Here is a 100,462-nt window from a genome sequence, read left to right on the forward strand (position 1 = left end):
CCGGGAGGCGTCACGCCGGAGGAGCGGGCTCCGCCGAAGCGGCGCCCAAGTCCTGTGCCTTATAAGGGGGTAGAACTCGTGACACCCTGCCTTGGGACGCCCCGGCTCCGTATGATTGCATCATGCATCCTCTTGTCGCCGCCGCGCCCCTGCCTCCGACCGCCTCCCGATTCGCGGGAGTCGCCGCGTCGCCCGTACGGGAGATCCTGGCGCTCACCGCCCGCCCCGACGTCATCTCCTTCGCCGGCGGCCTTCCCGCCCCCGAGCTCTTCGACGTCCCCGGCCTGCGCGCCGCCTACGACCGGGTCCTGACCGACAGCCCGGGGCAGGCCCTGCAGTACTCCACCACCGAGGGGGACGCGGGGCTGCGTTCCGCCGTCGCGGAGCGGCTGACCGTCCGGGGACTGCCCACGGAGGCCGACGACCTGCTGATCACCACCGGCTCCCAGCAGGCGCTCACGCTCCTGGCCACCGCCCTGCTGGAGCCGGGCGCCGTCGTGCTGGTGGAGGATCCCTGCTATCTCGCCGCCCTGCAGACCTTCGGGTTCGCCGGGGCGCGTGTCGTCCCCGTGCCGACCGACGACGACGGGATCATCCCCGCCGCTCTGGAGGAGATCGCCGGACGGGAGCGGGTCACGATGCTGTACCTCGTCCCCACCTTCCAGAATCCGACCGGCCGTACGCTGCCCGAGTCCCGCCGCGCCGCCGTCGCCGAGGCCGCGGCGCGTCACGGCTTCTGGATCGTCGAGGACGATCCGTACGGCGAACTGCGGTACGACGGTGACCCGGTGCCGTGGATCGCCTCCCTCCCCGCGGCGGCCGACCGCACCGTCCTGCTCGGCTCGTTCTCCAAGGTCATGGCGCCGGGGCTGCGCCTGGGCCATCTGCGCGCGCCCGCCGCCCTGCGCCGCTCGTGCGTGATCGCCAAGCAGGCGGCCGACCTGCACACGTCCACCATCGACCAGGCGGCCGCCGCGCGTTACCTGCGCGACAGCGACCTGGACGCGCACGTCGGGACGATGCGCGCCGTCTACCGTGAGCGCCGGGACGCGGTGCTGGCCGGCCTTCCGGCGGCGCTGCCGGTGGGCAGCCGCTGGAACCGTCCCGAAGGCGGCATGTTCGTCTGGGTGAATCTCCCGGAGGGGTACGACGCCACCGAGCTGCTGACGACCGCCGTCGGCCACCGCGTCGCGTACGTGCCGGGGGCGCCGTTCTATGCGGGCGCCCCCGACCGGGGGGCGATGCGCCTGTCGTTCACGACGCACTCGCCCGACGAGATCGGCGAGGGACTGCTCCGGCTGGCGAAGGCCTTCGCCTGAGGGTGGCGCCCCTGCGGGCGGCGGCCCTCACCCGCGGGCGCACCCGCTGCGCTGGCGCGATGACGGTGGGTGACGCTCTGGGATGCGCGGGCGGGCGGCCGCTGCTTCTCTGAGGACATCCGCTCACCCCCCAGATCCCAGGAGTGATCATGAGCGTTGCAGGAGAGTCCGGCGGTCGCGTGCAGCAGCTGCGCCAGAAGGCGCAGGAGATGGAGCAGGCCGCCGACCGTGCCACCGACCCGGACGAGCGTCAGCGGCTCAAGGACCGGGCGCGCCGGCTCCAGGAGCAGAGCAAGCGCGAGTCCGAGATGGGTGGCATGACGGACCCCATGTGACGGCTCCGCGCCGGCCGGCCGGTGGCAGCCCCGCAGGGGGCCGCCACCGGCCGGCCGTCTGCCGGGGGAGCCCTCGGGGAGAACGGCGAGGGGATCGCGGTTCGACATTGCTGATATGGGCATGTCAGCCGCGACCCTGTCGTTCTCCTCAGGAGGCCCCGCTTGAAGACGAGTTCGCGGATCCGCAGACTGGCGTTCACCCTCGGCGCGTCCGTCACCCTGGTTCTCGCGGTACCCGGCAGCGCGCTCGCCGCGCCCCCACCGTCCCTGCCCGGCAACGCGGACGGGCTCGAGCAGACCTTCCAGCCCGCCTACGACTACGACACGGACGGCTGCTACCCCACCCCCGCCATCGGACCCGACGGGACCGTCAACGGCGGCCTCAAGCCGTCCGGCGCCGTCAACGGGCAGTGCCGCGACGCCGGGGACCTGCGCAACACCAACGGATACGCGCGCTCCGCGTGCAACAACGGCTGGTGCGCGATCATCTACGGCCTCTACTTCGAGAAGGACCAGGCGGTCGCCGGCAGCGGGCTCGGAGGCCACCGTCACGACTGGGAGCACGTCGTGGTCTGGGTGCAGGACGGCGTGGCCCGGTACGTCTCGACCTCCGCCCACGGCTCCTTCACCGTCCACGCGCGTGACCGGATCCGGTGGGACGGCACCCACCCCAAGATCGTCTATCACAAGGACGGCATCGGTACCCACTGCTTCCGCGCCGCCAACAGCAACGACGAGCCGCCCGAGAACCACGACCACGTCTGGCAGTTCCCCACCCTGGTCGGCTGGAACGGCTACCCCCCGACCGTGCGGGACAAGCTCGTCCAGGCCGACTTCGGCAGCGCCGTCTTCGGCCTGAAGGACGGCAACTTCACCTCCCACCTCGCCAAGGCGAAGCCGCCCGCCGTCCCCTTCGACCCGTACGCCTGACGCACGACGCGCCTGACGGGCCCCGTGCGGGGCGCGGGCCTCGCGGTCCCGCCCCGCATTCGGGCGTCCCTGGCGAGACGGCGGTGAAGGGACCGCGCAATCCCCCCGGCCCCTTCCGGACGTTCCGCACCTCGCGCGTCACCTCAGGCAACCCCCGCACGCCGGTCGCCCTCCTTCGAGGCGAAGGAGGCGCCCCGGGCGACCGCGGCGCCTCGACGTGACCGACGATGAGGACGACCGCTTTGATACGTGTCACACGCGCGGTGACCACGGCCCTGGCGTTACTGGCGCTGACCGCCGCGGCGCCGGGGCCGGCGCACGCCCAGCCGTCCCCCGCACCCCGGACGACAGCGCCCTGGACCCCGTACGACGCCGAAAACCCGCCGGAGGGCTGGCGGTTCACCGGATCGGGCGCCGACAGGCAGCTCGTCTGGACCGCGCCCGAGCCGGTGCCCATGGGCGACGCCCGCATCGAGTTCCACGCCGGCGACCGTCCGCTCGGCCGGCCGACCGCCTCGCGTGACCGGCGGACGTACCGGCTCACCCTCGGGGACACCCCGATCCGGACGGCCGCCGAGCTGCGCGTGACGGCCGGCGGCCGCCGCCTGGACACGGCCGGCGCCGACGATGCCGCCCGCCGTCCGTCCGCGCGTGCCCTGCCGCCCGCCACGCCCCAGGGAATACCCCCGGCCCACCCCGTCGACCCCGGAGTCCCCGGCCCCTACCGCACCGTCAGCGGTGAGTACGCGCTCGACCCCGTGCGCCTGCCGGGCTTCCCCGCCCCCGTCGAGATGCGCGCCACCGTGGTCGGGCCGGCCGGCGCGCCCGGCCGGCGCCCGCTGGCGCTGTTCCTCCACGGCCGTCACGCGACCTGCTACACCACCGCCGGCGAGGTCACCGGCGACTGGCCGTGCGCGCCCGGCGCCCGGCCGATCCCCAGCCATCAGGGCTATCTGCGGGCCCAACGGCTCCTGGCCTCGCAGGGATACGTGACGGTCTCCCTCGCTGCCAACGGAATCAACGGCCAGGACCACCTCGCCGAGGACGGGGGAGCGCAGGCCCGTTCGTCGCTGGTCCGGCTCCATCTGTCCCGCTGGGCGCAGTGGGCCGCCGGCCGCCCCGGCGCCCCGGCCGCCGTGCGCGCGGCCTCGCCCGCCGACCTGTCACGGGTGCTGCTCGTCGGCCACTCGCGCGGGGGCGAGGGCGTCAACCGGGCCGCGCTCGACAGCCTCTACCCGCCGCCCGCGGACCAGGACGGCCACCGGGGACCCGTGCGCTGGACCATCCGCGGCAACGTCCTCATCGGCCCCACCGTCTTCGGTCAGAACCCCGTCCCCGACGTGCCCTCCACCACGATCCTGCCCGGCTGCGACGGTGACGTCTCCGACCTCCAGGGCGAGATCTACGTCGACGGCACCCGCGGGGTCGGCCGCGGCGCCGCGCTGCACAGCGCGGTCTCCATGGTCGGCGCCAACCACAACTTCTTCAACAGCGAGTGGACCCCGGGACAGGCCCAGGCGCCGGCCGACGACGACTTCTGGTCCGACGACACCCCGGACCCGGTGTGCACACCGGGGACGAGGACCCGGCTCACCGCCGAACGGCAGCAGGCCGCCGGCGCCACGTACATCGCCGCGTCGGCCCGGCTGTTCGTCGCGGGCGACGACCGGGTGCGTCCGCTGCTCGACGGCACCGGCCGGCGCGCCCCCTCCGCCGACCCCGCCCAGGTGCTCACCCACGCCGTCGGCGCCCACCGCACCCCGGCCCTCCTGCCCGGCCCCCAGCTCGCCGTGACCCGTGGCCGGACCTGCGCCCAGGTCGACCCCGACCCGGCCCGCGCCTGCCTTCCGCCGGACGCGGGCGGCCGGTCGCCGCACTTCGCCTCCTGGGAGACCTCGCCCGAGCCGGGCCGCGACGCGATCGCGATGCGGTGGACGAACGCGGGCGCCCCGACGGCTATACGCGCCCCGCGCCCCTTCTCCCTCGCCGGCAGCGACGCCCTGGCCCTGCGCGTGATCGTCCCGCCCGGCTCCACCGGCACCCTGCTCGACGTCGCCCTCGTCGACACCTCGGGCCGCCGCGCCCGGCTGGGCCGGGCAGGCATCGACGGCCTCCCGGGCAGCGAGCGGACCGCCTCCCACTGGGCGCGCGAGATCCGCGTCCCGCTGTCCGCCGCCGCCCGGACCGGCCTCGACCTCACCCGGGTCACGACCCTCGAACTGACCCCGCGCAGCCGCGCCGGCCAGGCCTGGCTCATGGACGCCTGGGGGTGGCGCCCGGGCACCCCGGCGGCCCGCCCGGCCCCCGCGCCGCGCGTCGACATCGGCCGCCTCACGGTCGACGAGGGGGACTCCGGAGTCCGGACCTACCGTGTGCCGGTGCGCGTCACCGGAAGCGGCAGCGGCCAGGTCCGCTTCTTCGTACCCCGGCCGGGCACGGACGAGGTCACCCACCGGACCGTCACCGTCCGGCCTGGCAGCGGCTCCATCGACGTTCCCTTCGCGGTCCGCGGCAACCACCGCTATGGCCACGACCGTTCCCAGGAGGTGTTCGTGAAGGCGGTGCGCGGTGCGGTCGTCGGCTCGCACCACGGCGGGGTGACCGCACGCGACGACGACCCCATGCCCACCGTCACCCTCACCCCGGTCGCGGACGACGTCACCGAAGGCAGGGCGCTGACCTGGAGGGTCACGCTCTCCGCCGCCGCCGACGCGGACATCGCCGGCGAGCTCGCCCTGCTGCCCGTCGCCGGCGGCGCGGAGCTGTCCACCGCCGACGTCGACCGAGGCTGGCTGGAGGAGCTGTTCGGCGAGGCCCCCCATCCGCCCCGGCCGCTCTCCTCGGTCGTGGAACAGCCGTCCCTGCCGGTGACCGTGCCCGCCGGCCGGACGAGCGCCGACGTGACCGTCCCCACTGTCACGGACCGGTCGAGGGAGCCGAGGGAGTCGCTGCGCGGACGTCTGATCACCTACGACGAGTCCTGGGAGCCGCGCCCAGGACCGGAGTTCACCGGATCGGTGCGCGACGCTTCGTAACACCCACCGCACCGCCCGCCGTCGGCGCACGGACCCCACCGGGGAACCGTGCGCCGACGCGTGTCCGAACGCACTTCCGGGGTACGCGCATCTTCCTGGAGCAGTACGGAGTTTGGGGGGATTCATGACGCCGCGTATCGGATGGCGCCGCACCACGGCCGAGCAGCCGGAGGAAGCGATTCCACAGGCGCCCCCGGAGAAGGCGGAGGCCCCGCGAACCGGGCCGGGCCCCTTCATCCGCGTCCTCGTCACGGTCCTGGCCCTCGCGGCGATGGTGGCGTTCGGCGTCGTCCTCGCCCGGCTGACCCTCCAGCCGTCACCGGCCTCGGAGGTGCTCACCCATACGAACCTCCGGCCGGGCGACTCGATCCGGGCCTACCTCTCGCAGCCGGCCTTCCGCGACACCGTCAAGCAGCTCGGCGGAAACGTGCTCCTGGGCGTGCCCTTCGGCCTGCTGCTGCCGGTCGTGTCCCCGCGCACCCGCGGGTTCGTCCGCATCGCGCTGCTGACGGTGGTGACGATGCTCCTGGTCGAACTGGTCCAGGGGGCCCTGATCACGGGACGCGCCTTCGACATCGACGACGTGCTGCTCAACACGGGTGGCGCCCTCCTCGGCTACGCCCTGGTGGGCCGCCGTCTGGGCAGGGCGGTGCACCCCCGGCGCAGGCGCCGGTGGTGGGCGCCGCGCCGCACCTGACCCGGGACGAGTACGACCCGACCCCCTACCGCGCTCCGGACGAGGGGCGCGGTGAACCGATCTTCGCAGGAGGAGATGTCCATGGACACGGGAAGGAACGGCGCGACGCCGACGGACGAGCGGCGCCAGGAGCCGTACGGCGAGAGAGCCGGCGGCACGGCCGCAGTGCCCGGCCAGCGCTCCGACGACAGGCCGGACGGCCGGGCCGAGACGGAGGTCGAGCGCGCGGACCGGCGCTGGCAGGAACTCATCCAGGAGATACGGGTCGCCCAGACCGGCGTCCAGATCCTCCTCGGCTTCCTCCTCACGGTTGTCTTCACCCCGCTGTACAAGGGACTGGAGCAGACGGACAAGACGATCTACATCGTGACCGTCGTCCTCGGGTCCCTCGCCACGGGCGCCCTGATCGGACCGGTCCCCTTCCACCGGATCGTGTCCGGTCGGCGCATCAAGCCGCAGGCCGTGGTCTGGGCGTCCCGGCTGACCTTCACGGGACTGATCCTGCTCCTCGCGACCCTGACGTCGGCGCTGTTCCTCATCCTCAGGGTGGCCACCCACGACCCCTACGTGCCGTGGCTCGTCTCCGGCGTCCTGCTCTGGTACCTGCTCTGCTGGTTCGTACTGCCGCTGTGGGTGCGGATCCGCTACACCAGCGGGGGCTGAGCCCTCCACCGGCGGGGACCGAACGAGCCCTATACCGGCGGGCACCGGGTCCGCCCCCGGTGCCGCGCCGACGGGCCGAGGACGGCCACCGGTTCGGGTGAACCCCCGTGTGACCGGCGCGGGGCGTGGAATGCGTCCCACACCAGTCCGCACCACAGAGGAGGAACCCATGCGTCGCTTCGCCGTCACCGCCGTTCTCGCCCTCGCCGCGCTCTCCCTCGCGTCGGCCGTCCCCGCCGCCGCCGACGAGCGGGAGTCGGAGTACACCAGCAGCTTCGAGGTCCACGTCGGGGGCGTGCACATCGTCGAGAACGTCGACTTCGAGGAGGAGTTCTCGACCGGCGAGTGAAGACGGAGGCCGGCAACGGCCGAACGGGCCGACGGCGCCCACCCCGCACGGGGCGGGCGCCGTCGGCCCGTTCGGCCGTTCCGCTCAGTCCGTGAGGGGACGGTAGACGGTCAGCGCGTCGGGCAGCTTGTCCAGCCGGAAGGCGCCCGGAGCCGGGACCACTTCGCCGTCGTAGGCCATGTGCGTGCCGTCGGGCAGGCCCGAGACACGCAGGGACGTGACCCGGGCGGCCGCGTACAGCCGCGTCCTGGCCAGCCCTCCGGCCACCGCCGTGGCGAGCAGCCGGGTGCGGGCGAACCGGCCGCCGTGGGCGATCCGGACGTCGAGCACACCGTCCGCGAGGTCGTGGCGCCGCAGTGGGGCGAGCCCGGCGCTGCGGTAGGCGCCGTTGCCGGCGAACAGGAGCCACAACGACTCGGGCCGGCCGTTGACCTCGGCCCGCAGGGGGCGGGACGTCCGCAGGACGCGCCCCACGCCGAGCAGGGACGCCAGGGGGCCGCCGAGGCGGGGCGACCAGCGTTCCCGGAGCCGTACGAGCTCCGGATAGACGCCCAGGCTGAAGGTGTTGAGGAAGTACGAGCGGGACCCGTCCTCCTCGGCGGTGATCCGGCCGACGTCGGCGCGCACCGCCTGCCCCTCGGCCAGCGCCGCGCAGGCGTCGGCCACCGTGTCCACACCGAGGTCCACCGCGAAGTGGTTGAAGGTGCCGCCGGGCACCACCAGCAGGGGCACACGGTGTTTCAGGGCGGGCTCCACCGCGGCGTTCACCGTGCCGTCGCCACCGCAGACCCCCAGGACGCCACCGCGCTCGGCCACCTCGGCCGCGGCCGCGTCCAGGACGTCCGGCAGCGGACCCGCCTCCTCCTCGTACAGGATGACCTCGGCGCGGGGCAGGAGCGTCCTGATCTGGCGTACGGGATCCAGGAGCTGCGGCTGGGCGCCGGAAGCGGCGTTGACCACGACGACGAGCCCGTCGCCGTCGGGCAGCGCCCGCGCGTCGACGCGGGGCCGGGCGGGCGTCGCGACCAGGTCGCGGGTGGGGGCGAGGCCCCGGACGGCGTAGGCCGCGCCCACGCCCAGGCCGGCGCCCACCAGGACGTCGCTCGGGTAGTGGACCCCGGTGTAGACACGGGAGAAGGCGACCGAGGCGGCCACCGGGAGCACGGCGGCCGCCAGGCCGCGCGACTCCAGGGCCACGCCGGCCGTGAAGGCGGCGGCGGAGGCGGTGTGCCCGGAGGGGAAGGAGCTGGTGAACGGCTGGTGCGGCAGCCGGCGTACCAGCGGCACCGTGTCGATCAGCGGACGGTCGCGGCGGACGGCCCCCTTGGCGAGCGTGTTGACGGTGGCCGAGGCCAGCGCAAGGGACGCCACCCCGCGCACCGCGGCGCGCCGCCCGCGCGGCCCGCCCAGGGCCCACATCCCGGCCGCGATCCCGAACCACAGCAGCCCGTGGTTCGCGCTCCGGCTGAGCCGGGGCAGGACCGGCTCGGCGCCGGGCCAGGAGCGGTTCGCGACGTGCCCGAAGACCTTGCGGTCCAGCCGTCCGAACGCGCCTGTCATGCGTCCTCTGGCGACCTGGCTCATCACATCTCCTCGTCGTCGGTCCGGACGCTCGAACACGCGCCCGGCCAGCGCCAACGTACCCGGCTGAGCCGGAATGACACGTGACTCGCGCCGAGTCGAGGCGTGGCGGCGTCGGTACGACGGTACGCCGCACCGGGGCGACGCGCTCCGATGTCAGGAGGTGGCGAGATGGGCGTTCGCCGCGGTGTCGCTGTCGGGGTGGATCGCGAAGATCCGGTCGAGGCCGACGATGCCGAGAACCCGCGCCACCGAGGGTGGCACGGAGGCCAGGGCGATCGACGCCGCGGCCGTGGTGGCGGTGTTGCGGGCCGTCAGGAAGGCGTTGATCCCACTGGAGTCGCAGAAGTCCAGACCGGCGAGATCCAGGACGAGCAGGGCCCCCGGCGCGAGGTCGACGGCCCGCACCCGCTCCCGCAGGTCCGGCGCTGTCTCGTAGTCGAGGGTGCCCGTGATCGTGAGGACGGTGCCCGCGGACGAGGTTCGTGTGGTGATGTCCAGTATGGTCATGATCAGTCTCGGTCGGTGGAAGGCTGGGCGGTGGTCGCTCGGCCGTCCGGCGTGGGGTCCCGGGCGTACCGGTCGCCGTTGCCGCCGGGGCCGCCGACGGGCACTCCCAGGGCGAGGAGGGCGGTGTCGTCGCCCAGCCCGTCCCCGAAACCCTCGAGGAGCCCCGTCAGCGCGGTGACGATACCTCCCGGTGTGGCGGGGGCGCGCTCTGCGACGAAATCCCGGAGGGCCTCGTCCCCGAACAGGTCACGGGCGGCTCCCGTGCGGGCCTCGGTGAGGCCGTCGGTGTACAGCAGCACGCTGTCCCCGGGACGGAGCGTCGTGCGCGCGGAGACGAACCTCGCGTCCGGCAGGATTCCGAGCAGGAGCCCACCGGGCGTCGACAGGAACTCCGTCCGGCCGTCGTTCCGTACGACGAGCGCCGGCGGATGGCCGCCCGAGGCCAGTTCGAGCGCGAACGACCCGTCGGTCCCCCGGGGTTCCAGCACGCCGAACACGGCGGTGCAGTAGCAGGTCTCGCCCGCCGGATAGTGCTCCGTGAGCGCGGTGTTGAGGGTACGAAGCGCGGCGACGGGATCGGGGTCGTGGAGCGCGGCGGCCCGCAGCGTGTACCGCGTCAGAGAGGTCAGCGCGGCGGCCTCGGGCCCCTTGCCGCAGACGTCTCCGAGGAAGAACGCCCAGCGTTTCCCGTCGAGCGGGAAGAGGTCGTAGAAGTCGCCGCCGAGGCGGTCGGGAGACGCCGTGTGGTAGTAGGAGGCGGCGTCCAGGCCGGGGACGGACGGCAGCCGGGCGGGCAGCAGACTGCGCTGGAGCACCGCCAGCGCGTCCTGGAGCCGGGCCCTGTCGGCCTCCGCGGCGCGGCGGGCCTCCTCGGCCTCCCTCCGGCTGCGCAGCAGCTCGGACTCGTAGGCGCGCCGGTCCCGCGCGTCCGTCAGCGTGATCCTGGCCAGCAGCGGCCGTCCGTCGGAGCTCGTCCGCACTATGGCGCTGGCCAGGACCGGCAGCGGTTCGCCGACGCAGGCCAGCTCCAGCGGAACACCGCCCACCTCTCCGTTCAGGCGGAGCGCGGGGGCGAGTTGCGCCTCGTACGAGAGCCGTCCCGCGGGGGTCAGGAGGTCGCCGAACTCCACCCGGCCCACCACGTCGCTCCGCCCGAGCCCGAGCCACTGGAGGAGGGTGGTGTTGATCCGGGCGACCGTGCCGTCCAGCAGGATCGAGACGTAACCGCACGGAGCGGTGTCGTACAGCTCCTCGGCGCTGTCCTCCAGGACGGCCATGTAGGACTCGAGGGCGACGGCGGGCGAGCGGAGGCCGGGCTGGTCGTGGCCCGTTGTGCCGTGGTTCATGAGGCTCCTGAAGCGGTCGGCCACGTGTCGGGCCGGCACGGCGGAGGGGGCGGCTCCGCGGTCGCGGAGCCGCCCCTCTCTGCCCGGGCGGGGTCAGTGCTTGAAGGCGTCCTTCGTCTTCTCCTTGGCGGCGCGGGCGTCGCCCTTCGCCTGCTCGGCCTGGCCCTCCGCCTCGAGACGCTCGTTGCCGGTCATCCGCCCAGCCGCTTCCTTGACCTTGCCCTTGGCCTGCTCGCCCTTGGCCTTCGCCTTCTGCTCACCGGACACAGCCGATCACTCCCTGTGCGTTGGGTCATGTCTGACGTCAAGGCGCCTGACCGCGAATCGCGACGCTAAACCAGCCGGGAGAAAGGAAGCGGCTCACAAGGCCCTATGCAATTCCGCGAAGCCCCTTGCAATTCCCCGGATCGACCGCGAAAAACTCGCCAATTCGAAGGGATGTTCACCAAAGCCGGGGGTAAGCGGTCGCCGGGAGGTTGATAGGAATGGTTCCTCTTCTGCTGGTTCTTCTGCTCGCGCTGATTCTCTTCGGCGCAGGTTTCGCGGTGAAGGCGCTCTGGTGGATCGCCGTCATCGTTCTCGTCCTCTGGCTGCTGGGCTTCGTGGCCCGGCCGAAGGGCGGCACAGGCCGCTGGTACCGCTGGTAGCGGTCGTCACGGCGGACGCCGATCGCAAAGGCTCGTGGGCGCCACCCCTCAGGGGTGGCGCCCACGCCCGTGTCACCCGCGCGCACCGCCTCGGCGTCCGCGCGCGTCCCCCTCCGCGTCACCGCTGCGGCCCGTGTCACTGCTCCAGCGGGACGACCGCGCGGATCGTCTTCCCGCCCTCGTGGACCGAGACGGTCACCTCGCGGCACAGACGCTGGACGATGGGCCAGCCGTAGCCGCCCGGGGTCAGCGCCGCCCCGCGCCGGTTCTCCGGCAGGGTGCCGCTGGCGTCCGTGACGGACACCGTCGCGCTGTCCCGCGCGAGGTCGAGACGGAAACCCGTGGGGCCGCCCGCGTGCCGCTCGGCGTTGGCCACCAACTCGGAGACCACGAGCAGGAGGTCGTCCACCTGCGACCGGTTCACCGGCCGGATGCGCGCGAGCCTGCGCCGCGTGGTCTCCCGCGCGTCGGCCGAGGTCCGCACGCCTTCGTCACCGCCGCCGGCGGAGACGTTCTCGGCACGCGTTCGCGTCGTCGTATGGGACCAGGCCTCGTCGTGAGGCTGCATCGTGGTTCCCCTTCCTCCCGTTTTCCAGGCATTCGCTCCCCGCTCGTTTTCCCGCCGTCGCCGAGGTGACACACGAGCGTAGGGCCGTATGCGGCGACCGGGCCGCTACCGGGGGTGACGCGGCCCCGGCGCGCCGACCGGCGGAGTCACGAGCTCACCGCCCCTCCGCGCCCCTCGCGGCACGGGCCAGGACGCCCGACAGCTCGACCCGCGAACGCACACCCAACCGGGCGAAGACGTTGCGCAGGTGGTGATCGACGGTCCGCGGACTGATGGACAGGCGGTCGGCGATCTCCCGGTTGGTCGCCCCCTCGGAGGCCAGCGCGGCGATGCGCTGCTGCTGGGGCGTCAGGTCGCCCGGCGCCGCCGTCCCGCTCGGGCCCCCCGCCGCTCCGCCCGTGGCACGCAGCTCGGCACGGGCCTGCGCGGCCCAGATCTCGGCCGCCGCCCGCTCGAAGGTGACGAGCGCGTCGCTCAGCCGCACCCGGGCCTCCAGCGAACGCCTGCGCCGCCGGAGCCACTTGCCGTACGCGAGCAGGGTCCTCGCCCGTTCGAAGTCGTTGCCGGACGTGTCGTGCCGGCGCATCGCCTCGGCGTACCAGTGCGCCGAGTCCTCCGGCGCGGTCAACAGCGCCCGGCAGCGCGCCAGCTGCGCAGGTGCCTGCGGATCGACCCCCTGGGCCGCCCACACCGTGAACTCCTCGGCCGCCGCGCGCGCTTCGTCGCCCCGGCCGGTGGCGTCGGCCGCCTCCACGAAGCACGGCACGGCGAGCATACGGAGGGCGAAGTGGCCGGAGCGGGGCCCTGGCAGCACCAGCTGGGCGAGCCGCGCGGTGGCCTGGGCGGCCAGGCCCTGCCCCAGTTCCGCACGGGCCAGCGCCCACTCGGCGAGCGTGGCCGCCTGCGCCAGGCCGTGGCCGCGCGCCACGGCCAGCGCCTGCCGGGCGTGCTCCTCGACGGACGCCGCGTCCCCGGCCACCGACGCGACCAGGGCCAGGACCGCGTGCTGATGGGCCGCCACGTTGTGCTGGCCGGTCAGCTCCGCGGCCCGCAGCCCCTCCCGGGCGTGCGTCCCGGCCCGGCCGTGGCGTCCGGCCCGCAGCTCCGCGTAGGCGAGGTGCTCCAGGACACGGGGGATCATGGCGTTGCGGCCCTCCGCCCGGACCCGGGCCAGCGCCCGGCCGTAGACCCGGGCCGCCGACGCCGTGTCCCCGAGCACGAGGGCGGCCGATCCCGCGCGGAGCAGCAGCCGCGGGTCGTCGGACGTGCCGTCACGCGCCACCACACGGGACAGCGGGGCCCGGGCCTCGTGGAGGCGTATCGCGAGCGCCGCGCGCATGCCGTCGAGGAAGTCCTGCTCCGCGCCGTCCCCGCCGGTGTGACAGCCGTCCCCCGGCGCCGTACCGCGGCGGACGGACGCCGCCCCGTCGCCGCCGTCCAGCGCGGTCAGGCAGGCGACGGGGTCGCCGGCCGCCCACGCTGCCTCCATCGCGAGGAAGCGGGCGTCGGCCGCCTCCCGCGGGGCCTCGTCGCGCAGCAGCCCGGAGGCCAGCAGCAACGCCTGATGGGCGTCCCCGACGGGCCCGTCGGCCAGGTCCGTGAGGCCCCGAAGGAGCTCCGCCCGGCCCCGGACGACGTCCGCGAGCGACCGCACCTCGTCCGGGGCGCGCAACCGGTCCGCGCGGTGACTCACCGCCCGGAGGAGGGGGAATGGCTGCGGTCCTGCCGTGCGCCGCGCGCCGCTCCGGGAGGCGGGGGAGGAGGCGGCCGCGGACGGGCCCGGGCCGGCGCCGAGCGGCCCGTCGTGACGCCCGCCGGCGACCGTGGCCCGCCTCCGGGCGTTCGGGGCGCCGGCACGCGCGCTCCGCCCGTCGGCGTGACCCCTGGTGCGGGGCGCGTCCGCCGGGGCACCACTGTCGTACGCCGCGCCCTCGTGCCCCACGTGGTCGAGGTCGGTGCCGGCGTGTCGCCCCTCGTCCACACCGGGCGCCGGCTCGTCCGACGGCGGGGTGAACAGGGCGTCGGCGGAGCGGCGCCACGACGCCGGCGTCCCGGCGAGGACCGCCCGCCGGAGGAAGGGGTCCTCGAAGCGCAGCGCGGGACGGGCGCCGCCGAGCAGCCCGTCCGCGAGCAGCCCGTCCAGCGCCTCCGGCGACGTCCGCGTCGCCCGCGCGGCGGCCAGCACCGCGTCGCCGTCGACCGTGGGCCGCGCCGCCCCGTCCGGGCCGCCGGCCGCCTCGCCCGCGACGGCGACCAGGGCCAGCAGCCGCCGGCTCTCGGCGGGCAGCGAATCGAGGAGCCCGCCGTACACCTCCGTGAGGACCTGTCCGTCGGTCAGCGGGTGGGGGAGGGGAGCCCGCCCCGCGAGCTGCGCGGCGGACAGCCGCCGGGCCGTGGCGGTCAGGACACCGGGATGGCCCACGGCCTCCCGGAGCAGTCCGGCCCGTACGGAGGGGGCCACGGGGCCGGGGCTGACGTCGTCGAGGAGCCGGCCCGCGCTCTCCGCGCTCAGTGGCCCCAGGCGCACCACCTGCGCGCCCGGCACGTCCGGGGAGCGGTGATGGCGGGCGTGGGACACCAGCCAGCCCACCCCCGCGGGCCCCCCGGCCCGCAACGCCGAGGCCAGCGCGGCGCGCGAGTGGGCGTCCCACAGATGGTGATCGTCCACGCACAGCAGCAGCGGCCGTTCGGGCACGAGGCCCGCCACCGCGGCGCCGAGCCCCTCCGGGCCCCGGGCGACGCGCAGCGCCCGCCGGGCCGCCGAAGGGCCCGGGCCGAACGCCGACAGCAGAGCCCGCACCCCGCTCCACGGCACCCTGTTCCCGGGCGGCGGCAGGACCAGACGGGCCGTGCCGGAGAATCCCCGCGCCGCGTGGCGCAGCAGTGCCGTGCGTCCGGTGCCCGGGCTGCCGGTGACCAGCAGGACACCGCTCGACCCGGCGCCGACGCGGGCCGAAAGGGCGTCCACGGCGGCGAGTTCGGTCGTGCGGCCGTGCAGCCCCGTGGCAGCCGCCGCGCTCGTCCCTCCACTCACGGCCGTTACGTTACTGCCCCGTAAGTAACGTGGACAGCCCCCGGGCAGGGACCGATGGATCCTGGCCCATGCCCGGGGGCGCGGCTCTGTGAGCCCGCACAGACGACCTGACGTCAGGAGTGCGGGCACACCTGACGTCAGGAGTGCGGGCACGTCCCCCGGTACTCGGCGATCGTCAGGCTGGGCCGGGGAGCCGGGCAGAGGAACTGCTCGTACCGGGTGTCGTTGTCGATGAACCGCTTGAGCCACGAGATGCTGTACTTCGCGATCGTCGTGTTCGACGTGTTCGGTGTGAAGTGCGTCGCACCGTTGAGCTCCAGGTACGCCTTGTCGAGCGAGCTCGGAAGGTTCTCGTAGAACGGCTCGGAGTGCGTGGCCACGGGGGCGACCGTGTCGCCGTCCGCGCCCACGACGAGGGTCGGCGTCGAGATCTCCGGCCAGGTCTTGTCGGTGTTCCAGCCGGTGAGGGGGATCGCGGCCTGGAGCGACGGCCGGCTCTTGGCGGCCTCGAGCGCACCGCCGCCGCCCATCGAGTGGCCCATGACGCCGAGCCGGGTGCTGTCGATCCGGCCCCGGACGGAGCTGCGCTGCGTCAGGTAGTCGAGCGCGGCGAGGAGCTGCCGGCCGCGGCTGTCCGGCTGGTCCACGGTCGTGTTCGTGTCGATGGTGAAGACGACGAAGCCCTGCGAGGCGAGGCGCGGGCCCAGCCAGGCGATGGACGACTGGTACGCGGTGAACCCGGGCGAGATCACCACGGCGCCGAAGGTGCCGTCGGAGGTCGAGGTGGGGTAGTAGATGGTGCCGCCGCCGAAGCCGGTGACGGCCAGGGAGGAGACGCTGAGGTCGGAGACGGCGTACGAGCCGCGCAGCGCCTCGATGCTGGAGACGGTCGGAGCGGGGCCACGCTCGTACGGGTTGTCCGCCGCCTGTGCGCCGGGGGCGGTGAGTACGGTGATGCTGGCGAGGCTGCAGAATGCGGCGGCGGCGGCGAGGTGTCGTTTCACGACGGAGTCGTCCTCTCGTGTCGTGTACGGCCGCTGCCGGAGCGGAAGCGGCCGTGGAATGACTGGCCCGGTCAATGTCCGGGCCGCGAGGGACGAAGGCATCGGCAGAATCACCGGCCTCGGCGCGCAGGCGCCGCGCACGGGGGCAGGCGTCGCCGGCCGGGCGCCGTGCACGGGACACGACGAAGCCGGCACACCCTCCCGGAAGGGGTGTGCCGGCTTCGGTCCGCCGCTTTCAGGCCATCAGCACCGAGTCGCCCTCGGGACGCGCGCCCGGCAGCCGGTGCCGGGCGGCTATCAGCGCCGCGTCCACGTCCCGCGTACCGGTGGAGACGCACAGCGTGTACGCGAGGTCGTCCATCCGCTGCCGCACCTCCTCGCTCCCGTTCTCCGCGTGGAGCACCCTCAGAGTCGTGTACTGCTCGATCAGGTTGCTCAGTACCGCGGGATGGGCCATCAACACTGTGAGTCTCCCCTCACGTCAGGGCGCCGACCGCCCGGCTCGAAGCGCCGCGTACCCCCGCTTCCCCGGTGTATGCGGGGTGGGAGGACGGGTCCGGATCACGTCGGTCCGCTCTCGTGATTCACTACCGTCTCCCTCGTGACGATCACGGGGCGGTAGTCTCGTCTTTATTGCCGTACGACAACGGTCCAGCGCCGGGAGTCGTACGGGAGGGGCGGAGCCCCGGCGCGAGGAACCGTGCCGGGCCGGACCCTCGGAATGTCGGTGAAGCCAACGAGGATGGATCATGTCCAAGACGACGATCGACAGTTCCTCCGCGGCACGGCGGCCCGGACCGGCCGCCGTGGGGGAGCCGGAACTGCGCCAGCTGCTGGCGGGCCTGACCGCCGTACGCGACGGTGACTTCGGCACCCGGCTGCCGGACGACGCCAACGGGCTGATGGGCGAGATCTCCGCCGTGTTCAACGGCATGGTCGACCAGCTGTCCCTCTTCACCTCCGAGGTCACCCGGGTCTCCCGGGAGGTCGGCACGGAGGGCACCCTCGGCGGCCAGGCCGTGGTTCCCGGCGTCTCGGGCACCTGGGCCGACCTCACCGACTCGGTGAACGCGATGGCCGGCAACCTCACCCGGCAGGTCCGTGACATCGCCCAGGTCGCCACCGCCGTGGCCAAGGGAGACCTCTCCCAGAAGATCGACGTGGACGCCCGCGGTGAGATCCTGGAGCTGAAGAACACCATCAACACGATGGTCGACCAGCTCTCCTCCTTCGCCGACGAGGTCACCAGGATGGCCCGTGACGTGGGCACCGAGGGGATCCTGGGCGGTCAGGCGGACGTCAAGGGCGTCTCCGGTACCTGGCGCGACCTGACCGACTCCGTCAACTCCATGGCCGGCAACCTCACCGCCCAGGTCCGCTCCATCGCCCAGGTCGCCACCGCCGTCGCCAAGGGAGACCTCTCCCAGAAGGTCAGCGTCGACGCCCGCGGCGAGATCCGGGAGCTGAAGGAGACCATCAACACGATGGTCGACCAGCTGTCGGCCTTCGCCGACGAGGTGACCCGCGTCGCCCGCGAGGTCGGCACCGAGGGGAACCTCGGCGGCCAGGCCACCGTCCGGGGAGCGTCCGGCACCTGGAAGGACCTCACGGACAACGTCAACGTGATGGCGTCCAACCTCACCGGGCAGGTGCGTTCGATCGCCCAGGTCGCCACCGCCGTCGCCCGCGGTGATCTGTCCCGCCGGATCACGGTGGAGGCGAAGGGCGAGGTCGCCGCGCTCGCCGACACCATCAACACCATGGTGGACACCCTCTCCGCCTTCGCCGACGAGGTGACCCGCGTCGCCCGGGAGGTCGGCACCGAGGGCCGGCTCGGCGGCCAGGCGCGGGTGCCGAACGTGGCGGGCACCTGGAAGGACCTCACCGACAACGTCAACTCGATGGCGAACAACCTCACCGGCCAGGTCCGCAACATCGCCCAGGTGACCACCGCCGTCGCCAACGGTGACCTGTCCAAGAAGATCGACGTGGACGCCCGCGGCGAGATCCTGGAACTGAAGACGACCATCAACACGATGGTCGACCAGCTGTCCTCGTTCGCCGCCGAGGTCACCCGCGTGGCGCGCGAGGTCGGCAGCGAGGGACGGCTCGGCGGCCAGGCCGAGGTCGAAGGCGTCTCCGGCACCTGGAAGCGGCTCACCGAGAACGTCAACGAACTCGCCGGGAACCTCACCCGCCAGGTCCGCGCCATCGCCGAGGTCGCCAGCGCGGTCGCCGAGGGCGACCTCACCCGCTCGATCACCGTCGACGCCTCCGGCGAGGTCGCCGAGCTCAAGGACAACATCAACTCCATGGTCGGCTCGCTGCGCGAGACCACCCGGGCCAACCAGGAACAGGACTGGCTCAAGTCCAGCCTCGCCCGGATCTCCGCGCTGATGCAGGGCCACCGCGACCTGTCGGTCGTCGCCGAACTCGTCATGGACGAACTGACCCCCCTCGTCCGCGCCCAGTACGGCGCCTTCTACCTGGCCGAGGAGGGCTTCGACGGCATCGAGCTCGGCCTCGTCGGCTCCTACGGCCGCCCCGCGGGCAGCCCCGAGGGCCGCCGCTTCCGGCTGGGCGAGTCCCTCGTCGGACAGGCCGCCCGCAGCCGCCGCGTCATCGCCGCCGACGACGTCCCCGGCGACTACGTCTCCATCTCCTCCGGACTCGGGCAGACCGCGCGCGGCAGCCTGATCGTGCTCCCGATCGTGGTCGAGGACCAGGTCCTCGGCGCGATCGAGCTGCTCTCCTTCACCCCGTTCACCTCCGTGCACCGGGACTTCCTGGAACAGCTCATGGAGACCGTGGGCGTCAACGTCAGCACGATCGTCGCCAACGCCCGTACCGACGAGCTGCTCGGCGAGTCGCAGCGACTGGCCGACGAGCTGCGGGCCCGCTCCGAGGAGCTCCAGGTGCAGCAGGAGGAGCTCCAGCGCTCCAACGCCGAACTGGAGGACAAGGCCGCCCTGCTGGCCTCCCAGAACCGCGACATCGAGGCCAAGAACCTGGAGATCGAGCAGGCGCGGCAGGAGCTGGAGGACCGCGCCCAGCAGCTGTCGCTCGCGTCGAAGTACAAGTCCGAGTTCCTTGCCAACATGAGCCACGAGCTGCGTACCCCGCTCAACAGCCTGCTCATCCTGGCCCAGCTGCTCGCCCAGAACCCGACGCGGAACCTCACCGCCAAGCAGGTCGAGTACGCGGGCATCATCCACTCGGCCGGTTCCGACCTGCTCCAGCTGATCAACGACATCCTCGACCTGTCGAAGGTCGAGGCCGGGAAGATGGACCTCAACCCGGAGCGGGTCGCGCTGCGCCAGCTCCTCGACTACGTCGAGGCGACGTTCCGGCCGCTCACCACCCAGAAGAACCTCGCCTTCACCATCTCCACCGCCCCCGGGGTTCCGGTCGACCTGGTCACCGACGACTCCCGGCTGCGGCAGGTGCTGCGCAACCTGCTCTCCAACGCCGTGAAGTTCACCGAACGCGGCAGCGTGCACCTCAGCATCGAGCCGGCCTCGGACGACGAGCTGCCCGGCACGGTGCACCGCGGCGGCGCCGTGGTCGCCTTCCGGGTGAGGGACACCGGCATCGGTATCGCCCACCAGCACCTGGAGGCCATCTTCGGCGCCTTCCAGCAGGCCGACGGCACGACCAACCGCAAGTACGGCGGCACCGGTCTCGGCCTCTCCATCAGCCGTGAGATCGCCTATCTGCTCGGCGGCGCCCTGACGGCCGACAGCGAGCCGGGCGCGGGCAGCACCTTCACCCTCTACCTCCCCGTCGCCCGGGCCGACTTCCAGGCGCAGACCGCGCCCGAGGCCGGGGCGCCGGCCACGCCGAGGGAGCCGGGGGAGATCGCCGAGAGGCCCAGCCGCACCCCCCGGGCCGCCCTGCCGGCCGTCCCGCAGCCCCGCCAGCCCCGACGCCTGCTGGTGATCGAGGAGCGCTCCCGCGGGCTGCTGTCGCTGGTCGCCGAGAACGCCGTGGCCGAACTGGCCGACAGCCGGGACCTCACCGACCAGGCGGACATCGAGGTGATCGCCGCCGTGGGGCCGCAGGAGGCCGCGACCGCCCTCGCCACCCAGCCCTTCCACTGCGTCGTGCTCGAACTCGACATGGCGGACAACGAGGCCCTGAACTTCCTCGACGCCATGGACGGCGACGCTGCCCTGCGGACCGTCCCCGTGCTCGCCCACAACAACCGCAGACTCGCCGCCGAAAACGAGCGCACCCTCCAGGCCAGGGCCCGGCAGCGGCCCCTGGAGCTGCTCTCCAGCCTCGACGAACTCCGCGAGCGGATCGCCCTGCACCTGCTCGCCGACCAGCCAGGCGACGTCGTGCCCCTGCTCCGCGGCGAGCAGCGCCAGCAGGCGCCCCACACCGTCGACGCCGCCCTGCACGGCCGTACGGTGCTCGTCGTCGACGACGACGCCCGCAACCTCTACGCCCTGAGCGGCATCCTGGAGCTGCACGGCATCGAGGTCCTCCACGCCGAGAACGGCCGCAAGGGGATCGAGGCACTCGCCGCGCACCCCGACATCGACCTGATCCTGATGGACGTGATGATGCCCGAGATGGACGGTTACGCCGCCACGGCGACCATCCGGCAGATGCCGGCCTACGCCGGGCTGCCGATCGTCGCGGTCACCGCCAAGGCGATGCCGGGGGACCGGGAGAAGAGCCTGGCGTCCGGCGCGAGCGACTACGTCACCAAGCCGGTGGACGCCGACGACCTCATCGCCTGCATCCGGCGGTGGCTCCGCGACGACTAGCCCGCCGCCGGAGCAGGCGGACCCCCGCCCGCGTCCGCCGCGCCTCCCTCCCGCACCCGCCCCGCATCCCTCCCACGGCCCAGGCCGTCACATCCGAGGAGTCCACGCCATGAGTGCTCCCCCCGATCACGGCCCAGACGCCGCCGGAGGACATCTCGGGGACGGCAGGGCGTCGGCCGAGTCCGCCCCCGCGACCCGCCCCTCGACAGGGGCGGGCACGGTCCCGATGCCCCGGGAGACGACGGACGGCGACCCCTACGGCGCCCTCACCGGAGCCGCCGCTTCCTTCGCCGCCACGCCCGAGGACGACGGGGAGGGCCCCCTCCCGGCACACCACTCCACCGTCGGCCGGCTGGCCGCGACGGTGGAAAGGCTGCGCGGAGAGGTACGGGCCGCGCACGCCGCGGCCGACGGACGCGCCCTCATCGAACTCGCCAAGGGCATCATCGTCGAGCGGCTGCGGTGCGGCCCGGCGCAGGCGGCCCGGCAGCTCGCCGAACTCGCCGCCCAGGCCGGACTCTCGCCCCTGGAACTGGCCGCCGACATCATCAACCAGGCCGCCCACGACCAGGTCGCCGAAGTCGCCGAGGACTTCGTCAGACGGGCGGTGAGCGAGCCGGACACCGGTGAACCCGAGACCGGGCAGGAACCGTCCGTCGCCGTGCGACTGCGGACGGCCGAGAGCGCCGCCCTGAACGCGGGCGACACCCAGACGGTGGCCGAGTCCCTCCTGGCCCACGCCCTCGCACCCCTCGGAGCCACGGCCGTCGCCGTCTGGACCGCCGGGGCCGACGGTTCGTTCACCCTCAGCGGCCACGCCGGCTTCGGCGGCGACGAACCCGCACGCTGGCGTTACGTCCCGCCCGGCGTCGTCACCGTCGCCCGCCAGGCCCTCACCGAGCGCCGCACCGTCTGGTTCCCCTCGCTCGCCACCGCCGGCGTCCCCACCATCGGACACGCCCGTACCCCCGACGGCGGACGGGTGGCGGTGCCCGCCGGCACCGGCGGACGCATCCACGGCGTCCTCGAGATCTGCTGGGCCCACCCCCTGGGACCGCAGCCCCAGGCCGTGGAGCGGCAGCTCGAAGCGCTCGCCGAGCTGTGCGCCCACACCATCGACAACCTCCCCGGCGACCCCGTGCCGACGCCGCCGCGGGATTCGACCGGCGTCGCCGAACTCGTGGACCTCTCCGACGGCCTCTACGACCCCGCGCTCGTCCTCATCCCGCACCTCGACGCGGACGGCCGGCTCAGCGACTTCCGCATCCTGCACGCCAACGACCACTTCCAGGACCCGGCCGGACGGCCCCGCGGCGCCGTCGTCGGCGCCTTCCTCCTGGAGGCGTACCCCACGGCGGCCGGCGAGGGCGAACTCTTCGACCGGATCGAGCGCGTCTACGCCACCGGGGAGCCCTTCCGCGCCCGCCGCGCCCCGCTGACCGCGCTCGTGGACCAGGTGGCACTCGCGTCCACCGCCGACCTCAGCATCAGCCGGCACCAGGGCGGAGTCCTGCTCATCTGGCGCATCGAGGACGAGACCGCCCGCCTGGCCAACCTGCTCCAGCACGCGCAGCGCCTCGGCCGCATCGGCGGCTTCGAGGAGAACGTCCTGACGGGCGAGATCACCTGGAACGGCCAGCTCTTCGACCTGTACGGCCGCGAGCCCGCCGAGGCTCCGGTGTCCCTGCGGGACCTGGCGGCCCACGCCCACCCGGACGACGCCGTCGCCATCGGCCGCTTCCTGCAGGCCGTGCTGCGCCACCGGCGGGCGACCTCGACCGCGTTCCGCCTCGTGCGCCCGGACGGCGTGACCCGGCACATGCGCGTCATCGCCGAACCCGTCCTCGGTCCCGACCGCCGCCTCCTGGCGGTTCGGGGCGCCTACCAGGACATCTCCTCGCAGCACTGGACCGAGGTCGCCCTGGCGGCGACCCGCGACCAGCTCGCGGTCACCGAGCAGGAGTCGGCGGAGCGCAACCGCCTCGCCCTCCAGCTCCAGCACGCCATCATGCCCCCCACCCGGGGCCCGCTCGACGCGCCCGGCCTCCAGATCGCCGTGCGCTACCGGCCCGCCGAGACGGAGGCACTGGTCGGCGGCGACTGGTACGACGCCGTCGTCCTGCCGTCCAAGAAGATACTGCTGTGCGTCGGGGACATCGCGGGCCACGGGATCGAGGCCGCCACCGGCATGGTCGTGCTGCGCAACGCGATGCGCGGCCTCGCCGTCACCGGAGCCGGTCCCGCGCAGCTGCTCTCCTGGCTGAACATCGTGGCGCACCACCTCACCGAGAGGGTCACGGCCACCGCCGTCTGCGGCGTCTTCGACCCCGAGAGCCGCACGCTGCGCTGGGCCAGGGCCGGGCACCTTCCCCCCGTCCTCGTACGCGGTACGGAGGCCACCACGCTGCCCCTGCTCAAGGGGCTGCTGCTCGGGGCGCTCGCCGAGGCCGAGTACGAGGAGGCCGAGGTGCAGCTCGAGGCGCAGGACACGGTCCTGATGTACACCGACGGCCTGGTCGAGCGGCGGGACACCGCCGTTCAGGACTCCCTGGCCCAGCTCCTCGCCACGGCCCAGGCACCGGCCGACACCCTGGAACGCCGGCTCGACACCCTGCTGACGCACAGCAAGTCCGACACCGACGACGACACCTGTCTGATCGGCGTGCGGGTCGCCTGAACGGGCCCCGCACGCCCGGCACCCCCCACGCATCCCTTCCCCCGACCGAAATGAGGACCATGCCCCAGCCGGAAGACAACCTGGACGTCGAGGTGGAGATCCTCGACGACACCACGGCGGTACTGTCCGTGGGCGGCGAGCTCGACATCGAGACCGCCACACTGCTCCACCACCACCTGGCCAACCAGTTCCTGCACGGCCGCCGCCACCTGGTCATGGACCTGTCCCGGCTGGAGTTCATGGACTCGTCCGGCCTGAACGTCCTGATCAAGGCGGCCCGGGACGCCCGCCAGGCGAACGGGGACCTCCACCTCGTGGCGCCGACCGAGGCCGTACGGCGCATCCTGGAGATCACGGGGTTGTCGATGACGACGCCCCTGCACGCCGATGTGGACGAGGCGCTGACAGCCGCCGGCCGGGCCGGATAGACGTACCGGACCGAGCGGACAGAAGAGAAACAGGAACCCGTGGACGAGATCGCCGTTGTCGAGCAGGCGCTGCGCCGGGCCGCGCCGCACATGCTGATGAGCGTCGTGGAGGAGGCGCTGCGGACGTACTACGGCGCCCAGGAGGTGGAGCTCCGGCTGGCCGACTACGGCCTGCGGTCGCTCCAGCTGGTGGGAAGCAGCCCGCACACCGTCCAGCCGCTGCCGATCAGCAGCAGCCCGCAGGGGCGCGCCTTCGGCTCCCAGGAGCCGTACGTCACGGAGACGGCCACGGCGGTCGCGGCGCATCTGCCGGTCACCATCCGGGGCGACCGGATGGGCGTCCTGACCGTGACGGTGCCCAAGGACCACGACATCGTCCCGCAGCTGCCCGAGCTGCAGCACATCTGCGAGGCCCTCGGCCACGAGATCCTCGTCGCCGAGCGCGACACCGACCTGTACGTCCTCGCGCGCCGGGCCGCGCGGCTGACGCTGGCGGCCGAGATGCAGTGGCAGCTGCTCCCGGGGCGGTCCTGCGCCCGGCCCGAGTTCTCGCTCGGCGCGCACCTGGAACCCGCCTACGCGATCTTCGGGGACAACTACGACTGGTCCGCCTCGGCGGACCACCTGACCCTGACGGTCACCAACGGCATGGGGGCGGGCATCGAGGCCGCCCTGCTCACCAACCTCGCCATCAACGCGCTGCGCAACGCCCGCCGCGCCGGTCTCGGCCTCGTGGACCAGGCGGCCCTCGCGGACCAGGCCGTCTACGCGCAGTACCGCGGCAGCGCCTACGTCTCCGCGCTGCTGCTCCGTTTCGACCTGACCACCGGCGAGGTGGAGGCCGTGGACGCCGGTTCACCCCGGCTGTGGCGGCTGCGCGAACGGACCGTCGAGCCCGTCTCCTTCGAGGCGCAGCTGCCCCTGGGGATGTTCGAGGAGACGGCCTACGTGGCGGAGCGGTTCACGGTGCGCCCGGGGGACCGGCTGCTGTTCGGCAGCGACGGGGTGTACGACGCGCCGTCCCCCGACGGGGAGAGCTACGGCGAGAAGGCGCTCGCGCGGGCGCTGACCTCGACCAGGCTGCTGCCCCCCGCCCAGGTTCCCGGCGCGGTCCTGCGGCAGCTCGCGGAGTACCACGGGGGCACGCCCCTGGAGGACGACGCGCTGGTCGTCTGTCTCGACTGGCGTGGACGGAAGGACGCCGGGGACCGCGTTTCCCGGGAAGCCGCCGAGGTCTGACGGGGCGTCCGCGCGTCCACGTCCACGACCCGACCATGCGTCAACAGTTGCCGAACGGCAAATGTATTCTTGGGGCAACACTCCTGGCTCGTGCCCGGAAGTGCACACGTCCGAGGCGACCAGAGGGTGACAAGTGGGACAAGGGGCGCGTGACCGGACGGCGGTCCCGCTGCGGGGCGGTCAGGCGGACCGGGCGCTCCCGAGCGGGGCGTTCCGGCGCGACGAGGAGTGTTCCTTGTCCAACGCCTCCTGGAAACCCGTCAGTCCGCGCAGCAGCGCCTTCCGGGTCGTCGGCGTCATGGTGGTGATGACGGCCAGCAGGGCCTCCTCGCGCTGGCCCCTGAGGTCCCGCAGGTACGCCTTGCCCTGGACGGTCAGGTGCAGTTCCAGCTGGCGGCGGCTCACCGGACTGGGCAGGCGCTGGACGAACCCCAGGGCCTCCAGCCGGTCGCACATGCGGCTCACCGAGGGCGGCGCGGAACCGAGCAGCTCGCCCAGGGCGCGGAGGTTGATGCCCTCCTCGCGGTCGAGGCTGTAGAGCACACGGAGCTGCGAGGCCGACACGGGCGTCGACGACACCATGTCCCTGCCGCGCTCCCACATCACCTCCAGGAGCTCGATGAGCTCCCGCGCTGCCTCCGTCGTCTCCTGCGGCTCCCGCTGAGACGGGGCGGGGTTCGTGTCCATGGTTGGTGACACTCCTCAGGCGTCCGGGGCCGAGGCCGTCGGTCTCGCGACGCGCCGGTCATCTACATCTCTCCAGAAGGCGGTACGGATTCGGTGGATCGACGCTCGACAGTGGAACGCGCTCTGCGCGAAGCGCCGGCACACCGCCTCCTGGACTCCCTCCGTATCGATCTGGCACAGCAGTTCGCCGCGTTCTCCGCCGACCTTCTGCTCGTCGACTACGGACTCACGGAACTCCGTCCCGTCGAGCCCGTGCAGGCTCCGGCGGGGTCACAGCCCATGGCCGTGGAGGCCGGGCCCGCGGGGCGCGCCTACTCCACACAGCAACCATATCTTTTCGGGGGAGACGGACCCACGGCGACCGCGTTCCTTCCTGTGACGGTTCGCGGCGATCGCTGTGGCGTTCTTGTGGTCGTCCTTCCTTCGGACCGCCTCACGCCGGAGACGACCGAGGAGCTCGCCGCCGTCGCGGAGATGCTCGGACACGCCCTGCGGGTCGCCGACCGCCATACGGACCTGTACCGGCGGACACGCCGGGCGCGGGCCCTCAACATCCCCGGCGAGATGCAGTGGGACCTGCTGCCCGGGCGTGCCTGCGTCGGCGAGGAGTTCGACCTGCACGCCTACTGGGAGCCGGCCTACACCTCCGGCGGGCACGTGCTCGACTGGTCCGTGACGGAGGAGGAGCTGACGCTGGTCGTCGCCAACGGCACCGGCCCCGGCACCCAGGCCGTCCTCGTGAGCAGCCTCGCCCTCACTGCCATCCGCAACGCCCGTCGGGCGGGCCTCGACGTCGTCGGCCAGGCGACCCTGACGGACCAGGCCCTCTACGGTCAGCACCGAGGCGCGAGGACCCTCTCCGCCCTGCTGATGAGCTTCGCGCGCGCCACCGGCGAGGTACGCGTCGTCGACGCGGGTTCGCCCACCGTCTGGCGGGCCCGGGCCGGCGCCGCCCCCGAGCGGCTCCACCTCGAGCGCCAGCTTCCGCTGGGCATGTTCGAGGACACCGTCTACCTCACCCAGCGACTGCGGATCCTCCCCGGTGACCGTCTGGTCTTCGTCGCCTGCGACCGCGCCGAGCCCGCCGAGGGGGCGGACGAAGGACCGGACCGGGCGGTGAGCCGGGCGATCGAGGCCACGCGTGGGCTGACCTGCGCGGACACGCCCCGGGAGGTCGTGCGGGCCCTGCGGTCCCGGGAGGGTCCGACCCCGGACGACCTCCTCGTCCTGTGCCTGGACTGGCACGGCCGCCGAGCGGCCGGGACACCGCCGTCGACACACCCCGGACGGTGACGCGTGTCCCTCCCGCAACCGCCACTCGCGTGTCCGCGTCCATATTTCCGGGGTGAGTGCGGTGTGGAACGAGCGCGCATGGGAAAATGCGCCGGACGAGGCGAGGAGTGCGACAGTCACGCGAGGAAGGAAGGGCGATGGGTGAGGTGATCGCCAGGAGAGGCCCGGTGTGCCGGCCGTCGCTGTCCGCGAGCGTGGTCTACGAGAGCGCCGACGCGGGGGACGGCATGATCGCGTCGGCGCGCGACTTCACCGCCGACTTCCTCACCGCCGCGCCGGCCGGAGGGGGCGAGCCGGTCTCCCGGGAGCGCGTGGACATCGCGCGCCTGGTGGTCAGCGAGCTGGTGACCAACGCCGTGCGGCACGCCCCGGGCCCCTGTCGCGTGCTCCTCGAACTGTTCGAGGACGCGTTGGAGATCTCCGTCTTCGACGGTCTGGACGTCTCTCCCGTGCCGCGGGCCCACGATCCCCGGCGGATCGGCCAGCACGGCGTCGAGATCGTCCTGGCGGTGTGCGAGAGCGTGAGCGTGGAGCCGCAGCCGCCGGGCAAGCGCGTCCGGGCCCGTCTCTCCCTCGCGTGAACCTCCCCGGCGTGGTGGAGTGGTCCGGCCGGAAAAGTTTTTTCCGCCGGTCGAGAATTTTCTGGCATGCCTCGCGTATGACGGGGTAGGCGGGGCTCTCACGGGGGATTGAAGAGCTGACGATGGACGAGGGAGGTCATCAGAGTGCCGACTGCGGTGACGACGGAGACGAGGACCGGTGTCGAGACGGGAATGGGAGACCTTCCTGTACTCGAATCCCCCCGCAAGGTCGCTCCGAAGGACGCACGTGAGCTGTCGAAGGTCTTCTTCGACAAGCTGGCGGTACTGGAGGAGGGGACCCACGAGTACCAGTACGCGCGGAACACCCTGATTGAAATGAACATGTCGCTCGTGCGCTATGCGGCCGGACGGTTCCGGGCCCGCGGCGACGAGATGGAGGACATCGTCCAGGTCGGCACCATCGGTCTGATCAAGGCCATCGACCGGTTCGACCTCTCCCGTGAGGTGGAGTTCACCAGCTTCGCCGTCCCCTACATCGTCGGGGAGATCAAGCGCTTCTTCCGCGACACCTCCTGGGCCGTGCACGTGCCGCGCCGACTGCAGGAAGCCCGCGTGGAGCTGGCCAAGGCCACCGAGGAACTGAGCTCCCGCCTCGGACGCGCGCCGAGCGTGGCCGAGCTGGCGACGCTGATGAACCTCTCCGAGGACGAGGTGATCGAAGCCCGCATCGCCTCCAACGGCTACAACTCCACGTCGCTCGACGCCGCCGTCGGCCCGGACGGCGAGGACGGTGACGCGGCCCTCGCCGACTTCATCGGTGTGGAGGACCCGGCGCTCGAGCTCTTCGAGAACTTCCACACGCTCGCGCCGCTGCTGGTCGAGCTCGACGACCGCAGCCGCCGCATCCTGCACCTGCGCTTCGTGGAGGAGCTGACGCAGTCGGAGATCGGCAAGGAGCTGGGTATCTCCCAGATGCACGTCTCGCGCCTGCTCTCCCGCAACCTGGAGCGTCTGCGCAAGGGCATGCTCGACCAGTCCTGATCAGGGACCGTCGAGGAACGTCCCGGCGGAACGGCCTCACCAACCCCCTTCTGGTGAGGCCGTTCCGTGCTGCGACGAAGCCGACGGAATGCGGATACCAGAGGAGAGCCGGCACGGTGAGGAAGGCGAACGGGGAACGGCGTGACGCAGGCGAGCGTGACCGGCCGGCACGTGGGTGAGGCTTTGCGGGCCGGCGTGGAACTGGGCGGAGCGCGGGGCGCCATCGCGGAGGCCCGGGACTTCACCACGTCGTTCCTCGGCCGGTGCGCGCCGCCCTCGGGGCCCTGGCCGGAGCGCGGTGTCGACGCCGCCCGGCTGGTCGTCAGCGAACTCGTCACGAACGTCGTCAAGTACGCCCCCGGCCCCTGCCGGCTCGAACTCGCTCTGCGGGAGGGGGTGCTGGAGATATCCGTCCACGACACCCACCCCGTCGTCCCGGTCGCCCGCCCGCGCGACCCCGACCGGCTCGGGCAGCACGGCATGGAGATCGTGCTCGCGCTCTGCGCCACGGTCGAGACCGAGGCGGTGGCGCCCCACGGCAAGTGGGTCAGGGCGCGCCTTCCGCTCGGCTGACCTGCCGTGGCGGCGCGCCACCGCGCGTCGATCCGGAACTCAGTGCTTGTTCGCCTGTCGACGGGACCGCCGCTTCAGCGACCGCCGCTCGTCCTCGGTCATGCCGCCCCACACGCCGGTCACCTGGCGGGAGTCGTCCATGGCCCACTCCAGGCACTCGCGACGCACCGGGCAACGGCGGCAGACCTCCTTGGCCTCCGAGGCCTGGATCAGCGCCGGGGCGCCGGTCCCCACCGGGAAGAAGAGGTCGGGGTCGACATTGCTGCAGGCGGCGGATGCGCGCCAGCTCTCCATCAGGTCCTCCTGTAGTCCGTCATGAGCGTTCGTCCGTCCGTCGGCGCGGGAGCCCGGCTCTACCGTCGCGCGAACAGATGACCGGTCTCGGCCGCCCAGTCGATCCTGGCGGCCTCGCTCCCGGCCGGCACGGCGTCGTACGTCTCGTTCAGCCAGCTCCGCAGGCCCGCGCGGTCGATGTCGACCACGGCGAACGCCCCGGCCGATCCCAGCCGCATGCGGACGCGTCCTTCCCTGCCCCCGCAGCGCAGCGGCCAGAGGCGCACATCGCCCTCGCCGCTGAGGACGCGGGTTCCCGAGCGCAGCAGCTCGCGGGAGAAGGTCCAGTCCACGACCCGGCCCAGCGAAAGCCGGAAGGCGACGCGTATCGCCCAGGGGTCGTCGGGGTCGTAGTGGAACGTGGCCTCGACAGCCAGGCCGATCTCTCCCTGGATCTGACGGGCCGTCGTGCTCCACGACCGCACCGGGGGCGCCGGGGGCCGCTGCGTGGTCTCGTGTCGGTTCGATTTGGACATCGTCACCACTTCCCTCGGGGAGATCGCGCTGCCTGCGCGGCGCCGTGCCTTTTCCTCGTAACCCCGCAGAGGGAATGCACACCCGGTCTCGGTGAAAGGGGCGTGAAAAGCTCATCGGCGGCCGAAGACCGCTCCTCCGTGCCATGGCTCCGGGCCGGCGCGGGGAACACGAAAGGGCCGCCCCGATGCGAGGCGGCCCTGGTGTGCGCGCGCTCGGCGGCGCCCCTCGGTCATACGTAATGGACCGTCACCTGCTCGAAGCCGAGGGCGCGGAGCATCCCCTCCAGCATGGCGGTGGTGTTCTTCTCGGCCCGTGGGCCCAGATCGCTCTCCCGCGCGGCCTCGCCGATGCGCTGCGCGGCCAGCGCGTGCACCGCCCGCTCGTCGGCGGGGTTGTCGGAGAAGAGATCGCCCAGGCGGTCGAGGAGCCCTCGCTGCTTGGAGACGGCGTACGACTTCTCCGGGTCGAGGGCCGGGGCGGCGAGCCGCGCGTGCGGCAGACGCAGGGTCGCCGACGTCCGCTTCTCGTCGACCGTGATGCTGCCCTCGCCGATCTTGCCGAGATCGACGTACGCCCCGACCGTGCCGCTGGCGACGTAGAGCGTACGGGTGCCGCGGATCGCGTCCGGCAGGAGGCGGGCGTCCTTCTCGAGGTCGACCACGATCTGGAAGTTCCCGGCGGCGCCTTCGTACCGATGCATGTCCTGCACGGACTTCAGCAGTGCGGGGCCGGAACGGTCCCGGGTCTCCTCGCCGAAGAGCCCGTCGAGCCCCGGCGTGAAGCTGAACCGCCCGAGGAGGACCAGCACCAGGGCCGTCGCCAGGAGCGCGGCGGCCAGGACCGGCCGGCGGCGGGTCGTCCGCCCCCGGGCCGGTGGCTCGCCCGATGGGGTCGCAGCACCTTCTCTCATGCTCACCGCATGCCCGCCGTCCGGGCGTTCATGCCGCAACGGCCAGCCAGGTCAAGGGAGTTGGACGCCTCTCCGTCGCGGCGCGCGGGTCGTCGGGTCAGGGCTTCCGGTACACGCGGAGGTCCGAGACCTCGTACGACATCTCCGACGTCCCGGGGTCGGGAGGCGGGTGGTAGCGTCCGGCGCAGACGGAGAGGTTCACGATGAGGTACGCCTTCCAGCGCCGGCCCACTCCTCGCCCGTCGGCGAAGACCCGCTCGCCGTTGACGTGCCACACCACCGAGCGGGTACCCAGCTCGACCCTCAGCTCCACCCACTCGCCGGGGCGGATCGAGGGATCGCGGTAGTAGAGCCCTCCGCCCCTCACGCGGTTCGACAGCTCCAGCAGATCCGGATTGTCGGGGTGGTACTCGAAGAAGTCGATCTCCTGGCCTCCGTCGAGCCAGGTCCAGATCGCCGGCCAGGCCCCGATCTCCTCGGGCAGCCGGACCCGCGCCTCCAGGACGTCGCCGGCGCGGACCATGAAGCCCTCGGTGCTGCCCTCCGTCGTGAGAAGGCCCGCGCTCCAGTTCCCGTCGGGCCGCCGGGTCGCCTTGAAGCGCCCGGAGCGGCTGTACTCGGGGTCCTCGACCAGGTGATCCAGCTTGTTGTCCCCCGGGTTGGTCGGCCCGCCGTTCGGATAGGCCCAGGACCGCCCCGCGACCCACTGCTCCGTGGAGGCGAAGTCGGCGGTGAAGACCGGCTCCGCCGCCCGCGCCTCGCGGCGCCGTCTCAGCCGGTCGATGATCTGCGGCAGCATCGGTGACTCCTCCCCGTCCGGGACGAACTGTCCGATTCGGTTCTGCCCGGACCGCGGGGCCGTCATACGGCGACACTCACCGCATGGCGTCAACTCGTCACGGAAGGGAAGGCGCCGCTTCGGACAGGTGAAGTCGTTCCCACCGTGGGACGGTGGGGTCAGTGTCGGAAGAGGGCGAACGATGAGCGGCGACGTGCGCAGCGTGGGCGTGGAAGAGGAACTCCTGATCGTGGACGCCGAGAGCGGCGCTCCACGCGCTCTGGCGGGCGCGGTGCTGGCCGCGGCCGAGCGGGCCGCCGCGCGTGAGGGCGGGGACGAGGAGCACGAGTTCGAGAAGGAACTCCAGAAGGAGCAGGTGGAGTTCGCCACCCGCCCGGTAACGAGGATGGACGACCTCCAGGAGGAGATCGTCCGGTGGCGCGGCGAGTCGGCCCGCCACGCGGCCACCGTCGGCGCGGTGGTCGCCGCCATGGGGACCTCCCCGCTGCCGGTGAACCCCTCGCTGAGCGTGGGCGAGCGGTACCAGTGGATGGGCGAGGAGTTCGGCCTGACCGCGCAGGAACAGCTGACCTGCGGCTGCCACGTGCACGTGTCGGTCGAGTCCGACGAGGAGGGCGTCGCGGTCCTGGACCGGATACGCCCCTGGCTGCCCGTCCTCATGGCCCTGAGCGCCAACTCGCCCTTCTGGCAGGGGGAGGACAGCGGCTACGCCAGCTACCGCAGCCGGGTGTGGAACCGATGGCCCTCGGCCGGCCCGGTGGACGTCTTCGGCTCCCCGGAGCGCTACCACGAGCTGGTCCGGGCCATGGTCGGCACCGGGGTGCTGCGCGACCGGGGGATGATCTACTTCGACGCCAGACTCTCCGCGTCCTACCCCACGGTCGAGGTACGGGTGGCCGACGTCTGCCTGGAGGCGACCACTCCCGTCCTGCTGGCCGCCCTGGTGCGCGGTCTGGTCGAGACGGCCTCACGGGCCTGGCGCAAGGGCGAGCCGCCACAGCGGATCGACACCAGCCTGCTCCGGCTCGCCACGTGGCGGGCGGCCCGATCCGGCCTGGACGGTCCCCTGGTCCACCCCCTGACGATGGAGGAGGTCCCGGCCGAGAGCGCCGCCCGGGCGCTCTACCGGCACGTGGAGCCGGCCCTGGACGACCTCGGCGACGCCGACCGGGTGCGGCAGGGGATGGCGGAGCTGCTCGCGCGGGGCAACGGCGCCCGCGTCCAGCGCGAACTGCTGCGCGCCGAGGGCGACCTGGCGACGGTCGTCGCCCGCTGCGCGCGCATCACGACCGCCGCCGACGGCCGCGCGTCGGGCTGAGCCCGCACCCGCCGACGGCTGTCCGTGCCGTCCGGAGCGTTTGAATCCGGCCGTGGCGCGTATCCGATGGAGGAGAGACGACCACGGGACGTCAAGCCGAGAGGGAGGACCACCATGGGCATCATCGCCTGGATCGTCATCGGACTGCTGGCCGGCCTCATCGCCAAGGCGCTCATGCCGGGGCGGGACCCGGGCGGGCTCATCATCACCATGCTGATCGGTATCGCGGGCGGCCTGCTCGGCGGCTGGCTGGGCAAGGTGATCTTCGGGGTCGATTCCATCGACGGCTTCTTCGAGCTGTCCACCTGGATCGCGGCCATCGTCGGATCGATGATCCTGCTCGCGCTGTACCGGCTGTTCACCGGCGGTCGTACGCGTCACGCGTGACCGCCTCGCCTCGGCCGTACGGGGCACACCTGAGGTCCTCATGGACCGGCCTGCGGAGGGCCGGTCCATGACTCATTTCGTCAGCAGCCGGTGGAAGAAGGAGCGGTACTGACGCAGGGCCATGCGCAGGCTCTCCGTGTCGACCTCCTCACCCTGGTTCCACTGGCCCTCCAGGCCGCGCTTGTGCTCGGCGAAGGTCTCGGCCAGGGTCCGCATGACGTCCGCCACCAGGCCGTCGGCCGCGTGGACGGCCTCCCGTGGGTCGTCCACGAAGTCGTTCTGGATCTGCTGCCAGCGGGAGCGGTAGGCGTCCACGTCCCGCGCCGACAGCAGCTCCGGCGCCTCTTCGCCGGCGGGCGCGGCCGACGTCCCGCCCGCGGTCGCCTCGGTGCCCGCGTCGACGGGCGCCTCGTCCGGCGCCGGGGCGGGGGAGCGGCCGCGGGCCGCGCCCGGGATCTCCTCCGGTTCCTCCGTCTCCTCCCGCGTGGTGCTCCTGTCGTCGACGGAGCGGGTCGCCTCGCCGGGGTACACGGGGGCCTCACCGGCGTCCGGGGGCGCCGCGCCCGCCGGGTCCGCCTCGACGCCGGGCTCCCGGTCCCGGAAGCCCGCGAGGTCTTCGGTCGTCAGGCCGCTGCCGTCGGCGCGGTCCGGTGTCTCGTTGTGCCGCATGACGTCTCCTCGTGCGTCCGCCGTCCGCGGACGGTCGTCCGTCCCCGCCGTCGGGTCAGGACCCGCGTGCCGGTCAGTTCCCCGCCTGGCCGGGCCGGTGCCCGTCGGCGAGCAGTTCGTCGAACAGCGCCCGGTAGTGCACCATCGCCCCCCGCAGCTGCTCGGTGGTGGCCTGTCGGCCCTCGCCCAGCGTGTTGATCTCGTGCGCGGCCCGGTAGTGCTCCAGCGTGCGGCCGTGCTCGACCGAGAGGTCGCGAAGCCGCTGGTCGAAGTCGTCGGTGGGATAGCCCCGCGCCTTCAACAGGGCCGTCACGAGCCGGTCGGCGTCGTGCACGGCCTCCTTCGGGCGGTCCACGAACTCCTCCTGCACGCCGTTCCACTCCCGCGCGTACCTGTCGCGTTCGCTGTTCTCCAGGGGTCGGAGATCGAGCGAGTCGTGGCGCTTCTCGCGCTCGGCGAGGTCGCGCTCGGCGGCCCTGCGGCTGCCGGTGTCCTCGACCGTCCGTTCGTACTCCGGACCGAAGCGGTCCTTAAGACGGTTCCGTCGCCGCCCGGCGATCACCGCCAAGGCGATCAAGGCGAGCACCACCACCGCCGGAATGATGATGGCCAAAAGCGTCCCGGTTGACATGGGGGCAGCCCCCTCGGTCGGGTGCGGGTACGTCTGTCGCCGCGCTGCTGCCCGATCGGGGCCCGCCGAAACGGACGAATCCGGCGGCGGCGCCGTGACCAAAACAGGCCGCCCCCTCACGGTCTGTGCTCTTGTAGGAGGGGAGAACGGCGAAACCCCAGGGAGCGGCGATGCGAGCAGCGGTGGTGGGGCAGGGCTACGTGGGCGTGACGGGCGCCGTCGCGCTGGCCCAGCAAGGACACCGGATCGTCGGCGTGGAACAGGACTGGGAGAAGCTCGCCTCCCTGCGCGCCGGGGAGCCACCCGTCTTCGAACCCGGCCTCGTGGAGCAGATGACGGCCGTGCTGCGCACCGGACGGCTCGACTTCGTCGAGGAGCTGCCCGACGCCGTCGTCTCCGACCCGCTCGACGCCGTGCTGATCTGTGTGGGAACCCCGCCGGCGGCCGACGGATCGGCGAACCTCGCCCAGGTCCTCGCCGCGATCGACGAGGCCGCCGAACTCGCCGGGGACCCGCTGGTGGTGCTCAAGTCGTCGGTGCCGCCCGGCACCAGCGACATGCTGCTGGCCGAGTACCCGGAGCTGCGTCCGCGCTTCGTCTGCAACCCCGAGTTCCTCAACCAGGGCAGTGCCCTCGACGACTGGCACGCACCGGCCCGGATCGTGGCCGGCGCCCTCCACCCCGAGGCCGTCGACCGGCTCCGCGACCTCTACCGGTCCGTGTCGTGCCCCTGGGTGACCTCCACACCGGCCGGCGCCGAGATGATCAAGTACGCGAGCAACGCCTTCCTCGCCACCAAGATCAGCTTCGCCAACGAGCTGGCACGCCTCTGCACCGGCCCCGACCTCAACATCGACCACGTCATCCAGGGCGTCGGTCTCGATCCGCGCATCGGGCACGCCCTGCTCCAGCCTGGCACCGGATACGGCGACTCCTGCCTGCCCACGGACACCACCGCCCTCGCCCGCTGGGCCGCGGACCGGGGCATCGCGACGCCGATCCTCGACGCCACCGTCCGGACCAACGAGCAGCAGCCGGGCGCCATCCTCCGTCTGCTCAAGGAGAGCGTCGGCGCGGATCTGCGCGGGCGGGAGGTCGCGGTCCTCGGTGTGCGCTACGAACCCTGGAACGACGACCTGAGGGCCGCCCCCAGCCGCACGCTGCTGCCCCTCCTCCACGGGCTCGGCGCCGGCGTGAGGGTGTGGGACCCGGGCCTGACGCCCGAGGAGCTGCTGCACCTCTCGCCCCGCGCCGTACCCCACACCGCCCTCCCCGCGGCCCTCTCCGGCGCGGACGCCGCGCTCGTCCTCACCGAATGGCCCCAGGTCGTCGAGGCCGACTGGGCGGACCTCGCCACCCGGATGCGCGGGCCACGCGTGGTGATCGACGCCAAGAACTGTCTGCCGCCCGCGGTGATGTACCGGGCTCCGGTGGTCTACCGGGGGATCGGAAACCGCCGTCCGGTCAGCCTTCCCGTGAGCCCGCCCGCAGCGGAGCCGACGCTCACGGATCCCGCTGTCACGGAGCCGGCTTTCACGGAGCCGACCGCGAGGGACGCGCCCCTCAGGCACTCGGCCGTTGAGGACTCGGCGGCCCGGGGCTCCGCCCCCTCGGAGCCGGCCGCCATGGACGCGGCCCCGACCGCGCCGGGCCCCACCGAGGTTCTCTGAGCGGCACGGTGCGCCCGTCCCACGTCACGCGCGCCCCACGTCACCCGCGCCGGGTCACTCGGCGATCTCGGTGCGCTCCCACCATTCGTAGACCGGGAGCTGCCCTTCGGGACCGTCCTGCCGCCGTGACGTGGCCCTGAAATGCTCGTAGCCGCCGCGGTGCGGGATCTTGAGGTCTTGTTCCTGGGCGGTGACGGGCACGATCCGCTGGGTCAGATCGTCCGGGCCACCCTCGAGTGCTGCCTTGTTCGCCATGCCTTCAGTCTTGCCACCGCGCGCACCCCTCGCACGTCGGGAGCGTGCGGCCGGGCCGGCTCGGGCCGTGAGGCCGCGATGCCTCAGACCGGCGCCGGTACGGCCGAGGTCGCGAGCCCGAAGAGGGCGCCGTCCGGGTCGCGGAGGGTGACGCCGCGCGTGCCGGGGTCCGGCGGGGTGTCGCCGACGGTCTCGCCGCCGAGGGCGGTGGCCGCCTTGACGGCGCCCTCCAGGTCCGGAACACGGAAGTGGACCTGCCAGCGGGGGCGGACACGCGGGTCGGATGCCTCCGCGCGGGCCCCGCTGTGCAGCCGGGCCACCGTCTGCCGCCCGTGGCGCAGCAGGATGTGGTTGGCCTCCTCGACGTAGGAGACCTCGCAGCAGCCGGGCTGGTCGCACGCCCACTGGAGGACCTCGCCGTAGAAGATGGCGGCGTCGAAGGCGTTCCTCGTCCGCAGTTCGAGCCAGGCCGGGGCCGTTTCGCCGCCCACACCCCAGTCGGGGATCGCCGCGCCCTGCCAGATGCCGAAGGTGGCCCCGTCCAGGTCGGAGGCGAGCGCGGCCCGTCCCGTACCGAAGGAGAGCGGGCCGACGGCGACGGTTCCGCTGCGCTCCAGGATGCGGGCGGCGGTGGCGTCGGCGTCCTCGACCGCGAAGTAGGGCGTCCAGGCCACGGGTACCGACAGCGTCGGGGACAGCGCCCCGATGCCGGCGACCGGAACGCCGTCGCTGAATCCGATGGAGAACCCGTCACTGACGTGCGCGGGGCGGAACCTCCAGCCCAGAACGGCCCGGTAGAAGTCCTGGGCCGCGCGCAGGTCGGGGGCCATCAGGCTGACCCAACAGGGTGCACCGAACGTTTCGTGACTCGATGTCGACACGACCGTCACCCCATCCGCCTCACACGACCCGGGAACCCCTCCCACGGTACTCGCGGCCCCCGCTCGCACGCCGCCCAGGACGCGTGCGGGGCGGGGCCGGGTGGGCGGCTCGCCGGACCCGTCAGGTGCGGACGAGGCTGTTGGGACCTTCGAGGGCGTCGGCTCCCTCGTCGTTGAACCAGTAGTCACCGGCGGCCAGGTACCGGAAGGCGTGGACGCTCTCACCGGGCAGGGCGACGGTGACCGCCCTGGTGCCGTCCTCGCGCGGCCGCAGCAGGTGCGCGCCCGGCCGCCAGTCGTTGAAGTCGCCGACGACGCTGACCGGCCCCGGCGGCGCGTCCGCGGGCAGGACGAAGGTGATCTCGGTGTGCTGCTTGCCGCCCTTGCGGCGCTTGCGTTCGAGCATGGGATGGGCTCCTGCCAGTCGGAAGGCGTGGGGCACATCCTGGTACCAGGACAGGCCGCCCGCGCGCCGACGCGGCCGACAGGGCACTCGGGCGGGGGAGCGCACGGCATGGGGCGGCCGCCCGGCCGCGTCAGGGGCGGCCGGACGGCCGGTCTTCGGGCCGGGACGGCCTCAGGTCACGTCGTCGGTCCCGGGCGGGTTCGCTTCGGGCGTCTCCGCCCCGCTCTCGTCCGCCTCGGTGGCGAAGCCGATGCACTCGACGTCGACCTGGTCGGCCAGCTCGGTCAGCACGGCGGCGAGCTCGCGGATGGTCCGCTCGTCGCCGCGCATCTCTCCGGAGCCGCCCGACTCCACCCAGTCGACTGCGAGGCCGCGCAGCAGGGCGGTGACATGCCCGGCGGGGATCAGCAGACCACCGTCGGCGGTGGGAACCAGCGGTATGGACATCTGGATCATGTGACCGCCCTCCCTTCGTGCGCTCGTCGTCTCACTGCATCGTTGCCGACCTGGCGCGGATCAAACCCCGTGGGACGGAAGGGCCTGATGAGGCGTGGTGGACGCGCGGACGCGACGGTGGTCGCGGACGCGGGACGCCGGGCCCAACGTCCGCGCGGAGGGCGCGCCGGCCTCCGGCGTAGGTGGCCTCCCCGCGCGCGGCGAGGACCACGTGTGATGATCGCGGGATGATCCCGATATCCGTGCGGCACGCGTTCGTCGTGACGGCCCTCGCCGCCCTCTGCGCGGGCTGCGGTCTCGCGGCCGAGATCGACCGTGAGGTCGACCCCGCCCGCACGGGAGCCCAGGCGCCCCCGCGGCCTTCCTCCCCCGACGCACCGGACGACGCCGGCCCCCCGCCCGGACCCCGTGCCACCATGCCGGAAGCCGCCACCACCGCCGGGGCGTGCCCGGCGACCGGCTGGCGTGTCACGACCGGGGCCGTGAACGCCGCCATGGGCCTGCGCGCCATGCCGGTGACCGTCACCCACTGCGGTACGGGCCTGCTGCGGCTGAACGGGTATCCCGACGTGCGGGTCCGCGACGTCGCCCGCGAGCCGATGGACGTGACCGTCCTGAAGGGTCCGGAACCGATCACGCGGCTCGACGACCCCGGGCCGCACCCCGTCGCCCTCGCGCCGGGGGAGTCGGCGCGCAGCGTCTTCGTGTGGCGCTACTCCGCCGTGGACGCCGCCACGCGGCGGGGCAGCGGTGTCTACGTCGAGATCGCCCCGGCAGCCGGGGCGCCCCGCCAGACCGTGGAGCCGGAAGGCGGCCTCGACGTCGGCGAGACGGGCCTGCTGGGCACCACCGCCTGGAGCAAGGTCCTCGACGACTGAGGGCTGTCCCGTCATCCCCGGGTGGATCAGCGCACGGCGTTGGATGCCGCGCCTCGCAAGGCGCAGGGTCGTCCTCATGCTGGGCGTGTGCGGGCGATCCGAACAACGCGGCGAGGCGCCGTAGCCGGCGTCGTGCGCCCGCCGGGGATGACGGTGGCGGCCCTTGGGCGAGCCGGGCCGTGACCGAATGCGGCTGTGTCCGGCACGCGTTCCGCTCAGTGCTGTCCGGAGCGGGAAACCGAGCGGCCGCCGCCGAGCCGCGGGTCCCGGCCTCCCGGCTCCGCCCGGCGCCGGAGAGCCCCGGCCGCCCGGGCGATCCGGGGGAAAACGTTCCGGGCCACCACCCGTGCGACTCCCGGCGGCCGGATTTTAATGATCGTTGCTCTCTGGCAACAGACGGTTCCGCGGTGTAGCGTCGTCCTCAGATGTCGTGGTTCGCAACCCGGCGCCCGCGCCTCGGTGCGGGCGCTTTGCTCTGTGCAGTGCCTGAGGACCAGGGCGATCACCTCCGGGTCCGCGCGGTGCGGTCCCGACATCGATGGGAAAGGCAGTACACATGGCCAGCGGAACCGTGAAGTGGTTCAACTCGGAAAAGGGCTTCGGCTTCATCGCCCAGGACGGCGGCGGTCCGGACGTGTTCGCGCACTACTCGAACATCAACTCCACCGGCTTCCGTGAGCTCCAGGAAGGCCAGGCCGTGACCTTCGACGTCACCCAGGGCCAGAAGGGCCCCCAGGCCGAGAACATCACCCTCGCCTGACAACCCGGCGTGGACACGCACAGGTCCCCGGAGCACGAGCTCCGGGGACCTGTCGCGTGAGCGGCGCGAACCTCAGATCGACGCGGGGAAACGCTCCCAGACTCGGTGACCCGCCATGAGGCCCGTCAGCTGCTCCCAGACCTCGTCCCCGCTGTCCCCGAGGACGACGCCCGGGGTGTCGGCGGGCAGCCGGGCGGCCTCCAGGGCGGCTCCGGCCCCGGCCACCCCGCCGATGGCCTTCCCGTGCCGGTACGCCTCGGTGATCAGCAGCAGGACCCGGGGATCGACCGGTGCGACGTCCGTCGGAAGAAGGCCGGCCTTGGCGTCCCGCGCGCCCGTCGCGTCGAGGCCCGGCGCCGGAGAGCCGACCACGACCAAGGCGTCGAACTCCGTGGAGCGCGCGGTGGCGTACGTACGCTGGACGCCGATCGACGCGCCGTCCGCGTCGAGCGTGCCGCCGGTCGGCGCGATGACCATGGGGACCATCCCGGCCTCCTTCGCGGCGTCACGGACCGCGCGCACGTCCGCCGCGCTGCCGTTCTCGTCGGCGACGATGCCGACGACCCGCCCCGCCGTCGGCCAGGTCCGGCCCAGCTGGGAGAGCGCGGGGCTCGGTTCCACCTCGGGCAGCGGCACCGTCGCCGGCGGGACGGGCAGGCCGAGGCCGGTGGCCACCCCTTCGCACAGCACCGGGTCGATGTTCGCCAGCACCGTCAGGGCCCGTTCCTTGATGGCCTGTTCGTAGCACTTGTTCAGCTCGAAGGTGTACGCGGCGATGATGTGCTCGCGCTCCGTCGGGGTCATGCTCAGCCAGAACAGCCGGGGCTGGCTGAAGTGGTCCGCGAACGACTCCGGGGCCTCGCGCTGCTTGACCGATTCCCGTACCGGGACCGGCGCCTCGATGTACGCGCCGGTGTCGGCACCGGCCAGGAACGGGCAACCCCCGTCGAGGGAGTTGGGCCGGTAGGGCGCCGTGCCCGTGTGCACCGCCGTCTGGTGCATCCCGTCGCGCAGCATGTCGTTGACCGGCGCGTGCGGGCGGTTGATGGGGATCTGGGCGAAGTTCGGGCCGCCCAGACGGCTGATCTGGGTGTCCAGATACGAGAAGAGCCGGCCGGCGAGCAGCGGATCGTCGGTGACGTCGATGCCGGGTACCAGATGACCGGGATGGAAGGCGACCTGCTCGGTCTCCGCGAAGAAGTTCTTGGTGTTGGCGTTGAGCGTCAGCAGGCCCACCGCCTGCACCGGAGCGAGCTCCTCCGGCACGATCTTCGTCGGGTCGAGGAGATCGATCCCCTCGAAGGTCTGCTCCGGGGTGTCGGGGAACACCTGGATGCCGAGCTCCCACTGCGGATACGCCCCGGCCTCGATCGCGTCGAAGAGGTCCCGCCGGTGGAAGTCGGGGTCGAGCCCGCCCACGAGCTGCGCCTCCTCCCACACCAGGGAATGGACACCGAGCTTGGGCTTCCAGTGGAACTTCACCAGCGTCGTGCCGCCCTCGGCGTCGACCAGGCGGAAGGTGTGGACGCCGAACCCCTCCATCATGCGGAACGACCGGGGGATGCCGCGGTCGGACATGTTCCACAGCGTGTGGTGGGTCGCCTCGGTGTGCAGCGTGACGAAGTCCCAGAAGGTGTCGTGCGCGCTCTGCGCCTGGGGGATCTCCCGGTCGGGATGCGGCTTGCCCGCGTGGATGACGTCCGGGAACTTGACCGCGTCCTGGATGAAGAACACCGGGATGTTGTTGCCGACGAGGTCGAACGTCCCCTCCTCGGTGTAGAACTTCGTCGCGAAGCCCCGGGTGTCCCGCACCGTGTCCGCCGAGCCGCGCGAGCCGAGCACCGTGGAGAACCGTACGAACACCGGCGTCTCGACGTCCTTCGCGAGGAAGGCCGCCCTGCACATCCGGCTCGCCGTCCCGTAGCTCTGGAAGACGCCGTGGGCGCCCGCGCCCCGCGCGTGCACCACTCGTTCGGGGATGCGTTCATGGTCGAAATGGGTGATCTTCTCCCGCAGGTGATGGTCCTGGAGGAGCACCGGGCCACGCGGGCCGGCCTTGAGGGAGTGGTCCGACTCGTACAGCCGAGCTCCCTGGGCCGTCGTCAGGTAGGCGCCGCTCTGCGCCGAACGGGCGGGGTCCTCGCCAGTGGCCTGGCCGGTCGGGCCGACCGTCTCCGGGCCGCGCTGGTCCGGCTTGGGCGGCAGCGGCCCGTGGGGCTCGGTGGGCTCCTGGACCGAGGGCGGCTTCACGGCGGGGCGGCCCGGGACGACCGCCTCGGACGAACGGTCCTCGGGTGCGGGGTTCTGGGGCATGGGGTCTCCTGCGCGGTCTGAGGTTCTTGTCGATGCGGGCGGGCGGCCGGGGGCGGACGGCCGCCCGGGGACGGTGCCGAACGGAGGGAGGAGGGCGTGCGGACGGGGACGGCGCGGACGGGCCGAGACGGCGACCGGACCCGCACGCCTCGCACGCCTCCGTCATACCGTCCTCGTTCGTAAGGGGTCGATCAGGTTCTGCTGTCGCGCGTTCCCGGTCGTTCGCGACCTGAACGTGACCGATGCGCCCAATTTTCAGACGATTCCCCGACGGCCGCATGTCGTCGGACGCCCCGGCAGGCGCAGGTGGCGCGCCGGGCCCGGCGCGCCACCCGTCCGGCGCCGGGCCGGACCACGAGGGCCGGAACGGCGCGCACCGGCGCCCGAAGGTGTTGGACTACAGGGCCGTTCGAGGCGAGGGTGGGGGCGACACACGACGACCCGTACAGATGATGACCGTCTACGGGAGAGAGCCACGTCTCTCCTCCCCGACGTGTCCCGGAGGTTCGGACATGCACCACCGCCGAGTCCGCCGCGCCCTCGTCGGCGCGCTCGCCTTACTCGCGCTCGCCCCGCTCGCCGCCTGCGGCCCCAGCGGCACGCCCGCCTCGTCGTCCGGGCCGCCGGCCTCCTCCACGTCCCCGAAAGCCACCGGGCCGGGGACGCCGACGCCCTTCGCCGGCCGGCTGAGCGCGCTGGAGCGCCGGTTCGACGCGCGGCTCGGCGTCTACGCCGTCGACACCGGCACCGGACGCGAGGTGACCCACAACGCCGACCAGCGGTTCGCGTACGCCTCCACCTTCAAGGCGCTGGCCGCCGGCGCCGTCCTGCGGAAGTACACCCTCGCCGGGACGGGCCGCGTCATCACCTACTCCCGGGACGATCTCGTCGCGCACTCACCCGTCACCGAGAAGCACGTCGCCACCGGCATGAGCCTGAGCGCGCTGTGCGACGCCGCCGTCCGCCACAGCGACAACACCGCGGCCAACCTCCTCTTCGACGCGCTCGGCGGACCGCACGGCCTGGACGCCGTACTCGGCGAACTCGGCGACGACGTCACCCGGATGGAGCGCCGCGAGCCCGAGCTGAGCCGGTGGGCCCCGGGGGAGACCCGCGACACGACCACACCGCGGGCGCTCGCCCGCGACCTGCGGGCCTTCGTCCTGGGTGACGCGCTGCGGCCCCCGGAGCGGGAGCGGCTCACGACGTGGCTGCGGATCAACACCACCGGCGACGCACTGATCAGGGCGGGCGTGCCCGACGGGTGGGTCGTCGGGGACAAGACCGGGACCGGCAGCGGATACGGCGCTCGCAACGACATCGCCGTGGTGTGGCGCCCGGACGCGGCCCCCCTCGTGATGGCGATCATGTCGAACCGCCGCACGGCGGACGCCGCGCACGACGACCGTCTGATCGCGGAAGCGGCCTCCGTCGTCGCCGACTCGCTGTCCTGAGCCGTGTCCGTGAGCCCTCGCCCGGATCGCCGCTTCAGGCGGGCGCCGATCTGTCCGGACACGACCTGGGTCGTCCCCGTCCGGGGGGTCGCCGCCCGCGTGAGATCTTCCGGACACGACCGGGGGAGCGTCCGCCGCGTCGCCCGGAGTAGCGGTCTTCGCCGAGGCGCCCGATGCTTTCCGGACGATCACGGACATGTCCCATGCGGGCATCACCCTGGAGGGCAAGGCGCGGCTGAGAGCGGACCGCTGCACGATCGAGCGGCCGGGCCTCGGTCTCGACTGCCCTGACGACACCCATCTGTCCGCGCGGGACTGCGACGTGACCGCACCCGACGAGGCGGGCGTGTTCTCCGTGGCGAGCGCCGACGTGACGATCGACCGGCTCACGGTCACGGACTCCCGCGGCTGCGGGATCATCCTCGGCGACAGCAGCCGGGCCGCCGTGACGCACGCCGTGCTGCGCGGCGGCGAGGCGGACGGCATCCGCCTGGCCGCCTCGGTGGTCGGCCGGGTCGAGGACTGCGAGGTGACCGGCTTGCGGGGCGAGGCCGTCGCCGGGGGCAACGACCGCGTGCGCTTCCTTCGCCTCCGTACGGCCGTGGCGGGCTCCACCGGCGACGGGTCCGGCAGGACCGAGAAGGCCGTGCTCGCCGCCCTGCACCGGCTGATCGTGCCTCGACACCGCCAAGCGGCAGGTCGGCGTCCAGGTCGACCTGATCCGGCTCGGCAAGTGGCGTGAGGAGGCGGGTCTTTCCGTCCCGCCCGTCGCCCACCACCTCGTCTTCTCAGGGCCGCCGGGAACCGGCAAGACGACCGTGGCCCGGCTGTACGGAGAGATCCCCGGCGGCCTCGGCACGCTGCGGACGGGGCACCTGGTCGAGGCCGCCCGGGGGATCTCGTCGGCGAGTACCTCGGCCACACCGCCCAGAAGACCCCACGCGTCTTCGAACGGGCCCGCGGCGGCGTCCTGTTCATCGACGAGGCGTACAGCCTGTCGCGGACGTTCGGAACCGGCGCCGACTCCGGCCAGGAGGCCATCGACGTGCTCACCAAGCTGATGGAAGACCACCGCGACGACGTCGTGGTGATCGCGGCGGCAAGGCACCCCCTGCGACGTGTCCGGAAAGTGCCGACGTCCGCCCCGAGGGTGTCGCGGGCCGGGCGAGACTCTCCCGACACGACCTGCCCCCGGAAGGGCTCGACCTCCGGTGCCGCGGCACGGCCCGGGCAGGCCGAGCGGGGGAACCCCTACGGCGTGAGGAACGGTGTGAACGGCGAGAGGCACGGGCCCGGGGCGGCCGAGGAGACGGCCAGGGCGGCCGAGGCCATGTCCAGGAAGGCCGAGGAGAAGGCGGGCGTCATCCTGGACCGCGTCATGCGGGCGGAGGAGGACCCCGAAGCGCTGCGGTGGTTCCTGACCGACGAGGCCGAGGCCGCCGCCGACGACGTGCGGCGCGCCGCCACGCTGCCGGACGGGAACGTCCTGCTGGTCGGCCTCTACGCCCTCGGGTTCCACGACTGGGGCCGCTTCCTCGCGGGGGAGGCGACGGACGCCGCGGCGCTCGGCTCGGCCCTGCTCGGCTTCCTCGACGTCCACCGCGCCTACCCCGACCGCATCCCGGCCCTCCTGCGCCCGCACCTGGCGGTCCTGACCGGTGAGCCCGCCGGGGCGGACGCCGATCCCGGGGAGGCCTACCAGGCGGGCGCCGGAATCGTGTTGCTGTACCAGCGGCACCGCAACCCGGTGATGCTGCCCGCCGCCGCCGCGTTGCTGCGCCACTCCGTCCAGGGGTTCCCGGCCGGCAGCGCCGAACAGGGCACCTGCCTGTCCGACCTCGGCCTGACGATGGTGTACGCCTTCCGGGACGGCGCCGGCCCCGAACTGCTCGCCGACGCCGTGGAGATCAGCCGCGCCGCGGTCGCCGCCGCGCCCGGCGAGCGGATGGAACAGGCGCGCAGGCACGGCAACCTCGGGTTCGCCCTGCGTTACCGGGCCGAGGCGACGTCGGACCAGGCCATGGTGCGGGAGAGCCTGAGCGAGATGCGGCACGCGATCCGGCTCAGTGAACGGCAGGACGCGTTCTACGGCCTGTTCTTCGCCCAGTTGGGCTCCGCGCTGGTCTCGGCGGCGGTGCAACTCGACGACACCTCGCTGCTGCCCGAGGCGGTCGACACCCTCCGCGAGGCCGTGGCCGTCGCGACGACCGACCAGCCGCCACCGGCCGCCTACCTCTCGGACCTGGGGATCGCGCTGATCACCCTCTCCATCGCGCCCGAGACGACCGCCGGCACGGCGAGCGCGGGCACCCGGACGGTGACGGGACGGGCGTCGGTACCGCCCCGGGGCGACAGGGCCGCCAGGGCCGCCCTCTACGACGAAGGGGTCGACGCCTGCCGACGCGCGGCCGACACGGCGCCCAACATCGTCGAACGGGCCATCTACCTCACCCACCTCGCCTTCGTCCTCGACGGCCGCGTCGTCCGCGGCGGAAACCCCGACGCCCTCGACGCCGCGTACGACGCGGCGCGGGACGCCGTGGCGACCGCACCGGCCGGCCACCCCACGCGCGCCCAGGCGCGGAACGTCCTCAGCGGCGTCCTGCGCTCCCGCTACCTCGCACGAGGCGACCTCGCCGACCTGGAGGCCGCGATCGACAGCGCCCGCGACGCGCTGGACGAGACCCCGGCCGACGACCCGCGCGGTACCGCCCGGGGTGTGGACCTCGCCGACCTGCTCAGGCTGCACGCCCGCGCCGTCGAGGCGCCCGAGGCGCTCGCCGAACCGGTCGCCCTCCTGCGCCGGCTCGCCGCCGCCGCCGCACCGCACTCGGCGGAGCGGGGCCGCGCCCTGTTCCACCTGGCCATGGCCCTCGGCGCCGTCGGCGACGGCACGGGGGAGGAGGCCACGGCGGCCGCGGACGAAGCCGTACGGACGCTCCGGGAGTGCCTGGACCTGCCGGGTGCCGGCGGAGACAGGGAAGCCGCCGTCCGGTTCCACCTCGGCACGGCGCTCGTCCGGCGGTCGGCTCCGGTGGGGGAGGCGGGCGAGCGGCGGCTCCGGCACGACGCGCCGGACCACCGGGAGGCGCGGGACCGCGCGGAGCGTGACCGGGCGGAGGGCGTCGCCCTCATCCGGCAGGGCATCGCACTCCTGGACCCCGACGACCCGCGGCGCTCGGAGTACCTCGCAGGGCTCGGCTCGGTCCACGTCGAGCGGGCCGCCCGGACGAGCGATCCGGCGCAGTACGCCGAAGCCGTGCGCGTGCTGCGGGAAGCCGTGGCGTGCACGCCGTCCGGCAGCCCCGCCGAGGAGGCGGCGCGCCGCTCGAACCTGGGCGCCGCCCTGGTCGGGCTGGCCACCCTGACCGCCGACCAGAGCCTGCTCGCCGAGGGGGTGCGGATGCACCGGGACGCCGTCGACGCCTCCCCGCCGGACGACCACTACCGCCGTCACCGCCTGGGCAACCTGGGAGACGCCCTGCAGCAGCTCGCGCAGTTCCGCTCGGACGCCCGCCTGATCGATGAGGCCGTCGAGGTGCTGCGCGAGGCGGTGGTCGCCGCCGGCCCCACCGTGCCCGGCCGGGGCGGCAGTTTCAGCCGTCTGGGGAACGCCCTGCGCTCGCTCTCCCGCTTCACCGGAGACGGCGCGCCCCTGGAGGAGGCCGTCACGTGGCACCGGCGGGCGGTGGCCGCCGAGCGGGAGACCACGCCCATCGGAACCCGAGAGCTGGGCGCGGCCGTCCCCCGTGCCCTCGTCGGCCTCGCCAACGTCCTCGTGGACCGCTACCACCGCACCCACGACGAGTCCCTGCGCGACGAGGCGTTCCGGCACTACCGGGCGGCGCTCGCCGCCGCCCACGCCCCCGGAGACCGCGCCGTCGTCCTCACCAGCTACGGCTGGGCGCTGTGGGGCCGGGCGACCGACACCGCCGACGACGCCCTCATGGACACCGCGATCAGCACCCTGCGGGAGTCGGTCGCCACCGTCCCCGCCCGGCACGCCGGAATCGGCGGCGTGCTCACCAACCTGGGCTCCGCGCTGATGGACCGCGCCCGGATCACCGGTGACCGGGCGTGGCTCGCGGAGGCCGTCACCGTGCTGCGCCGCGCCGTCGAGGAGAGCCCGCCCACCACCTTCGAACGCGCCGGGCTGCTCTCCAACCTCGCCGAGGCCCTGCGCGCCTGGCACGAGATCACCCAGGAGCGGGACGCCGCCGACGAGGCCGTCAGGCTGCTGCGCGAGGCCGTCGCGCTCGAACACGGCGAGCGGCACGGCAGGGACATCGCCCGCGTCAATCTCGGCCTCCTCCTGAACAGCCTCGCCCTGCCCGGCCAGGCCCTCGGCGAGGAGGCGGACACCGGCCTTCTCGCCGAGTCCCGGCTCGTCCTGGAGGAGGCCGTCGCCGGCCTCGACGACGACCACCCGCAGCGGGCCCTCGCCCTCATGAACCTGGCCGCCGTCTGCGTCCTCACCGCGGAACTCGCCGACGACCCGGCCGGACCCACCGCGCGCACCTCGTTCGAGCAGGCGGTGAACGCGGCGAGGGAGGCGCTCGCCCGCGTCCCCGACGGCTATCCCGAGCAGGCACGCATCCAGTGGCTGATCGCCCGGGCCCAGGTGGGGCGCGCCCTGATCGGTGAGCAGGCCGATCTGGGCGAGGCGGCCCTGCTGGCCCGGCGGTCCGCGCACAACGCGGTGGCACCGGTCACGGTCCGGCTGCCCGCCGCGCGCGTCTGGGGCGACGCGGCCGCCGCCTCCGGACGGCACGCCGAGGCACTGGCCGCGTACTCCTACGCCGTCGGCCTGCTGCCCCGGCTCGCCCCCCGCAACCTCGGACGCGCCGACCAGGAGTCCCGGCTCGGCGCCGGTGTGGGCCTCGCCTCCGACGCCGCCGCACTCGCCCTGCGGGCGGGCGATCCCGAGGCGGCCCTCACGCTCCTCGAACAGGGACGCGGAGTGCTCCTCGCCCAGGGACTGGAGAGCCGCGGCGACCTCTCCCGGCTGCGGGCGGCCGACCCCGCCCTGGCCGCCGAGTTCGAGGAGGTCCGCGAGGAGCTCAGCGCCGGATCGCCCTGGTCCGCGGTCCTGCGCGCCGACCTCGGGGCGCCCGGCCCCCACGCCTCCGAGCGCCGGTTCACGGAAGCCGAGGCGGGCCGCCTGGCCGAGGCGCGGCACGCCCTGTCGCGGCGGTGGGACGCGCTCCTCGACCGGATCCGCCGGCTGCCGGGCCTGGAGACCTTCCTGAGCCCCCCGCGCGTGGCGGACCTGCTCCCGGCGGCCGCCGCCGGCCCCGTCGTGGTGGTCAACGTCAGTCGGTACCGCTCCGACGCGCTCGTCGTCACCCCCGAAGGACGCGTCGAGGTGGTCCCGTTGCCCGGCCTCGACCCGACCGACACCGTGAACCGCGCGGCGGAGTTCGTCCTCGCGGTCGAGGACGCGTACGGCGTCCAGGGCGCCGCCCGGGCGCGCGCGGCCATGCGGACGCTCACCGGGACGCTGGCGTGGTTGTGGGACGCCGTCGCCGAGCCGGTGCTCGACCGGCTCGGCCTGCGCGCCGTCCCGACCGACGACGAACCCTGGACACGGCTGTGGTGGTGCCCCACCGGCTGGCTCTCCTTCCTGCCGCTGCACGCCGCGGGCCACACGGGCTCCGGCCGCACCGTCATGGACCGGGCCGTCTCCTCGTACACGCCCACGCTGCGCGCCCTGGTCAGGGCCCGCCGCACCCCCGCCGGGACGTCGTCGCGGCGCCCCGCCCCGTTGGTCGTCACCCTCGCGGAGACACCGGGAGCACACCCGCTGCCCGGCGCGTCACAGGAGGCGCGCGTGCTGCGCGGCCTCTTCCCCGCCGGGGACCACCTCGCGGGCCCCGAGGCCACGGTCGACGCCGTACGGCGCCGGCTGCCGTCGCACCCGTGGGTCCATTTCAGCTGTCATGGGGTCAGCGACCCGCTGGAGCCGTCCGAGAGCGGTCTGATCCTCCACGACGGGCGGCTCACCGTGCTCGACGCCGCCGCTCAGCGACCGCGCGAGGCGGTCCTGGCGGTCCTCTCGGCGTGCTCCACGTCCCAGGGAGGGCTGATGCTGCCCGACGAGTCGGTCCACCTGGTGTCGGCGTTCCAACTCGCCGGATATCCCCACGTCATCGGGACGCTGTGGCCGGTCTCCGACAAGGTGGCCACCCGGCTGACCGAGGACTTCTACGCGGCCCTGGCGGACGACCTCGCCCACGGCCGCCCCATCGACCCCGCGGCGGCCCTGCACGCGCCGGTGCGGGCGCTGCGCGAGCGCCTCGTCCACGCGCCGCACCTGTGGGCCGCGCACCTCCACAACGGCCCCTGACGCCTCGACCTCAGCCGGCGGCGGCCGCGGGGTTCCCGGGATCGCCCATCGCGGTACCGGAGGGGGCCCGCGGCACGTCGTCCGGCTCGGGGACGTCGTCGGTGGGCCGGTAGGTGCGGCGCTCGGAGAACTCCTCGATCAGCGCGTCCAACTCCTCGTCAGAGGGCTGTCCTTCGTGCTGCGTCACCTTCTGCTCCTTCCTCTCGGGTGCTCACCGCTTCCGCGGACGGCGCCGGGACGGGCGCCGGGGCCGGGTCCGGCGGGTGCAGCAGTTCCAGTACGTCGATGTCGGCGGCCCGCACGTACACCCCGGCCGTGCCGGGCACCCGCCCGAGGAACGTGCCGTCGGGACCCATGCGGTACTGCGCCTGCAGATAGACGTCCCCCTGCTGCGGATATGCCGACACCGCCGACCGCGTCCCCAGCCAACCGCCCACCCACAGACCGTTCTTCAGCCGGACCCGGACGAAGCAGGACCCCCGTTCGCGGAACAGCGCGTCCCACGCCGTCGGCGTCGGCTCGTACCGCGCACGCCTGCGCCTTCTGCCCCACGCCACCTCCGCCCAGGCGACCCCGGCCGGCACCAGGACCACCAGCACGAGCGCGGCGAGACCCGCCTCGCGGGGCTGCCGCAGCACCCCGGCGACCGGCCCGGACCCCTCGCCCGCGAGCACCCGCACCAGCCACGGACCCGCGACGACCACGTACACGGCGTCGAGGAGCGCGCCCGCCGCGATCGCCCGTACGAGGCGGTTCTGCGGCTCCTGCTCGGAGGCGACGGCGCCCCGCAGGTGCTCACGGACAGCCTGGTAGAAGACCCCGGGCAGCACGAGGATCAGCAGGATGGTCAACTGCTGCACTGTCCCCGGAACCATCGGCTCTCTTTCCCCCACGCACCACGCCTCACCGACCCTGGTGGATCACACGGTACGTCGCCTGGCCCCGGCGTGCCGCGGGAAGGGCCGGGTCGACGCGGATCAGGGACCGAGGCGGTCGAGCGCGGCACGCACCCGCTCCGTGCCGTCCTCCCGCCGCAGCCGCGCGGCGACGGCGGTGGCGTGCCGGCGATAGGCCGGATCGGTCGTGGCGGCGGTCAGGGCGGCGGCGAGGTCGTCCGGCGTGGTGAACCGCCGCAGGGGTACGGGGCCTGGCGACACGCCGAGCGTCGCCAGGCGGGCGGCCCAGAACGCCCCGTCGAACCACACCGGCATGGGCACCGCCGGGACACCCGCCCGCAGTCCCGCGGCCGTCGTCCCCGCGCCCGCGTGGTGCACGACGGCCGCCATCCGCGGGAAGAGCAGGGAGTGGGGCACCTCGCCGACCGTCAGCACGTCGTCCCCCTCGACCCGCAGACTGCTCCACCCCGACTGCACCACGCCCCGCAGCCCGGCCGTCCGCAACGCCCGCACGATCAGCCCGCTCACCCGCTCGGGGTCCGGCACGGTCGGGCTCCCCAGCCCGACGAAGACGGGGGCGGGCCCCGCGTCCAGGAAGTCCCGCACCTCGCGGGGGAGTTCGGCGGCCGGCGGATCGTACGGCCACCAGTACCCGTCGACCGTCAGCCCCGGGCGCCAGTCGGCGGGGCGCGGCTGCACCGAGGGACTGAAACCGTGGTGCACCGGCCAGTCCTGCCGCTCCCGGTTCCTGCGCCGGGCCCGGGAGCGGCGGTGCCCCACGCCGAGCTCCCTCTCCAGGGCGCGGACGGCCTCGGCGAACACCAGGTCCAGGGCCGCGTTGACCGCCCGCCCGGCCCACCGGTTGCCGGCGCGGCCGCAGGACCGCGTGCCGACGACCGGCGGCGGGAAGTCCCGGGTCGGCGCGAGTGGTTGCAGGCACATGCCCCGGCTCGGCAGCCCCAGGCCCTCGGCGATGACGTGGCCCATCGGTGCGACCGACCCGGAGAGCAGCAGCACGTCGCTCGCGCGGGCCGCCTCCAGCATCCCCTGCGCCATGTCGCCCACAAGACGCCGCGCCATGGCGAGGACCCAGGCCAGCTTCCCGGGACCGCTTCTGCTGGAGAGCAGTCTCCGGCCGTGCTCGGAACGCAGCTCGGCCCGGGGGTCGACGGGCAGGCCGTGGAAGCCGAGGCCGGCCCTGGCCACCAGCCCGGCGAACGATTCATGGGTCACCACGGTGACGTCGTGCCCCGCTTCCACCAGGCCGTGGCCGAGCCCGGTGAACGGCGCCACGTCACCGTGCGATCCCGCTGTGATCAGTGCGACACGCATCGTCACCATGATGGCAGCCGGAGGCGGCCGATCGGATCACCGACCGCGGCGTGCCGCCTGGCGGCCACCCCTGACGAGGCGTGATGATGGAGGTGCCCGCGTGCCCCTGCGGACGCGGGGAAGGAGTACACAGCATGTGCCGATGGCTCGCCTACTCAGGGACCCCGGTTCTCCTGGACTCCCTGTTGTACCGCCCGGCGCATTCGCTGATCGATCAGAGCCTGCACTCCCGCATGGGCGTCGAGACGACGAACGGCGACGGTTTCGGGATCGGCTGGTACAGCAGGGGCCTGCCCACGCCGGCGGTGGTGCGCGACACCGGCCCCGCCTGGAACAACCGGAACCTCCGCGAGATCTCGTCCCACATCCGCTCCCACCTCTTCTTCGCCCACATCCGGGCCTCGACGGGATCGGCGATCCAGCAGACCAACTGCCACCCCTTCCGGCACGGGCGCTGGCTGTGGATGCACAACGGAGCGATCAGCGAGTTCCAGCGGCTGCGCCGGGACCTGTGCCTGCGCATCGACCCGTCCCTGTTCGCCGACATCGAGGGTTCGACGGACTCCGAGGTCATGTTCTACCTCGCCCTCACCTACGGCCTGGACCAGGACCCGCCCGCCGCGGTCGCCCGGATGGCGGGTCATGTGGAGACACTGGGCCGGGATCACGGCGTGGAGAACCCGCTCCAGATGACGGTCGCGGTGACCGACGGCGACGGGCTGTGGGTCTTCCGCTATTCGAGTGAGCGACGGTCGCGCTCCCTGTACTACAGCGCCGAGGTGGAGACGCTGCGCGGACTCCACCCCGACCTGACGTTTCTGGACGGCCTGAGCGACGACAGCCGCCTCGTGGTGTCCGAACCGCTCAGCGGGCTGCCCGGCGCCTGGTTCGAGGTTCCCGAGGCCACCTACGGCCTCGTGCGGGGGAGCGGGGACTTCCTCCAGCCGTTCGTCCCGCTGACCGAGGACTCCGTGGCGGTGCCGTAGGAGTCCCGCCCGGGCCGGCCCGGGCGGGACTCCTTGGGCGCTGCCCGGTGTCTCACCCCGCCGTACGGTGTCCCGGGCCGCCCGCCGGGCCCGTGCCCGCGTCCGCGCCCGGCCGGGCCACCGACAGCGGCTCGGCGATGTCCTCCAGCGAGCGCCGTTCGGCCTTCACGGCCAGGAAGACCGCCACCAGGCCGGCCGCGCACATCAGTCCGGCACCGATCTGGAAGGCCAGCACCGTGTCCCCGACGACGCCGGACTCGGTGAGTTCCGCGAAGATCAGCGGGCCGCTGATGCCGCCGGCCGCGGTGCCGATGGCGTAGAAGAAGGCGATGGCCATGGCGCGCGTCTCCATGGGGAAGACCTCGGAGACGGTCAGGTACGCGCTCGACGCGCCCGCCGAGGCGAAGAACAGCACCACGCACCAGCAGGCCGTCATCGTCGTGGCCGTCAGCGAACCCCGGTCGAAGAGCCAGGCCGTACCGAAGAGCAGGACGCCCGAGAGCAGGTACGTCGAGGAGATCATGATCCGGCGGCCGAGGGTGTCGAAGAGCTTGCCGAGCAGCAGCGGACCGAGGAAGTTGCCCGCGGCGATCACGGCGAAGTAATAGCCGGTGTGGCCGGTGGGAACGTCGAAGAACGTGGTGAGGATCGCGCCGAAGCCGAAGGTGATGGCGTTGTAGAGGAACGCCTGGCCGATGAAGAGCGAGAGGCCGAGGACCGCGCGGCGCGGATAGCGGCCGAAGACCGTCCTGGCGATGAGGCCGAAGCCGATGCTCTTGCGCTGCTGGATGGTGATCTCGCGGTCCGGCGGCGGCAGCGGCGAGCCCTTCTCCTCCTCGATCTCCCGTTCCACGGCCGTGACCAGCTCGTCGGCGTCCTCGCCCCGGCCGTGGATGAACTGCCAGCGGGGGCTCTCCGGCACGTGCCGCCGCACCAGCAGGATGACCAGACCGAGGACGACACCGAGGGCGAAGCTGAGCCGCCAGCCGACATCGGCGGGGAAGATGTCGGTGTCCAGCATGACGATGGAGAGCAGGGCTCCGCCGATCGCGCCCAGCCAGTAGCTGCCGTTGATGATGAGGTCGACCCGGCCGCGGTACCGGGACGGGATCAGCTCGTCGATCGCGGAGTTGATGGCCGCGTACTCGCCGCCGATCCCGAAGCCGGTGAAGAACCGGAAGAGGAAGAACCACCAGGTCTCGAACGACAGGGCGGTCAGGGCGGTCGCGGCGAGGTAGACGGCCAGCGTCACCATGAACAGCTTCTTGCGGCCGTAACGGTCGGTCAGCCACCCGAAGAACAGGGCGCCCGAGCACGCGCCTGCCACGTACAGCGCGGCGGCGACGCCGGTGACCTGCGCGGAGGTGATGTCGAGGCCGCTGCCCTCCTCGGCGAGACGGCCGGCAACGTTGCCGACGATCGTGACTTCCAGTCCGTCCAGGATCCAGACGGTGCCGAGGCCGATCACGATCATCCAGTGCCAGCGTGACCACGGCAGGCGGTCCAGGCGGGCCGGGACGGCCGTGGTGACGGTGTTCTCCGCGGGGGCGGGCACAGAGGCCGCTGACTGCGTTGTCATGGTTCCCTCTCCGTCGAGCGACCCCCTCCCGATGCCCGGAACCGGGCGGAGCATGCCCACCCGACGCCGGGTCAAGCATGAGGGGAGCGGCGGGGTCTCACCACACGGCACCGCCCCGGCCCGGGCCGGGGCGTACGGCGTCTTCCGTGCGCGACGCGCTAGCGGACGCCTTCGCCGGGCGCCACCGGGGCCAGGGTGAAGGAGTGGCCCGCGGGGTCGGCGAAGGTGCGCTCCTCGTGCCGGCGGCCCTCCCGCGCGCCGGGCACGAACGGCTGGGCCACCGCCGCCACCGGCCTCGCGCCGAGGGCGACGGCTTCGCGCTCCGCCTCGTCCAGGTCCTCCGGGGCGACGAGCACGCGCACGTGCGCCTGCTGGGCGTCGTCCGGACGGGGCCAGCTGGGTGGCGCGTAGCCGTGGTCGCGGCGGATCGCGAGGACGGTCCCGCTGCCGCCGGTGAGGACCACGAAGTCGGGATCCCCGCCGGACTCCACGTCGGCGCCGAGCAGGGAGGCGTAGAACTCCGCGAGCCGCTCGGGCTCCGCGCAGTCGAGGACGAGCACACAGGTCTTGGCTACGGTCATACACCGCGTGTGCCCCGAGCCCGCTCCTCCACGCCGGACGCCGCCCGGCCCGCCACGCGTGAACGCGCGGCGAGCGGGCGGGAGTCGGGGGCCGGTACCGCGCCCGCTCGCGGAACCGGGCGGGCGCGGTGTCCGGCCGGGGCCGGGGATGGGAGGTTAGCGCCCCCGCCTGCGGGGGTCTTCCTCGCCCTCGACGTCGATGTGCTCCTTGCGGATCTCGCCGACGACCGTCTCCTCCTCCGTGACCTCCTCCGGGGTGAGGCTGACGCGCTCGACCGGGACGGCCCGGGTCTCGACGACGGGCCGCTCCTCGTGGAGGGTGACCTCGTGCTCCGCCTCGGAGATCTCCGGGCCGGACATCGCCCGGTCGCGGTTGGCGTCGGTGATGGGCTCGCGCTCCACGCGGACCTCTTCGTGGCGCAGCGGGATGGTCTGCTGGACCTCCTCGGTGACCACGTACTTGCGCAGTCGCGCCCGGCCGACCTCACGGCGTTCGGTGCCGACGTGCATCTCCTCCTCGGAGCGGGTCATCGCGTCGTCGCGCACGCGTCCCGCGTCCATCTCCCCGCCGCCCGCCGCGCGGGTCTCGCCGTGGGCCCAGCCGCCCTCGCCGGGCTGGTTGGCCCGCTGCCAGGCCTCATCCCAGTTGATGCCGTAGTACTCGTAGAGCCGCCGCTCCTCGCCCTCGGACAGATGGCCTTCGGCGTCGACGTCGACGTGCGGCGCGTCCTTGATCCTGTCCTTGGGATACGGAACCTCCAGGTGGTCCTGGACCACGGCGGCGTCCTTGATCGGGACGAAGGACTCGCTCGATCCGAGCATGCCGGTCTTGACGGTGACCCACTCTGGAAGGCCGGTGGCGTCGTCCAGGAAGACGTTCTTGGCGTCGCCGACCTTGTTGCCCTCGGCGTCGTACACCGGGTGGTCGAGCACGGTGGGGATCTGCTCTCGGGTGATCATGTTCCCTCCTGCTTCCTGTCGGGGTCACCGATGCGCATAACCGACGAAATCGGATGAAAACACCCCAAGCAGCACCATTTATGGCTCGGATTTCAACTACCGCGGCCGGAGGGTCCGCGCCCCGGGTGAGCGGCCGTCCCCGGTGTCCCCCACCTGGCGGCCATGGATGAACGCGGCTTGGGTACCCGCTGCGCATGACACGGCTCAGCGACTTCAGGCACCGGCGCGCTTCTCAGGCCCGTCGGCACGCTTCGGGTGCCGACGGGGAAGGGAAGCGCCCCGACGACGGCGAGAACGAGAGCTTCGGCCCGGACGCGCGGGTGGAGCGGGAAGCCCCGGACACACCGACCGAGATGCCGAAGAAATCCTGGTCGGCGATCCTGCGCCGGACCGTCGCCGAGTTCAAGGACGACGAACTCGCGGACCGGGCGGCGGCGCTGACCTACTACGGAGTGCTGTCCCTCTTCCCCGCGCTGCTGGTGCTGATCTCCCTGCTGGGAGTCGTCGGCAAATCGGCGACGGACAGCGTGCTGGACAACCTCACCCGGCTCACCCCGGGCGCCGCACGGGACGTGATCACCAACGCGGTGCAGCAGCTCCAGGGCAACGCGGGCGTCGGCTCGGTGATGGCGGTCGTCGGTCTCGTCCTGGCCGTGTGGTCGGCGTCGGGATACGTGGCCGCCTTCATCCGGACCTCCAACGCGGTCTACGACATCCCCGAGGGCCGCCCGGTGTGGAAGGTGCTCCCGGTCCGCCTGGTGGTGACCATCGTGCTGATGGTCCTCGCGGTCGTCAGCGCCCTCATCGTCGTCTTCACCGGCGAGCTGGCCCGTCAGGTCGGCACCGCGCTCGGTATCGGGGACACCGCGCTGACCGTCTGGTCCATCGCCAAGTGGCCGGTGCTGCTGCTCCTGGTCACGATGATGATCGCCCTCCTGTACTGGGCGACGCCGAACGCGCGGGGCCGGGGCTTCCGATGGGTCACCCCGGGCAGCTTCCTCGCGTTGCTGATCTGGATGGTCGCCTCCGCCGGGTTCGCGTTCTACGTCGCGAACTTCGGCTCGTACAACAAGACCTACGGAACCGTCGCAGGAATGATCATCTTCCTGCTGTGGCTGTGGATCACCAACCTCGCGATCCTCCTCGGCCTGGAGTTCGATGCCGAGATGGCCCGCGAGCGCGCCATCGCGGGGGGACACCCGGAGGACGAGGAGCCGTACGTCGAGCCGCGCGACACCCGCGCGTGGGACGAGCGGGACAAGCGGCGCATGCGAGGGCCCGAGTGAGGCCGCCGCCTCGGTCGGGTGTGAGACCGGGCGGGAGGGGAAACCGCAGCCACGTGACATGACGACGGCGAAGACACCCACGGGCGAACCCAGCCCCCGAAGGACAGGTGAACGAGCATGGCCACCGTCGAACGCCAACGCCACACCAGCGGCTCGGACGAGCCGGTGGGCGAACTGGTCCAGCGTGCCTCCCAGCAGCTGTCGCAACTCGTCCGCGACGAGATGCGGCTCGCCCAGGCGGAGATGAGACAGAAGGGCAAGCGGTTCGGTGTCGGCGGCGGGCTCTTCGGTGGCGCCGGGCTCGTCGGCATCCTCGCGCTCCAGGCGCTGACCGCGGCCGTCATCGCCGCACTGGCCCTGGTCCTGCCGGTGTGGGCGTCGGCCCTCATCGTCGCGGGTCTCCTGGCCGTGATCGCCGGAGTGCTCGCGGCCACCGGCAAGCAGCAGATCGGCAAGGCGACCCCGCCGACGCCCGAGCAGGCCGTCGCATCGGTCAAGGAGGACGTCGCGGAGATCAAGAAGAAGGCGCACCGATGACTACCGACAAGCGTCATGACGCATCCGGAGACACCCCGCCCGAGCGGTCCGGGAACGACGGCTCCGCTTCCACGCCGGAGGAACTCCGGGCCCAGGTCGAACGGACCCGCGAGGAGCTGGGGGAGACCGTCGAGGCGCTGGCCGCCAAGGCCGACGTCAAGTCCCGCGCCAAGGACAAGGCGGCGGACGTGAAGGCGGAGGCGAGCCATCAGGTCGCACGGGCACGGGAGAAGGTCGTCGGCGTCCGTACCGACGCGGGGCACAAGGCCGCGCAGGCGCGGGAGAAGGCGGTCCACGCCGCCCACCGGGTGAAGGACGGGACGGCGGAGCCGGTACGCGACAAGGCGGGCCGGGCCGCGGAACTGCTCGGGGACAAGGCGGGCCGGGCCGGACAGCTCGTCCACGACAGGACCCCCGAACCGGTGCGGGAGCAGGCCGGCCGCACGGCGCGGAAGGCCCGGGAGAACCGCACCACGCTGCTCGCCGTCGCGGGCGGCGCCCTGGGCGTCCTGCTCGTCGCGCGCCGCGTCCGGTCGTCGCGCCGCCCACGGAAGGGAGGATGCAGGTGAAGGGCTCCAAGCTCGTCTACCGGCCGGTCGGCCTGACGCTCGGCATGCTCGGCGGCATGCTGGCCGGCGCGGTGTTCAAGCAGACCTGGAAGATGATCGCCCACGAGGACGACGCCCCCGACGCCATGGACGAGGAGCGCACCTGGCGGGAGATCCTGCTCGCCGCGGCTCTGCAGGGTGCGGTCTTCGCGGTGGTCAAGGCGGCCGTCGACCGCTCGGGCGCGAAGGCCACCCGCCGGCTGACCGGTACCTGGCCCGCCTGACGCGGGTCACGCGAAAACATCCGGCCGTCGCTCAGCGGCGGATCGGCCGGGCCCCTATCAGGCCCGGCCGATCCGCCGCTGACGTCGTGGGGGACCCGTCCGGCGAAGACCCCCTCCGTCGGCGCCTCCGCGGGTGCATGGCAGGCTCATGCCACCATTCACCCGAGGAGGAACCATTCGTCAGCGCTTCTGGGTGACCGTGTCGGTCGCCCTCACCCTGATGCTCCCGGCCGTCGCACCCGCGGCCGCCGAGGACGCCCCTCCGGTCGTCACCGGAGCCGTGTTCAACAACCCGAAGGGGACGGCGGCCGAGCAGAACGCCGTCAAGAACCACATCATCGGGGCGATCGGCAGGACCCAGAGCGGCCGGACGCTGCGGGCGGCTCTGTATGTGATGCAGGACCAGGACTACGCGGACGCCCTTGTGGCGGCGCACAACCGCGGCGTCAACGTCCGTGTCGTGCTCGATCACAAGTCCGTGGAGGCGCCCGACCCGGCGCCCGCCCAGAAGCTGATCAGCGCCCTGGGGACCGACCGCACCCAGCGCTCGTGGGTCCGTGTGTGCACCGAGGGCGGCGCCTGCATCGCGCAGGGCGGGACCAACCCGATCAACCACAACAAGTTCTTCACCTTCTCCCGCGTCGGTGACGCCGGAGTCGCCGAGGACGTGGTGATCCAGAGCTCGGCCAACCAGACGGCCTCGGCCGTCACCCGCCAGTGGAACAACGCGTACACCGTCGTCGGCAACACCGCCCTGTACACGGCCTACACCGGCTACTTCAACGACCTCGCGGCCATGACCAAGTCGGACGACTACTACCGGCAGGGCGAGGCCGGGGACCTGAAGTACTACTTCTTCCCGCAGAAGTCCGGCGACATCGTGCTCGGCTTCCTCGACAACGTCACCTGTACGGGGAACACCACCGTCGGCAGCGCCTCCCACAAGACCGTCGTGCGGATCGCCGCCTGGGCCCTGCACCGGAACGAGATCGCGGCCAAGCTCCGCTCCCTCGCGGACCAGGACTGCTGGATCGAAGTGGTCTACAAGGACTCCAACGACCTGGCGACGCTCCAGGGCCACCCGCGGATCAAGCCCTACCACCTCGACGCGGGCGGCTACTTCGTGCACTCGAAGTACCTGCTGATCGAGGGCAACTACGCGGGCCACCCCGACACGAAGTGGACCTTCACCGGCTCCCACAACCTGGACACCTCCTCGCTGCGCGAGAACGACGAGGCGATCATCCGCGTGCCCGGCGCCGCGGCGCACGACGCGTACAAGGCGAACTTCCTCGCCATGCGCGCCGAGTCGGTCCTGCAGTAGCCGACGCGGACCGCCTGCCGACGGCGCCGTCCGGTGGCGCCGTCCGCGGTCGTCGGCGCCACCGACGACCGCGAACGGCGCGTTCACCGGGCCGTCAGCGCGTCACGGCGCCATCTCGTACGCGCCCGCCAGCGCCTCGACCCTGTCCCACACGCGGCCCGAGCGGGCCTCGTCGACGACGGGGCGCCGGACGGCGTCCAGGGCCCAGCTCTGCTGCGCCGGGGTGGCGGAGTCCTTGCCGTGCAGCTCGACGGCGTGCGCGGAGAAGTCCCGTACGAGGACGGCGAACAGCTCGTCCAGCACGTCCGTGTCCAGACCGGTCAGGCGCGCCTGCTCCAGGATCAGCTGACCGTGGACGACGAGCGCGAAGAGCTGTCCCACGGCGAGCAGCAGGTCCAGGTCGCGGCTCTGCTCCTCGTCGGGAGCGGCGGTGGTGACGAACGCGCACAGCGCGTCGGCCTGCTCGCGGAAGCGGGCGACGTTGGGGACCTCGGCGTACGCGTCGTAGGCCGTCCGCCAGTCGTGGAAGCGTACGGAGCCCAGGCCGCGGGCCGGGCCCTGCCGGAAGAGGAAGGCGTCGTCGGCCGCGTCCAGGCGGGTCGGCACCGGAGCGTAGTCGGCGGGGTCCAGCAGGTGGTTGCGCATGAACTTGAGGATCAGCGCGAGGTTGACGTGGACCGTGCCCTCCAGCTTGGGCAGCCCCCGGATCTCGATGGCGGCCTGGGCGAAGTAGTTGTCCTTCTCGAACCCCTTGGCGGCGATGACGTCCCACATCAGGTCGATGACCTTCTCGCCCTCCGTGGTCACCTTCATCTTCGTCATGGGGTTGAAGAGGAGGTAACGGCGGTCGTCGGGTCCCGCGGAGCGGAAGTAGTCGACGGCGCGGTCGCTGAACAGCTTCATGCCGACCAGACGGACGTACGCGTCGGTCAGCTCGCGGCGCACGTGCGGGAACGCGGTGACCGGGCGGCCGTAGAGGATGCGCTGGTGGGCGTGGGTGACGGCCTCGTACATCGCGTGCTCGCAGATGCCGATCGAGGCGGTGCAGAGGTTGAACTTGCCGACGTTGACGGTGTTGAGCGCGGCGTCGAAGGCGGCCCGGCCGGTGTGCAGGACGTCCTCGGCACCCACGGGGTAGTCCTCGAGCCGGAACTCGCTGACGTACTTGGAGGAGTCGACGACGTTCTTCACCAGGTGGTAGGCCGGGTGGCGGCTGTCGGCGGCGAAGAAGACGTAGCCGTCGGGTCCTTCGACGTCGGTGCGGCGGCCGAAGACGGAGACCAGTCCGGCGGCGTTGCCGTTGCCGATGTAGTACTTGGAGCCGGTGGCACGGAAGCCGCCCCGGCCGTCCGGCTCCAGGAGCATGTCCGTGGAGTAGATGTCGGCGCCGTGGGTCTTCTCGGACAGGCCGAAGGCGAACACCTCGCCCTGCGCGAGGAGTTCGGCCGCCCGGGCGCGGGCGGCGGCGTTGTCGCTCTGCCACACCGGGCCGAGACCGAGGATGGTCACCTGCCAGGCGTACCAGTAGTCGAGCCCGTAGAAGCCGAAGATCTCGTTGAGGGCGGCGATCCGGGCGGTGTCCCAGCGCTTGTCACCCTCCTGCCCGGCGCCGGCGGCGGACGCGGGGGTGAGGAAGGTCGCGAAGAGTCCCTCCTTGGCCGCGAACGCGAGGAAGTCTCCGAGCCAGGCACGGGAGCGGTAGTCCTCGATCAGCCTGCGCTTGCCGCGCTCCTCGAACCAGTCGACGGTGGCGCGGAGCAGCCGGCGCGTCTCGGGGTCGAAGTGGGCCGGGTCGTACGTACGCGGGTTGAACAGCAGCGGGTCGGCCATGGGTGTCCGCCTTTCCGGCGTCGGTCGAGTCGGGTGGGATCGGGAACGAGGGAGGAGGGGACGGCGAGGCGCCGCGGCCCCCGGCCGTCTCAGCGCTCGGCCGGGCCGAGTCCGCGGAGGGTGGCGAGTACGTCGTCGAGCCAGGCGAGCGTCATCCGCTCGTACGCGATGCCGCCGCGCAGCACCACGTGCTGGAGCTCGCGGCCCGCGTCGGGCGGCTCGGTGGGAGCGGGGGCCTGCGCCCCGGTGAAGTCCCGTCGCTCGCCCGCGAGGTACCGCGCGAGCCGGTCGGTGTGCGCCCGGTGGTGGCGCTCGACCTCGCGGATCAGCGCGGCCGGGTCGTCGAAGGCGGCACCGCGGATCTTCACGGCGAGGTCGTGCCGGACGCTCTCCGGCTCGATCGGCTCGTGCAGCCACCCGGACAGGGCGTCCCGCCCCAGCGGGGCGACGGAGTACTCCTTCTTGTCCGGCCGGCCCTGCTGGGGGACCTCGCGGACATCCACCCAGCCGTCCGCCTCCATGCGCTTGAGCACGCGGTAGATCTGCTGGTGCGTGGCGGTCCAGAAGTAGCCGATGGACCGCTCGAACCGCCGGGCCAGCTCGTAGCCGGAGCCCGGCTGCTCCAGCAGCGACACGAGGATCGCGTGTTCGAGTGCCATGCCCCGATCTTCGTATGCAACGAGTTGCATAAACAAGTGCCGCCGCCCCGATGAGACGCGCCTCACCCCCGCTCGTCCGCGACCTCAGGGCGAGGACGCGCTCCGGCGCGCGATCACGCAGAAGGGATGCCCGGCCGGGTCGGTGAAGACCAGCCATCTGTCCTCCCGCGGCTGGTGCTCCGCCTTCACGGCGCCGGCCTCCCGCAGCAGGGCCTCGGTCGCGCCGAGGTCGTCGGCGTCGACCTCGAAGTCGAAGTGGAACTGCTGCGGCGCGTCCTGCCCGGGCCAGCGGGGCGGCCGGTAGCCGTCGACCCGCTGGAAGCCGAGGAAGAAGCCGTTCTCGCCGGTGAGGCCGGCGAAGTCGCCGTCGGACTCCGGGTGCGGCACGAAGCCGGTGAGCCGCTGGTAGAAGGCGGCCAGCGCCTCCGGATCCGCGCAGTCGAGCGTGATCGCCGAGAGCTTCATCGGGAGGGGCATCGCGACTCCTGTACGTGCGGGGGCCCAGGGGGCCCGGGGGAGGTGGCTGACCACCGTAGCGGGGCGCCGCGGGGAGGTTTGGCGGGCGTCGCGCGAGGCGAGGACTCCCATGCGCCGCGGCCGGGCGGGGCCGGGACGGCGCACCGGGGGTGGGGCAGGCCGAATGGGGGGCGGATGGTCGGGAGTGTCAGGACCTGTGTCGGGTTCGCGGTCGACGAGGCGTACGCCCTTCCGCTCGCGGTCGCGGGCCGCTCGCTCATCGATCACCTCGCGGGAGACGATCCCCTGGAGTTCGTGGTGCTCGACCTCGGCATATCCGAGCGCTCACGGAACCGTCTCGTCGCCGCCTGGGCCCCCCGTGCGAGCGTCAGCTTCCTGCGGCTTCCGTCCCTGCGCGACCTGGACGGACTGCCCCTCTCGGACCACGAGTTCGTGCCGCACCTCAACCGCAACGTCTACGGGCGGTGGTTCCTGCCGGAGCTGCTTCCATCGGTCTACCACCGGATGATCTATCTCGACGCCGATGTGCTGGTGCTGGGGGACGCCTCCCCGCTGTGGCACGTCGCCCTTGGCGACCATCCCTTCGCGGCGGCGCAGGACAAGGGCATTCCCTACGTCTCCTCCCCGTACGGCGTCCCGGACTACCGTGAGTTACGCCTCTCCGCCCGCGCCAAGTACTTCAACGCCGGCGTCATGGTCATCGACCTCGACCGCTGGCGGAAGCTGCGCATCCGCGAGCGCGCCCTCTCCTACGCCCGCACGCATCCCGCGATGCGCTTCGCGGACCAGGAGGCGCTCAACGCCGTCGCGGCCGGACGGTGGGCGGAGTTCCCCCGGGCGTGGAACTGCCCCGCGGAGGACGAGATCTTCGAGCAGGGCCAGGGTGCCCGGCCGAGGATCATCCACTTCCTCGGTCCCGGGAAGCCCTGGCTCGGCGCCTCCCACGCGACCCGCTGTCAGGCCGTGTACGGGACGTATCTGCGGCGCACCGGCTGGCCCACGGAGGGCCCCGCCTGAACCCGGCCGACACCGGCGACCACCCTCGCGCTTGCCCTTGTCTATCGATTTTCGATAGATTTCAATCGTAGCTCGATCGAGGGAGAGATCATGGGAAAACTGACCGTGCTCGCGTTGCGCGCCGTGCTCGTGGCGCTGCTCGCCGGATCGGTGTTCGTCCAGGCGGTGATGGTGCCGCTGCTGGCGGCCGACATGGAGGGGCTGAAGCCGGAGTACGCGTATCTGCGCACCCCGCTCCTCGTGATCATCGTCCTGGGCTTCGTGACGGCGGAGGTGGTCCTGCTCTGCGTGTGGCGGCTGGTGACGATGGTGCGTCGCGGCACGGTGTTCTCCCCCGCGGCCTTCCGCTACGTGCACATCGTGATCGGCGCGTTCGTGGCCGCGGCCGTCCTGGTCTTCGCGCTCGCCGTGGTCCTGGCCCCGGGCGAAGCCGTCGCGCCGGGCATCGTCCTCCTCGTCTGCGGGGCCAGTCTCGCCATCCTGGGCCTCGCGCTCATCGTGCTCGTCCTGCGCATGCTGCTCGCCCAGGCCGTCGAGCGCGACGTCGAGGCGTCGAAGATGCGGGCCGAGCTGGACGAGGTGATCTGATGCCGATCGTCGTCGACATCGACGTGATGCTGGCCAAACGGAAGATGTCCGTGGGGGAACTCGCCGAGCGCGTCGGGATCACGCCGGCCAACCTGGCGGTGCTGAAGAACGGCCGTGCCAAGGCCGTCCGCTTCGCGACGCTCGCCGCGCTCTGCGACGTGCTCGCCTGCCAGCCCGGGGACCTGCTGCGCTGGGAGGCCGAGCCCGCGACCGACGGCTGACGCCACGTCAGCCGTTCCCTCGGGCGCCCTTGACCGGCGGCGACGTCGAGGCGCGGCGGGGCTGTCAATAGGGTGGCCCCCATGTCTGCCACGTTGAGTTCTGGAAAAGTCGCCGGCGCGCTCCGCATGGCGGCGCGCGTCTCGGCCGAATCGCTGCTCGTCCTGGTGATGGTCGCGGTGGCCGTGTGGGTGCTGGGCCGGATGTGGTCGGTCGTATGGCCGCTCATAGTCGGCCTGTTCCTCACCACGCTGACCTGGCCCCTGACGCGCTTCCTGCGCGGCCGCGGATGGCCTCCCGCCCTGGCCGCGTCGGTGGTGACCGTGCTGTTCCTGCTCGTCGCCGCGGGCATCGTGGCACTCATCGCCGTACCGGTGGCGTCCCAGTCGGGTGAGTTGGCGGACGGCGTCGTCCAAGGCATCCAGCGGCTGCGGGAGTGGGCCGCGGGACCGCCGCTGAACATCGGCGACGACCAGATCACGGGCGCCTTCGACTCCGCGGTCACCCGCGTCCAGGACAGTGTCGGCAGCATGGTCACCGCCGTCGTCTCCGGGGTGGGCACGGTGATCGACGGAGTCGTCACCGCCGTCCTGGCGCTGTTCCTGATGTTCTTCTTCCTGAAGGACGGCCCGCGCTTCCTGCCCTGGCTCACCCGCCAGCTCCCCGGCCGGTTCGCCACCGACGTCCCGATCGTGGCCGAGCGCGGCTGGGACACCCTGGGGGCGTTCGTCCGGTCCCAGGCGCTCGTGGGTCTGCTCGACGCCGTCTTCATCGGCCTCGGCCTGTGGATCCTGGGCGTTCCGCTGGTGCTTCCGCTGGCCGTGCTGACCTTCGTGTCGGCGTTCGTCCCCATCGTGGGCGCACTCTTCGCCGGATTCGTCGCGGTGCTCATCGCGCTCGTGTCGAACGGTCCGACGGACGCGCTGCTCGTGCTCGCGATCATCGTCGTGGTGCAGCAGCTCGAAGGCAATGTCTTCCAGCCCATGATCCAGAGCCGGGGGCTCGGCCTCCACGCGGCCGTGGTCCTGCTGGCCGTGACCCTGGGAGGCAGCCTGGCGGGCATCGTCGGCAGCCTGCTCGCCGTACCGCTCGCGGCCGTGCTGGCCGTGGTCTGGAACTACTTGCGCGAGCAGCTCAGCGACCCGCCCCGCGACCCGGCGGCCGACGTGCCGCGCACCGACGCCCCCGTCCCGTCGTGACCCCCGGGGCGTCCTGACGCCCGCCCGGCCCGTGCCCGGCGCGGCTCACCCGCCGGAGGGCGAGTGGCCCGCCGGCACGGCCTCCCCGGCGGCGACCGGGCCGGGCGGGGTACCGTCGCCGAAGGGCCGACCGCCGAGCTCCTCACGGTCGTGCGGCGCGAGCCACCCGGAGAGATCGGGGCCGGCCGGCACGACACCGGTCGGGTTGATATCGCTCTGGACCAGGAAGTAGTGCCGCTTGATGTGGTCGAAGTCGACCGTGTCACCGAATCCCGGCGTCTGGAAGAGGTCCCGCGCGTAGGCCCACAGCACCGGCATCTCGGACAGCTTCTGCCGGTTGCACTTGAAGTGCCCGTGGTAGACGGCGTCGAAGCGGACGAGCGTGGTGAACAGACGCACGTCCGCCTCGGTGATCGTCTCGCCGACCAGGTACCGACGTCGTTCGAGTCGCTCCGACAACCGGTCGAGACAGGCGAACAAGCGGTCGTACGCGGCGGCGTACGCCTCCTGGGACCCGGCGAACCCGGCGCGGTAGACGCCGTTGTTCACCTCGCGGTAGACCACCTCGTTCACCGCGTCGATCTCGGCCCGCAGCGCCTCCGGATAGAGCGCCGGGGCACCCTCGCGGTGGTACGGCGCCCACTCCAGCGCCATGTCGAGCGTGATCCGGGGGACGTCGTTCGTCACCACCGCGCCGGTCGGCACGTCGACGATCGCCGGCACCGTGATGCCCCGGTCGTAACCGGGGTCGCGGGCGAGGTACGCCTCCCGCAGCCGCTCGATGCCCAGCACGGGGTCGCGACCCCCGGGGTCCAGGTCGAACGTCCAGCTCCGCTCGTCGTGCGTCGGCCCGGCGACGGCCATCGGCAGCGCGTCCTCCAGGCCGAGGAGCCGCCGCACGACGACCGCCCGGCTCGCCCACGGACAGGCCCGGCTGACCACCAGCCGGTAGCGGCCCGGCTCCACGGGGAAACCGTCCCGCCCGTCGGCGGTGATCCGGGTCGTGAGGTAGCGGCTGTCGCGGGAGTACTCCCCGCCGGGATTCACGTAACTCACACCGTCCGCCTACCCCGGAAGCGCCCCGGCGACGCGGGGACCACTCGAACGCCGCCGCCGCGACCGGCGGCGCCGCGGCGAGGCGCGTCACCGGCCGACGCGGGCGCGGCAGGACCGGCGGGGAATCCCGGAGTGACGAGCGTCACCACGCGTCTTCGCTCCCCATGTCGACCGAACGCCGTGCGCCGGGCGTATGCGGGGTGAAGCGAGAGATCCAGGAGTGGCTTTTGACCGTCGAGGAGTTCGAAGAGTTCTACGCCCAGACGGTCGCACGTCTGACCGGGCAGCTGTACGTGATGCTCGGCGACCTGCACGAGGCGCAGGACGTGGTGCAGGAGGCCTTCGTCAGGGCCTGGGCCCGGCGACGGCAGCTGGACCGGGGCGGACAGCCGGAGGCGTGGATCAGAACCGTCGCCTGGCGGCTCGCGGTGAGCAGATGGCGCTTCGGGCGGCGCTCGGCGGAGGCGTGGAGACGGACCGGAGCGCCGGCGGACGTCGCGGGGCCCGGCCCCGGGGAGATCGTCCTCGTGGAGGCCCTGCGAGGGCTGCCGGACCGTCAGCGCCGCGCCGTGGCCCTGCACTACCTGTGCGACCTCACGGTGGAGCAGATCGCCGCGGAGACCGGCATGTCCGCGAGCACCGTCAAGACGCACCTGAGCCGCGCCCGTACCGCACTCGCCGACCGTCTGCAGGACCCACGCATGGAGGAGGCCTCCGGTGCCTGATTCCCACGACCCGTTGCGGCGACTGTTCCAGCAGGCGGCGAACTCCGGGCAGGCCCGCGCCGAGGCCCCGCCGTTCGCCCGCATCGCGGAGCGGGGCAGGCGGGCGAGGCGGCGCCGCCTCGCCGGTCTCACCGCGGCGGCCTGCCTGGTCCTCGGCGGCGGCGCGGCCACGGCCGCCCTGGTGACCGGCCGCCCGGCGCCGACGCCCCCCGCCACCACCCCCTCGCCCGCACCGAGCAGCCGTCCGTCGCCCGTGCCCACCACCCCGCCGTCGGCCACCTCACCGCCTTCGTCGACTCCGACGGCCTCCCTGGGACCCGGCGGCGCCTCCGCGACCGTCACCCGGCCGCCGACCGGCGGAGCCACGACCACCCAGCCCTGACCGGGCCGGCCTTCCCGCGTCCCCCGTCCCGCTCACCCCCGCGCCCGCGCAGTGGCCACGGGGCGGTCGAGCGTGCCCGCGTCCACCCCGAGAGAGTGCCGAATGCCGGTTTCACCGCCCGAGATACGCCAGCCCGCACCCGCGGCTTCGCCCGCCGCTCCCCGCCGCGCCCGCCCACCGGAGTCAGGGGAACCGGGCCCCGCCGCCCCCGCCCGGTGCGGCCCGGCCGGGATCGCGGCGCGCGTCCGACGGGAGCTGCGGCTCCGGCACGGCGACGGGGAGGTGCTCTGCCTCTACCTGGCCACCCGGGCGGGCCTGTGGATCATCGCGTACTGCTCGCGGTGGCTCTTCCCCGCCGACGGCGAGAGGCACGAACCGGCCGGCGTCCTCACCCCCTTCGAGCGCTGGGACTGGGGCCACTTCCTCCACATCGCCCGGGACGGCTACTTCCCCGCCCCCGCCCCAGGCGCCGCCTCCGACGAGGCCCTGGGGGACGACCGCGAGGCGTTCTTCCCCGGATTCCCCCTCCTGCTGCGCGCCGTGCACCTCCTCGTGCCCCACTGGACGGCCGCCGGACTGCTGATCTCGCTCGCCGCCGGCGCTGTCGCCGTCCTGGCCCTGGCGCGCATCGCCCGGCACCACCTGCCCGACACCGACGGCAGCCGCCGCGCCGTGCTCTTCCTGCTCGTCTCGCCCTGCGGGATCTTCCTGGCCGCCGGCTACACGGAGGCGTTGTTCCTGGCCCTGGCGCTGCCCGCCTGGCTCGCCGCGCAGCGCCACGCCTGGGCGGCGGCCGCCACGCTGACCGCGCTGGCCACGACGGTCCGCGTGAGCGGTCTGTTCCTCGCCGCCGGCATCGCCCTCCACTTCCTCCTGGCCGCGCGCGCCGACCGGAGTCACTGGCGCCGACTGCCGTGGACGGCCCTTCCCGCCGTCCCGCCCGCCCTCTACACCCTGTACCTGCACGCCCACACCGGCGACTGGATGGCCTGGAAGCACGCTCAGGAACGCGGCTGGTACCGCGACTTCCACGCCCCGTGGACGGCCTGGTACCACACGTGGGAGTCGGCCTTCTCCCACGGCCAGACGGCGCCCTACGCCTTCATGTTCCAGGCGGAACTCGTGGCGATGACCGTCGGCCTGGTCCTCCTCGGCGTGCTGGTCCGCCGGCGCCGTTGGCCCGAGGCGCTGTACGTCGCTCTCAGCCTGTGGGCCCTGGGCACCTCGTACTGGTACACCTCGATCCCGCGCGCCACCCTCCTGTGGTGGCCCCTGTGGATCGGCCTCGCCCGGTGGGCCCGCCGTACGCCGCGGTTCGCCGGCGTCTATCTGAGCCTGACCGTGCCGTTGACCGTGGTCTTCGCCGTCGCCTTCATGACGGGGCGCTGGGCGGGATGACCCGTCGACACCCGGTCGGCAGGGCCCTGCCGACCGGGGCCGGGGCGGAACCCGCGGCCCCGGCCCGTGAGGCCGGTCGTCAGAATCTGCGGACGACCCGCAGCGAGTCCGTGTACAGATCGCCCTTCTTGCCGTCCTCCGTCTTCCTGCCGTTGAGGATCGACTTCCCTCCGAGGTCGCCCATGGTCGGCCCGTCGGGCGTCTTGCGGCTGGAGACGAAACGCAGACCGCCGTGCTGGTCCTGCCCGAGGTAGATCCCGGTGTGATCGATGACGCCTTCGGCGGTCTCCGGGTCCGCCGGGTCGGAGAGCGTCGCGTCGAAGAAGACCACGTCGCCGATCCGCAGCGCGGCGAGCGAGGGCGCGGCGTTCGTGCCCTTGGCCACCACGACGCCGGGCCCGTGGGCGGACTGGTCCTTGGAGGTCCGGGGTAGATTGCGCCCGTCGAAGTTCTTGAAGGCGACCATCGGGATGCCGAGGTGGTGGCCGTACACCATCCGGACGAAGCCGGAGCAGTCGAGGCAGCCCGCGAACTCGGAGTTCGCCACCGCGCTCTCGCCGCTCGCGGGGAAGGTCCAGTCGCGCCCCATGTACTCGTGGAAGTCGGCCCCGACGGGGCGCACTCCGGCGCCGTCGGGCTTGCTGTACCGGGACTGTCCGAGCACCCGGGCGCCCTGGAGCGCGGGGTCGGTGACCACGGGGGCGTAGGGCCGGTACATCGACGCGTACGCGAGGGCGTCGGGGGAGGTGTCGCCGGCCCAGGCACGGATCCGCTGCTCCAGGGCGGGCGTCCAGGTGCCGTCGAAGGGCGCTGGCAGGAGCCGTACCCACATGTCGTGGCAGACCACCGGCGGGTCGGCCCAGTCGGCCGCGCCGACGACGAAGTCGTAGACCCGGGCCTCCAGGGTCGTCGTGCTGCCGGCCGAGGCGTGCGCCCGGACTCCGCACGTGCCCGTGGCGAAGACCTTGGCCGGATCCTTCTCGGGGTCGCGCACGCTGTGGTGCCACATGTCCTTGGGTTCGTCCGTGCCGTTCCGCCACGCGCGGGCGCACAGGAGGGGCCCCGTCTTCTCGACCCGTACCCACCAGTGGTCGTAGGCCGCGAAGCCGGTGCCGACCGTGACGGCCGGGCCCAGGGTCGTGACGTCGTTGTTCAGCGCCTTCTCCAGGGCCAGCTGGACCTCCCCGGCCGGGGTGACGATCAGACGGGCCCGGTAGTGGTTGCTGACGTCCGTGACGGCGAAGGTGAGGGCGAGGGAGACGGGCGCGCCGGCGGGGACCTTGTCGAAGGAGAAGCGGGCGGCCGCGTCGAGGTCCCCGACGGCCTTGTCGGGGAGCAGGGCGTGGCGGCTGGAACCAGCCTCGGTGCGGTCGAGGAGGATGGCGGCCCGGCCGCTCTCCAGGAAGTAGTTCGTGTCGGGCCCGTTGTACGTCGACCAGGTGCCGCCGCCGGGGGAGGGGCCCCACCCGGTCCTGCCCGCCGGCAGGAGCCGCTGGAAGTCGTCGGCGAAGGGCTTCCTCTGCTCGGTGAACCAGCGCCTCGGTCCGCGCAGCGTGACGGTCGCGGCGCCGGTGGTCAGAGTGGCGAGCACCCCCCGGTCGTCCGACACCTCCAGCAGCGCGGGAGTGCCGGCGATCGTACGGGTCGTCAGCGCACCGGCCGGGTGGGTGCCGAAGTGCCAGGGATCGCACGGGTCGGCCACCATCGGCAGCCGGCCACCAGGGGCTCCCGGCACATCCGCCGCCGTCACGGCCGTCGTCTCACCCGTGACGGTGGCCGTCGGCGTCATCGCCGAGGTCACCGCCGGGGAGGCGAGGGCGGACGGCGCGAGCGGCAGCGAAGCGCCCACAGCGGCACCCGTCAGCGCGGCGAGCGCCGATCTGCGGCTCGGTGTCGCATATGACTGGGACATGGGCCAACCCCCCTGGGTGACATAAGCGTCTGACGTGCGGTGACCTTATCCCCGGCCCCGCCGTGGACGTCCGCCCGCCCCTGCCCACCGGGAGCCCGCACGGGCCGTCACGCCGTCAGGTCCGCACACGGGAGGGGGCTGCCGCCCGGATACGGGGGTACACGAAACCTCTCACCCATCACAGGACAAGGGAGTCGGGCCATGCTGGGCATAGCCGCCGCGGTGCTGTTCGTCATCGCGTTCCTGATCAACGCCGCCGAGATCGCGACCAACGAGGTCTTCACCTCGGCGAACGTCATGCTGCTCGGGCTCACGCTGCTCGCCCTGCACATCGCGGGCATCGGCAACGGGCGGCGCTACGGCCGCGGCCACCGGAGCTGACGTGACCGCGCCCGCCCTCGGGCGGGCGACTTCGACCACTCGACCCACCAGGAGGCAACGATGACCTCGCTCACCCACCTGTACGCCGACACCTCGACCGTGACGGCGGCCGCCGACGCGTCCGCCGCCCCCGCCTGGCTCCACATCGCCGTGATGGCGGTCGCCGCGTTCGTCCTCGTGTACAGCCTGGCCAGGCACAACAGCTGAGACCCGTCTGTCCGGTGCTCCTGGCGTGGCACGGCCGGCGGGACGGCCGCCACGGCTAGGTTGCGGACCATGACGACGTCGGAGCCAGGAGACCAGCACCAGCCCGCCGAGTCGGCCGACGCCCGCGAGGCGCGCAAGGCCGTCGAGGCCTACCTGCACCGCGCCCGGACGTCCGGCCTGCCCGGACGGACGGGACAGCCCGGGCAGGGCGACGCGGAACACTCCGCCGACCGCCCGGAACGCGGCCCGCTCCGTGCGGGTGCCCCCCTCGACGATCGCGTCGCCGACGCCGTCGCCCGCGAAGCATGGGACGCGGTGAACGCGGCGACGCCGCCTCCGCCGTCACCGGTGGACGCCCAGGGCCGCGGCGGCGCACACGAGGGAGCGGCCGACGAGCCCGCCGAAGTCGCCGAGCTCCGGCGGCGCGCGGCCGCCATCGCCCGTGGACTGAGGGAGTTGGGCTGCCACGTGGACGAGACGCTCCTGCCCGGCCCCGACATGGCGGCCGGGTAGAGGGGGCCGCCCGACGAGCCGGAACGCCGGCGAACGGGCGCGCCCCGGCCGTTGAAAACCGGCGACGCGGGGCAGACGGCTTCCATGATCACATGTGACCGGGCCGTCGACGGCCGTGAGAGCCGACCATGAGCTCCCCCACGAAGCGGGTCGGGCGGACTCCGCGCAGGACCGCCATGAGCTCCCGCACGAAGCGCGTCGGGCGGGCTCCGCGCAGGACCGCCTTCAGCATGCGGCAGTTGATCCTCTTCTTCGGGCTCCTCGCCATCGTCCTGAGCGCCACCGGGCTCGCCCTGCGGCTGATCGCCCGAGCGGCCCAGCAACACCCCGCCACCGCCGTGGCCGCCGCGTCCGGACTCGTCCTGACGGCGGTCCTGCTCCGGCGGGCCCGCCGCGGCCGGACCCGTCGCGGGCAGGCCCAGGGTGTCCCGGCCCCTCGCGGGGGGATCCGCCGGGGCCCGGGCCGTCGCGTCATCAGGCGGCCCGACTCCGTGCCCGTCGCCGCCGACCCCGTTCTCCCGGCGGACGGGCCGTACCCAGGGGAACCCGCGCTGGAGGAGCCGTACCCGGGGGAACTCCCGGCGGACGAGCCGTACACGGAGGAAGTGGCAGCCGTCGAGCCGGGCGCGCCGGAGCTCTTGGTGGAGGAGCCGGACGCGGCCGAGGTTCCCCATGTCGACGGGGCGATACCCGTGGTGGAGGAGACTCCGCCCGCCCTCGCGGCGGACGACTACGCCGCGATGGACCCCGACACCTTCGAGCAGGCCGTCGCCGCGCTCTGCGCCCGTGACGGCTGCCGGGACGTCGAGGTCGTCGGCGGCGCCGGAGACCTCGGCGCCGACGTGATCGCCACGACACCCGACGGACGGCGCGTCGTCATCCAGTGCAAACGCTACGGGCCGATCAACAAGGTCGGCTCCCAGGACGTCCAGCGGTTCGGCGGCACCTGCTTCGCCGTGCACGGCGCGTCCGTCGCCGCCGTCGTCACCACGGGCGGGTTCACCCAGCCGGCAGCCGAGTACGCCGAACAGTGCGGCATCCTCTGCTTCGACCACGAGGCCCTGGCCGCCTGGAGCGAGGGAAGCGGCCCCGCGCCGTGGGAGACGGCCGTGCAGCCGGAGGCGCCGTGCTGACCCGCGCGGACACGCGCTCCACCGCTCGGACCCGCCGGCCCGCGATGATCGGGACGGTGGGGCAGACTGGACGCGACGACGACGAAGGCTCCCCGCGACGAGGAGCACAGGCCGGACGCACCGACGTGCCGGCACCGGTGGCCACGAACGCGAGCACGACGAGGTGGGCGACGTGACGGGGACGAGCGGCGAGGACGACCAGGACCGTGGCCGGGAGGACCTGCTGCGCGGCCTCAGCGTGGACGAGACCCGGCCCGAGCAGCCCGTGCTGCTCAGCGCCGCCGGCGACCCGATCCGCACCTGGCAGGAGAACTACCCCTACGACCGCAAGGTGCGGCGGGGCGAGTACGAGCGGGCCAAGCGGATCCTGCAGATCGAGATGCTCAAACTGCAGCGCTGGGCCAAGGACACCGGCGCGCGGCTGGTCGTCGTGTGCGAGGGCCGGGACGCCGCGGGGAAGGGCGGCACCATCCAGCGGTTCACCGAGCGGCTCAACCCCCGCGGCGCCCGGATCGTCGCCCTGGACAAGCCCACCGAGCGCGAGGCCGGGCAGTGGTACTTCCAGCGCTACATCGCCCACCTTCCCGGCCCCGGTGAGATCGTGTTCTTCGACCGCTCCTGGTACAACCGGGCAGGCGTCGAGCGGGTCATGGGCTTCTGTACGGACGAGGAGTACGAGCTGTTCCTCCGCCAGTGCCCCCAGTTCGAGCGCATGCTGGTCGAGGACGGCATCCTCCTGCTGAAGTTCTGGTTCTCGGTCTCGCGCTCCGAGCAGCGGACCCGGTTCGCGATCCGCCAGGTGGACCCGGTGCGGCAGTGGAAGCTCTCGCCGACCGACCTGGACTCGCTCGACCGCTGGGACGACTACACCGCCGCCAAGGTCGCCATGTTCAGGGCGACGGACACCGTTCACGCGCCCTGGACGGTGGTCAAGAGCAACGACAAGCGGCGGGGCCGCCTGGAGGCGATGCGCAGCCTGCTGCGGCGCATCGACTACGCGAGCAAGGACCACGAGGCCGTGGGTGAGCCCGACCCGCTCATCGTCGGCGCGGCGGACACCCTCCTGGAAGCCGGCGAGGAGACCTCCGCCCTCTCGCCCACACCCCTCGCCCCCGGGCGCAAGGGCCCGGGAGAGCACCCCGGGACCGGTGACGACCGGCGCTGACCGGCCCCGATCGCGCCGGTGCCCCCGACCGTGCGGGAACCCGGCACCGCGCGGGACGGGTACGCGCCGTGAACTGCCGCAGCCGACTGCCGCCTTGGCCGGGTCCGGAGTCCTACCGTCGGTCCCGGCGGACAGCTCCGGAACGGCCGTGGCTGCGCCTTTCGCACCGGGAGTGCCCATGAAGAAGAACCGGCTGGCAGCGGGCGGCGCGGCGGTGGTGATCGCCGCCGGCATCGCCGTCGGCGCGGCGGCGCCGGCGAGCGCCGCCTCGGCCGAGCGGATCGGCTCCGTGCAGGAGCTGCACACCCACCTGGCGAAGGCGGTGGAGCTGGAGGCTGCCCAGGCGGGCACGCTCGGCGACCCGGTCGGCCAGAAGGTCACCGAGTCGGTCGAGAGCTGACGGCGGTGGGCACCGTGGGAACCGCGCCGCGCGACGGCCGGCCCGTCGGAGCGGAGCCCGGCCGGGAGGACGGGCCCGAGCAGGCCCCCCTCACCTGGTGTCCGAGCGGGGCCGCGGACCGGCCCGAGTCCCAGGTGCTCGGGGTGCGTTCCGGCGAGGACGGGCAGGTCGTGTACCTGGAGCGGCCGATCCCGGCCGCCGAGGCGCTGGGCGCCGTTCCGGCGGGCATCGAACCGACCCGGGTGCTGAGGTTCGCCTCGCACTGCGTGTCCGCCTGTGCGCACCGCCGGGGCAACGACTGCACGCTCGTGGAGCGCGTGCGGACGCTGCCGGCGGCCCGCGAGGAGCGGTCGGTCCCACGGTGCCACCTGCGCAGCCGGTGCCAGTGGTGGCAGCAGACGGGGGTGTCGGCCTGTCACCGCTGTCCGGCCGTGACGACCGCGACCTTGCGCGAGGACGCTCTCGCGACGCTGGTCGCGGACCCCGCCACCACTCCGGAACAGCTCACCGCGTGGATCGCGGCCTCTCCGGACGGTCCCGCGTCCGACGGGCCGGACGGCGACGGACGGGCGGCGGACCGGGACCGGTGAACCGCGCCGCGTCCGCCGCGATCCGGGGACACGGGTGACCGCGCCACCACGCACCCACGCGACGGCCGGTGCGTCCGGGAAGAACCTCTTCCTGGACGCGCCGGCCGTTTTCGCGTACGTGCCCGTACTGGCCGTTCCGTGCCGTACTGGCCGTACTGGCCGTGCTGTCCCGTGCCGTGCTGTGCCGGCGCGACGGGAGGCGGCGGGCCCCGCCGGGCGACAGCCGCCGGGCGGCGGGCGGGGGCGCCTCGGCGTCGGCGCCGTCGGCCGCCGTCCCCTTCCGCGCCGCGGACTCCCGGGCCGCCGCCTCTTCGGACCACGCGTCACGAACCACGCGTCACGAACCACGCGTCACGAACCACGGATCAGGGCCCCGGGGTCACCGGCGGCCCGCCGAGCAACAGCGAGGGGCCCCGCGCCACGGCGCGGGGCCCCCTTCTCGGCTCGTGCGGCCGCGTCACCCCGGGGGGCCCGGGTCGGCATCGGCCAGCGCCAGGGCGGCGTGGTGCCCCGCCGGAGCGAGGACGTCGCTGAGGGTCCAGCCCGGTGGAGCGGTCGGGATCGCGCCGGCGCCCACGTAATCACCCGCCGGGTCCGCGGAGAGGCCGACGCCGGTCCCCTTGAGGTAGGCCTCCTTGCGGGTCCAGACGCGGGTGAAGGCCAGGGGCCGCTCGGAGGCCGGCAGGACGGCGAGTTCGGCCGCCTCCCGGGGGTGCAGCACGTCGGCGGTCTCGGCGATCGCCGCCGCGTCGGGGACCGGCTCCACGTCCACGCCCACGGGGGTCGACGCGAAGGCGAGCAGACTCAGGCCCGAGCAGTGCGACAGGGAGAAGTGCAGGGCGCCGCCGGGCAGCACGGGCCGCCCGTGCGGTTCGTCGCAGTGCGCGCACGGGGCGCGCTCCACGACCACCTCCCGGGCGGGCAGGCCAAGGTACGCGCCGAGCAGCCGGCGCAGCGCGACGTGCGCGCAGACGTATCCGTCCCGGTCGGCGGACCGTACGAACTCGGCGGCGCGGGCGAGCTCCACGGAGTCCAGCGTGCCGGGGGCGTGCCGGGCGGCGTGCGCCCGGTACTCGGTGGTGTCCACCAGCCACAGCCCCGGCCCCGCCGGGGTGAGGGCGGCGGTGGCGGGGCCCGCGCCGGACAGCCGGCGGGGTACCAGCAGCCGTCCGGTGGTGAGTGCGGCCATGTCGGATGCCTCCAGTTCGGATGGGCGGGTCACACGGGCGCGGGGGCCGGGCCCTCGGCGGTCGGGTCGGGCCGTTGCCGCAGCGCGAGGAACGCCGCGACCGGGGACACGGCGGCGATCGCCCCGCACAGCAACCACGTCTGCTGTACGCCGAGCAGCAGCGAGAGCGAGCTGAACACGGCGATCGACAGCGGGGCGGTGCCGATCCCGGCGAGGGCGAGCGTGGACATCGCCGCTCCCATACGGTCGGCGGGAGCCGCCTCCTGGTAGAGCGTCACGATCGCCGGGCCGTTGAGCCCGGACAGCAGGCCGACCGCCGCGGCCACCACCGTCAACGACAGCGGCGTGGCCATCAGCGCCATCACCGTGATCCCCACGGCCAGGCCGGCACCGGTCACCACCAGCCGGACGAAGACCGGGATGCGGTGCGCGAAGGCCGCCCCGAGCGCGCTGGAGCCGAGCGCCCCGACGCTGAAGGCCGCCAGCACCATGGCCACCGCCCCGACACCCCAGCCGCGCTGGTGCACCAGCAGCGGCAACGCGACCTCGGCGGGCCAGCTGAACGCCATGTCCAGGCAGAGGGAGGCGACGAACATCCAGCGCAGCCGCGGATGCCGGGCCAGCAGGCGGAAGCCGTCGCCGGACCGGCGCACCAGCGACGGGCCGCCGCGCCGGCGGTCGGGCCGGGTGAAGCCGTGGGTGACGTAAAGGAGGCAGCCGAGCCAGACGACGCCGGTGACGGCGGCCGCCACGAGGGCCACCCACAGCTCGCCGACGGTGATCAGCCAGGCGCCGGCCGGAGCGCCGAGGATGGGGGCGACCCGGAGCACCATCGCGTACGCGGAGTTGGCGCGCGCGAGCTGACCGCCGGCGGCGAAGCGCGGCAGCAGCATCCCGGACGCCGGCCCGGCCAGCCCGAGCAGCATCCCTTCCGCCAGGGCGATCGCGACCATGGGCCACAACTGGTGGGTGGTGGCGGTGACCACCGCGCCGAACGCGAGCAGGACCGCGCGTGCGCTGGTGGTACGGAGCAGGACGAACCGGGGCCCCAGGGTGTCGGCGACCGCCCCGCCGAAGACGAGCATCAGGGCGCGGGGCACGGTCGCCGCCAGCATCAGCAGCGTGACCGCCCGGGTGCCGCCGATCTGCACGGCCGTCCAGTTCATCGCGATCAGCAGGCCGAAGCTGCCCAGCTGCACCGCCGCCTGGCCGCCGACGAGCGCGCCCACCCTGCCCCAGGGCACGGCGGCCGTCGGCCCCGGAACCGGGGGGACGGTCGCGGCGGAGGCGGTGGGCGGTGGCGAGGTCGTGGTCATGAAGAGGTCCTTCGGGTGGCGGATGGCTGAGGGAAGGCGGCGGTGACGGCTCGTACGCCCGCCCGCTCGGCGGCGTGGGCCAGGGTGGACGGACCGGCCGGCGTGCCGACCACCCGGAGCTCCAGACGGCCGCCCAGGTGCGCCCTGCCCGTGCGGGCGAGCCGCCGGGCCACGGCTTCTCCGGCCGCCCGGGCCGCGACGGCCGGGGCGCCGGGGGCCACCGATATCCCGGGCAGGGAACGGTCCGGCAGGAACCGGGCCCGGACGGCGAAGCCGGGGCCCGTACGGCCGGGTGGCGGCCCCGCCCCGTCGCGGCGACCGAGCGGCCGGCCGCCGTGCCCCCGGCCGGCCCGTCGTGCGGGCCTCACGGGCTGCTCGGGGGGCCGGGGAGCGGGCCGCTCGCCGAGTCGGGAGCGGGCGAGGGGGCCCGGCGACGAACGCGGCCCGGGGAGGCGGTGGGCGCCTGGCCGGGTCATGGCCGGGGTCCGGCCGGGACCGCGGGCGGTGCGGCGAAGGCGGCGGTCGCGGGCGGCCAGAGGTCGGCGCGGCTCAGGGCCGACGGACTGTACTGCCCCAAGGCGCTGACCAGCAGCCGGAGTTCCAGCGCGAGGGCCTCGGCCAGCCGTTCCAGACCGTGTTCCTGGTCCTCGTCCACGGCGAGCAGCGCCGCCCGGCCGAGACCCACGGCGGTGGCGCCGAGGGCGAGCGCGCGGACCGCCCTCCCGCCCTCCCACATCCGGCCGGAGGCCAGCAGGCTCGCTCCCTCGGGGCGGTCGACGAGCCCCAGGCAGGTGGCCAGCGGCAGCCCGACCCCCTCCAGGAACACCCGGGGCGCCCAGCCGGTGCCGCCCTCCGCGCCGTCCACCGTGACCGCGTCGGCCCCGGCGGCCCACGCCGTGGCGGTGGCGGTGGCGATGTCGCGGCCCGGGTGGAACTTCACCCACGTACGGGCCAGGGGGAAGTTGTTCCGCATGAAGCGCAGTTGCTGGCGGACGATCTCCTCCGTGAAGGTGCCCGGGGTCGCGCAGCGCAGCCGCACGCCGTCCGGACCCAGCTCCTCTCCGAGGGCGAACTTCCCGGCGGCGGCCAGCCGTTCGGCCTCCGCCGGGCCGACCACGGTCATGCCGCCCAGGCCCGGCTTGGCGCCCTGGCCGATCTTCAGCTCGAAGCCGAGCCTGCCCGAGTCGCGCAGGGCCCGCGAGGCCGGGTCGCTGTAGAGGAGGTTCCACACCTCGGAGTCGGCGTCCTCGGTGGACTGCTGCACCACCACTCCGCCGCGGCCTTCGGCCGCGGCCTCCGTGTACGCCTCGACCCGGGCCAGCAGGACCGAGCGGTAGCCGTGCACCGGCACCATGTTCTCGCCGACGACCATCGGGATGCCGAGTCGGCCCGCCTGGCGGGCCGCCGCCACCGCCAGGTCGCCACTGCCGGCCCGGGTCGAGCCGAACGCGGAGAGGTAGAGGGGGAGTTCGGAGGCGAAGCCGCCGATGCGGGTACGCAGGTCCACGTCACCGTGGCCGGGCTCCCGGCCGAGTTCGATCAGCTTCTCGAGCCGCCGCGGCATGAACACCGGCGGCGCCAGCCGCAGCGCGTCCAGCTCGTCGGTCCCGGGGGCACCCGTGGCCCCGGCGGGGGCGGAGTCGTCGGGACGGGCGCCGAACAGCCCCGTCCCGTACTCCCCGGCCGGGGGGAAGACCTCCGCCGCGCCCCGCCGTGCCCGTGCCCGTACCGACTCCTCGGGGAAGCCGCCCGCCGTCAGAGAGGTGGTGCTCACGGCGCGATCACCCCCGGCAGCTTCGGGTAGGCGCTGACCTGCCAGAGAGCGTCCAGGCCGGTCAGGAAGCGGACCAGGCGCTGCAGACCCATGCCGAAGCCGGCGCTGGGGGAGAGGCCCTCGCGGGCCAGGTCCAGGTACCAGGCGTACTTCGCCGGGTTCTCTCCGCTCTCCCGCATCCGGGTCACGATCGTCGGGTAGTCGGCCTCCCGCTCGCTGCCGCTCACCAGCTCACCGAATCCGCCGTGCGCGATGAGATCGAAGTTGCGCAGCACGCCCGGGCGTTCGGGATCCTCACGGTCGTAGAACCCGCGTGAGCCCTTCGGGTAGTCGTTGACGAAGAAGGGGCAGCCTGCGTCCAGGGACAGGATCCGCTCGGCCTCCCAGTCGATCTCCCCGTCCGGGCTCTGGGCGTGGCCCAGCGCGGCCAGCCGCGCGACCGCCTCCTCGTGCGTGCACGCCTCGAACTTCCCGGCCCGTAGCTCGGCGAACTCCCCTTCCTCGCGGCCCAGTTCCCGTAGCACGTCGGGCACGGCCGTCCACACGTGCTCCACCACGCGGGTCAGCAGCCCGGCGGCGATCTCCTGGGCCTCCTCCCGGCTCGCGCCGGCCATCTCCACGTCGATCTGGTGGAACTCCACCAGGTGCCGGCCGGTGCTCGCGGTCTCGGGCGGCTCCACCCGGACGTTCGGGGCGATGTAGAACAGTCGTGGAAAGCCCCGCAACGACGCCTGCTTGTACAGGATCGCGCTGGTCATCAGCTTGTACGGGCGGCCGTAGTAGTCCACGTCGAGAGCCTTGGCGCCCCGGCCGCCGGGGTCGGTGACCGGGCCGATCAGCGGGGGAAGAAGCTCCGTGAACCCCTCGCCGCGCAGGAACTCCCGCGCCGCGTGGAGCGCTTCCTGCTGGACCAGCATCGCGGACCGCAGGCGCGGGGACGCCAGGTGCTCGCCGAGGGAGGGAGGGGCCGGAGCGGGGGTGGGGGCGCATTCCATGTCGTCTACTCCAGAAGGTCGGGACGGTGGGGCGACGTCGGGCACGGGAATCGGCAGGCAGGCTCGGGAGAGGGCGGTTCAGTCGGTGACGGGGGTGTCGTAGCGGGCCGCGACGCCGTGCAGCGCGGTCAGCAGCCCGTCGGAGGTCAGGGGGGTCCGGCCCCCGGGGGCCGCGTACGGCGCCACCGGCATCGCCCCGGTCTCCGCCCAGCGCAGCCGCCCTCCGGCGTCGACGAAGCTGCGGGAGCGGCCCGCGTTGTCGGGGTGCAGGCAGTACGGCACGTCCAGCACACCCCGCGCGAAGGCGGCGCGCAGGGCCCGCCCGATGTCGGTGCCGAGTTCGAGGACGGCGTCGACGAAGGCCCGGGCCTCGCGGTACACCTCGCTGTCCGCCCCGGCGGCCGCATCGGCCGTCTCGGCCGCGCCGAGGCGGGAGCGGGCGGCCGACTCCGCGCTCGCCGCGGCCGTCTCCAGCGCGCGGACGTTCTCCCGGACGGTCGGGATCCGGTGCGCCTCGGCAGCCGTCTTGACGATCAGCCGCTGCGCCCCGGCGTGGACCGCGAGCCGGGCGGAGTCCTCCAGGAGCCGGGTCGCGCCGGCCGCGGTGCGGGGGAACACCCCCATGTACGTGTAGAGCACGACGTGCCGGTCGGTGTCCGGGGGCAGGAGTTCGGCGGCCAGCCGATGGAGGGCGCGTACGGCCTCGGCGTCCTGTGCGGCGTCCGTCTGCTGGGCGTAGCCGAGCGAGACGCTGCGGATGCCGTGCCGGGTGAAGAACAGCCCCTCCAGCACGCTGAGCGCGACGAGCAGCCCCGGCGGGCAGAGCTGTCCGAGCATGCAGCCGCCGAAGCTCTCCACGTGCGGCATGCGGGGCGCGGGCACCAGGGCCGCGAGGAGTTCGCAGGCCCGTGCCCAGTTGTCCACCGACTCGGCGAGCGGGGTACGGCCGTAGGGCAGGCAGTAGGAGACGGGACCGCCCTCGGTGGCGTCCAGGCCGACGGCGGCGAGGGCGCGGACGATGGCCTCCGGCCGGGAGGAGCCGTGGCGCACCTGCACCGGGAAGCCGGGGCCGAGGATGCCGTCGAGCATGGCGCGGGTCCGCTCGGCGGGGTGGGCGGCGATCGGGTAGCCGTTGAGCTGGACACCCTCCACGAGGGCCGCACGGGCCGCCGCGTGGTCGCCGACGCGGGTGTAGCTGTCGATGGTGAGGGTGCCGACGGTGACCGCCGCCGCGGCCCGGGTGCCGGCCAGACCGGCCCGCATCCGGCCCGGGTCGGCGAACCCCATCCGGGGCTGGACCACGAGCCGGCCGGCGGCCGCGGCCCGGGCGACGAACCCGCCGAAGGAGAGCGGCCCGGGCCGGTCGGGGGAGGGGGACGCGTCGACGGGGCGGCGGCTGCCGTCCCTGCGACCCTCCGGCGCCGCGAGGAGCACTCCTGCCGTGCTCATGCCCGGCTCCGCGCTGCCGCCGGCACGCGCCCGGCCGACACGGAACCGGCGGACAGGAGACGGCTGGTCACGGGGCCGGCCGGGGCGCGCCCGGCGGACACGGGGCCGCCGGACACGGAACCGGCCGGCACGCGCCCCACGGGGACGAGCGCCGCCGCGAACGCGCGCAGGGCCTCGGCGTCCCCGTCGTCGAACACGGCGGTGCAGCCGGCCGCCAGGAGCGTGTCGCGCCGGGCCGGGTCGGCCTGGCCGGCGACGCCCAGCTTGCCTCCGACGACTACCGGGACCCGAACTCCGGCGGCGCGCAGGGCGCGGACGGCGGACAGGCCGTCGCGGTAGCCGTGGCCGTTGACGCTGCTGATGACGACCAGCTCGGGACCGGGCTCCGCACAGGCCGCCACGAGCAGGTCGTCGGGGACGCAGGGGCCCAGGCCGGTGACCCGATGGCCCTGCTCCTCCAAGAACAGCCGCAGGTAGACGAGATTCCAGGTATGGGAATCCGACGCCGTACCGGTCAGCAGTACCTTCAAACTCCGTCGTCGCATGCTCACAATATAGGAAGGGAAAAGGGCGGGAAGGGGAAGTTGTGGCGGCAGAAAGGGCGGAACGAAAAGGGGCGGAAAAACACCGAGCCGCGGTCCGGAATTCTCCGGACCGCGGCTCGTGGTCGTCATCGCTTTCGTCGTGTTCGTTCTCGCCTTCGCCTTCACGTTCGCGTTTGCGCTCGCGTTCGTCGGTGAAAGCCGTGCCCGGGTGGGCGCGGGAGGATCAGGCGTACTGGGCGAGCAGGCTCTTGGGCCGGATGTCGGTCCAGTTCGCCTCGACGTAGGCCAGCGCCTCGTCCCTCGGGCCGGCCCCCCACGCACTGTCCCAGCCTGCGGGGATCTCGATGAACGCCGGCCACAGCGCGTGCTGTCCCTCGGCGTTGACCACCACGTGGAAAATGCCCTCGGTGTCGTCGAACGGGTTCGTCATGACAGACTCCTCAATTTCTCGGAAAGGATACGGCCGATCACCGCAAGGGGCTCGGGTTCGCCCATCCTGGTGTGGATGACGTCGATGGTGTGTTTCTCCACGGCTCCCTCCACGAAAGGGAGCCAGGCTGTGCAGAGATTGTTCTCGGGGGCGCCTTCTCCCTGCGCCGCGAAGAAGAGCATGTCCGCCTTCACCGGTCGCGGCGCGTAGAGGTTCATGATTTCGGCGTGGTCGATGGAAGCGCCGATCACCGAGCGGATCTCGCCGTCGGAGAATCCGCCCAGGACCGGATCGGTCTCCCGGACGAGTCCGATCAGCCCCTCCACGTCGAACGGGGCGTCCTCGGGCTCGTCGGTGGCGTCGCCGACCAGCATCTCCCGCTTCTGCGCGGGGGTCATCCGGCGGCGCTCCGGCTCCGTGGGCAGCAGGTGGACGTCCATCATCGCCAGCAGTTCGGTCCGCTCGCCCTGTTCGGCCAGCCGCACCGCGAGGGCGTGCGCGACGGTTCCGCCGAACGACCAGCCGAGGAAGCGGTACGGGCCGTGCGGCTGGACGCGCCGGATGCGCTCCAGATAGTCCTCGACCATCTCCTCCACGGACCCCGGGCTGTGCCCGAGTTCGGAGAGGGCACGCGCCTGGATGGCGTACAGCGGCTGGTCCGGGCCCAGGTGCCGGGCCAGGCCCACGTACGACCACCCCACGCCCGTGCCCGGGTGGAGGGCGAACAGCGGCCTGCGTGTACCGCCCGGCTGGAGGGGCAGCAGCACTCCCATCGGATCGAAGCCCGACGGCTCGTCGGCGAGCAGCCCGGCCGGCGTCGGTGTGCGGAAGAGGTCCCGTACGCCCAGCTCCAGGCCCAGTGCCGTGCGCATCCGGCTCACCAGCCGGACGCCGAGCAGTGAATGCCCGCCCAGCGTGAAGAAGTTGTCGTCGATCCCTACGCCCCGGACGCCGAGCACGTCCTCGAAGAGGCCGCACAGCACCTCCTCGCGAGGAGTCCGCGGCGGGCGCCCGGACGGGGCCGCGGCCGGCGCGGGCGCCGGCAGCGCCTTGCGGTCCGGCTTGCCGTTCACGGTCAGCGGGATCTCGTCGAGCAGGACCGCCGCGGCGGGCACCATGTGCTCCGGAAGCTCACCGGCCGCCCAGCGCAGCAGCTCCTCGCCGCTCAGCCGGTGTCCGGCGCGCGGCACCGCGTACGCCACCAGCCGCTTCCCGCCCGGCCCGTCGTCGAAGACGACCACCGCGACCCGCCCGACGCCCGGATGCCGGGTCAGGGTCTCCTCGATCTCCCCGGGCTCGATCCGGAAGCCGCGCAGCTTGATCTGGCCGTCCGCCCGGCCCACGAAGCGCAGTTCGCCGTCGGCCGTCCAGTGGACCAGGTCGCCGGTGCGGTACATCCGGCTGCCGTCCGCGGCGAACGGGTCGGCGACGAACCGCTCCGCGGTCAGCCCCGGCCGCCCGAGGTATCCCCGCGCCACCTGCGTGCCCGCGAGGTACATCTCGCCGGCGACCCCCACCGGCACGGGCCGCAGACGCTCGTCCAGGACGTGCACCCGCGTGTTGTCCAGCGCGGCGCCCAGGAACACCCCCGGCAGGGTGCGGCAGCCGGTGTCCAGGCGCTGGTGGTGCGAGGCGAACGTCGTCTCGGTCGGCCCGTAGCTGTGCACCAGCACCGTGTCCGGGCAGTGGTCCAGGACCCTCTGGAGGGCGGCCGGGGAAGCCACGTCCCCGCCGGTCCACACCTCGTCCAGCAGCTTGAGCGTGTCGAGGCCCTCGTCCGCCATGATGTGGAACAGACCCATCGTGAAATAGGCCGCGGTCACCCCGTGGGCGCGGATCGCGTGGTCGAGTTCGGCCAGATCCGTTCCGGAACCGGGCGCGAAGACCAACTCGCCCCCGTTCAGCAGCGGTACCCACAGCTCGTACGTGGAGGCGTCGAAGCCGATCGCCGAATGCACCAGCATGCGACGGTGGTGGGAGTGGTTCCAGCACCGGTCGGTGACCAGCTCCACCACGTTGCGGTGGGTGACGCCGACGCCCTTGGGCCGGCCGGTCGAGCCCGAGGTGAACATCACGTACATCAGGGCGTCCTCGCCGACCACCACCCGCGGGTCGGTGCGCCGGCAGCCCGGCACCGGCGTGTCCGCGGACAGCACCCGTACCCCCGCGGCCAGTTGCCGCGCCACCGGAGCGGCGTCCGCGTACTCCTCCTGGGTGACGAGCACCCGTGCCCCCGTGTCCTCCATGATCATGGCGATCCGGGACTCCGGCAGCCGGGGATCCAGCGGGACGTACGCCGCCCCGCACTTCAGGGCCGCCAGCGCCGCCACCAGCAGGTGCGGCGTTCGGTCGAGCAGCAGCCCGACCGCGCCGTGCGGCCGTGCCCCCGCCTCGATCAGCCGGTGCGCGAGGGCGTTCGCCCGGGCGTTCAGCTCGGCGAAGGTCAGCGTCTCGTCCTCGTACCGGACCGCCACCGCGCGTGGGGTGCGGCGTGCCTGCTCCTCGAACCGCTCGTGCACCAGACCGGGCAGCACGCGGGGCACCGCCGTGTCGTTGTACCGCACGAGCAGGCGGTCCGCCTCCTCCGCCGACAGCAGCGGCACGTCACCGATCCGTGCCTCCTGGTCGGCGGCCACCACCCGCAGCAGGCGCGTCACGTGCGCCGCCAACTGGGCCGCCGTCCCCTCGTCGAAGAGGTCCCGGGCGTACTCCAGCACCCCCGCCAGGCCGGCCGGGGCGCCGGAGGCTTCCCGGGTCTCCCGCAGCGCCAGTGTCAGGTCGAACTTCGTGAAGCCCGACTCGGCGCCCAGCGCCGTGCCGGCCAGCGGCGAGTCCCGCGGGGCCGACCGCTCGGCCGGGTGCACCTGCACCATCACCTGCACCAGCGGGTGGTGGGCGGTGGACCGCACCGGGTTCAGCCGCTCCACGACCAGGTCGAAGGGGATCTGCTGATGGGCGAAAGCCGCCAGATCGGCCTCCCTGACCCGCTCCAGCAGCTCGGCGAAGGACGGGTTCCCCGACGTGTCGGTGCGCAGGACCAGGGTGTTCACGAAGAACCCGACCAGCTCGTCCAGCGCCTGGTCGTCCCGGCCCGCGACCACCGTGCCCAACGGCAGGTCGGTGCCCGCCCCGTGCCGGGTCAGCACCGCCGCGAACGCCGCCTGCACCACCATCAGCAGGGTCGCGCCGTGCTCCAGGGCCAGCGCCTCCAGCCGGGCGTGGACGTCCGCGTCCACTCCCGGGACCGGCGTGGCGCCGCCGCGGTGCGTGGCCTCGGCCGGCCGCGTCCGGGCAGGCGTCAGCTCGAGGACGGGCGGGGCGCCGGCCAGCCGGTCCCGCCAGAAGGCGGTCTGTTCCGCCGCCTCCGGGCCCTCCAGCATGTGCCGCTCCCACAGCGTGTAGTCCGCGTACTGCACCGGCAGCGGATCCCAGGAGGGCGCGGCGCCGCCGAGGCGGGCCGTGTAGGCGGCGGCGAGATCGCCCATCAGCGGCCGCGCGGACCAGCCGTCGGCGGCGATGTGATGCACGAGGAGCACCAGCACCTGCCCCGCCGGTCCGGACACCGGTCCGCCGGCTCGCCCCGGCTCCGGGACGGTCTCGATCAGCCACGCGCGGAACGGGATCTCCCCGGCGAGGTCGAACACATGCCCCGCCGCCGCGTCCACGGCGGCCTCCACCCCGTCCGGCCCCGTCCGCACCACCTGAAGGACCGGCCGGGCGTTCTCCCTTACCTCCTGGTGAGGCCGGCCGTCGACCGCCGGGTACACCGTGCGCAGCACCTCGTGGCGTTCCGCCGTGTCGGCGAGCGCCGCGGCCAGGACGTCCGGGTCCAGCGGCTGGTCCGGCCGCAGCACGAACGGGATGTTGTACGACCGGCTCGGTCCCTCCAACTGGTCGACGAACCACAACCGTCGCTGCGCGTACGAGAGGGGGAGCCGCTCCGGCCTCTCCGCGCCCGGTACGGCCGTCAGCCGGGGCCGCCCCCCGGCTCCGTCGCCCGCCGCCGCGCCCCGCACGCCCGGCCCGCCGTGCGCCGTGGCGGGGAGCCGGGCGGCCAGCCGGGCCGGGGTCGGGGCGAGGAACAGGTCCCGCAGCCGCAGGTCCGCCCCCAGCACGGCCCGTACCCGGTTCATCAGCCGCACGCCCGCCATCGAATGACCGCCGACGGCGAAGAAGTTGTCGTCCGGGGCCACCTCCACACGGCCGGTGATCTCCGCGAAGATCCGGCACAGGGCGGCCACGGCCGCCGGATCGGCCGTCACCACCCCGGCAACGGCCTCGGACCCCTCGGGCGCCTCGGGTCCCGCCGTCCGCGCCGGGCGGGCGGCCAGCACCGCACGCTCGTCCTCGGACAGCAGGGGCAGGGAGCGCACCGGGGCGTCCTCACCGTCCGCGAACCGGGCCAGGGCCCGGACGTACACGTCGAGCAGCAACCGCGCCGTGGGCTCGTCGAACAGGTCCTCGGCGTAGGTCCACCACAGCTCCAGACCGCCGTGGCCGGGACGGGCCACGACGGTGACCGCGAGGTCGAACTTGGCGGCGTCGAGGCCGGTCTCCTCGTACCGGCCGCTGAGCGTGTCGCCGATGCGTACCGCCAGCGGGTCCGTCCCGGCCTCGTCCTCCCGCACCGCGAGGGTCACCTGGAACAGAGGGTTGGCGCCGGGCGCCCGGCGGGGGTTGAGCAGCTCCACCAGCCGGTCGAAGGGCAGCTCCTGGTGCGCGTACGCGCCCAGCGCGGCCTCCCTCGCCCGGGCGACCAGCTCGGCAGGGCCCGCCTCCCCCGACACGTCGGTGCGCAGTACGAGGCTGTTGACGAAGAAGCCGACCAGATCGTCGAGGGCCTCGTCGGCGCGGCCGGCCACCGGTGTGCCGATCGCCACGTCGGGGCCGGCGCCACAGGCGTCCAGGGCCGTGGCCAGGGCCGCTTGCGCCACCATCAGCAGACTGGCGTCCGCTCCCGCGGCCCGCGCCGCGAGGCGCGCGTGCGTCTCCCCGTCCAGCACGGCGGTCAGGGTGCCGGCCCGGCCGCTCGGGGAGGCCGGCCGGGGCCGGTCGGCGGGCAGGTCCAGCAACGGCGGCAGCCCGGCGAGCGCGTCCCGCCAGTAGGCGGCGAGCGCGGTGTCGTTCTCCAGCAGCTCCTGCTGCCACAGGGTGTAGTCGGCGTACTGCACCGGCAACGGCTCCCAGCCGGGCTCCCGCCCGGCGAGCCGCGCGTCGTAGGCGGCGCCGAGGTCGCGCAGCAGCGGGCCCACCGACCAGCCGTCGGTGGCGATGTGGTGGGTGAGCAGGACCAGCGCACCGCTCCCGTCGCCCGGCAGGAACAGCGCCGCGCGCAGCGGGAGTTCGGTCTCCAGGTCGAACGTGCCGGAGGTGAACCGGGCGATCTCGGCGGCCAGATCGCCGGGCGCGCAGGAGCGCACCGCGAACTCCGCACGCGGCCGGTCCAGCACGTGCTGGCGCGGCTCGCCCGCGTCGTCCGCCGGATAGAGGGTGCGCAGCACCTCATGGCGCTCCACCACGTCGTGGAGGGCGGTCTCCAGCGCCTCCCGGTCGGGGACGGAGTCCAGGCGGACCACCAGCGGAAGGTTGTAGGTCGGGGCCGGGCCCTCCAGACGGTGGAGGAACCAGAGCCGGCGCTGGGCGAACGACAGGGGCACCCGGTCCTCGGGCGCCGCCGCCCCGAGGGCGGTGACATCCACGGTCGCCCCCGAGGACAGGGCCGGCAGCAGCTCGCGGACCTCCGGCCCTTCGGCGGCCCCGGTCGCATCCGTGCGCAGGGCCGCCAGCAGGGCGACCGCCCGGCCGATCCCCGGCCCGCCCTCGCCGCCTTCCCCTCCGCCGGCATCCGCCGGCCCCTGTGCCCGGTCGGCGCGCAGGGCCACCGCAAGGGCCAGCTGCCCGTACGTCATCCGGCGCTCACCGTGCACCAGCGCGACCCGCTCCGGACCGGCGGCGACCTGCGCGTCGAACCGGTCCAGGGGGCCGGGCCCGGGGGCGGCAGAGGCGGGGGGAGCGGTCGAGGGCATCGCGTGGCCTCCAGGTGAGGGCTGAGGGGGACCGGGACCGGGTTCTCCTCCCGACTCCGCGCCACCACGCTACGAGCGCCGGCACCCCCCGGCGGGCAGTCCCCGCGGCAGCTCGCGGCGACGTCGCTGCCGCCCGGAACTGCCCCCCCGAGACCGGGGACCGCCGCGCCGGACGCGGACCGCGGGCGGGCCCGGAGCCCGTGCGAACGCACACGTGTGAGCCCGCCCGAGGACGGGCGGGCTCACACGGCAGAGCGGCGGGAGACGGCCGCAACGGCCGCGTGGCGGAGGCCGGTCGCCGCGACCTCGTCGGCGGGGACGGGTCCTGCGGCGGGCCTGCCCCGCGCCCTGCCGCCCCGCGACGGGCCGGGCCCGGAGCGGTGGTTCCCGAGGCCGGAGAGTCATGGCGGGCCTCGGCGGTCCCGCCCCCCACCCGGAATCAGTGCTGGGGCACCCGCGTGCCCGCGTGGGTGCGGCGGCGGAGGGTGGGGACCGGGGGAGGCGTGGGGGCCGCGGCCAGGAGGGCCGCCAGGGCGGCCGGCGTGGGGTGCCGGAAGACGTCCCGCAGGGTGAGCTCGCGGCCCAGCTCCGTGCGCACCCGGTTCAGCAGGCGCACCGCCAGCAGCGAATGCCCGCCCGCACGGAAGAAGTTCGCGTCGGCGGTCACCTCCTTGCCGTCGAGGACCTCACTGAACAGCTCCACCAGCCGGGGCAGCGGACCACCCGGCGCCGGCGGCATGGGCGGGCGCTCCCCGGTGGCGGCGACGACGGGCACCGCGTACTCGGGCAGCCGGTCCGACGCCCAGGACTGGGCCTCGGCCTCCGCGACCGTGCCCGTCACCCGGGCCACGAGTCTGCCGTCGGCGAGGGCCACCTCGACGTCCGTGACCTCGGGGTGATCCCGCAGGACCCGCCGTACGTGACCCAGGTCCACCCGGTACCCCGCGACGGTGGCGTAGGGTCCCTCGCCCGGCCGGGAAGGCCCTTCGGGCAGGGTGCCCACGCGGGCCCCGGGATCCGCCACGACGTGTGCCAGCGCGTCCCGGAGGAGACCGGCCAGACGTTCCGCCCCGGCCGCCCCGTACAGATCGGTGGCGTACTCCAGCACTCCGTCAAGACCACCGTGCTCCGCGCTGCCGGTCAGGGCGAACGTCAGGTCCGCCTTGGCGGTGTGCGCCCCGAAGGGCAGCGCCTCGCCGGCGAGCGGGTCGCCCGCCGCGGCCGTCCGGCCCGCGCCGTCCGGCTCCTGATCCACCCGCAGCATCACCTGGACCAGCGGGTGGTGCGCCGCCGACCGGTGCGGGTCGAGGTGCTCCACGACCAGGTCGAAGGGAACCTCCTGGTGCGCGTACGCCGCCAGGTCCGTTTCCCGGACCCTGACCAGCAGGTCCGCGAAGCACGGGTCCCCCGAGGTGTCGGTCCGCAGGACCAGGGTGTTGACGAAGAACCCGACCGACGCGTCCAGCGCCTGGTCGTCCCGGCCCGCGACCACCGTGCCCACCGCCACGTCCGGGCCGGCCCCGCAGCGGGTGAGCACGGCCGCGAGCGCCGCGTGGACCACCATGAACAGGGTGGTTCCGGTCTCCCGGGCCATCCGCTCGAGCCCCGCCCGTACGGACGCCGGGACGGTGAACCCGGTGACCGCGCCCCGCCCGGAGGGCACCGGGGGCCGGTGCCGGTCGGTGGGCAGGTCGATCAGCGGCGGAAGGCCGGCCAGGGCGCGCTCCCAGAAGCCGAGCCGCCTCTCCACGCCGGTGGAGAGAAGGTCCCGCTGCCAGAGGGTGAAGTCCGCGTACTGGACGGGCAGCGCGGCCCAGGAGGGAGCCGAGCCGGCGACGCGCGCCGCGTAGGCCGCGCCCAGATCGGCGAGGAGGCGGTCGGTCGACCAGCCGTCGGCGGCGATGTGGTGCAGCAGCAGCACCAGGGTCTGCCGTCCGGAGCCGTCGGAGGGCAGGAAGAGCCATGCGCGGAACGGCAGGTCCCGTGCGAGGTCGAAGACGTGTCCCGCGGCCGCGTCCACGGCCGCGGCCGGGTCGGCGGGGAAGCCCAGTTCCAGCCGCGGGCGGGCCCCTTCGAGGACCACCTGGTACGGCTCACCGCCCTCCGCCCGGTACACCGTGCGCAGCACCTCGTGCCGCTCGGCGACGTCGGCGAGCGCGGCGGCGAGGGCCGCCGGATCCAGCGGCCGTTCCAGCCGTCGTACCAGGGCGATGTTGTAGGCGGCGGAAGGCCCCTCCAGCTGATCGGTGAACCACAGGCGGCGCTGGGCGTACGACAGCGGGATCCGCTCGGGACGGGCGGCGGCCGGGCGGAGCACCGGCCGCCCCGCGCCGGACTCGGGACCGTCCGGCAGCCGCTCGTGCAACGCCCGCGGTGTCGGGGCGAGGAACAGGTCCCGGATTCCGAGCGGCACGCCCAGCGCCTCCCGGACCCGGTTGACGAGTCTGCTCGCCAGCATCGAATGTCCGCCGAGCCGGAAGAAGTTGTCGGCCGGGCGCATCTCGGTCCGGCCGAGGACCTCCGCGAACAGACCGCACAGCAGCTCCACCCGCGGGTGTTCCGGCCCCGCCCCACGCCCCCCGGTCCGCTCCTCCTCCCGGTCGCGTGCGGACGCGACCGCGCTCCGGGCGGCGGCCCGTGCCGCCTCGGCGAGCCGCTCCCGGCGGGCGGCGAACTCCGCCGCCTCCGTACCGCCGACCAGGCCCAGCGCGCTCAGCGGCCGGCCGGGGTCCTCGGCGAAGGCGGCGAGGGCACGGGCGTACACGTCCAGGAGCAGCCTGGCGGTGTCCTCCTGGAAGACGTCCTCGGCGTAGCCGAGCAGCAGCCGCACCCCGCCGTCGGACTCCGGCGCGCAGTGGAAGCTCAGGTCGAACTTGGCCGCCCCCAGGTCCACGGTGCCGGTCTCGGCGGTCAGCGGCCCGAGCCGGGCCGCGGCCCCGCCGTCGGTGGAACCGGGGGACCGGACCGTCAGCATCACCTGGAAGAAGGGGTGCTCGCCGAGGGCCCGGCCGGCCTCCCCGGCCAACTGCTCCACGAGCACGTCGAACGGCAGGTCCTGGTGGTCGAAGGCGGCCAGGTCGGTGTCCCGTGTCCGGTCCACCAGGACCGCCGCCGTCGGATCCCCGGAGGTGTCGGCCCGCAGGACGAGGGAGTTCACGAAGCAGCCGACGAGATCGTGCAGGGCCTCGTCGGAGCGGCCCGCGACCGGGGTGCCGACGGCCAGGTCCTGTCCCGCGCCGGTCGCCGAGAGGGCGGCGGCGAGGGCGGCCCGCGCCACCATGAACAGGCTCGCCCCGCGGTCCCGGGCGAGCGCGGCCAGTCCGCTCCACGTGCCGGGTTCGAGTCGGGTGCCGAGCATCCTGCCGCGTCCGGTGGGCTCGGCGGGCCGGGGCCGGTCGTAGGGCAACGCCGTCCGCTCGGGCAGCCCGGCCAGCGCGGTCCGCCAGTGGTCCAGGAGGCCCTCAGGGCCGCGGAGGAGATCGCGCTGCCACAGCGCGTAGTCCGTGTAGGCGAGGGGCAGCGGCTCCCAGTCGGGGGCACGGCCGGCAAGACGGGCGGTGTAGGCCGCGTCCAGGTCGCGCAGGAGCGGCTCCAGGGACCATCCGTCGACGGCGATGTGGTGGACGAGCAGCACCAGGGCGCAGCCGCCGTCCTCCGGGCGCCCGGACCCGGCCGTGAACAGCCGGGCCCGCAGCGGCACCCCCTCCGTCACGTCGAGCGGGGTACGTCCGAACTCCCCCACGCGGTCGTCCAGATCCGCGGCGTCCGCGCACCGGACCGTCTCCAGCGCGGGGATGAAGCCCTCCGTCACCCGCTGGTACGGCTCGCCGTCCACATGCGGGTAGGCGGTGCGCAGCACCGCGTGCCGGGCGGCCAGATCGGCCAGCGCCGCGCCCAGCGCCCCGATGTCCGGCATCCCGTCCAGGCGCAGCACCACGGGCGCGTTGTACGTCGCCGAGGGGCCCTCGATCCTGGCGAGGAGCCACAGCGCCCGCTGCGCAGCCGACAGGGGCGCCCGCTCCGGGCGTTCGGCCTCCGGCACCGGCCGTGGCGCGGGCCGGGGGGCGGCTCCGGCGCCGGCGCGGGCGGCCTCGGCGAGCCGCCGGTGCAGGGCGGCCGGGCTGGGGGCCAGGAAGAGGTCCCGGATGCCCAGCTCCACCCCGAGGGCGCTTCGGACCCGGTTGACGAGGCGGCCCGCGAGCATCGAATGCCCGCCGCTGCGGAAGAAGTTGTCGTCCGGCCCCACGTGCGGACGCCCGAGCACGTCGGCGAACAGGCCGCACAGGATCTCCTCCCGCGGACCGCTCACCTCACGGCGGCCGGGGTGGCCCGCGGGCGCCGCCGACGCCGCCGCCCGGGCCGCGGCCAGCGCCTCGTGCCGGGCGGCCAGCCCGGCCCGCTCCTCGGCCGTGGTCAGCGACAGCGCGCCGACCGGCCGGCCGGCGTCGCGGGCGAAGCCCTCCAGCGCCCGGGTGAACAGGTCCAGGAGCAGTCGTGCCGTGGACGCGTCGAACAGGTCGACGGCGTAGCCCAGCGCGAGGTCGAGCCCGTCGGGGGAGCCGTCCGGGGTGACGCGCTGCCCGCAGGAGTAGGTGAGGTCGAATTTGGCGGCCCCCAGGTCGGCGGTGCCGGGCCGGCCGGTGAGGTGCGGCCCGAGCGGGACCGGGCCGGTGCCCTCCGCCCCGTCGACGTTCAGCATCACCTGGAACAGCGGGTGGTGGCCCAGCGACCGCTCAGGGGCGAGCCGTTCCACCAGCAGCTCGAAGGGCAGGTCCTGGTGTTCGTACGCCGCCAGGTCCGCGTCCCGGACCCGCTCCAGCAAGGCGGCCGCGCTCGGATCGCCCGAGAGGTCCGTGCGCAGCGCCAGGGTGTTGACGAAGAACCCGACGAGCTCGTACAGATCCTCCTCGGGCCGGCCGGCGACCGGTGTGCCGATCACCAGGTCGGGGCCGGAGCCGGCCGCCGCCAGGGCCGCCGCCAGCGCCGCCCGTACCACCATCGGCAGGCTGGCCCGGTGCTCCTTGGCCAGGGCGAGCAGGGCCCGGTGGGTGCCCGCCGGGACGCGGGCGGTGAGCGTGCCACCGCGCCCGGTGGGCTCGGCCGGTCGCGGCCGGTCCGCGGGCAGGGCCGTGACCGCGGGGGCTCCTTCGAGCCTCCGCCGCCAGTGGTCGAGCTGCTCGGCGGCCAGGCTCTCGGGATCCTCCGGATCGCCGAGCAGGTCCCGCTGCCACACGGCGTAGTCGGCGTACTGGACCGGCAACGGCTCCCACGCGGGGGCCCGGCCCGCGAGCCGGGCGCGGTAGGCGGTGTCCAGGTCGCGGAGCAGGGGGCGCACGGACCAGCCGTCCGTGGCGATGTGGTGGAGCAGCAGCACCAGGACGGAGTCCCGGCCGCCGTCCGGTCCGGCGGGCGCGGTGAACAGCCGCACCCGCAGCGGGGGTCCGGCGGTGACGTCGATCGGCTCCCGGACGAACGCGGCCACCCGGTCCTCCCGGTCGGCGGGCGAGCACCGGACCACCTCGGGCGGGGGCACCGCCCCGGCCTCCCGGACCTCCTGCCGGGGCTCGGCGTCCGGGCCGGCCGGCAGCACGGTGCGCAGCACCTCGTGCCGCTCGACCAGATCGGCGAGGGCCGCCCCGAGCACCGCAGGGTCGGGCGTCCCGTCCAGGTGCAGCACCACCGGGGCGTTGTAGGTGGCGGACGGGCCTTCCAGCCGCCCGAGGAACCACAGGCGGCGCTGGGCGAACGACAACGGGGTCACGGTCATGTCCTCAGGCGTCGTGGGCTGCGACGAGCCCGTCGATGTGCGCGGCAAGGTCCCGCAGCCGCGGGTTGGCGTAGACGGCCTTCACCGGCAGGGCCACGCCGAGATCGGCGCGTACCCGCGAGACGAGCTTGATCGCGAGCAGGGAATGGCCGCCCAGTTTGAAGAAGTTGTCGTCGGGGCCGATGGAGTCCGCCCCGAGGACGGTGGTCCACACCCCGGCGATCAGCGCCTCGGAGGCGGACAGCCCGCCCTCCGCCGAGGCGGCCTCGGCTCCGGCGGCCTGCGCCCCGGCCCACGGGTCCGACTGCGGCGCGGTCGGCGCCGGTGCGGGCAGCGCGGCCCGGTCCAGCTTGCCGTTGACGGTCGTCGGGAAGCGGTCCATGGCGACGAGGACGGCGGGCACCATGTACGCGGGCAGGGAGCCGGCCAGCAGCTCCTTCAGGACCGACTCGGTCACCGGCCCCGTGGCCCGGTAGTAGGCGACCAGACCGGGCGCCCCGTGCACGTCGTCCCGCAGCACGACGGCGGCCTCGGCGACGGCCGCGTGCGCGGTCAGCGCCGCCTCGATCTCGGGGAGCTCGATGCGGAAGCCGCGCAGTTTCACCTGACCGTCCGCGCGGCCCAGGTAGGCGAGCCGGCCACCGGGGAGGACCCGGACCAGGTCCCCCGTGCGGTACATGCGCCCGCCCGGCTCGGCGTCGTCTCCCAGGTCGGCGGTGAACCGCTCGGCGGTGAGACCGGGACGGCGGCGGTAGCCGCGGCCCACGCGCGGCCCGGCGAGGTACAGCTCGCCGACCCCGTGCGGGCCGACCGGCCGAAGCCTCTCGTCGAGCACGCGCGGCCGCAGCCCCGGCAGGACGGCGCCGATGTGCGGAGCGGCGGCCTCCCCGGCCGGCGTCTCGATCCAGCCGGCGGTGGCGTCCACGGTGCACTCGGTGGGCCCGTACAGGTTGACCGCGCGGAGGGCGCCCGTCGTGGCCGTCGCCTCCGCGATCCGGGACCACAGCGCGGGGCTGATCGCCTCGCCGCCGATCAGCAGGGTGAGCGGGCGGTCGCCCGCGGCGCGCTCCCGGTCGCCCCTGCCGTCGCCGAGCAGCTCCAGCAGCGGGTCCGCGTGCGAGGGCGTGAGGTCCAGGTCGGTGAGGCGTTCGTCGGCCACGAGCGCGGCGAGCAGGGCCGGGTCGGCGCGCGTCTCGTCGTCGATCATCACCAGGGTGTCGCCGCGGCAGACCCGGGTCCACTGCTGCACGGAGGCGTCGAACGAGGGCGAGGCGTTCCAGCCGACCCTGCCGGCCTCGGTCACGGCGATGTGGGCGTCCTCCAGCTCGGCCAGCAGCCGGGCGGCGGCCGCCCGGCCGATCTCGACGCCCTTGGGACGGCCGGTCGAGCCGGAGGTGTAGATGACGTACGCCAGCGTGTCCCCGGTCACCGGCACCGGTCGGTACGCCGGCGCGGGCGCCTCGTCGGCGAGCAGCTCCCGCAGGTCGAGGTGGGGGACGCCGGGCAGCGGGGGCGTGTCGTCGGGGCCGCCGCCGAGGGTGACGACGGCGTCGGCGCCGGAGTCCTCGACCAGGTAGCGGCGCCGCTCGGCGGGCAGCTTCGGGTCGACCGGCAGATAGGCGGCGCCCGCGGTGAGGGTGCCGATCAGCGCGGACACCAGGCCCGAGCCGCGCGGCAGGCAGAGCGCGACCACGCTCTCGGGGCCGACGCCGTGGGCGGCCAGCCGGGCGGCGATCCGCATGGCGTCGGCGCGCAGCGCGTCGAAGGTGAGCGCGCGGTCGGCGGCGACGACGGCGGCACGGTCGCCCGGGACGGCGGCCAGCCGGTCCAGCAGGTCGGCGGGCGCCGGCTTCGCGGCGACGGCGGGAGCGAGGGTGCGGGTGCGCTCGGGCAGGACGGCGGTCATGGCGGTGGTCACTTCCCGAAGACGGTGGTGGAGGGCTGGGTGGCGGGGGAGCAGTCGGCGAGCGCGACCGGCTCGCCCATGGCGACGAGGATCTTGCGGTCGCCCTTGAACGCCTCGCGGCCGTGGGCGCAGAGGATGTTGTCCACGAGCATCAGGTCGCCGCGCTGCCAGGTCTCCCGGCGCGTCACCCGGTCGTAGACCTCGTTGACGGCGTCCACCTCGGCGTCCGTGAGCCGCGTTCCGTCGCCCAGATAGGTGTTGAAGGGCAGACCCTCCTCGCCGTACGTCTCGACGAGCACGTCACGGACGTCCGGGTCGAGGGTGCGGCTGTTCCAGAAGGCGAAGTGGTTGAACCACACCCGCTCCCCGGTCACCGGGTGCGTGACGATCGCCGAGCGGCGCTGACGGGTGACCAGGGAGTCGTCGTCCAGCCACTCGTACCCGATGGTGTTCTCTTCGCAGTACGCCTCGGCGACCGCCTTGTCCTCGGTGGCGAAGGTCTTGTACCAGGGCAGCCCCGCCAGTTCGGAGTAGTTGCGTACGAGCAGCCATCCGGCCCTCTCGAAGCGGTCCCGCAGGTCCGCCGGCAGCAGCCGCAGGGCCTCGCGCATGTCGCCGACGGTGGTGGCCCCGCCCTCCTCGGGGGCGGTCACGCAGCCGAACAGGAGCACTCCGGGGAAGTCCAGGGTGTAGCTGTTCTCGTTGTGCAGCCGGATCGGCTGGGCGGCCGGCAGGTCGGTGGACGAGAACACGCCCTCGCCGAAGTCGGTGCGCGGGGTGGCCTTCTCCTTGTACCCGGCGCGCCGCGCGATCAGCGCGTCGCGTGCGGTGGCGAAGTCGGCCGCGTCGGTGACCGGCAGACCCCGCAGCAGCACCGCGCCGGAGCGGTGCAGCTCCGCCTGGATGCCGGCCCGGTGGGTGCGCAGCCACGCGGCGGCGGCGGCGATGTCGGCGTGGCCGGGGGTGACCACGACGGCGGGCTTGCCCGGCTCGCGGAGCACGGTGAGGTCGGTGGAGGCGGGGGCATCGGCGAAGGTCGTCATCGGAACAGTCCTCTGCTGCGGGAAGAGCACGGAATCGGGAAGGGGTATGCGCACGGAAGCGGGGACGGATACGGGCACGTGGCCGGGTGGTACGCGTACGGGGACGGATACGGGCACGGGCACGGGTGGTACGCGTACGGGAGCCCTGCCGGGGGGAGGCGGTGCGTCGGGGGTCACACCGTGGCGGCCGCGAGCGCCGCGGGAACGGGCGCGGCGCCGCCGCCGGGCCGCGCGTCACCGGCGAGGACGGTGCCGACCAGGGCGAGGAACGCCGGGAGTCGGTGCTGGAAGTAGAAGTGACCGCCGGGCAGGACGTGCGCCGCGAAGCCGGCCTCGGTGATCTCGGCCCACCGGTCGAGCGCCGCCACCGGCACCACCGGGTCCGCGTCCCCTCCGATGACGGTGACCGGGCAGGAGACGTGTGCCTCCTCGACGGGGCAGCGGTACACGTCGTCGATGGCGAAGTCGGCGCGGATGGACGGGATGATGATCTCCCGCAGCTCGGGCTCGTCGAGGATCCCGTCGTCCGTGCCGCCCCGCTCCTTGATCGCGGCGACCAGCTGGTCGTCGTCCAGCCGCTCGGGGTGCACGGCGCTGGGGTTCTCCAGGAACGGCGCCCGGCAGGCCGAGGCCACCAGGGCGCGTGGGGCGCGGCCCGCCGCGGTGAGGAGCCGGGCCACCTCGAAGGCGACCAGCGAGCCCATGCTGTGCCCGAGGACCACCAGGTCCTCGCCCACGTCGGCGGGGAGTGCCGCCGCCACGGGGCCCGCCAGGTCGGCGATGGTCCGGGGCAGGTCCTCGGCGAAGCGGGCGCCGCGGCCCGGGTACTGGCCGATCAACAGCCTGACGTCCCCCGGCAGATGGGCCCGCCAGTCGGCGTAGGCGTGGGCGTTCCCGCCCGCGTGCGGCAGCACCAGGAGCGCGGTCCGGCGGGGGCCGTCACCGGGCAGGTCCCAGACGATGTCGGCGGCGTCGGGCAGAGGGGTCCGGTCGGTCATGAGGTGATCCGTTCCTGGTCGGCGCGGCGGCGCAGGGCGGGCCTGGCGCGGCGCGGTTTCGGGGTGGTCGTGGCCTGCGCGGTCCGGTCGTCCACGGCGGCCGCGAGCCGGGCCGGGGTGGGGTTCTGGAACACGTCGCGCAGGGTGAGGCGCACGTCCAGGGCGGTGCCCAGACGGTTGGTGAGCCGGGCGGCGAGCAGGGAGTGCCCGCCGAGGTCGAAGAAGTCGTCGTCGAGGGAGACCGGCGCGGACGTGCCGAGCGCCTCGGTGAACGCCGCGCACACCGTCCGTTCCAGCTCGGTCCGCGGCTCCCTGCCGCCGGTGCCGGGGCCCGCGTGCGGCGCGGGCAGGGCCCGTTTGTCGATCTTGCCGTTGGGGGTGAGGGGGAGCCGGTCGAGGGGGACGACGAAGGCGGGAACCATGTGGTCCGGCAGCCGTTCGCGCAGCCACAGGCGGATCTCCGCCGGCGAGGGCCGCCCGGCCCCGGCGTCGGTAGCGACCACGTGGGCGATCAGCTGCGCCGTGCCGTGGCGGTCCGGCCGGGTGGTGACGGTGGCTTGGGTGAGGTGGGGGTGGGTGGTGAGGAGGGTTTCGATTTCGGTGGGTTCGACGCGGAAGCCGCGGATTTTGATTTGTGTGTCGGT

General features: G+C 73.7%; 90 protein-coding genes and 1 pseudogene. 45 read left to right on the forward strand and 46 right to left on the reverse strand.

Features of this window, described 5'->3' with window-relative positions; genetic code table 11:
- The first annotated feature begins 122 nt into the window (after positions 1-122).
- The 7 genes from ACZ68P_RS15300 to ACZ68P_RS15330 all read left to right on the forward strand — a co-directional run bounded on the left by ACZ68P_RS15300 (position 123) and on the right by ACZ68P_RS15330 (position 7,328).
- Positions 123-1,319: an aminotransferase-like domain-containing protein gene (locus ACZ68P_RS15300; RefSeq protein WP_471006197.1), complete on the forward strand. Its 1,197-nt coding sequence runs from the start codon at positions 123-125 to the stop codon at positions 1,317-1,319.
- Between the two features lie 149 nt (positions 1,320-1,468).
- Complete coding sequence (locus ACZ68P_RS15305) at positions 1,469-1,654, forward strand: DUF6381 family protein (RefSeq protein WP_471006200.1); 186 nt, start codon at positions 1,469-1,471, stop codon at positions 1,652-1,654.
- Between the two features lie 162 nt (positions 1,655-1,816).
- The gene (locus ACZ68P_RS15310) at positions 1,817-2,584 is read left to right on the forward strand and encodes an NPP1 family protein (protein WP_471006201.1); all 768 of its coding nucleotides are present in this window, start codon (positions 1,817-1,819) and stop codon (positions 2,582-2,584) included.
- A 242-nt stretch (positions 2,585-2,826) separates the two neighbouring features.
- A complete protein-coding gene (locus tag ACZ68P_RS15315) occupies positions 2,827-5,619 on the forward strand; it encodes a hypothetical protein (RefSeq protein WP_471006203.1) in 2,793 nt (930 codons plus the stop codon).
- A 124-nt stretch (positions 5,620-5,743) separates the two neighbouring features.
- Positions 5,744-6,316 carry a VanZ family protein gene (locus tag ACZ68P_RS15320; protein WP_471006205.1) on the forward strand — a complete coding sequence of 191 codons (573 nt, stop codon included), beginning with the start codon at positions 5,744-5,746 and terminating at the stop codon, positions 6,314-6,316.
- An 81-nt stretch (positions 6,317-6,397) separates the two neighbouring features.
- Positions 6,398-6,979 (forward strand): DUF6328 family protein, encoded by a 582-nt coding sequence (locus ACZ68P_RS15325; protein ID WP_471006207.1) that lies wholly within the window; start codon positions 6,398-6,400, stop codon positions 6,977-6,979.
- A 169-nt stretch (positions 6,980-7,148) separates the two neighbouring features.
- A complete protein-coding gene (locus tag ACZ68P_RS15330) occupies positions 7,149-7,328 on the forward strand; it encodes a hypothetical protein (RefSeq protein WP_471006208.1) in 180 nt (59 codons plus the stop codon).
- A gap of 84 nt (positions 7,329-7,412) precedes the next feature.
- Here the strand turns inward: ACZ68P_RS15330 and ACZ68P_RS15335 are convergent, their stop codons facing one another.
- The 4 genes from ACZ68P_RS15335 to ACZ68P_RS15350 all read right to left on the reverse strand — a co-directional run bounded on the left by ACZ68P_RS15335 (position 7,413) and on the right by ACZ68P_RS15350 (position 11,032).
- Positions 7,413-8,912 (reverse strand): diacylglycerol kinase family protein, encoded by a 1,500-nt coding sequence (locus ACZ68P_RS15335; RefSeq protein WP_471006210.1) that lies wholly within the window; start codon positions 8,910-8,912, stop codon positions 7,413-7,415.
- A gap of 153 nt (positions 8,913-9,065) precedes the next feature.
- Positions 9,066-9,419, reverse strand: coding sequence for an STAS domain-containing protein (locus tag ACZ68P_RS15340; RefSeq protein ID WP_471006212.1), 354 nt, complete (start codon positions 9,417-9,419; stop codon positions 9,066-9,068).
- A 2-nt stretch (positions 9,420-9,421) separates the two neighbouring features.
- Positions 9,422-10,765 (reverse strand): PP2C family protein-serine/threonine phosphatase, encoded by a 1,344-nt coding sequence (locus ACZ68P_RS15345; protein WP_471006214.1) that lies wholly within the window; start codon positions 10,763-10,765, stop codon positions 9,422-9,424.
- Positions 10,766-10,858: 93 nt separating this feature from the next.
- Entirely contained in the window at positions 10,859-11,032 is a 174-nt protein-coding gene (locus ACZ68P_RS15350) for a CsbD family protein (protein WP_471006216.1), read from the reverse strand.
- Between the two features lie 218 nt (positions 11,033-11,250).
- On the opposite strand from ACZ68P_RS15350, the gene ACZ68P_RS15355 reads away from it, so the two are divergent.
- The gene (locus ACZ68P_RS15355) at positions 11,251-11,412 is read left to right on the forward strand and encodes a DUF5670 family protein (RefSeq protein WP_158984609.1); all 162 of its coding nucleotides are present in this window, start codon (positions 11,251-11,253) and stop codon (positions 11,410-11,412) included.
- A 136-nt stretch (positions 11,413-11,548) separates the two neighbouring features.
- On the opposite strand, the gene ACZ68P_RS15360 is transcribed toward ACZ68P_RS15355, so the two are convergent.
- The 4 genes from ACZ68P_RS15360 to ACZ68P_RS15375 form a co-directional block, all read right to left on the reverse strand.
- Positions 11,549-11,980 carry an ATP-binding protein gene (locus ACZ68P_RS15360; protein ID WP_471006218.1) on the reverse strand — a complete coding sequence of 144 codons (432 nt, stop codon included), beginning with the start codon at positions 11,978-11,980 and terminating at the stop codon, positions 11,549-11,551.
- A gap of 154 nt (positions 11,981-12,134) precedes the next feature.
- Positions 12,135-15,014: a helix-turn-helix transcriptional regulator gene (locus tag ACZ68P_RS15365; protein WP_471006219.1), complete on the reverse strand. Its 2,880-nt coding sequence runs from the start codon at positions 15,012-15,014 to the stop codon at positions 12,135-12,137.
- A gap of 137 nt (positions 15,015-15,151) precedes the next feature.
- Positions 15,152-16,120 (reverse strand): bis(hydroxyethyl) terephthalate hydrolase, encoded by a 969-nt coding sequence (gene bdeA, locus ACZ68P_RS15370; RefSeq protein WP_471006222.1) that lies wholly within the window; start codon positions 16,118-16,120, stop codon positions 15,152-15,154.
- A 133-nt stretch (positions 16,121-16,253) separates the two neighbouring features.
- Entirely contained in the window at positions 16,254-16,481 is a 228-nt protein-coding gene (locus ACZ68P_RS15375) for a DUF5133 domain-containing protein (protein WP_471006225.1), read from the reverse strand.
- A 286-nt stretch (positions 16,482-16,767) separates the two neighbouring features.
- On the opposite strand from ACZ68P_RS15375, the gene ACZ68P_RS15380 reads away from it, so the two are divergent.
- The 4 genes from ACZ68P_RS15380 to ACZ68P_RS15395 all read left to right on the forward strand — a co-directional run bounded on the left by ACZ68P_RS15380 (position 16,768) and on the right by ACZ68P_RS15395 (position 25,137).
- A complete protein-coding gene (locus ACZ68P_RS15380; protein WP_471006227.1) occupies positions 16,768-20,793 on the forward strand; it encodes a HAMP domain-containing protein in 4,026 nt (1,341 codons plus the stop codon).
- A 109-nt stretch (positions 20,794-20,902) separates the two neighbouring features.
- Positions 20,903-23,470, forward strand: coding sequence for a SpoIIE family protein phosphatase (locus tag ACZ68P_RS15385; RefSeq protein WP_471006229.1), 2,568 nt, complete (start codon positions 20,903-20,905; stop codon positions 23,468-23,470).
- A 59-nt stretch (positions 23,471-23,529) separates the two neighbouring features.
- A complete protein-coding gene (locus tag ACZ68P_RS15390) occupies positions 23,530-23,898 on the forward strand; it encodes an STAS domain-containing protein (RefSeq protein ID WP_471006231.1) in 369 nt (122 codons plus the stop codon).
- A 39-nt stretch (positions 23,899-23,937) separates the two neighbouring features.
- Positions 23,938-25,137 carry a PP2C family protein-serine/threonine phosphatase gene (locus ACZ68P_RS15395; RefSeq protein ID WP_471006233.1) on the forward strand — a complete coding sequence of 400 codons (1,200 nt, stop codon included), beginning with the start codon at positions 23,938-23,940 and terminating at the stop codon, positions 25,135-25,137.
- A 180-nt stretch (positions 25,138-25,317) separates the two neighbouring features.
- On the opposite strand, the gene ACZ68P_RS15400 is transcribed toward ACZ68P_RS15395, so the two are convergent.
- The gene (locus ACZ68P_RS15400) at positions 25,318-25,824 is read right to left on the reverse strand and encodes a MarR family winged helix-turn-helix transcriptional regulator (RefSeq protein ID WP_471006235.1); all 507 of its coding nucleotides are present in this window, start codon (positions 25,822-25,824) and stop codon (positions 25,318-25,320) included.
- Between the two features lie 111 nt (positions 25,825-25,935).
- Here ACZ68P_RS15400 and ACZ68P_RS15405 point away from each other — a divergent pair, with 111 nt between their 5' ends.
- From ACZ68P_RS15405 to ACZ68P_RS15420, 4 genes are all read left to right on the forward strand, one after another.
- On the forward strand, positions 25,936-27,117 hold the full coding sequence (locus tag ACZ68P_RS15405) for a PP2C family protein-serine/threonine phosphatase (protein WP_471006238.1): 1,182 nt from the start codon (positions 25,936-25,938) through the stop codon (positions 27,115-27,117).
- 137 nt (positions 27,118-27,254) lie between these two features.
- The gene (locus tag ACZ68P_RS15410; RefSeq protein ID WP_471006239.1) at positions 27,255-27,698 is read left to right on the forward strand and encodes an ATP-binding protein; all 444 of its coding nucleotides are present in this window, start codon (positions 27,255-27,257) and stop codon (positions 27,696-27,698) included.
- A gap of 192 nt (positions 27,699-27,890) precedes the next feature.
- The gene (locus ACZ68P_RS15415; RefSeq protein ID WP_365720127.1) at positions 27,891-28,700 is read left to right on the forward strand and encodes an RNA polymerase sigma factor SigF; all 810 of its coding nucleotides are present in this window, start codon (positions 27,891-27,893) and stop codon (positions 28,698-28,700) included.
- Positions 28,701-28,841: 141 nt separating this feature from the next.
- On the forward strand, positions 28,842-29,273 hold the full coding sequence (locus tag ACZ68P_RS15420; protein WP_471006242.1) for an ATP-binding protein: 432 nt from the start codon (positions 28,842-28,844) through the stop codon (positions 29,271-29,273).
- A 39-nt stretch (positions 29,274-29,312) separates the two neighbouring features.
- Here ACZ68P_RS15420 and ACZ68P_RS15425 read toward each other — a convergent pair whose 3' ends face one another.
- From ACZ68P_RS15425 to ACZ68P_RS15440, 4 genes are all read right to left on the reverse strand, one after another.
- Entirely contained in the window at positions 29,313-29,567 is a 255-nt protein-coding gene (locus tag ACZ68P_RS15425) for a WhiB family transcriptional regulator (RefSeq protein WP_471006244.1), read from the reverse strand.
- 59 nt (positions 29,568-29,626) lie between these two features.
- Entirely contained in the window at positions 29,627-30,082 is a 456-nt protein-coding gene (locus ACZ68P_RS15430; RefSeq protein ID WP_471006245.1) for an SsgA family sporulation/cell division regulator, read from the reverse strand.
- 230 nt (positions 30,083-30,312) lie between these two features.
- A complete protein-coding gene (locus ACZ68P_RS15435) occupies positions 30,313-30,993 on the reverse strand; it encodes a DUF4230 domain-containing protein (RefSeq protein ID WP_471006246.1) in 681 nt (226 codons plus the stop codon).
- Between the two features lie 97 nt (positions 30,994-31,090).
- Positions 31,091-31,792, reverse strand: a complete 702-nt coding sequence (locus tag ACZ68P_RS15440) for a LamG domain-containing protein (RefSeq protein WP_471006248.1) — start codon at positions 31,790-31,792, stop codon at positions 31,091-31,093.
- Between the two features lie 193 nt (positions 31,793-31,985).
- Between ACZ68P_RS15440 and ACZ68P_RS15445 the strand changes: the two genes are divergently transcribed.
- Positions 31,986-33,110 carry a glutamate--cysteine ligase 2 gene (locus ACZ68P_RS15445; protein ID WP_471006391.1) on the forward strand — a complete coding sequence of 375 codons (1,125 nt, stop codon included), beginning with the start codon at positions 31,986-31,988 and terminating at the stop codon, positions 33,108-33,110.
- A gap of 114 nt (positions 33,111-33,224) precedes the next feature.
- Positions 33,225-33,497 carry a GlsB/YeaQ/YmgE family stress response membrane protein gene (locus ACZ68P_RS15450; protein ID WP_471006249.1) on the forward strand — a complete coding sequence of 91 codons (273 nt, stop codon included), beginning with the start codon at positions 33,225-33,227 and terminating at the stop codon, positions 33,495-33,497.
- Positions 33,498-33,569: 72 nt separating this feature from the next.
- On the opposite strand, the gene ACZ68P_RS15455 is transcribed toward ACZ68P_RS15450, so the two are convergent.
- Together ACZ68P_RS15455 and ACZ68P_RS15460 are read right to left on the reverse strand one after the other, a co-directional pair.
- Positions 33,570-34,166: a hypothetical protein gene (locus ACZ68P_RS15455; RefSeq protein WP_471006252.1), complete on the reverse strand. Its 597-nt coding sequence runs from the start codon at positions 34,164-34,166 to the stop codon at positions 33,570-33,572.
- A gap of 73 nt (positions 34,167-34,239) precedes the next feature.
- Complete coding sequence (locus tag ACZ68P_RS15460) at positions 34,240-34,797, reverse strand: hypothetical protein (protein WP_471006254.1); 558 nt, start codon at positions 34,795-34,797, stop codon at positions 34,240-34,242.
- Between the two features lie 170 nt (positions 34,798-34,967).
- On the opposite strand from ACZ68P_RS15460, the gene ACZ68P_RS15465 reads away from it, so the two are divergent.
- Positions 34,968-36,467 (forward strand): UDP-glucose dehydrogenase family protein, encoded by a 1,500-nt coding sequence (locus tag ACZ68P_RS15465; RefSeq protein WP_471006255.1) that lies wholly within the window; start codon positions 34,968-34,970, stop codon positions 36,465-36,467.
- A 54-nt stretch (positions 36,468-36,521) separates the two neighbouring features.
- Here the strand turns inward: ACZ68P_RS15465 and ACZ68P_RS15470 are convergent, their stop codons facing one another.
- The 4 genes from ACZ68P_RS15470 to ACZ68P_RS15485 all read right to left on the reverse strand — a co-directional run bounded on the left by ACZ68P_RS15470 (position 36,522) and on the right by ACZ68P_RS15485 (position 38,465).
- Complete coding sequence (locus ACZ68P_RS15470; protein ID WP_365720034.1) at positions 36,522-36,722, reverse strand: DUF5988 family protein; 201 nt, start codon at positions 36,720-36,722, stop codon at positions 36,522-36,524.
- Positions 36,723-36,805: 83 nt separating this feature from the next.
- Positions 36,806-37,552 carry a VOC family protein gene (locus ACZ68P_RS15475; protein ID WP_471006257.1) on the reverse strand — a complete coding sequence of 249 codons (747 nt, stop codon included), beginning with the start codon at positions 37,550-37,552 and terminating at the stop codon, positions 36,806-36,808.
- Between the two features lie 172 nt (positions 37,553-37,724).
- A complete protein-coding gene (locus ACZ68P_RS15480) occupies positions 37,725-38,009 on the reverse strand; it encodes an isoamylase early set domain-containing protein (protein WP_471006259.1) in 285 nt (94 codons plus the stop codon).
- Between the two features lie 171 nt (positions 38,010-38,180).
- The gene (locus tag ACZ68P_RS15485) at positions 38,181-38,465 is read right to left on the reverse strand and encodes a DUF6213 family protein (protein ID WP_471006261.1); all 285 of its coding nucleotides are present in this window, start codon (positions 38,463-38,465) and stop codon (positions 38,181-38,183) included.
- Between the two features lie 227 nt (positions 38,466-38,692).
- On the opposite strand from ACZ68P_RS15485, the gene ACZ68P_RS15490 reads away from it, so the two are divergent.
- Together ACZ68P_RS15490 and ACZ68P_RS15495 are read left to right on the forward strand one after the other, a co-directional pair.
- A complete protein-coding gene (locus ACZ68P_RS15490; RefSeq protein WP_471006263.1) occupies positions 38,693-39,343 on the forward strand; it encodes a DUF4232 domain-containing protein in 651 nt (216 codons plus the stop codon).
- Between the two features lie 556 nt (positions 39,344-39,899).
- Positions 39,900-40,103: a cold-shock protein gene (locus ACZ68P_RS15495; RefSeq protein WP_365720040.1), complete on the forward strand. Its 204-nt coding sequence runs from the start codon at positions 39,900-39,902 to the stop codon at positions 40,101-40,103.
- A gap of 72 nt (positions 40,104-40,175) precedes the next feature.
- Here ACZ68P_RS15495 and ACZ68P_RS15500 read toward each other — a convergent pair whose 3' ends face one another.
- Entirely contained in the window at positions 40,176-42,416 is a 2,241-nt protein-coding gene (locus ACZ68P_RS15500; protein WP_471006265.1) for a catalase, read from the reverse strand.
- A 512-nt stretch (positions 42,417-42,928) separates the two neighbouring features.
- Between ACZ68P_RS15500 and bla the strand changes: the two genes are divergently transcribed.
- From bla to ACZ68P_RS15520, 4 genes and pseudogenes are all read left to right on the forward strand, one after another.
- On the forward strand, positions 42,929-43,870 hold the full coding sequence (gene bla / locus ACZ68P_RS15505; protein WP_471006266.1) for a class A beta-lactamase: 942 nt from the start codon (positions 42,929-42,931) through the stop codon (positions 43,868-43,870).
- Positions 43,871-44,066: 196 nt separating this feature from the next.
- The gene (locus ACZ68P_RS15510) at positions 44,067-44,612 is read left to right on the forward strand and encodes a right-handed parallel beta-helix repeat-containing protein (protein WP_471006269.1); all 546 of its coding nucleotides are present in this window, start codon (positions 44,067-44,069) and stop codon (positions 44,610-44,612) included.
- Positions 44,548-44,969, forward strand: a pseudogene (locus ACZ68P_RS15515) (AAA family ATPase); the annotation flags it as partial. The gene ACZ68P_RS15510 and the pseudogene ACZ68P_RS15515, both read left to right, overlap by 65 nt.
- A 171-nt stretch (positions 44,970-45,140) precedes the next feature.
- The gene (locus tag ACZ68P_RS15520; RefSeq protein WP_471006393.1) at positions 45,141-50,216 is read left to right on the forward strand and encodes a CHAT domain-containing protein; all 5,076 of its coding nucleotides are present in this window, start codon (positions 45,141-45,143) and stop codon (positions 50,214-50,216) included.
- Positions 50,217-50,226: 10 nt separating this feature from the next.
- Here ACZ68P_RS15520 and ACZ68P_RS15525 read toward each other — a convergent pair whose 3' ends face one another.
- From ACZ68P_RS15525 to ACZ68P_RS15535, 3 genes are all read right to left on the reverse strand, one after another.
- Complete coding sequence (locus ACZ68P_RS15525; RefSeq protein ID WP_471006271.1) at positions 50,227-50,403, reverse strand: hypothetical protein; 177 nt, start codon at positions 50,401-50,403, stop codon at positions 50,227-50,229.
- Entirely contained in the window at positions 50,375-51,091 is a 717-nt protein-coding gene (locus ACZ68P_RS15530; RefSeq protein WP_471006273.1) for a DUF6338 family protein, read from the reverse strand. Before ACZ68P_RS15530 ends, ACZ68P_RS15525 begins: the two co-directional genes overlap by 29 nt.
- 102 nt (positions 51,092-51,193) lie before the next feature.
- Positions 51,194-52,444, reverse strand: a complete 1,251-nt coding sequence (locus tag ACZ68P_RS15535) for a glycosyltransferase (protein WP_471006275.1) — start codon at positions 52,442-52,444, stop codon at positions 51,194-51,196.
- 134 nt (positions 52,445-52,578) lie between these two features.
- Here ACZ68P_RS15535 and ACZ68P_RS15540 point away from each other — a divergent pair, with 134 nt between their 5' ends.
- Entirely contained in the window at positions 52,579-53,430 is an 852-nt protein-coding gene (locus tag ACZ68P_RS15540; protein WP_471006276.1) for a class II glutamine amidotransferase, read from the forward strand.
- A 52-nt stretch (positions 53,431-53,482) separates the two neighbouring features.
- Here ACZ68P_RS15540 and ACZ68P_RS15545 read toward each other — a convergent pair whose 3' ends face one another.
- The 3 genes from ACZ68P_RS15545 to ACZ68P_RS15555 all read right to left on the reverse strand — a co-directional run bounded on the left by ACZ68P_RS15545 (position 53,483) and on the right by ACZ68P_RS15555 (position 56,550).
- Positions 53,483-55,009 carry an MFS transporter gene (locus tag ACZ68P_RS15545; RefSeq protein ID WP_471006278.1) on the reverse strand — a complete coding sequence of 509 codons (1,527 nt, stop codon included), beginning with the start codon at positions 55,007-55,009 and terminating at the stop codon, positions 53,483-53,485.
- A 158-nt stretch (positions 55,010-55,167) separates the two neighbouring features.
- Positions 55,168-55,590, reverse strand: coding sequence for a VOC family protein (locus ACZ68P_RS15550; RefSeq protein WP_471006280.1), 423 nt, complete (start codon positions 55,588-55,590; stop codon positions 55,168-55,170).
- A 156-nt stretch (positions 55,591-55,746) separates the two neighbouring features.
- Complete coding sequence (locus ACZ68P_RS15555) at positions 55,747-56,550, reverse strand: DUF2382 domain-containing protein (RefSeq protein ID WP_471006282.1); 804 nt, start codon at positions 56,548-56,550, stop codon at positions 55,747-55,749.
- A 194-nt stretch (positions 56,551-56,744) separates the two neighbouring features.
- On the opposite strand from ACZ68P_RS15555, the gene ACZ68P_RS15560 reads away from it, so the two are divergent.
- The 5 genes from ACZ68P_RS15560 (at position 56,745) to ACZ68P_RS15580 (ending at position 60,529) form a co-directional block, all read left to right on the forward strand.
- Complete coding sequence (locus ACZ68P_RS15560; RefSeq protein WP_471006283.1) at positions 56,745-57,836, forward strand: YihY/virulence factor BrkB family protein; 1,092 nt, start codon at positions 56,745-56,747, stop codon at positions 57,834-57,836.
- 117 nt (positions 57,837-57,953) lie between these two features.
- On the forward strand, positions 57,954-58,373 hold the full coding sequence (locus ACZ68P_RS15565; protein ID WP_471006286.1) for a phage holin family protein: 420 nt from the start codon (positions 57,954-57,956) through the stop codon (positions 58,371-58,373).
- Positions 58,370-58,942 (forward strand): DUF3618 domain-containing protein, encoded by a 573-nt coding sequence (locus ACZ68P_RS15570; protein WP_471006288.1) that lies wholly within the window; start codon positions 58,370-58,372, stop codon positions 58,940-58,942. Before ACZ68P_RS15565 ends, ACZ68P_RS15570 begins: the two co-directional genes overlap by 4 nt.
- Positions 58,939-59,205 (forward strand): DUF4235 domain-containing protein, encoded by a 267-nt coding sequence (locus tag ACZ68P_RS15575; protein WP_365720070.1) that lies wholly within the window; start codon positions 58,939-58,941, stop codon positions 59,203-59,205. The genes ACZ68P_RS15570 and ACZ68P_RS15575 overlap by 4 nt, the downstream gene beginning before the upstream one ends.
- A 193-nt stretch (positions 59,206-59,398) precedes the next feature.
- Positions 59,399-60,529, forward strand: coding sequence for a phospholipase D-like domain-containing protein (locus ACZ68P_RS15580; protein ID WP_471006289.1), 1,131 nt, complete (start codon positions 59,399-59,401; stop codon positions 60,527-60,529).
- Positions 60,530-60,631: 102 nt separating this feature from the next.
- Here the strand turns inward: ACZ68P_RS15580 and ACZ68P_RS15585 are convergent, their stop codons facing one another.
- The 3 genes from ACZ68P_RS15585 to ACZ68P_RS15595 all read right to left on the reverse strand — a co-directional run bounded on the left by ACZ68P_RS15585 (position 60,632) and on the right by ACZ68P_RS15595 (position 63,495).
- Positions 60,632-62,359 (reverse strand): acyl-CoA dehydrogenase family protein, encoded by a 1,728-nt coding sequence (locus tag ACZ68P_RS15585; protein WP_471006291.1) that lies wholly within the window; start codon positions 62,357-62,359, stop codon positions 60,632-60,634.
- Positions 62,360-62,448: 89 nt separating this feature from the next.
- A complete protein-coding gene (locus ACZ68P_RS15590) occupies positions 62,449-63,018 on the reverse strand; it encodes a PadR family transcriptional regulator (protein WP_471006293.1) in 570 nt (189 codons plus the stop codon).
- An 84-nt stretch (positions 63,019-63,102) separates the two neighbouring features.
- Positions 63,103-63,495, reverse strand: a complete 393-nt coding sequence (locus ACZ68P_RS15595) for a VOC family protein (RefSeq protein WP_471006294.1) — start codon at positions 63,493-63,495, stop codon at positions 63,103-63,105.
- A 174-nt stretch (positions 63,496-63,669) separates the two neighbouring features.
- Here ACZ68P_RS15595 and ACZ68P_RS15600 point away from each other — a divergent pair, with 174 nt between their 5' ends.
- The 4 genes from ACZ68P_RS15600 (at position 63,670) to ACZ68P_RS15615 (ending at position 66,518) form a co-directional block, all read left to right on the forward strand.
- The gene (locus ACZ68P_RS15600) at positions 63,670-64,512 is read left to right on the forward strand and encodes a glycosyltransferase family 8 protein (protein WP_471006296.1); all 843 of its coding nucleotides are present in this window, start codon (positions 63,670-63,672) and stop codon (positions 64,510-64,512) included.
- A gap of 90 nt (positions 64,513-64,602) precedes the next feature.
- Positions 64,603-65,100, forward strand: coding sequence for a DUF2975 domain-containing protein (locus ACZ68P_RS15605; RefSeq protein ID WP_471006299.1), 498 nt, complete (start codon positions 64,603-64,605; stop codon positions 65,098-65,100).
- Positions 65,100-65,321, forward strand: coding sequence for a helix-turn-helix domain-containing protein (locus ACZ68P_RS15610; protein ID WP_365720084.1), 222 nt, complete (start codon positions 65,100-65,102; stop codon positions 65,319-65,321). Before ACZ68P_RS15605 ends, ACZ68P_RS15610 begins: the two co-directional genes overlap by 1 nt.
- An 81-nt stretch (positions 65,322-65,402) precedes the next feature.
- Positions 65,403-66,518 (forward strand): AI-2E family transporter, encoded by a 1,116-nt coding sequence (locus tag ACZ68P_RS15615; RefSeq protein WP_471006301.1) that lies wholly within the window; start codon positions 65,403-65,405, stop codon positions 66,516-66,518.
- Between the two features lie 45 nt (positions 66,519-66,563).
- Here ACZ68P_RS15615 and ACZ68P_RS15620 read toward each other — a convergent pair whose 3' ends face one another.
- Positions 66,564-67,565: a glutathione S-transferase family protein gene (locus ACZ68P_RS15620; protein WP_471006395.1), complete on the reverse strand. Its 1,002-nt coding sequence runs from the start codon at positions 67,563-67,565 to the stop codon at positions 66,564-66,566.
- A 236-nt stretch (positions 67,566-67,801) separates the two neighbouring features.
- Between ACZ68P_RS15620 and ACZ68P_RS15625 the strand changes: the two genes are divergently transcribed.
- The 3 genes from ACZ68P_RS15625 (at position 67,802) to ACZ68P_RS15635 (ending at position 70,079) form a co-directional block, all read left to right on the forward strand.
- Positions 67,802-68,299 (forward strand): SigE family RNA polymerase sigma factor, encoded by a 498-nt coding sequence (locus ACZ68P_RS15625; RefSeq protein WP_471006304.1) that lies wholly within the window; start codon positions 67,802-67,804, stop codon positions 68,297-68,299.
- Positions 68,292-68,681: a hypothetical protein gene (locus tag ACZ68P_RS15630; RefSeq protein WP_471006306.1), complete on the forward strand. Its 390-nt coding sequence runs from the start codon at positions 68,292-68,294 to the stop codon at positions 68,679-68,681. The genes ACZ68P_RS15625 and ACZ68P_RS15630 overlap by 8 nt, the downstream gene beginning before the upstream one ends.
- Before the next feature lie 102 nt (positions 68,682-68,783).
- Positions 68,784-70,079: a mannosyltransferase family protein gene (locus ACZ68P_RS15635; protein WP_471006307.1), complete on the forward strand. Its 1,296-nt coding sequence runs from the start codon at positions 68,784-68,786 to the stop codon at positions 70,077-70,079.
- 79 nt (positions 70,080-70,158) lie between these two features.
- Here ACZ68P_RS15635 and ACZ68P_RS15640 read toward each other — a convergent pair whose 3' ends face one another.
- Complete coding sequence (locus tag ACZ68P_RS15640) at positions 70,159-71,991, reverse strand: C40 family peptidase (protein WP_471006308.1); 1,833 nt, start codon at positions 71,989-71,991, stop codon at positions 70,159-70,161.
- A gap of 201 nt (positions 71,992-72,192) precedes the next feature.
- Here ACZ68P_RS15640 and ACZ68P_RS15645 point away from each other — a divergent pair, with 201 nt between their 5' ends.
- The 3 genes from ACZ68P_RS15645 to ACZ68P_RS15655 all read left to right on the forward strand — a co-directional run bounded on the left by ACZ68P_RS15645 (position 72,193) and on the right by ACZ68P_RS15655 (position 73,092).
- Entirely contained in the window at positions 72,193-72,372 is a 180-nt protein-coding gene (locus tag ACZ68P_RS15645; protein WP_471006311.1) for a hypothetical protein, read from the forward strand.
- A 60-nt stretch (positions 72,373-72,432) separates the two neighbouring features.
- On the forward strand, positions 72,433-72,579 hold the full coding sequence (locus ACZ68P_RS15650) for a hypothetical protein (protein WP_471006312.1): 147 nt from the start codon (positions 72,433-72,435) through the stop codon (positions 72,577-72,579).
- A 69-nt stretch (positions 72,580-72,648) separates the two neighbouring features.
- Positions 72,649-73,092 carry a hypothetical protein gene (locus ACZ68P_RS15655; RefSeq protein ID WP_471006313.1) on the forward strand — a complete coding sequence of 148 codons (444 nt, stop codon included), beginning with the start codon at positions 72,649-72,651 and terminating at the stop codon, positions 73,090-73,092.
- Between the two features lie 88 nt (positions 73,093-73,180).
- Here the strand turns inward: ACZ68P_RS15655 and ACZ68P_RS15660 are convergent, their stop codons facing one another.
- A complete protein-coding gene (locus ACZ68P_RS15660) occupies positions 73,181-73,324 on the reverse strand; it encodes a hypothetical protein (RefSeq protein ID WP_471006315.1) in 144 nt (47 codons plus the stop codon).
- On the opposite strand from ACZ68P_RS15660, the gene ACZ68P_RS15665 reads away from it, so the two are divergent.
- The 4 genes from ACZ68P_RS15665 to ACZ68P_RS15680 all read left to right on the forward strand — a co-directional run bounded on the left by ACZ68P_RS15665 (position 73,323) and on the right by ACZ68P_RS15680 (position 76,380).
- The gene (locus tag ACZ68P_RS15665; protein WP_471006316.1) at positions 73,323-74,225 is read left to right on the forward strand and encodes a restriction endonuclease; all 903 of its coding nucleotides are present in this window, start codon (positions 73,323-73,325) and stop codon (positions 74,223-74,225) included. The genes ACZ68P_RS15660 and ACZ68P_RS15665 overlap by 2 nt on opposite strands.
- Before the next feature lie 172 nt (positions 74,226-74,397).
- Complete coding sequence (gene ppk2, locus ACZ68P_RS15670; RefSeq protein ID WP_471006318.1) at positions 74,398-75,390, forward strand: polyphosphate kinase 2; 993 nt, start codon at positions 74,398-74,400, stop codon at positions 75,388-75,390.
- Between the two features lie 178 nt (positions 75,391-75,568).
- A complete protein-coding gene (locus ACZ68P_RS15675) occupies positions 75,569-75,790 on the forward strand; it encodes a hypothetical protein (protein ID WP_471006319.1) in 222 nt (73 codons plus the stop codon).
- Positions 75,791-75,804: 14 nt separating this feature from the next.
- A complete protein-coding gene (locus ACZ68P_RS15680) occupies positions 75,805-76,380 on the forward strand; it encodes a hypothetical protein (RefSeq protein WP_471006321.1) in 576 nt (191 codons plus the stop codon).
- 457 nt (positions 76,381-76,837) lie between these two features.
- Here the strand turns inward: ACZ68P_RS15680 and ACZ68P_RS15685 are convergent, their stop codons facing one another.
- From ACZ68P_RS15685 to ACZ68P_RS15750, 14 genes are all read right to left on the reverse strand, one after another.
- Positions 76,838-77,569, reverse strand: coding sequence for a 4'-phosphopantetheinyl transferase family protein (locus ACZ68P_RS15685; RefSeq protein WP_471006323.1), 732 nt, complete (start codon positions 77,567-77,569; stop codon positions 76,838-76,840).
- A 29-nt stretch (positions 77,570-77,598) separates the two neighbouring features.
- The gene (locus ACZ68P_RS15690) at positions 77,599-78,885 is read right to left on the reverse strand and encodes an MFS transporter (protein ID WP_471006326.1); all 1,287 of its coding nucleotides are present in this window, start codon (positions 78,883-78,885) and stop codon (positions 77,599-77,601) included.
- Positions 78,882-79,253 (reverse strand): hypothetical protein, encoded by a 372-nt coding sequence (locus tag ACZ68P_RS15695; RefSeq protein ID WP_471006329.1) that lies wholly within the window; start codon positions 79,251-79,253, stop codon positions 78,882-78,884. The genes ACZ68P_RS15690 and ACZ68P_RS15695 overlap by 4 nt, the downstream gene beginning before the upstream one ends.
- Positions 79,254-79,357: 104 nt before the next feature.
- On the reverse strand, positions 79,358-80,659 hold the full coding sequence (locus tag ACZ68P_RS15700; protein ID WP_471006330.1) for a glutamate synthase-related protein: 1,302 nt from the start codon (positions 80,657-80,659) through the stop codon (positions 79,358-79,360).
- A complete protein-coding gene (locus tag ACZ68P_RS15705) occupies positions 80,656-81,654 on the reverse strand; it encodes an asparagine synthetase A (protein ID WP_471006332.1) in 999 nt (332 codons plus the stop codon). The genes ACZ68P_RS15700 and ACZ68P_RS15705 overlap by 4 nt, the downstream gene beginning before the upstream one ends.
- 78 nt (positions 81,655-81,732) lie before the next feature.
- Positions 81,733-83,103, reverse strand: coding sequence for a methylaspartate mutase (locus ACZ68P_RS15710; RefSeq protein WP_471006335.1), 1,371 nt, complete (start codon positions 83,101-83,103; stop codon positions 81,733-81,735).
- Positions 83,100-83,648 (reverse strand): cobalamin B12-binding domain-containing protein, encoded by a 549-nt coding sequence (locus tag ACZ68P_RS15715; protein ID WP_471006337.1) that lies wholly within the window; start codon positions 83,646-83,648, stop codon positions 83,100-83,102. Before ACZ68P_RS15715 ends, ACZ68P_RS15710 begins: the two co-directional genes overlap by 4 nt.
- A gap of 223 nt (positions 83,649-83,871) precedes the next feature.
- Positions 83,872-84,078: an MbtH family protein gene (locus ACZ68P_RS15720; RefSeq protein ID WP_471006339.1), complete on the reverse strand. Its 207-nt coding sequence runs from the start codon at positions 84,076-84,078 to the stop codon at positions 83,872-83,874.
- Positions 84,075-90,104 (reverse strand): amino acid adenylation domain-containing protein, encoded by a 6,030-nt coding sequence (locus tag ACZ68P_RS15725; RefSeq protein ID WP_471006341.1) that lies wholly within the window; start codon positions 90,102-90,104, stop codon positions 84,075-84,077. The genes ACZ68P_RS15720 and ACZ68P_RS15725 overlap by 4 nt, the downstream gene beginning before the upstream one ends.
- A gap of 439 nt (positions 90,105-90,543) precedes the next feature.
- Positions 90,544-95,871 (reverse strand): condensation domain-containing protein, encoded by a 5,328-nt coding sequence (locus tag ACZ68P_RS15730; protein WP_471006343.1) that lies wholly within the window; start codon positions 95,869-95,871, stop codon positions 90,544-90,546.
- Between the two features lie 4 nt (positions 95,872-95,875).
- Positions 95,876-97,777: a non-ribosomal peptide synthetase gene (locus ACZ68P_RS15735; RefSeq protein ID WP_471006396.1), complete on the reverse strand. Its 1,902-nt coding sequence runs from the start codon at positions 97,775-97,777 to the stop codon at positions 95,876-95,878.
- A gap of 8 nt (positions 97,778-97,785) precedes the next feature.
- Positions 97,786-98,820 (reverse strand): TauD/TfdA family dioxygenase, encoded by a 1,035-nt coding sequence (locus ACZ68P_RS15740; RefSeq protein ID WP_471006344.1) that lies wholly within the window; start codon positions 98,818-98,820, stop codon positions 97,786-97,788.
- 173 nt (positions 98,821-98,993) lie between these two features.
- The gene (locus ACZ68P_RS15745) at positions 98,994-99,818 is read right to left on the reverse strand and encodes a thioesterase II family protein (RefSeq protein ID WP_471006347.1); all 825 of its coding nucleotides are present in this window, start codon (positions 99,816-99,818) and stop codon (positions 98,994-98,996) included.
- Positions 99,815-100,462 (reverse strand): phosphopantetheine-binding protein (locus ACZ68P_RS15750; RefSeq protein WP_471006348.1); only part of this gene is annotated, 648 nt, incomplete at its 5' end. The genes ACZ68P_RS15750 and ACZ68P_RS15745, both read right to left, overlap by 4 nt.

It is taken from the genome of Streptomyces sp. NPDC036822 (genome assembly GCF_055609145.1).

Coding starts and splice junctions, on each gene's coding strand:
- ACZ68P_RS15300 (WP_471006197.1), top strand. CDS start 123: ATGCATCCTCTTGTCGCCGCCGCGCCCCTGCCTCCGACCGCCTCCCGA.
- ACZ68P_RS15305 (WP_471006200.1), top strand. CDS start 1,469: ATGAGCGTTGCAGGAGAGTCCGGCGGTCGCGTGCAGCAGCTGCGCCAG.
- ACZ68P_RS15320 (WP_471006205.1), top strand. CDS start 5,744: ATGACGCCGCGTATCGGATGGCGCCGCACCACGGCCGAGCAGCCGGAG.
- ACZ68P_RS15325 (WP_471006207.1), top strand. CDS start 6,398: ATGGACACGGGAAGGAACGGCGCGACGCCGACGGACGAGCGGCGCCAG.
- ACZ68P_RS15330 (WP_471006208.1), top strand. CDS start 7,149: ATGCGTCGCTTCGCCGTCACCGCCGTTCTCGCCCTCGCCGCGCTCTCC.
- ACZ68P_RS15335 (WP_471006210.1), bottom strand. CDS start 8,912: ATGAGCCAGGTCGCCAGAGGACGCATGACAGGCGCGTTCGGACGGCTG.
- ACZ68P_RS15340 (WP_471006212.1), bottom strand. CDS start 9,419: ATGACCATACTGGACATCACCACACGAACCTCGTCCGCGGGCACCGTC.
- ACZ68P_RS15345 (WP_471006214.1), bottom strand. CDS start 10,765: ATGAACCACGGCACAACGGGCCACGACCAGCCCGGCCTCCGCTCGCCC.
- ACZ68P_RS15355 (WP_158984609.1), top strand. CDS start 11,251: ATGGTTCCTCTTCTGCTGGTTCTTCTGCTCGCGCTGATTCTCTTCGGC.
- ACZ68P_RS15360 (WP_471006218.1), bottom strand. CDS start 11,980: ATGCAGCCTCACGACGAGGCCTGGTCCCATACGACGACGCGAACGCGT.
- bdeA (WP_471006222.1), bottom strand. CDS start 16,120: ATGCCTTCGTCCCTCGCGGCCCGGACATTGACCGGGCCAGTCATTCCA.
- ACZ68P_RS15380 (WP_471006227.1), top strand. CDS start 16,768: ATGTCCAAGACGACGATCGACAGTTCCTCCGCGGCACGGCGGCCCGGA.
- ACZ68P_RS15385 (WP_471006229.1), top strand. CDS start 20,903: ATGAGTGCTCCCCCCGATCACGGCCCAGACGCCGCCGGAGGACATCTC.
- ACZ68P_RS15390 (WP_471006231.1), top strand. CDS start 23,530: ATGCCCCAGCCGGAAGACAACCTGGACGTCGAGGTGGAGATCCTCGAC.
- ACZ68P_RS15400 (WP_471006235.1), bottom strand. CDS start 25,824: ATGGACACGAACCCCGCCCCGTCTCAGCGGGAGCCGCAGGAGACGACG.
- ACZ68P_RS15410 (WP_471006239.1), top strand. CDS start 27,255: ATGGGTGAGGTGATCGCCAGGAGAGGCCCGGTGTGCCGGCCGTCGCTG.
- ACZ68P_RS15415 (WP_365720127.1), top strand. CDS start 27,891: ATGGGAGACCTTCCTGTACTCGAATCCCCCCGCAAGGTCGCTCCGAAG.
- ACZ68P_RS15425 (WP_471006244.1), bottom strand. CDS start 29,567: ATGGAGAGCTGGCGCGCATCCGCCGCCTGCAGCAATGTCGACCCCGAC.
- ACZ68P_RS15430 (WP_471006245.1), bottom strand. CDS start 30,082: ATGTCCAAATCGAACCGACACGAGACCACGCAGCGGCCCCCGGCGCCC.
- ACZ68P_RS15435 (WP_471006246.1), bottom strand. CDS start 30,993: ATGAGAGAAGGTGCTGCGACCCCATCGGGCGAGCCACCGGCCCGGGGG.
- ACZ68P_RS15440 (WP_471006248.1), bottom strand. CDS start 31,792: ATGCTGCCGCAGATCATCGACCGGCTGAGACGGCGCCGCGAGGCGCGG.
- ACZ68P_RS15450 (WP_471006249.1), top strand. CDS start 33,225: ATGGGCATCATCGCCTGGATCGTCATCGGACTGCTGGCCGGCCTCATC.
- ACZ68P_RS15455 (WP_471006252.1), bottom strand. CDS start 34,166: ATGCGGCACAACGAGACACCGGACCGCGCCGACGGCAGCGGCCTGACG.
- ACZ68P_RS15460 (WP_471006254.1), bottom strand. CDS start 34,797: ATGTCAACCGGGACGCTTTTGGCCATCATCATTCCGGCGGTGGTGGTG.
- ACZ68P_RS15465 (WP_471006255.1), top strand. CDS start 34,968: ATGCGAGCAGCGGTGGTGGGGCAGGGCTACGTGGGCGTGACGGGCGCC.
- ACZ68P_RS15470 (WP_365720034.1), bottom strand. CDS start 36,722: ATGGCGAACAAGGCAGCACTCGAGGGTGGCCCGGACGATCTGACCCAG.
- ACZ68P_RS15475 (WP_471006257.1), bottom strand. CDS start 37,552: ATGGCCCCCGACCTGCGCGCGGCCCAGGACTTCTACCGGGCCGTTCTG.
- ACZ68P_RS15480 (WP_471006259.1), bottom strand. CDS start 38,009: ATGCTCGAACGCAAGCGCCGCAAGGGCGGCAAGCAGCACACCGAGATC.
- ACZ68P_RS15485 (WP_471006261.1), bottom strand. CDS start 38,465: ATGATCCAGATGTCCATACCGCTGGTTCCCACCGCCGACGGTGGTCTG.
- ACZ68P_RS15490 (WP_471006263.1), top strand. CDS start 38,693: ATGATCCCGATATCCGTGCGGCACGCGTTCGTCGTGACGGCCCTCGCC.
- ACZ68P_RS15495 (WP_365720040.1), top strand. CDS start 39,900: ATGGCCAGCGGAACCGTGAAGTGGTTCAACTCGGAAAAGGGCTTCGGC.
- ACZ68P_RS15500 (WP_471006265.1), bottom strand. CDS start 42,416: ATGCCCCAGAACCCCGCACCCGAGGACCGTTCGTCCGAGGCGGTCGTC.
- bla (WP_471006266.1), top strand. CDS start 42,929: ATGCACCACCGCCGAGTCCGCCGCGCCCTCGTCGGCGCGCTCGCCTTA.
- ACZ68P_RS15510 (WP_471006269.1), top strand. CDS start 44,067: ATGTCCCATGCGGGCATCACCCTGGAGGGCAAGGCGCGGCTGAGAGCG.
- ACZ68P_RS15530 (WP_471006273.1), bottom strand. CDS start 51,091: ATGGTTCCGGGGACAGTGCAGCAGTTGACCATCCTGCTGATCCTCGTG.
- ACZ68P_RS15535 (WP_471006275.1), bottom strand. CDS start 52,444: ATGCGTGTCGCACTGATCACAGCGGGATCGCACGGTGACGTGGCGCCG.
- ACZ68P_RS15540 (WP_471006276.1), top strand. CDS start 52,579: ATGTGCCGATGGCTCGCCTACTCAGGGACCCCGGTTCTCCTGGACTCC.
- ACZ68P_RS15545 (WP_471006278.1), bottom strand. CDS start 55,009: ATGACAACGCAGTCAGCGGCCTCTGTGCCCGCCCCCGCGGAGAACACC.
- ACZ68P_RS15550 (WP_471006280.1), bottom strand. CDS start 55,590: ATGACCGTAGCCAAGACCTGTGTGCTCGTCCTCGACTGCGCGGAGCCC.
- ACZ68P_RS15555 (WP_471006282.1), bottom strand. CDS start 56,550: ATGATCACCCGAGAGCAGATCCCCACCGTGCTCGACCACCCGGTGTAC.
- ACZ68P_RS15560 (WP_471006283.1), top strand. CDS start 56,745: ATGACACGGCTCAGCGACTTCAGGCACCGGCGCGCTTCTCAGGCCCGT.
- ACZ68P_RS15565 (WP_471006286.1), top strand. CDS start 57,954: ATGGCCACCGTCGAACGCCAACGCCACACCAGCGGCTCGGACGAGCCG.
- ACZ68P_RS15570 (WP_471006288.1), top strand. CDS start 58,370: ATGACTACCGACAAGCGTCATGACGCATCCGGAGACACCCCGCCCGAG.
- ACZ68P_RS15585 (WP_471006291.1), bottom strand. CDS start 62,359: ATGGCCGACCCGCTGCTGTTCAACCCGCGTACGTACGACCCGGCCCAC.
- ACZ68P_RS15590 (WP_471006293.1), bottom strand. CDS start 63,018: ATGGCACTCGAACACGCGATCCTCGTGTCGCTGCTGGAGCAGCCGGGC.
- ACZ68P_RS15595 (WP_471006294.1), bottom strand. CDS start 63,495: ATGCCCCTCCCGATGAAGCTCTCGGCGATCACGCTCGACTGCGCGGAT.
- ACZ68P_RS15600 (WP_471006296.1), top strand. CDS start 63,670: ATGGTCGGGAGTGTCAGGACCTGTGTCGGGTTCGCGGTCGACGAGGCG.
- ACZ68P_RS15605 (WP_471006299.1), top strand. CDS start 64,603: ATGGGAAAACTGACCGTGCTCGCGTTGCGCGCCGTGCTCGTGGCGCTG.
- ACZ68P_RS15610 (WP_365720084.1), top strand. CDS start 65,100: ATGCCGATCGTCGTCGACATCGACGTGATGCTGGCCAAACGGAAGATG.
- ACZ68P_RS15615 (WP_471006301.1), top strand. CDS start 65,403: ATGTCTGCCACGTTGAGTTCTGGAAAAGTCGCCGGCGCGCTCCGCATG.
- ACZ68P_RS15635 (WP_471006307.1), top strand. CDS start 68,784: ATGCCGGTTTCACCGCCCGAGATACGCCAGCCCGCACCCGCGGCTTCG.
- ACZ68P_RS15640 (WP_471006308.1), bottom strand. CDS start 71,991: ATGTCCCAGTCATATGCGACACCGAGCCGCAGATCGGCGCTCGCCGCG.
- ACZ68P_RS15645 (WP_471006311.1), top strand. CDS start 72,193: ATGCTGGGCATAGCCGCCGCGGTGCTGTTCGTCATCGCGTTCCTGATC.
- ACZ68P_RS15650 (WP_471006312.1), top strand. CDS start 72,433: ATGACCTCGCTCACCCACCTGTACGCCGACACCTCGACCGTGACGGCG.
- ACZ68P_RS15655 (WP_471006313.1), top strand. CDS start 72,649: ATGACGACGTCGGAGCCAGGAGACCAGCACCAGCCCGCCGAGTCGGCC.
- ACZ68P_RS15665 (WP_471006316.1), top strand. CDS start 73,323: ATGCGGCAGTTGATCCTCTTCTTCGGGCTCCTCGCCATCGTCCTGAGC.
- ACZ68P_RS15660 (WP_471006315.1), bottom strand. CDS start 73,324: ATGCTGAAGGCGGTCCTGCGCGGAGCCCGCCCGACGCGCTTCGTGCGG.
- ACZ68P_RS15675 (WP_471006319.1), top strand. CDS start 75,569: ATGAAGAAGAACCGGCTGGCAGCGGGCGGCGCGGCGGTGGTGATCGCC.
- ACZ68P_RS15685 (WP_471006323.1), bottom strand. CDS start 77,569: ATGGCCGCACTCACCACCGGACGGCTGCTGGTACCCCGCCGGCTGTCC.
- ACZ68P_RS15690 (WP_471006326.1), bottom strand. CDS start 78,885: ATGACCACGACCTCGCCACCGCCCACCGCCTCCGCCGCGACCGTCCCC.
- ACZ68P_RS15705 (WP_471006332.1), bottom strand. CDS start 81,654: ATGGAATGCGCCCCCACCCCCGCTCCGGCCCCTCCCTCCCTCGGCGAG.
- ACZ68P_RS15710 (WP_471006335.1), bottom strand. CDS start 83,103: ATGAGCACGGCAGGAGTGCTCCTCGCGGCGCCGGAGGGTCGCAGGGAC.
- ACZ68P_RS15715 (WP_471006337.1), bottom strand. CDS start 83,648: ATGCGACGACGGAGTTTGAAGGTACTGCTGACCGGTACGGCGTCGGAT.
- ACZ68P_RS15720 (WP_471006339.1), bottom strand. CDS start 84,078: ATGACGAACCCGTTCGACGACACCGAGGGCATTTTCCACGTGGTGGTC.
- ACZ68P_RS15725 (WP_471006341.1), bottom strand. CDS start 90,104: ATGCCCTCGACCGCTCCCCCCGCCTCTGCCGCCCCCGGGCCCGGCCCC.
- ACZ68P_RS15730 (WP_471006343.1), bottom strand. CDS start 95,871: ATGACCGTGACCCCGTTGTCGTTCGCCCAGCGCCGCCTGTGGTTCCTC.
- ACZ68P_RS15735 (WP_471006396.1), bottom strand. CDS start 97,777: ATGACCGCCGTCCTGCCCGAGCGCACCCGCACCCTCGCTCCCGCCGTC.
- ACZ68P_RS15740 (WP_471006344.1), bottom strand. CDS start 98,820: ATGACGACCTTCGCCGATGCCCCCGCCTCCACCGACCTCACCGTGCTC.
- ACZ68P_RS15745 (WP_471006347.1), bottom strand. CDS start 99,818: ATGACCGACCGGACCCCTCTGCCCGACGCCGCCGACATCGTCTGGGAC.